Source organism: Nocardia sp. NPDC050713, from assembly GCF_040654315.1.
In the GTDB taxonomy this organism is placed as follows: Bacteria; Actinomycetota; Actinomycetes; order Mycobacteriales; family Mycobacteriaceae; genus Nocardia.
Genome location: NZ_JBFAHS010000003.1, coordinates 1 through 115,343 on the forward strand (window position 1 = coordinate 1; position 115,343 = coordinate 115,343).

A 115,343-nucleotide genomic window follows, 5' to 3' on the forward strand; every position below is an offset into this window, starting at 1 on the left:
GCGCTCGGGCCCCGCGCCCCCTCCCTCAACGACTACCCCACCGTGCACCCCCCCCAGGTGGCCCCCGCGCCGGTGCAATAGTTCGCTGCCCCGCGGCCCCCCCCGCACCTGGCCGGGGGCTCGCCGTCGTTTCCGGGTCAGGCGCCGAGCTGCTCGCGGTAGTAGTCGGCCATCGGCGGGTAGTAGTCGTCGAAGTTCGGCGGTTCGGCGCCGTCCCGCGCGGTGCCGAACAGGTCCAGGTAGTACTCCCAGCCCGGCCCGACCTGCGGGGCCTGCGCGATCTCGTCGTCGGTGCGCAGGTGGTGGGTGAAGCGCAGTTCGGTGACGCCGTCGGTCTCGGTCAGCCGCACGTCGAGAATCCAGGATCCGTACTCGTCGATCGCGGAGACAGCCAGCCGGTGCGGCGGTTCGCAGGCGTCGATGGTCATCTCCATCCACGGCTGCTCGTCTTCGTGGACCATCTGCACCTGCACGGTGCGGCCCGGTCCCGCCTCGCCCTTCCACGGGCCGAACCAGCGCGCGGTGCGGTCCGATTCGGTGAGGCTCGCCCACACATCCGCGATGGGGGCGCGATAGGTCCTGGTCAGGACGAGATCGCGCCCTTGCGCGGCGGGCAGCAGGCGTCCGGTGGGTTGCTTGGTCATGCCGTGTTCTCCCTCGTCGTGCGATTCTCGGGAGGCTGCCTGCGCTCCCGGCGGGTGCGGTAGATCTCGGTTTCCAGTGCGTCGAGGCGCTGTGCCCAGCCCGCGGGCCGCTCGAACCGCGCGAGCCAACCGGCCAGTTCCGCGAGCGGTTCGGCGTTCAGCGCGTAGAAGCGCTGTCGGCCGATCGGTTCGTCCCGCACCAGCCCGCTCTCGCGCAGCACCCGCAGGTGCCTGCTCACCGCGGGCCTGCTGATCTCGAACCGCTCGGCGATCTCGCCCGCGGTCAGCCTGCCGTTGTGCAGCATCTCCAGGATTTCCCTGCGCACCGGGTCGGCGATCGCCGCGGCCACCTCGTCCACGCGAAAAGCGTAACCACTTGGTTACGCGTTTGTCTACGGCGAAATGGGGATCTCAGAGTTGGGGCCGATGCGGCGGATCCGGTCGTCGAGTTCGAGCAGACGCATGCCACTTGCTCGCGAGTCGATCGTCGCGCGCGAGAGCGAGTCCGCGTCCGGTCCGGCGTGGTGGTGGAATGTCAACGGTCGCATGCCGATTCGTCGGGTGCGCAGACGGTCACCGACGCGCGCCGCAGGCGATCGTGCGGTACCCGCGGGCGACCGATACGAGGATCGCCCACGGGAGGGATCGCCCTCGGGCTATTCGGCGATCTTCGTGCGGTCACACCACTCGTAGACGGTCAGGCGACCCGACTCGGTGTCGGCCTGGCGCTGGGTGACCTTGAAGTGTTCGTAGCCGCCCTTGAAGGGGATTTTCAGCTCGATCCCCGGCGGAGTGATGGGAACGATCCGCTCCGGCAAGTCCGCCGGCCCGCCTTCGAGGATGGCTTTCGCACCGTTGCTCATCGTCCGATGGTAGTTCCGGCGCCGCCGCTACCTCGGTATTTTCGCCGGACCGTCGGGCGAGGAAGAATTCCCGGCATGGTCCGTATCGAGTTCGTGCGCGGCGACATCACCGAGCAGGCGGTCGACGCGGTGGTGAACGCCGCCAACTCCTCGTTGCTCGGCGGCGGGGGAGTCGACGGCGCCATCCACCGCAAAGGCGGTCCCGAGATCCTGTCCGAGTGTCGCGACCTACGCGCTTCCCACTATGGCAAGGGCCTGTCCACCGGTCAGGCGGTGGCCACCACGGCGGGCAGGCTGCCCGCGCGCTGGGTGGTGCACACCGTCGGCCCGGTCTGGTCGGCCACCGAGGACCGTTCCGAGCTGCTGGCCTCCTGCTATCGCGAATCCCTCCGGGTCGCCGACGAACTCGGCGCGCAGACCGTCGCCTTCCCGGCCATCTCCACGGGCATCTACGGCTGGCCGATCGAGGACGGCGCGCGCATCGCGGTCGAGACCGTCCGCGCCGCCGACACCGCGGTGCGGACCGTGCGCTTCGTGCTCTTCGACGAACGCGCCTACGCCGCCTTCGCCGAACACGCATAAAGCGCTTCGCCTCCGCGTCCGGCGGCCTCGTCCACGGGGTCCCGACCGTGTCGCTGGTGACCCGGACCGCAGCGCTCCGTTAGACTCTCGAACAGTTGTTCGTGTCTGCGAGAGGGGAATTCGTGCGGGTGATGGGCGTCGACCCCGGGCTCACCCGGTGCGGCCTCAGCATCGTGGAGGGTGGGCTCGGTCGCAAGGTCACCGCGCTCGATGTCGATGTGGTGCGCACCCCCGCGGACATGGAACTGGCGCAGCGGCTCATGCGCGTCGCCGACGCCGCCGAACACTGGATGGACACCCACCGGCCGGAAGCGGTCGCGATCGAGCGAGTGTTCGCCCAGCACAATGTGCGCACCGCGATGGGCACCGCGCAGGCGGGCGGCGTCATCGCGCTGGCCGCGGCGCGGCGCGGGATTCCGGTGGCCTTTCACACGCCGAGCGAGGTGAAGGCCGCGGTCACCGGCAACGGCACGGCGGACAAGGCGCAGGTGACCGCGATGGTCACCCGCATCCTCGGCCTCCAAGTCGCGCCCAAACCGGCGGACGCGGCGGATGCGCTGGCCTTGGCGATCTGTCATTGTTGGCGGGCGCCGCTGCTGGAGCGGATGGCCGCGGCGGAGGCCAAGGCGGCCGAGGCGCGGCGGCGCTACACCGAACGACTGGCGGAACAACGGAAGGCGGTGCGCGGGTGATCGCGTCGGTACGCGGCGAGGTGCTGGAGATCGCGCTCGACCACGCGGTGGTCGAGGCGGCGGGCGTCGGCTACCGGCTCAACGCGACCCCCTCGACACTGGCCGCCCTGACGCGCGGCGAGGAAACCCGCCTCTACACGGCGATGATCGTGCGCGAGGACTCGATGACGCTGTACGGCTTCGCCGACACCGAGGCGCGCGACCTGTTCGGTCTGCTGCAGACGGTCTCCGGCGTCGGCCCACGCCTGGCCATGGCGGTGCTCGCGGTGCTCGAGCCGGAGGCGCTGCGCAAGGCGCTGGCCGAGAGCAATGTCGCGGCGCTGACCAGGGTGCCCGGCATCGGCAAGCGCGGCGCCGAGCGCATGGTGGTGGAACTGCGTGACAAGGTGAATCTCGTTCCGGTGCAGGCGGGCCCGCCCGGCAGTGCTCCCGCGCCGGTGCTCACCCCGGTCCGCGAACAGGTCGTGGAGGCGCTGACCGGACTCGGCTTCCCCGCCAAGCAAGCCGAGCAGGCGGTGGACACCGTGCTGGCCGACCAGCCCGCCGCCGACACCTCGACCGCGCTGCGCGCCGCGCTCTCGCTGCTCGGCAAGAACCGATAGGCCGTGATGGAGTACGACGAAACCGACGCGGCCGAATCCCCGGTCAGCGCGAGCTATTTGAAGTCCGACGGGGAGATCGAGGCGAGCCTGCGCCCGAAGTCGCTCGACGATTTCATCGGCCAGCCCCGGGTCCGCGAACAGCTCGCCCTGGTGCTGCGCGGCGCCAAACAGCGCGGCGGCACTCCCGACCATGTCCTGCTCTCGGGCCCGCCCGGACTCGGCAAGACCAGCATGGCGATGATCATCGCCGCCGAACTCGGCACCGCGCTGCGCATCACCTCCGGCCCGGCGCTGGAGCGGGCCGGTGACCTGGCCGCCATGCTGAGCAATCTGGTCGAGGGCGACGTGCTGTTCATCGATGAGATCCACCGCATCGCCCGCCCCGCCGAGGAAATGCTCTATCTGGCCATGGAGGACTTCCGCGTCGACGTGGTGGTCGGCAAGGGGCCCGGCGCGACCTCGATCCCGCTCGACATCGCCCCCTTCACGCTCGTCGGGGCCACCACCAGGTCCGGCGCGCTGACCGGCCCGCTGCGCGACCGCTTCGGCTTCACCGGCCACATGGATTTCTACGAACCCGACGAACTGCTGCGCATCCTGCTGCGCTCGGCGCACATCCTCGGCGTAGGCATCGAGACCGACGCGGCGGCGGAGATCGCGGGCCGCTCCCGCGGGACGCCGCGGATCGCGAACCGGCTGCTGCGCCGGGTCCGCGACTACGCCGAGGTTCGCGCGGACGGCCTGATCACCCGTCCCATCGCCAAGGCCGCGCTCGAGGTCTACGACGTCGACTCCCTCGGCCTGGACCGGCTGGACCGCGCCGTCCTCGGCGCTCTGGTCCGCAGCTTCAACGGCGGACCGGTGGGCGTCTCGACCCTCGCCGTCGCGGTGGGGGAGGAGGCGGCCACGGTCGAGGAGGTCTGCGAGCCGTTCCTGGTGCGCGCCGGGATGGTGGCGCGGACGCCGCGCGGTCGCGTCGCGACGGCCGCGGCCTGGGAGCATCTCGGCTTGGTGCCGCCGCCCGACCTGGTGTTCGGCTCGATCGAGGTGCGCGGCCGCGAACCGCATCCCACGCTGGACCTGTTCGACTGACCGGTCTTTCGCGTGCGGCACGTAAATGCCCCTGCTCCAGTGATGCCGGGCTCCGCGCGAGCGGCGCGCTTCAGCGAGCGCCGATAGAGTCGGGACATGACGGTGGTCCATTCCGTGCTCGACCGCATCCCCGAGCCGTATCGCAGCAAGGCGATCGAGCACCGCGAACTGCTCAAATTCGCCACGGTCGGCGCGATCACGTGGTTCATCGACACCGGCGTGGTGTACGCCACCAAGCTGACGGTGCTCGGCGACAAGCCGCTGACCGCCCGCCTGCTCGGCGTGCTGATCGCCACCATCGCGTCCTACATCCTGAACCGGGAGTGGTCCTTCCGCACCAGGGGCGGCCGTCAGCGCCACCACGAGGCCGCGCTGTTCTTCGCGGTGAGCGCGCTCGGCATCGGCGTCACGATGATCCCGCAGGCGATCTCGCTGTACGTGCTCGACCTGCGGGTGCCGCACGTCGGACCGGTGACCCAGGCGGTGGCCAACTTCGTCACCGGTCAGATTCTCGGCGTGCTGCTGGCCATGGCGTTCCGGTTCTGGGCGCTGCGCCGCTTCGTCTTCCCGGACGACCTTCGCGAGGCCGAATTGCACAGCATCCAGGGCTGATTCGGCGTCGGAACAGCCTCAGTGGTGCGCGTGCTCGAGCGCGGTGACCACCAGATCCAGGAAGGCGTCGACCTCGTCGCGCTGGTATCCGCGGGTACCCAGGCGCGCCTCGGTGAAGCGGACCGCGCGCACGTCGGCGACCGTGAGACTGCCGGGCCCGCCGTGCGCGAGGCTGGCGGCCACCAGGTCGAGGAAGGCGTCCACCTCCTCCTCGTGGTAGCCGCGGCGGCCGACGGAGGACTGGGTGAACCGCATCCGGTGCACGTCGTCGGGAGTGAGCAGGGGCGCGGGGCCGGGCCCGTTGCCGCCCGCGGGCAGCGGACGCGTGCCGTTCTGGCGGTGTTCGAGTTCGGCGCGCACCCGATCAAGGAACTCGTCGACCTGGTCGGCCTGATAGCCGCGGGCGCCGAAGCGGGGCGCGTCGAAGGCGACGTGGCGGATGTCGTCGGCGGTGAGTGCGCCGTGACCGTCGAGGGTGGCGGCGACCAGTTCGAGGAAGGCGTCGACCTCCTCGGCGTGATAGCCGCGATGGCCGAATGTCGGCATGTCGAAATGGATGCGGCTCACGTCCTCGGGGGTCATCATCCGCGACATTGTGTCAGGGTCGCCGCTCGGTTCCGGTCGAATGCCGGTATTTCGGACCGCGCGGTCTCGCGCGAACACGTCTCTTGCAAACACGAACGCCCCCATGCGAACCAGTGCCGGCTTGTGCACCCACACTGTAGTCGCCGGGGGCGACTCGCACGGCGGGTCGTCAGTCCTTCCGCACGCCGTCGATGAGCAGGCGGCGGATCGCCTGGTTCAGCCCCTGGGTCGCGGCCTCGTCCGGGTCGCGCATGCCGTGGATGACGGCGGCGAGCAGCATGCCCGTCACCGCGCGCGCGGTGTTGGCGGTGTCCAGATCGGCACGCAGGTAACCCATGTCGACGCCGTGCTCCAGGTAACCCGCGGTGAGCGCGTCGGCCGTGTCCAGCAGGCCGTAGAGCCGGGCGGTGAGTTCGTCGTCGATGCCGGTGGCGTGGAACAGCAGCAGCTGCGGGATGCGTCGCTCCTCGATGAGGATGTGTGACAGCGCCGTGCCGATGCGCTCCAGCTGGGCGCGGTACTCGTCCAGTGAGCCCGCAGCGTCCGGGGCGTTCTGGGTGCCGAGCGCGTCGATGATGCGCGCCGACAGGTCGTCGATGACGTGATCGATGATGTCGCGCTTGTTGGCGAAGTACCGGTAGAAGGTGCCGTGACCGATGCCGAGCTGGTTGGCGATGTCGGCGATGCCGGTGGCGTGATAGCCCTTCTCGGCGAAGCAGACGAACGCCGTATCGATGATCTCCTGCCGCAATTCGGCCTTGCGTCGCTGGAGCGCACTTCCGGCCGCCGACCGGGTCGCTCGGGTGGATGGCTTCGTCACCCTGACGATGATACAGTCGTCACAAACGGAATGATGTGTCATTCCGTGACAACTGGTTCACAGCTTTGGAGGTTCGACGTGGCGCCTCAGTACGACGCGGTCGTGGTTGGTGCGGGTTTCGGTGGCATGGGCGCGGGCATCGAGCTCGACCGGCTCGGATTGAGCAATTACGTGATCCTGGAGCGCGAGAACGATCTCGGCGGCACCTGGCACGTCAACCACTACCCGGGCCTCGCGGTCGACATCGCCTCGGTGACCTACTCCTATTCGTTCGAGCCCAACCCCTACTGGTCGCGGCTGTTCGCGCCGGGCAAGGAGCTCAAGAAGTACGCCGAGCACGTCGCCGACAAGTACGGCCTGCGGCGCAGGATGCGCTTCGGCACCGTGGTGGACGGCGCCCGCTGGGACGAGGAGAACCAGCAGTGGGTGGTCTCGATCGCGGGCGGTGAAACCGTCACGGGCCGTTACCTGCTCACCGCCACCGGATTCCTCTCGCAGCCCTACACGCCGCCGTTCCCCGGCATCGAGTCGTTCGCGGGCAAGATCATCCACACCACCGCGTGGGAAGACGATTTCGATCTGACCGGCCGCCGCGCCGCGATCATCGGCACCGGCGCCACCGCCGTCCAGCTGGTGCCCGAGGTGGCCGAGAAGGCCGCGGCGCTGACCGTCTTCCAGCGCACCCCGATCTGGGTGGTGCCCAAGGTCGACGCGCCGATCCCGCCGTCGGTGCAGAAGCTGTTCGCCAAGGTGCCCGCCACCCAGAAGGCGGCGCGGATGGTCAACACCTCCCTGCTGGAGGCGCTGATGGTGGTCGGCGTGCTGCACTTCAAGCAGGCCAAAGCGATGAACAAGGGCGCGGGCCTGCTGGCCAAGGCGCATCTGCGCGCGCAGGTTCGCGACAAGCGCACCCGGCAGCAGCTCACCCCGCACTACGATTTCGGCTGCAAGCGCCCCACCTTCTCCAACCACTACTTCAAGACCTTCAACGCGCCGCACGTGCGGCTGGAAACGAACTCGATCGACCACGTGGAGGCCGACGGCATCGTCACCGCCGACGGGCACAAGACCGAGATCGACACGCTGATCCTGGCCACCGGCTTCAACCTGTGGGACGTGAACTTCCCGGCCGTGGAGATCATCGGCCGGGACGGGGTGAACCTCGGAAAGTTCTGGCGGGACAACCGTTTCCAGGCCTACGAGGGCATCACGGTGCCGAAGTTCCCGAACTTCCTGAGCCTCAACAGCCCGTACTCCTACAGCGGTCTGTCCTACTTCACCACCATCGAGGCGCAGATGAAGCACATGGGCAGGCTCTTCGGCGAGCTGTTCCGGCGCGGCGAGACCACCTTCGAGGTGACCGAGGCGGCCAACGCCCGCTTCCTGGACACCGTCACCGACAAGCTCGGCGCCTCGGTCTTCTACGGCGGCGACTGCGCGAGCGCGCGCAGCTACTACTTCAACCAGCACGGCGAGGCGGCGCTGCTGCGCCCGAACAGCACGGTCAGCACGCACCGCAAAGCGGTGAGCTTCCCGCTCGACGACTACGTCTACGGGGTGTCGGCCTGATCTTCGCGTTCGCCCCGCGACCGGGAAACCCCCTGGTCGCGGGGCTTTGCTGTGCCCGGAACGGGTGGTCGACACGCCGTGGCGTTCGCGCCGGGGGACGCCCGTGGCCGTGCCGCGCGCCGCTCGAGACGACACGAGTGGCGCACGTCAAGGGTGTGCGGGTGTGGCAGTGCCGACAACAGCTGGCAGACTGTGGTGGTACTTGTCCATCCCACCCACAAGACAGGGACTGACTTCGACGATGGAACTACTGTTTCCGCTGCTACTGGTAGCCCTGCTCGTGCCGATGTTCCTCGGTATCCGCCGCCAGAAGCGGGAGGCCGAGTCGGTAGCGGCCATGCAGGAAAGCCTGAAGATCGGCGACGCGGTGACTACTACGTCGGGTCTGTGGGGCACCGTTGTCGACCTCGACGACGACACGGTCGACCTGGAGATCGCCGAGGACGTCGTGACCACTTGGTTGCGCCAGGCGATCCGTGAGGTCCGCACCGTCGACGAGGCGACCGCCGACGAGTCCGGTACCGACGAGACCACGGCCACCGCCGAGGAAACGCCGGAGCAGACCGAGACCCGGCTGACCAAGGACTGACGTCGGCTGCGCCACGACCGCGCGCCGGACGCTGTAGCGTTCGGCGGCGCACGCGTGTGCGCGCCTGATCCACCCTCGACTTCCCGCCTAGGAGATACGAACTGTGCCACCTTCCCAGGGATCGGCGCATCCGCTCCGGTTGCTCGGTGTCTACGCCGCGCTACTGGCCGTGATCTATGCGTTGGTGTTCTTCACCGGTGACAAGTCCCCGACACCCAAGCTCGGCATCGATCTGCAGGGCGGCACCCGGGTCACGCTGACCGCCCGCACCCCGGACGGCAGCAAGCCGAGCCAGGACAGCCTGCAGAAGGCGCAGGAGATCATCGAGAACCGCGTCAACGGTCTCGGCGTCTCCGGCTCCGAGGTGGCCATCGAGGGCGACAACATCGTGATCACGGTGCCCGGCGACGACGGCCAGCAGGCCCGCGCGCTCGCCACCACCGCCAAGCTCTACATCCGCCCGGTGCTGCAGGCCGTGCCGAAGGGCGCGACGCTGCCGCAGACGCCGCCCGCTCAGCTGCCGGTGCCGCCCGCCGGAGAGCAGGTCCCGACGGAGGCGCCCGCCCCCGAGGCGCCCGCGCCGGAGCCGCCCGCCCAGGAGCCGCCCGCCGAAGAAGTGCCCGCGCCGCAGCAGCGCGTCTTCCCGGCGCAGGCGCCCACCGAGCCCGCCGACCCGACGCTGACCCCGCAGGAAGAGGCGCAGCGCGAGATCGCGGCGGCCAAGGCGACCAGGCAGAGCACCGACCCGGCTACCCAGCAGGCCGCGATGGCCGCGCTGGACTGCGCCAAGGCGGATCCGCTCGCGGGCAACGACGACCCGAACCTGCCGCTGGTCACCTGCTCGCAGGACGGCACCGAGGTCTTCCTGCTGGACAAGAGCCGCATCGACGGCCAGGAGATCAAGAACGCGGTCGCCAACCTCGACCAGCAGCAGTCGCGCTGGGTGGTCGACCTGGAGTTCAAGTCGACCGGTAGCGATGCCTGGGCCGACCTGACCGGCGAGTACCTCTACAAGCGCGTCGCGTTCACCCTCGACTCCAAGGTGGTCAGCGCGCCGCAGGTCCAGGCGGGCCCGCAGCTCGGCGGCACCACCCAGATCTCGGGCTCGTTCACCGCCAGCAGCTCCAAGGAGCTGGCGAACACGCTGAAGTACGGTTCGCTGCCGCTGTCGTTCCAGACCTCCGAGGCCGAGACCGTCTCGGCGACCCTCGGTCTCTCGTCGCTGCGCGCCGGTCTCATCGCGGGCGCGATCGGTCTGGCCATCGTGCTGCTGTACTGCCTCGTCTACTACCGCATGCTCGGCTTCCTGACGGGCCTGTCGCTGATCGCCTCCGGCCTGGCCGTGTACGGCATCATGGTGCTGCTCGGCCGCTGGATCGGCTTCACGCTCGACTTGGCGGGCATCGCGGGTCTGATCATCGGTATCGGTATGACCGCGGACTCGTTCGTCGTCTTCTTCGAACGCATCAAGGACGAGATGCGCGAGGGCCGCAGCTTCCGTTCGGCGGTGCCGCGCGGCTGGCAGCGGGCCCGCCGCACCATCCTGTCCGGTAACGCGGTGAGCTTCCTCGCCGCCGCGGTGCTGTACTGGCTCGCGGCCGGACAGGTCAAGGGCTTCGCGTTCACCCTCGGCCTCACCACCATCCTCGACGTGGTGGTCGTGTTCCTGGTCACCGCGCCGCTGGTGCTGCTGGCCTCGCGGAGTGCGTTCTGGTCGAAACCGTCGATCAACGGCCTCGGCGCGATCCAAGAGGTCGCGCGGGAGCGCCGTGCCGCAGAAGCCGCTGTCGCAGAAGGCGTGAGGACGCGATGACCAACAGCCAGACCAGCCCCTCGCTGCGCAAGGACGCCGAACGGCCCTTCGACGACTACGCCTACGGGCACCGCGCGTCCGAGCACAGCTTCTTCAACCGGCTCTACACCGGAACCGGCGCGATCGACGTCATCGGCCGCAGGCGCATGTGGTACGCGATCACGGCCGTGATCATGCTGATCTCGTTGGGCAGCATCCTGTTCCGCGGGTTCAACTTCGGCATCGACTTCGAGGGCGGCTCCCGCATTCAGTTCCCCGCGGGCGAAGCCACCACCTCCCAGGTGGAGGCCGTGTATCACGAGGCGATCGGCACCGACCCGGTCTCCGTGCAGACCGTCGGCACCGGATCGACCGCGACGATGCTGATCCGCTCCGAGGCGCTCGACGTGCAGCAGGTCGACAAGCTCAACGGCGCGCTGTTCGAGGAGTTCAAGCCCCTCGACAAGAACGGCAACCCGAGCCGGGCCGCGATCAGCACCTCGGATGTCAGCGAGACCTGGGGCAGCCAGATCACCGAGAAGGCCCTGCGGGCGCTCGCGGTGTTCCTGGTGATCGTGTCGATCTACATCGCCGTCCGCTTCGAGCGCGACATGGCGATCGCCGCGCTTGCCGCGCTGGTCTTCGACGTCGTGGTCACCGCGGGTGTGTACTCGCTGGTCGGCTTCGAGGTCACCCCCGCGACGGTGATCGGCATCCTGACGATCCTCGGCTTCTCGCTCTACGACTCGGTCGTCGTGTTCGACAAGGTCGAGGAGAACACCAGGGGCATCCTGCATCTGAGCCGCCGCACCTACGGCGAGCAGGCCAACCTGGCCGTGAACCAGACGCTGATGCGTTCGATCAACACCGCGCTCATCGGCATCCTGCCCATCGTCGGCCTGATGGTGATCGCGGTGTGGATGCTCGGCGTCGGCACCCTCAAGGACCTCGCGCTCGTGCAGCTGGTCGGTCTGCTGGTCGGCACCTACTCGTCGATCTTCTTCGCCACCCCCCTGCTGGTCTCGATCAAGGAGCGCTGGGGTCCGGTGGCAGCGCACACCAAGAAGGTGCAGAGCAAGCGTTCCAGCATCGCTGCCGCGCGGGCGGGCGCGGCCGCCGAACAGCGCGTGGTGGCCGCGACCGGTCGCGGTCTGCCCGACGCCCCGTCCCGGCGGTACCGGGAGAACAGCCAGTCACCGCGTCCGGGCGCCCGGCCCTCCGGGAAGCGACAGCAGAAGAAGAGGCACTGACCAAACCAACGGTAGGGGGTTTCGTTCGATGCGACAGCCACGCAGCGTTGCGGTGCGTCTGATCGGAGTGGTCGCCGCGGGCGCCCTGGCCGCCGGAATGGCGGCCGGGTGCTCCGGCCAGAACCAGGTGCCCTCCATCGGCTATGCCGTCGACGCCGTGATCGCCAGCTACAACGGCGGCAGCACGCTCGGCGCGAGCAGCGGCTCGGCGGCGGTGTTCCAGCGCGTGCTCACCGGGTTCTTCTACACCGGCCCCGACGGGCAGCAGGTCGCCGACACCGATGTCGGCACCGCCAAGGAGGTGCCCGGCGAGTCCCAGACCATCCAGTACCGGCTCAACCCCGACGGCGTGTACTCCGACGGTGTGCCGACCTCCTGCGACGATCTGGTGCTGACCTGGGCCGCGCACAGCGGGCGCTTCACCAAGCCCGACGGCGGCTCGCTCTTCGACGCCGCCGACACCGCGGGCTACGCGGACATCGAACGGGTCGAGTGTCAGCCCGGGTCCAAGGACGCCACCGTGGTGTTCCGTCCGGACCGGCGGTTCGGCCCGTGGCGAGACCTTTTCACCGCGGGCGAGGTGATGCCCGCGCACATCGCCGCGCGGGTGGCCAACGTGCCGAATGTGGTGTCGGCCGTGCAGTCCGGCGATCTCGGCGCGGTGCAGCGGCTGGCCGACTTCTGGAACACCGGCTGGACGATCGGCGCGGAGAAGCTCGACCTGTCGCGGTTCCCGTCCTCGGGTCCGTACCGGATCGAATCCTTCAGCGCGAAGGACGGCTTGGTGCTGATCGCCAACGAACGGTGGTGGGGCAACAAGGCCGAGACCGGGCGCATCGTGGTGTTCGACAAGACCGCCGACCTGAAGACCAAGGTCTCCGACAACGCCGTGAGCGTGGTCGACGTGGGCGCGAACTCGGTGAAAGACCTCGACCTGGGCGGCTTCTCGGCGAAGACCGTGCCGGGACGCGGCGCCGAGCAGCTGGTGCTGGCTACCGACGGCGTGTTCGGATCGGTGGCGGCGCGCCGCGCTTTCGCGCTCTGCGTGCCGCGCCAGGCCCTGTTCGACACGCTGGGCAAGGCCGCCGACGTGCCGACCACCGGACTCGGCGCGGGCCCGCTGAATTCCCGTACTACGCAGCAGGATTCGCTGTTCTACCCGGCGACTACCGGCGCCGCCGAGCGGTACCGCGGCACCGACGTCCAGGCGGCCACCGCCACGCTCGCCTCGGCACGGGCGGCCAACCCGACGATCCGCATCGGTTATCTGGCCCCCGACGAGCGCCGCGCCAAGACGGTGCGGATGATCGCCGAGGCGTGCAAACCCGCGGGTATCGGCGTGGTGGACGCGGGCGCGCCCGACTTCCGCCCCGGCCAGCTCGCCGAGGGGCGCGTCGACGCCGTGCTGGCGAGCACAGCGGGCGCGCCCGGCCCGGCCGGTTCGCTTACCGGAGTGGCGGCGACCAGCGCGTTGCGCACCGGCAACGGACTCAATTTCGGACGATTCGGGAATGGCCGCTACGATGCGATCACCGATCAGCTTGTGGCCGACGACAACTCGGCCGCGCAGCTGGGTCTGCTGACCGAGGCCGAGAACCTGTTGTGGTCGGAGATGCCGAGCATTCCCCTGTTCGCCACTCCGCGCACGATCGCTTTCGGCGACGGTCTGCGCAACGGTGTGGCCGGTCCCACTTCGGGTGGCACCGGCTGGAACATGGACCGCTGGGTGTTGCGGCGGTGACAGGTGTTGGTGGGTGAGTGATCATGGAGAGGTGTCGATGAGTAAGCACGCGGCGGTCGAGTCCGACGAGATTGTCGCCGAGCGGACCGCCAAGGCGGCCGAGCTGGTCGAACGCCTGACCCGCTGGCGCGACGATTTCCCGACGCCCGGCGTTCGCTTCGCCGATCTCACTCCCGTGTTCGCCGATCCCGAGGGCTTCCGCGCGGTCATCGACTGCCTCGCCGCTTGTGCGCCGGACGCGGACCTGGTCGCCGGCGTGGACGCCCGCGGCTTCCTGCTCGGCGCGGGCGTCGCCGCCACCCTCGGCACGGGCGTCCTCGCAGTCCGCAAGGCGGGCAAGCTGCCGCCGCCCGTGCTGACGCGCGAATACAGCCTCGAGTACGGCACCGCCGCCCTGGAGATCCCCGGTGACGGCGTCGACCTGGCGGGCCGCCGGGTGCTGTTGCTCGACGACGTGCTCGCCACCGGCGGCACGCTGGCCGCGGCCGCGGAACTGTTCCAGGCGGCAGGCGCCGAGATCGTCTCGGCGGCGGTCGTGCTGGAGCTGAGCTTCCTGGAGGGCCGCAGCCGCCAGGGCGACTACCCGCTGACCTCCATCGTCCGGGTCTGACCCCCGAGGCGGTCGCCCCGGACTGTTGACGCGGCATGTTTCGACGTGCCGACCGGCCCGAAGGTCCCCGATTCCCCGGTAGCCGATTGCTATCGTCCCAGTCTGTCTCATGTGACCGGTGACGATGGAAAGGGCAGGGGTGGCCAGGACATTGCAGCCGAGGGGGCTGTCGGGCTCGATGATCAGGTCGGTGGTCGGGGCGTTCGCTGTCGTGCTGGCGGTGGTCGCGATCGGGGCCTATCATCCGGCGTCGGAACAGCCGGATCTGGCGGCTCTCGCCGACCGGTGGACCGAACTGCACGACGGCCCGCAGCCGTACTCGGATGTGGACATCCAGTGGGACGTTCCCATCGAGATGAGCGACGGCGTCGTCCTCAAGGCCAATGTGTACCGGCCCTCCCAGACCGGCGGCGCGCCGGAGTCGCGGCCGCTGCCGACGATCGTGAACCTCACGCCGTACACCAAGCTGATGACGAATCTCATCGATTCGGCGTTGGCGGTGCCGGGGTTGCAGCAGCTCACGATGGATTTCGTGGGGCGGCAGAACTTCTCGGGGACGCCCATCAGCGGTTTCGAGGATCTGCTGCACGCGCTGGACGGCGGCACGGTGCAGACCGTCCTCGGCATCGATCGCAATCTGATCCGCAGCGGCTACAACCTGGTCGTGGTCGACGTCCGCGGCACCGGATACTCGCAGGGCAGCTGGGACACCCTCGGCGCCCGTGAACAACTCGACACCCGCGAGGTCATCCAATGGGCCGCCGGTCAGCCCTGGTCGAACGGCGACATCGCGATGAGCGGCGGTTCGTATGCCGGGATCAACCAGCTGCGCGCCGCCGAGGACGCCCCCGCGCCGCTGAAGGCGATCTTCCCCGTGGAACCGGGCAGCGATCTGATGCGCGACGTGGTCGCGCCCGGCGGCGGCATCGGCACCATGTTCCTTCCGATGTGGCTCAGCAACGTCAACCAGCTCAAGCTGATTCCCGACGTAGCCTCGATGCTCAACGGCAATTTCGACTGGGCGTGGTTCCGCGAGCGAGTGTCGGACCCGAACACCAACTTCGACCTGCTCGCCCAGGCGTTGACGACGCCGTCGCTCGACGATGTGCCGCCCGCGCTGGCGGCCGCGCTCGATGCCGACAGTCCGTTCCGGCAGGGCATTCTCGGGCATCCGGAGCGAGTGAACGTCCCGGCCTTCGTCTACGGCGGCTGGCACGACATCTTCGCCAACAGCGCGACCAAGCTGTACAACGCCATGCCGCTGCCCGACAACCAGAAGAAACTCGTCGTCGGCGACACCTACCACGCCAATCCTGGCGCGGGAACCGGTGTGCCCGGCGCGCCGCCCCGGCTGGACGTGCTGCAGCGCGCGTGGTTCGACCGGTGGCTCAAGGGCATCGACAACGGCATCGACGGCTTCGGCCCGATCGTGGTCTGGGAGCAGGGCGGCGGCTGGGTCACCTTGGAACGCTTTCCGCGGCCCGGCGTCGTGCACCGCCGCGTCTACCTGTCCGCGGCGCCGAGCGGCACCGCCGAGCACGTGCAGTACGACGGCTCGCTGATCCACACTCGCCCCGCCGACGCGGAAACGCTCACCATCGCGCCGGGCCTCACCATGATCTGCTCGCGCGACACCGCCCAGGGATCGGCGGGACTCAGCGCGGTCCTGGACATGTGCGCCAAGGACTCCCGCATCGCCGAACGCAACGCGCTCACCTTCACCAGCCCGCCGGTCACCGAGCCGACGGTGATCTCCGGCCCGATCAACGTGCACCTCAACACCGTGCACGACGCCATCGACGGCTACTGGAACGTCACCGTCAACGATGTGGCGCCCGACGGCACCTCACTGGTCCTGACCACCGGCCAGCTGACCACCTCGATGCGCGCCGTCGACGAGGCGAAGAGCGAGCGGTCGCCCTCCGGCGACTACTCCGCGCCGCACAACCCGATCACCCTGGACAGCATGCTGCCGGTCACGCCGGGCGAGCCGATCGCGCTCGACATCGCCGTCATCCCCACCCAGGCGGTGCTGAAGCCCGGACATCGGCTGCGGGTCGACGTCTTCGCGGGCAACCCGCCCAAGGGGCTACCGTTCCGGCCGATGCTCAACAACACCGAACTCAAACCGCAGCTCTTGGCCATCGATCCGGACAAGCCGAGCTACATCAATCTGCCGACCGATCGTCCGCTTCAGGCGAACCCGTAGCGGAGGCGGTGGTAGGCCTCGGCCGCATCAGCCGACTGCGGCGGGTGCTTCGGCGCTTCGTGCCCGCCGCATCACCGCCGGGTAGCGCAGCAGGCCGGGGCCGAGCTTGGCGGCGAGGAAACTGATCGCGAGCCAGGGGCGCAGGTGCGGGTCGAGTCTGCGGATGCGCCCGTCCTCGGCCAAGTCGAGGACCATCGCCTCGGTCATCCGGAACGGGCCGACCTTCGCCTCGGCGAGCAGCACCCGGCGCGGACCGTCGCCGATCCGCGCGGTCCAGCGCAGGCCGGAGACGCCGCGGTAGACGACTGTGAGCAGGATGCGCAGGTCCTCGTGACCGCGGAAGACGAGGGTGCCCGAGATCGGCGAACGCAGTTCGGCGTCCGGGGCGAGGGTGTCCATCAAAGCATCGATATCGGCGGTCTCGGTCGCCGCGCAGAACTGGTCCACCACATCCGACATGTCGTCGCACCCTTCCGTTGGTCGATGGGTGTGAACGTAACCGAGTCGCTTGTTTTTTGCAACGGACTAGGATGGGGCGGTGGCCAAGGCTGACCTTTCCGAGATCGTCTGCTCGATCGCCCGCACGCTGGACGCGGTGGGGGAGCGGTGGACGCCGCTGATCTTGCGTGACCTGTTCGTCGGGATGACCCGCTTCGAGGACATCCGGCGCGATCTCGGCATCGCCTCGAACGTGCTCGCCGCCCGGCTGGACACGCTGCGGGCGCACGGCATCGTCGAATCGCGGGTCTACCAGACGAATCCGGTGCGGCGGGAGTATCTGCTCACCGCCAAGGGGCGCGAGCTGTACCCGGTGCTGGCGACGCTGATCGCCTGGGGAGACAAGTGGAGCGCGGGGCCCGAGGGGCCGCCGGTGGTCTCGGTCCACCGCCCGTGCGGGCGGCACACTTCGGGTGTTGTGGTGTGCGAGAAATGCGGGGAACCGCTCACCGCGGAGACGGTGCGATGGGAGCCGGGGCCCGGTGCGCGGCGGGGGCCGGGGACGATGCTGGTGGGCGATTTCATCGCGGCCGCAGAATGATTCACGCCAGGTAGGAACCGGTATCGCGGCATTGTGAGCGAAATTGCACTGGCGCGATCACCGGCTGTATGGCTAACCTGGACCAGTCTTGTCCCCGGCGATCGGAGCATGTGTTGATCTTCTCGAGGTAGCGCCTTCGGGCGGCCCGCATCTTGCGCGCCGCGTTTCCGTCGCAACCTCAGGGGCTCCGCATGACCTTTCTGTCTCTTTCCGATCTCACCTTTTCCTGGCCGGACGGCACTCCGGTGTTCGAAAGCCTCGGCGCGGTGTTCCCGGCCGGACACATCGGCCTCGTCGGCGTCAACGGCGCCGGGAAATCCACGTTGCTGCGCCTGATCGCCGGTGAGCTGACACCCGCGCGCGGATCGGTCACGGTGTCGGGACATCTCGGCTACCTGCGCCAGGATCTCGGGCTGGCCGACGGTCAGTGGGTCGACGCGGTGCTCGGCATCGATGCGGTGCGAAAAGCGCTGCACCGCATCGAATCCGGTGCGGGCGACGAGCGCGATTTCGAGACCGTCGGCGCCGCGTGGGATGTCGAGGAGCGCGCCGTCGCATTGCTCGGCAGGCTCGGGCTGCACTACGTCGCGGATTCGGCCGAGGGACTCGACCGCAGGCTCGACACCCTCTCCGGCGGTGAGACGGTGCTGCTAGGTCTGGTGGCCGAGCTGCTCGCCGAGCCCGATGTATTGCTGCTGGACGAGCCGACCAACAACCTGGATCACGTTGCGCGCGAACGCCTCTACGAGGTGATCGGGCAGTTCTCCGGCACGGTGCTCACGGTCAGCCACGATCGCGAACTGCTCGAGCGGATGGACGCCATCGCGGAGCTGCGGGCCGGCGAGTTGCGGCTGTTCGGCGGCAACTACGGCGACTACGAGCGCATCGTCGAGGCCGAACAGCAGGCGGCGCGGTCCGCGGTGCGCGAGGCGCGCAACGATGTGCGCAGGCAGGCGCAGGAACTGGCCGAGACGCGCGTCAAGCTCGACCGCAGACAGCGCTACGCCAAGAAACAGGCCGACAACATGCCGAAGATCCTCGCCGGGGCACGCAAACGGGCGGCGCAGGTGTCGGCGGGCAAGCTGCGCAACACCCACATCGAGCGGCTCGACACGGCCAAAGAACAGCTCCAGCAGGCGGAGGAACTCGTCCGCGACGACAAGGAGATTCGCATAGATCTGCCCGGCACCCGGCTCTACCCGGGGCAGGAGGTGCTCGCGCTGGACGAGGTGACGCTGGCCTGCGGGCCGACGGTCACGCTGCGAGTGTCGGGACCGGAGCGGATCGCGCTGACCGGACGCAACGGCATCGGCAAGTCGACGCTGCTGCGCCGGATCGCGGAAGCGCCGCCGAAGGTGCCGTGGCGGATGCTGCCGCAGCGGCTGGATCTGTTCGACGGGAGTCGTTCGGTGTTCGAGAACGTGTCCGCCGCCGCGCCGCACGCGACGCCGCTGCAAGTCCGGTCCCACTTGGCGCGCTTCCTGTTTCGCGGCGGCGACGCCGACGTCACCGCGGGCGCGCTGTCGGGAGGCGAGCGGCTGCGCGCCGCCCTCGCCATGCTGCTGCTCGCCGAACCCGCGCCGAAACTGCTGCTGCTCGACGAGCCGACCAACAACCTCGACCTGCCCAGCCTGCACCACCTCACCCAGGCGCTGGCCGGATTCGAGGGCGCGCTGATCGTGGTCAGCCACGACCCGCGCTTCCTCGACGACATCGGGGTCACCCGGCGGCTCGAACTCACCGGGGACGGGCTGGTCGACGCCGAGAGGGTCGTGGAGGAAGACGTGCCGGAAGAGGAGCCGACGGCCTGACATGCGCGCCTTTGCGCCGTACGGCAAGACGAGGTGTCTCAGCCGGGCGGCGGCCGATAGCGAGCGCCGTGAACAGTAGTGGTGACGAGCGCTTCATCGGAGCCCGGCTCCGATCCGCCGGTCGTAGGATCGGGGAATGGTGGGCGAGCGGCGGGCGCGGTGGCTCGGTGTGGAGTACGCGGAGACTTCCGCGCATCACCGCGCGGTGGACGAGTGGTTTCTCACGCGGATTCGGCCCGAGCCGGAGGACACCGTTGTCGATCTCGGATGCGGTAGCGGGGAGTTCACCGCCGTGCTGGCGGAGTCGGTGCCGCGTGGGCGGGTGATCGGAGTGGACGAGGATCCGTCCATGCTCGCGGCCGCGGACCGGTATTCGGCGCCGAACCTGGAGTTCGTGCGTGCCGCCGCCACCGAGTTCGATCGGCAGCTCGAGCCGGGCGTCGCGGATCTGGTGGTGAGCCGGTCCATGCTGCACTGGCTCGCGGTCGCGGACTATCCCGCGGTCTTCGGCGCGGTGTATCGGACGCTGCGACCGGGCGGCTGGTTCCACTCGGAATCCGGCGGCGCGGGGAATATGTCGGGCCTGATGGCGCTGCTCGAGCGCATCGCGGTCGCCAACGGGCTGCGACCGCCCAGGCCGTTCCCGGACGCCGGGACCGTGTTCGACATGCTGCGCACCACCGGATTCGACATCCCGGCCGACGGCGTCCGCACGGTCGCCCAGCTACGCCCGTTCACCCGCGCCCAGCTCGCCGACATGTTGCGCACGACCGCGTCGATATCCCTCACCCGGCAGGCCGACGCCGCCGACGCGCACCGCCTGGTCGACGAGCTCGTCGCCGCCACCGACGAACTGCTCCGCCCGGACGGCACCTACGACCAGACCTTCGTCCGCCTCGAGATCCTGGTCCGCCGCCCCTCGGATTGACTCGCCTCCCACCATTCGTCTACCGGCGCGAGAAATGGTTTCGCCGGAGAGAAATGGCGGCTCCGGGCCCCGCCATTTCTCTTCCGAATTTCGTTGGCGTTCAGCTCACCACACCGAGGCAGAGCTTGAACGAGGGCGTGCCGCCCATCAGGTACGCGCCCGCGGACTGGAGGATGCGGTCCTGGGCGACGATGTGCTGGCACATGGTGTTGGTGTCGCGCAGCCAGCGGTCCAGCGGGGACGGCCGGTAGATGGCCGCCGTCTGACGCAGGTCGTAGAGGCGGCCGACGATGGTGCGGGCGGTGCGGAACGCGTGCAGGCGAGAGAGAGGCAGCGCGGTGCGTTCGGTCGGGGTGAGTTCGTCGAGTGTGCCGCCCGCCGCGAGGATCTCCCACTGGCGGCGCAGCGCCGCGTAGACGCCGGAGCGTGCGGCGTGCAGTTCGGCCTCGCATTCGGCGATGGTCACCTGGACGCGGTAGTCGTCGGACTTGGCGGCCGATTCGGTGCGCGCGTAGTCCAACGCGGCCCGCGCCACGCCCAACGGTACGGCGGGCATATTGCGCATGTGCACCTCGGGCTGGCCGAGCGGGCCGAAACCGTGGCGCACGGAAGCGAATTCGAGCGTGTGCTCGGCGGGCACGAACACCTCGGCGATGCGGTAGTCGCAGCTGCCGCTGCCCGCGAGGCCCGTGGTGTGCCAGGTGTCGACGACCTCCACCTGCGCGCGCGGCACCATGAACAGCCGCGAATCCGGTGCGCCCGACGCGTCGCGCTCGGGTTCGCCGTCGCGCACGACGAACGCGCCGGACACCACCCAGTCGGCGTGCGTGATGCCGCTGCCGAACTGCCAGCGTCCGCTGAGCCGGAACCCGCCGGGGACGCGCTCGGCGCGGCCGGTCGGGAACAGCAGGCCCGCGGTCACCATGTCCAAGCTCGGGAACATCTCCTTGGCGACCGGCTCGTCGAGGAACCTGGCGTAGAGGCCGGTGTCGGAGCCGATCATGGCGCACCAGCCGACCGAGGCGTCACCGTAGGCGAGCGCCTCGACCACCTCGGTCTGCTCGATCGAGGTGAGTTCGGGCCCGCCCCAGTCGCGGGCGAACGCCATGCGGAAGACGCCCGCGTCGCGCAGCAGCTCGACGATGTCGGCGGGCAGGCGGCGCGCGGCCTCGATCTCCTCGGCGCGTTCGCGCAACCGGGGCGCCAGCGCCTGGGCGCGGGCCAGAATCTCGGCGCCCGCGCCGAGCGAGGTGGTGGGTGGTTCGTCGACGAGGGTCATCCCTGGGTCTCCTTGCTGGGTGCGGTGATCGCCTGGGGGAAGCGGAAGAAGCCGTCCGGGTCGTACCGATGCTTCACCCGGGCCAGGCGGGCGTGGTTGGGTCCGTAGTAGGCGGACAGGTCGGTGAGGGCGGGGTCGGTGAAATTGACGTAGGCGGCGTCGGTGGCGTATCCGCCCAGCTCCGCGTAGAGGCCGTCGAGCCATTCGAGGTTGCACCACACCGTGCGCGCCGGGTCGGTCGTGCTCCACGAGGTGTCCATGGAGACGAGGAACAGGGTGTCGCGGTGCGGGAAAGCGGTGTCGCCGACGGGGATTCGGTTGATCGCGCCACCCCAGGTGAACAGCGCGACGCCCGCGCCGTCGGGGTTGGCGCTGCCCGGCCAGCGATCGATGGCATCGACGAGGACGTCGATCCCGGCCTCGGTCAACGGTTTCGGCGTGCACCGGGTGCGCACCGCGAACGGGTCGCCGGACGTCTCGTGGTGCAGGAAGTCCTTGGCCTGCCAGTAGTCTCGGTCGGCGATGTCGACCCGGCGCGGTGTCGCGGTCGCGAGCGCGGGGGCGAGCAGCTCCAGCAATTCCGTTGCGGGACCGAGGTGCTGGCCGATCACCGACACGACGCCGGGATCGTCGCCCGCGCGGCTCGCGCCGATGCGCGCCGCGAACTTGTCGGGCGCGGCGGCCATGATCTCCTGCATGACCGCGAGCACCCGCCGGGCGTCGCGCCACTCCCACAGCAGCAGGCAGGTCGAGCTGGGCACGGTGTCGCGGGCCTGGAACGTGAACGACGTGTTCACCCCGAGGTTTCCGCCGCCGCCACCGCGACAGGCCCAGAACAGGTCCGCGTTCTCGCGGGCGTCGCAGCGCAGCGTGCTGCCGTCGGCGAGCACGATCTCGGTCGCCACCAACGCGTCCGCGGTGAGCCCGAACGCGCGTGACACCGCGGCCACGCCACCACCGAGCACCAGGCCGCCGATACCGACCTGATTCGAATTGCCCAGCGGCACCGCGAGATCGTGCTCTTGCAGCGCGGCGTACACCGCGCCGTTGGTCGCGCCGCCGCCCACGGTGATCAGACCGCTCGCCGGATCGACCCGCACCGCGCCGAGGCCGCGCAGGTCGAGCACCAGCCCGGTGCCGACGGAATGGCCCGCGTAGCTGTGCCCGCCGCCGCGCGCCACCAGCGGCACGTCTTCCTCGCGCGCCCAGCGGATGGCGCGCGCGACATCGGTGGCGTCGCGGACCGACAGCACCGCGCTCGGCCGAATGTCGGCGTAGCGCTTGTTGAACGGGACGCTGACCGCTTCGAAGCCGTCGTCGCCGGGGTAGCGCACCGTCCCGGCGTCGAGGCGGTCCAGGCTCGCGATCATCGGCCGACCTCGGCTGAAGTCGCGTGGCCGTACCCGGCGGCGGATGAGAGGTCGGGCGTACCGCGCCCGATCGCCGCCCACCGCCGGTCGGCTCCGGTGCCGGGCAATGGCACCTGCCGCGGGCCGACACCGTGAAGATCCTCGGGCTGAATCGAATTCGTCCGGCGCTGCGCATCGTGGCATGTCGACTCCGGCATGGCCGGAGCCCAAGCGCGGTCGATTGCGCTGCCGGGCCTGGCGACTCGCCCACCCAGGTCGAGCTCCCTTGGTTCTGCCGCGCCGGACGGGGATCGCCCGGTCGATGCCGGGCTCGCGTCGGTCTCGTTGCCGGACAATGTCGCTACCCGACCCGAGTCGACTCCGGCGGACCCGTCCCACGATCGCACGCCGAACCGGCGCAGCAGCCGGTTCATCGGATCTCCTCCAGAAAGGAGATCCCGCTGCTTGCGTTGGGCCCGTAGCGTTCCCACTCTTCGCGCAGCCGCAGCGGTCCGCCGTCGGAGGGCTCCGGTTCCGAACGGGTGAAGCCCGAGACGATGTCGCCGCCGTGCAGCACCATGGTGTAGGCCAGGTGCAGCACCCCGTCGGCGTCGCACAGACCGTTGAGCGCTCCGCGGCGCACCTTGCCGCCCGCGAAGGACGCCCACACCAGATCGCCGCGCTGGTAGTAGCGCGCGACGACCCCGTCGTCGCTGTCCGGGTTGCGGAACCGGCGGCCGTCGTAGTTGATCATTTGTCGGCGTCCAGGAGTCCGGCGGGCAGGGTGAACGCGGCGCCGGGCGCGAGCGGCTCCAGCGGATCGCCGACCAGCTCTACCGAAGCACTTGCCGCCTTGAGCAATTCGGCGCAGCGCGGCGCGTCGGCGGCTTCGCACACGACGAACGAGTGGCGGGCGATGTAGCCGCCGGGCGGCAGCCGCAGCTCCGCGCCGGGCTCCACCATCGCGGCGGCGGTGACCAGACCGGGGGCGTGCTCGGGCACCGTCACCGAGCGCACGAGCGTGTCGTGTTCGGGGTAGCCGAAGCGGATGCCCGCGGCGGCCTTGCGGGTGGGACTGGTCGAGGGGCGGTGCCCGGTGGCGACGTCGACGAGCACCTCGCCGGGGTCGATACCGGTGGCGATCTTGCCCAGGAACGGGATCAGATCGCCACCGAGGCGGCCGTTGACCTCGATGATCAGCGGCCCACGCGCGGTCAGCCGCACCTCGGTGTGCGTGATGCCGTTCTCCACCCCGAGTTCGCGGTGCGCGGCGGCGAGCGTGCCGATCAGTGCCTCGTCGTCCAGCAGCGGGTCGGCCGCGTCGACCAGATGACCCAGCTCCTCGAAGTAGGGCTCCAACCCGGTTCGCTTGCGCGCCAAGAACATCGGCAGGTACTCGCCCTTGTAGACCGCGGCGTCGACGCTGATCTCCGGGCCGACCGCGAACTCCTCGACGATGGCGGTGCCGCGGAACGGTTCGTCGCCGATGGCGCTCGCGCCGGTGGCGGTGGCGAAGGCGGCGTCAAGTTCGGTGCGGTCGGCGGCCAGCACCACGCCCATGCTCGCGCCGAGCGCCTGCGGCTTCACCACCACCGGGTAGCCGATGCGGTCGGCTGCCGCCCGCGCCTGCTCGAGCGTGCCGGTGAGCTCGAAACGAGGTTGCACCAGCCCGGCGTTGGTGAGCACCGCGCGGGTCCGGTTCTTGTCGCGGCAGCCGCGCACGCCGGTGGCGGTCAGGCCGGGCACGCCGAACTCGTCGGCCAGGTCGGCGGCGGGCTGGACCAGCGGCTCGTCCCAGCACAGCACGCCGACCACCCGCCTGCGGGCGGCCACCGCGCGCGCCTCGGCGGCCAGCAGGGCGTGGTCGAAGACGTTGGCGACCACGATCTCGTCGAAATAGGCGTGCTGCCATGTGGGTTCGATGTTGTTGAGCAGCACCAGATCCAGGCCGCGGGAGCGCGCCCGCGCCGCGACCGAGCGCACCAGGTATTCCCGGTACAGGCGCAGTCCACTGCCGATCACCAGCAGCACGTCGTTGGTGGGGGTCATGATGGTTCCTTCCGCATCAGGCGGCCGGTCGGGCGGCCGCGAGTTCGACGAGGTGGTCGGCGACCAGCGGTGCGGTGCGGAACCCGTCGCCGCCGGTGGCGGCGCGGGCCAAGACCGCGGGTCCCGGCCGGGCGAGTGTGGCGCCGCCGGTCGCGGCGTCGACGGTGTAGTGGCACTGTTTGACCGCGGCGATGCGGTACCGGTGCGCGTCGGGGAGCACGTGCTCCACGTAGTCGCTTGCCGCATACAGACTTTCGGCATCCGTGCCGACGTCGTCCACGGTGCGGCAGAGCCGGGAGGAGCTGAGCTTGAGCAGGGTGCCCGCCCCCGGCGGCATGAGCCAGCCGGTGCCGTCCGCGCCGATTCGCCCGGCGCTGGGCGCCTGCTCCCACCACGCGGCCAGATCGGCGGGCGGGCGCAGGTAGACGGTGGTCTGCCGGTGCAGCACGGTCGGCACGTCGACGAGTTCGCCCGTCCACGCCCCGGTCGCCAGCAGTACAAGATCACCGCTGAGTCGCGCGCCGTCGCGCAACCGGAGCCTGGCGGCGTCGGTGTCCACCTCGACCACCTGCCGCCAGGGCAGCAGCGTGACCGCGGGCTGCGCGCGCAACCAGCGCGCGGCGGCGTGCAGCACCCGTTCGGCGAGCAGCACGCCAGCGTCGGCCTCCAGTAGTCCGTAGTGACCCGAAGGAAACACGATGTGTGGCAACGACTTCGGCTCGACGACACGCACCGGCAACCCGCTGCGGCGAGCCTCCGCCACGGCGAAGTCGATCGACGCGGCGGACCAGCCGGTGACCACTCCGATACGCCGGTAGAAGGGGCCACCGAGCAGTGCTTGCAGCCGCAGCCAGCGCCGGTGCAGTTCCGCGGCGGCCGCGGTCGCGCCCGGGTCGCCAGGGCTCAGCGCCCGCACCGCACGGTGATGATCGAACGAGCTCGACGCCGGGTTCGGGATCGGGCCTCGATCCACCACCGTGACCCGGTGCCCGGCCCGCGCGCAGCGCACGGCCGCGATCAGGCCGGTGACACCGGCGCCCGCGATGACGACGTCGGTCATGTCAGCCCCGCACCGGATGCAGTCGGGGCAGCCGGACCGGTTCGATCACGGTGCGCCGCGCCACTTCTCGCAAACCGGTTCCCGGCAGCATGTCCGAACCCGCCAGCGCCGCCTCGGCCAGATCGAGGAGCAACGGCGCGGCACAGCGCACCAGCACGTCCACTTGATGGCAGAAGTCCCCGCCATCGGTGACCGGCACGCGATCCAGCCGGGCCAGCTGCTGGGTCAGCGTCTCGGCGATCCGGTGCAGGCTGAAGCCGGGCAGCTCGTAGGCGACCTCGAACCGCTCGACCATGCGCAGCGCATCGGACCTGCCCCGATCCGAGATCGGCAGCGCACCGCGCCACACCCAGTCGTCGGCTTTGGCGGCCACCCGATTCCACGGCTCCACCAGCCGGGTCTTGCTCAGCGCGACCAGTTCGTCGTGGCTGAAGCTGGTGCGCTGGAATTCCGGGCTGTTGCAGGCGAGGTGGAAGCGGATCAGGTCGCGCGGCGCCCGCGCCGCCAGGTCGCGGCCCCACACCAGGTGTCCGCGGCTGGTGGAGAACTTCTCGTGGCGCAGCTCGTAGAACTCGTTGGTGAGGAACAGTTTCGGTAGCGCGTAGTCGCCGAGGGCGAGCAGCATCGCCAGCCCCGAGATCCCGAACGGATGGATGTTGTCGATGCCGAGGAAGTACACGACCTGCGCCGCGGCCTCGGGACGCCACAGCGCGTCCTCCGAGTTCGGCTCCATGCCGCGGTTCTCGGCCGCGAGCATCGAGCAGTACATCGTCCAGGCGACCGGCTCGGCGTTCGGATTGACCACCTGCCCGGGCAGCTCCGGCGCCGGGATGCCCCAGGAGATCGGGTAGGTCACCGGGAAGTCCGGCAGCGGACGGTCCAGCAGCTCGGCGACCACCTGCGCCGCGTGCGGGCGCAGCAGCCCCGCGGCCTCGGCGAAGTGGGCGCGCAGCCGCTCGCGGTAGTCCTCCAAGGGGAGGACGAGCACCTCGACCTCGCGGATCTCCAACCGCTCCTGTGGGTTTCGCGTCGAGCGCGGATCCAGCAGTTCGCCCGCGGTCACCGCGTGCCCGCAGTTCTCGCACAAACCGGCGCAGCTGTCGGCGAGGCAGACCGGGCAGCCGCCCGCGACGTGCCCGTCCACTAGGTACTCACCGGTGCTCGGCGCGTACGGGAACGGCATCTGCCGCAGCCGCAGCGCGCCTTTGGCACGCAGCTCGGTGACGACCCTGGCGACATAGGAGGTGAAGCGCCGCTCCCATCCGGTGAAGGCGTCGACGGCGATGCCGAGCGCCGCCAGCGTCGCCTCGACCTCCTTGGCCGAGCGCTCGACCAGCGCCTGCGGCTCGAGGCCGAGGCGGTGCGCGGTGGTGGTGACATAGGTGGAGGTGTCCTGCACGCCGGTGCCGAACAGCACCTGCCCGCCCGTCGCGCGGGCGTAGCGGGTGTAGACGTCGGCGGCGAGGAAGGGACCCGCGATATGGCCGAGGTGCAGGTCGCCGTTGGCGGTCGGCGCCGGGGAGATGACGACGGTGGGGCCGTTCACGATGTCACCGGATCTTCCCGCGGCACAAGGTTGCTCGACTCGCGTGATGGCTCCGTCGTATGCCTGCGCACGAATTCGGCCGACATGTCGGTGTCCCACCAGATCGCGTACCACTCGAAATCGGCGTCGCCGACGTTGCGCACGTGATGGGTGGTGCCGGGAATCAGGTGGGCGAGGTCGCCCGCCACGAATTCGCGCCGCTCGCCGTCCACTTCGAGGACGGCGCGACCGGTCATCGCGATGAACAGTTCGTACTCGTGGTGGGCGTGCGCGGTGGAGACATCGCCGGGACGCAGCACGCACCACGCGCCCTCGAAGGGCGCGTTGAGCGGGGGCCAGGGCAGCAGCCGCTCGGAGGCGACGCCGTAGGCCTCGGTCAGGCCGTCCCGGTTCAGGCTGCGGATCTCGATCATGCCGTGCGGCTTTCCGGGAAGGCGCCCGCGGTGACGTGGCGGCGGTCGAGGATGTCGTCGACGATGTCCTGCGAGCGGTGCGCGAGCACGCTGATCAGGGTGTCGGAGATGCCGTGCGTCTGTTCGTTGACGCCCTGCAGATACACCGCGCCCCAAGCGGATTCGCCGAGATCGAGGCGGTAGCGGCGGCTCACCGAGACCTCGGCCAGCCCGAGTTCGTCCGCGAGATCACGAACCAGCGTGGGCATCGTCTGCTCGTACCCGGTGCCGAGCAGCACCACGTCGCAGCGCAGCGGCTCGACCTTGCCGTTCTTGCGGTCGCGCAGCTCGAGCACCACCTCGTCGCCGTCCATCCTGGCGCCGGCCACGTCGGTCATCGAGCGGACCGTCGAGCGCTCCCGGCCGAGCATGCGCTGCTGGTAGAGCATGGCGTAGAGCTCGTCGAGGAAGGGTGGGGCCAGGCCCGCGTAGTTGGTCAGGTGCACCTCGTCGAGGATGCGGCCGCGCACGTCGGCCTCGGAGTGGTAGAACTCGTCGACGAAGGACGGGAAGAACAGCTCGTTGACGAACTTGCTCGTCTGGTAGTTCTGCAGGCCGATGGACCGCATGACGATGGTCGGCGCGCTCTGCGGCAGATCGGTGTGCAGCGCCATGAACATCTCCGCGGCGCTCTGCGCGCCGCCGATCACGACCGGGCGGATCGGCCGGTCGGTCGGCAGCTGCGCGACCCGGGTGCAGTACTGGGTGCTGTGAATCACCCGGTCCTCGGGCAGGTTTCGGAAGACCTCGGGGATGTGCGCGTCGCGGCCGGTGCCGATGACCAGGTCCCGGCAGTCGACGGTGTCGCCGTCGGCGAGGGTGACGGTCCAGCCGACGAGCCTGCCGTCGCTGGTGCGCCGCGGCGCGATCGCGGTGACGCGGGCGTCGTAGCGCACTGCGACATGCTCCAGCGAATGCGCGACCCACTGCTGGTATTCCGACAGCTCCCAGCGGTAGGGGTTGAAGGTGGACAGGTTGACGAACTCGTCCAGGCGCCTGCGCTCGTACAGGAAGTTCAAGAAGGAGAACCGGCTGCGCGGATTGCGCAGGGTCACCAGGTCTTTGAGGAACGACACTTGGCTGCGCGCCCACGGGAGCAACAGGTTGCGCTGCCATTTCACGTCGGGGTGCTGTTCGAGCAGCATGGTCCGCTGGGCCAGCCGCGGGGCGTCGGATTCCTCGAGCGCGACAGCCAGCGCGAGGTTGGCGGGTCCGGCGCCGATGGCCAGGACGTCGACTTCGTGATCGCTCACATTATCCACCTGAGTCTCGATGGTTATCAGTTGCTCCGATCCAGTGAATGCGCTGCGCGAGTTGACCGAAACCCGCGCGCCGATCCGCACGACAACCTGTCGACAGCGGGGCCGTTCGGCCGGTCTGTCGCGCCTGACAGTCGATTGAAGGTTTCTGCGGCACAGCACTGCCGATCAATTTCGCGCTCTGCTGAGCTGGCCAGATGAGCACCTCGACCAGATCACTAGCGCTGCGCGTCGCCGCGGGGATCACCGCCGTCGCGTCCGCCGCGTTGCTCACCGTCGCCTGCGGCGGCGATCCCACCGCGAACTCTTCGGATCGAGACATTCTGAGCTACAACGGGACCGAGCCGGAGAACCCGCTGATCCCGGGCGACGCCACCGAACGCGACAGCGTCAAGATCGTGAACGCGCTGTTCACCGGGCTCGTCGAATACGACACCGCCACCGCCGAGCCCCGCAACGCGGTGGCCGAATCCATCGTCACCGCCGATTCGCGCGTCTACACCGTCACCCTCGCCCCGGGCTGGACCTTCCACGACGGAACACCGGTCACCGCCCAGAGTTTCGTGGACGCCTGGAACTACACCGCATTCGGTCCGAACGAACTACAGGGCGCCACGTACCTGTCGCACATCCAGGGTTACGAGGCGCTGCGAGATGGTTCGGCGACCCGGCTCTCGGGTCTGCGGATCCTCGACGATCGCCGGTTCGAGGTCACCCTCTCGGCCCCGTTCTCGGCGTTCCCGACCCAGCTCGGCTACGCGGCGTTCTTCCCGCTGCCGAGCAGCTTCTTCGCCGACCGAGCCGGGTTCGAGGCCGAACCGGTCGGCAACGGCCCCTTCCGTTTCGTCTCGCACACCCCGGGCGAGAACATCGTCGTGCACCGGTACGAGGCCTACGGCGGCACGCGCAAGCCGCACATCGAGGGCGTGGAGTTCCGGTTCTACAAGGCGCTCGAGGACGCTTACGCCGACGTGGTGGCGAACGAGCTGGACTATCTCGACTTCGTCCCCGCCGACGCGCTGGCGGGCGGCCGGTACAAGTCCGAGTTGTCCGGGCGGAACCTGTCGCACACCTACCTCGGCGTGCAGTCCGTGTCCTTCCCGCTCTACGATCCCAGGTACGCGGATCCGCGCTTGCGGCAGGCCATTTCGATGGCGATCGACCGGAAATTCGTGGTGGACACCGCCTTCGACGGCGACAAGCTCCTGGCCGACGGACTGGTGCCGTCCACGGTGCCGGGGTACGTAGCCGGGCAATGCGGGGAACTGTGCGAGTACCGCCCCGAACGGGCGCGCGAGTTGTTCGAATCGACTGGCTTTCAAGGGCCGATCGAGCTGACCTCCAACGACGACTCGGCCAACCAGGTGTGGATGGACTCGGCCTGCGCGACGATCAGCGGGGCACTCGGTCGCGAATGCCGGTACGCGCCCGTGCCGACATTCGGCGAATTCCGGACGCTGATCAACGACCGCCGCATGTCGACGATCTTCCGCTCCGGCTGGGTCGCCGACTACCCGTCCATCGAGAACTTTCTCAACCCCATCTTCCGCACCGGCGCCGCGGTGAACGGCACCGGCTACTCCAGCCCGGCGGTCGACGCCCTGCTCGCCGGCGCGGACGCCGCACCCGCCGAACGCGAGGGCTGGGTGCTGTACCAGCGGGCCGAGCGGCAGATCCTCCAGGACATGCCCGCGATCCCACTGTGGTTCCAGAAGGTTCAGTCCGGCTGGTCGAACCGGACCAGGGACGTCGCCGTCTCGCAGCTGCTGCAACTGGATCTGTTCGCGGTGCGGGTGGACTGAGCGGAAACTACGAAGGCGGTGGCGTTTCGAACGCCACCGCCTTTTCGTATGTGCCGGAGGGTGGCTAGTCCAGCGACGTCACCGACCCGCTGCTGTGCAGGCGGGTCGGCGTGATGACCATGGCCGCGGAGAACATCGTGGCGAACTCCGCCGGTGTGCCGAACATCGCGCCGATGCGTTCGGCGTACTTCGCCGCGTATCGCGGCTCCCGGTCCGCGGGCGGCTGGTCGGGGGCGAGTTCGGCGGTGCCTTCCAGGCGGACGATGTCGCGGCCGATGTCGGTGACGTCGAGGCCGAGGCTCACGTGCGGGTTGGCCGCCACATTGCGCAACTTCTGCTTGCCGGGTTGGCTGTAGACGAGGACCGTTTCGTCCTCGCGCAGCAGGAACCACACCGGCACGCTGTCCGGCCTGCCGTCCGGGCGGACCGTGGTCAGCCACGCGATGAGATTGCTGCGCAGCCTGTCTTCGACGTACGCGCCGCGGCCGGCGGGAAGATGGGATGTCAGGTTCATGGGTGCCTTCATATCGTACGAAAGTGCCTGTTCGGCAAGGGGTGTCGTGCGATCTGCGGGTAAGTGGCCAATCGAGCGACGGCGCGTCGGCGCGGTGACGCGAGAACCGCGCGGTCGCAGGGAAACTCGCGGTGAACGCGAAACATCCGCCGATCGTGTACTCGATCGGCGGATGCCTCCGCGGAACGCGCCTCGTGGCGCCGGTGTGCGGCGTTCACGCTCCGGTGCCGGATTTGACGGTGGACACCGCGGTGCCCGTCGCCGCGTCGGTGTCGGCTTCGTCGGATACCTCCATGTCCGTTGGCACGTCGGGCTTTTCGCTCACCTCGGACTCGCTCGTATCCGCCTTGTCCTCCCGCATCCCGGCGTAGGCGCACCAGGCCGCGACGAGCCCCAGCACGCCGCACAGCGGCCAGATCCCGGAACCCAGGCCATCCCAGGCCAGCACGCCCAGCGTGGGGCCCAGCGCCATGCCGAGGCCGAAGGTGGCCTGGTGGGTGCCGATGTAGCGCGCCTTCACCGCCGAAGGGAAGGTCGACGGGTAGGCGAACATGGTGGGGCCGTTGATCATCACGCCCAAAACGAACACCACGGTGGCCAGCAGGATCGGCGCGGCGCCGTGCTCGGCGAAGGAGTATCCGGCGACGCCGAGCCCCATGATCGCGGTGCCCACCGCGCCGACCAGCGGCGCCCGCAGATGCTCGACGTAGGAGGTGATCTTCAGCTCGCACAGGATCAGCACCACCGATGCCGTGACGAGCACCGCGCTGTACAGGCCCGTGGAGTGACCGTCGGCGGTGATGTTCAGCGGCAGCGCGACGGTGTACTGCACGTAGATGATCGAGCCGATCAGCACCGAAGCCAGGAACAGCTGGTAGCGCCGGTCACGCAGGATCACGCCGTAGCCAGTGCGCCGCTCGGCCGCCGGTTCCGGCGCGTCCTGCACCGCCGTCACCTTGGGCAGGAGCAGCAGCGCCAGCACCGCGTAGGTGAAGGCGGACGCGGCGTCCAGCCACAGCAGCAGGTTCCAGTCGATCAGGATCACCGCCGCGGCGATCAGCGGCGCCAGCGCCGCGCCCCCGTTCAGGGCGATGCGCATCATCGAAAAACCCATCACCCGATGCTCTTCCGGCATCAAGTCGCCGAGCATCAGCGCTGCGGCGGGCCGGTAGGACTGGGTGACCAGGCCCGCCGCGCCCACCGCCGCGAGCAACACCGCGAACATGCCCGGCGTCGCCAGCAGCGGGATGAACGCGAGCAGGACCGAAGATCCGGTCATCGCGGCGATGATGGTCGAGCGCGGGCCGAGCCGGTGGGTCAGCTCGCCGCCGAGCATGGTCCCGAACACCGCGCCCGCGCTGTAGGCGGTGAGCGCGAGACCGGCCTGGCCGATGCTGAATTCGCGATGCGTCAGGTAGAGCACCAGGAAGGTCTGCACGAAGGCGCCGAGCTGGTTCACCAGCACGCCGACGAGCAGGTAGACGACCGGGCGCGGGGTCTGGCGCAGCGCGGCGAAAACACCGGTGCGAGAATCGGTTCTGATTGCGTTCATGGTGAGTCCTTGATCGCCGGGATCGGGATGTGGTCGGCGTTCGGGAGGCTTGGCGCGGCAGCGCTGGGATGTCTCGGCGTGGCTACGCTTCGACGTCCCGGACGGCGCTTCGACAGTTCAGCGCAGCAGCGCTTCGACCGCGCCGAAGTCCAGTGCGTCCGCGAGTTCGGAGTAGGTGCCGGTGTCGAGGAGTTCGCGGGCGGCGGCAGCGGCCCGTGCGTAGGCGGCTTGGGCCAGCGCCGGTCCGAGGCTGATCCGGCGCACGCCCGCGGCGGCCAGTTCCGGCACGCTCGGCGCGCCCGGCCCGGTCATCACGTTCAGCGGAATCGGCGACTTGCCCACCAGATCGGTGAGCGTCGCCAGGTCGAGCAGGCCGGGGACGAAGAGGCTGTCCGCGCCCGCCTCGGCGTAGTCCACCGCCCTGGCCAGCACCTCGTCGAAGCGTTCCTCGGGCGCGCCGATTCCGAACAGGTAGACGTCGGTGCGCGCGTTGATCACCAGTTCGGGCAGGCCCGCCTCGGTAGCCGCCGCGCGTGCGGCCCGCAACCGGTCGCCCTGCGCCGCGCGGTCGAACAGCGGCCCGCCCGGCGCGGTGGAGTCCTCCACGTTGACGCCGACCGCGCCGACGCCGACGACGGCGGTGACGGTGGCCGCGACGTCCGCCGGCGCGGGACCGTAGCCGCCCTCCACGTCGGCGGTGACCGGCACGTCGACGGCCGCGACGATCCGCGCTACCTGGGCGACGGCCTCCTCGCGCGTCATCCGCTGACCGTCGGTACGGCCGAGCGCCCAGGCCACGGCCGCGCTGGTGGTGGCGATCACCTGGGCGCCTGCCTGCGCGATCACCGCGGCGCTGATCGGGTCCCATGCGTTGGGCAGCACGAATGTGCCCGCCGCGTGCAGGTTTCGAAACGCGTTGGCCCGGCTCTGCTGGATCTCGTCCGCCACGTCGGCTCCTCCTGAGTCGTTGTCCTGATCTGGTCGAACTCGACGAACCTAACCCCGGAACCGGCCGTATCGGCGCTGTCGGGGACCACCGCGGACAAACGAACGTCAAAGCCGGACAACATGTTCGGCTCAGCGCCCGAAACCGCCGTCGAAACCGATGGCCGCGCGTAGTGGGTCGGCGTCCAGGTCGTCGGCGCCGCGGCGCAGCGCGAACCGGTCCGCCTCCTGTGCGACGACCTGTCCGATCAACGGCGACATCACATAGCGCTCGGGCTCCGAGACCCGGTGCAGCAGACCGCCGTCGATGAGACTGTCCATCGCGTACTCGGCCGATTCGATCGAGATGTGCAGGGTGCGCGCCAGCGTCGCGGGTGTCACCTCGTCGGCCCCGCCCGCCAGCATGTGCAGCACGTGCTTGGCCAACGGCGGACGCGACAGGTAGGCGGGCAGCACCGCGTCGGCCAGGCTCACATCGCCGATCCGCAGCCAGTTCGACACGTTCACCCCCTCGGCGAGGCGCGCGGCGATCTCCGACAGGCGCCGCCCCGGCTGCGCGGCGATCTTGCGACCCGCGATGGTGAGGGCCAGGGGCAGGTGTCCGCAGAACTGAGCGATGCTGCTCGCCGCGGCCGGTTCGGCCCCGACTCGGTCGCCGCCGATGAGCAGCCGCAGCAGGTCGACCGCCTCGGCGCGGGGGAGCGGGCCGAGGGTGACGCGGCGCACCCCGTCCAGGCCGAGCAGCCGCGAGCGGCTGGTCACCACGATCTGGCTGTTGAGCGAGCGCGCCAGCAGCGGGCGCACCTGCGGTTCGTCGCGGACATTGTCGAGCAGCACGATGACCCGGCGCTCGGCGAGCATCGAGCGGTAGAGCCCGATCCGGTGCATGTCGTCGGCGGGTACCTGATCGGGCGGTACGCCCAGCGCGCGCAGGAAACCGGCCATCACTTCCAGCGGCGCGCCGTCGTCGCCGCGGATGGCGGCCATGTCGGCGAACAGCTGCCCGTCGGGGAACTGTTCGGCGAGCCGGTGCGCGAACCGCAGCGCGAACGCGGTCTTGCCGACGCCGACCGGGCCGCGCACCACCACCGGGACCCGCGAGTCGGCGATGCCCGCCGTCGCCGCGCGCGTGCCGTCGAATTCGGCGACCCGGCCGACGAAATCGTCCGGTCCGATGGGCAGCTGGACCGGGCGCGGCGGTCCCGCGTCGGCTGTCTCGTCCACCACGATCGGCAGCGGCTCGGTAGGCGCACCGTCTCCGCGCGCCTCGCGCCAGCGGCGCTCCCACTCCCCGGGGTCGCCGCCGCAGGCGCGGACGAAAGCCAGCGCCACCGGCAGCGTCGGCAGCCGGTGGCCGCCCGCGGCGTCCGACAGGACGGAAGGGGAGTAGAGGGCTACGCTGGCCAGCTGCCGGTAGGACGGATTGCCCGCCGTGGCCCGCAACTTGCGCAGATCGCCCGCGAACGCGGCAATCGGGCCCGACCGGATGTCGATCGGCTTCTCTCGTCTCCCCATCGGTGCTCCACTCCCTGAAATGCGTTGCGGCACACTTGCCCTGCGCCGCAGCCTGGCAGCCGACGACCCTGTCGGCTCCCCCCATGACGCGCACCGCCTAGCGAGCACCGGCCTCGGCGGCTTGCCCCTGATTCAGACCGCACTTCCGGGGAGCTCCGCACCGCGCGTCCGGCGAGTCCGAATTTCCCGTTCCGCGATCGTCCATCCGGAGGGTGAACGGCCAGCGTCGCTATGGCATGCGATAGGCGACGTGCCGCCTAAGCCTGAATCGCGGTGCGTGCCTTGGGTATTAACAACCGGATGGGCGTCCGTTCGGCCAGCTCCCTTGACCGATCAAGTTTTAGTCAATTACACTAAAACTACGGACACGAGAGGAGCGGCGACATGGGATACGGACACTGGGACGACACCGCTTACCGGGCGGCCAAGACCTACCGCGCCAGCCGGGGGATCGACGACTTCGGCTACACCGCCGAGATGCGGTCGCAGCCGTACGCGAGCTGGCGGGCGCATCCGTCACTCGACCCGCTCGGGGTCGACGCGCGCGAATGCCGGGACTCCGCCGAACACGGGAACTCGCTGCCGATCGCGGTGTTGTTCGACGTGACCGGTTCGATGGGGCAGGTGCCGATCATCATGCAGGACAAACTCGGCAAGCTGCACGGACTGCTCCAGCGCAAGAAGTACGCCGACGATCCGCAGATTTTGTTCGGCGCGGTCGGCGACGCCGACACCGACCGGGCGCCGCTGCAGATCGGTCAGTTCGAATCCGACAACCGGATGGACGAGCAGCTGCGCAACATCCTGCTTGAGGGTGGCGGTGGCGGGCAGAAGTCCGAAAGCTACGAGCTGGCGGCCTATTTCATGGCCACCCACGTCGTCACCGACGCGTGGGAGAAGCGGCGCAAGCGCGGGTACTTGTTCCTCATCGGTGACGAGCTGAACAAGCCGAGGCTGGCCTCGCGGCACATCCGGGCCGTGATCGGTGATCACGTGCGCAGCGATATCGCGGTCGACTCGATCTACCGCGAGCTGGCCGAGAAGTGGCACGTGCACTACATCCTGCCGAATCAGTCCAGCTACTACGACGACCCCGAGATCGCGGAGCACTGGCGCGGGCTGCTCGGCCAGAACTTCCTGAAGCTCGACGATCCGGCCGCGGTGTGCGAACTCATCGCGCTCACCATCGGGCTGGCGGAGGGACGGGTCGATGTCGACACGGGTCTGGCGGATCTGCGCGACGTCGGGTCGGCGGCGGAGGTGGATTCGGTCGGCAAGGCGCTCGGTGCACAGCCGCGTCCGGCCATGCGGGCGCTACCCGGCGGGTCGCGCTGAGCGGGCGGCGCCGCACCGTCGCGGGGTCGGTGCGGCGCGCTTGCGTTCGTGAAAGGGAAAGCGGGACAGCATGAGCGGATCGCATCTGATCGTCGTAGACCTCGGCTTCGGTGACGCGGGGAAGGGGGCGACGGTGGACTGGCTGTGCTCGCCAGAGGCGGGCCTGGACGTGTCCGCCGTCGTGCGCTTCAACGGCGGCGCGCAGGCCGCGCACAATGTGATCGCCGATGGGCGGCACCACACGTTCGCGCAGTTCGGGTCCGGCACCTTCTCCGGCGTGCCGACCCTGCTCTCCGAACACATGCTCGTCGAACCGATCGCGCTGGCGGGGGAGGCGCGGCGGCTGGAGGCGCTGGGCGTCCGGGATCCGTTGGCGCTGTTGCGCATCGACGGGCGCGCGCTCCTGACCACGCCGATCCACATCGCCGCCAACCGTGCGCGCGAGGACGCCCGCGGTGCGGCGCGGCACGGGTCCTGCGGCCGGGGAGTCGGTGAAACCGCCTGGTACGCACTCGAACACGACGCGCCGACGGTCGCCGACTGCCGGAACCCCGCGGTATTGCGCGGCAAACTGCGCGCGTTGGCCGCGCACTACAGTCCGTTGATCGCGGGAAGCGCGCACCGCTACGAGCCGATCGACGACCTCGTCGACATGTACCGAGAATTCGCGGCCACGGTGCGGATCGTGGACGGGCGGTACCTGGCGGGCGTGGCCCGGCGCGGCCGCCTCGTCTTCGAGGGTGCGCAGGGTGTGCTGCTCGACGAGTGGCGCGGACTGCACCCGCACACCACCTGGTCCACGGTCGAGCCGCGCAACGCGCGCGCCATGCTCGCGGCCATCGGCCATTCGGGGTATACGGTCGGCGTCACGCGCACCTACCAGACCAGGCACGGCGCGGGCCCCCTGCCGACGGAGGACCCGCGGCTCGCGATTCCCGAGCCGCACAACGGATTCGGCGAGTACCAGGGCGCGTTCCGGCTCGGTCATGTCGACGCGGTGCTGCTGCGCTACGCCGTCGCGGCGTGCGGCGGCGTCGACGGGCTCGTGGTCAACCACCTGGACGCCGTGGAAACCCGCTGGGCCGCAACGGGTTACCGAACCGGCGTGGGAACCGTGCTGGAGCTGCCGCTCGGTCCGTGGCGCGACCTCGAACACCAGCGGCGGCTCACCGAGCTGCTCGCCACCGCCGAGCCGATACTCACCGAGCTGCCCGAGGATCGGCTGTCCTGGTTCGAGCGGACGCTCGGCGCGCCAGTCGTGCTGAGCGCGGACGGTCCGACCCGGGCCGACCGCACCGGGTGGCGGACGGAGGTCGCCGCCTGAACGGCGCGGCCGGGCCGGGCGCGCGCGGGGCGGCCGGAGGAGGGCAGGATGGTTCGGCGTGGAGCAATCCGTTGTGTCGGTCGACGTGGTGACGCTCCGGTTCTGGCCCGAGGACGCCGGGGTCACGATCGGAATCGCGCCGCGCGGCCACGAACCGTTCACCGGCGAACTCGCGCTGCCCGGCGTGCTGCTCGGCCGCGGTGAGCGCCTCGTCGCGGCCGCGCGCCGCGCGGTGCACACCAAACTCGGCGTCCCCGAGGCCGCGATCGGCGCGGTCGGCCAGCTCGTCACCTTCGACGAACCGCACCGCGATCCGCGCGGCCCGACCCTGTCCATCGCCATGTGGGCGGTGGTCGCCCCGCACCAAGGCCCGGCCCAGTGGGTCTCCTTCGACGCGACGCCGACCCTGGCGTTCGACCACAACCGCATCGTCGAGGACTCCCGCGCCGTGCTGGCCCGGCTGCTCTGGAAAGACACCGGGTTCACCCGCGCGATCCTCGGCGCCGAATTCCCCGCCACCAGAGCCGTCGAACTCAGCACCTCGCTGCTCGGCTTGCGCCCCGACCCGGCCAACCTCAACCGCACCCTGGCCGCCCTTCCCGGCCTCGAACGCACCACCGAACGCCGCCGCACCAAACCCACCGGTCGCCCCGCCGCCGTCTGGGCCTTCACCTCGGACGAACCCGCCACGGCCGAATAACCTTGCGCCCCACAGGGTTGTCTGCCGTACGGTAGCGAGGTGGGGACTCCGTGCGGCATCTGCGCGCGAAACACCGGGGCGAAGGGCCGCTGGTCGGGCCGGTCCTCTTCGCCGACGAGTTGGTCGTGGTCACCCACCGGCCGCTGAGCAAGGGCCGCTTGCCCGGTTACCTGTTCGTGGAGACTCGACGCCACACCGCGGGCGTCGCCGACCTGAGCGACGACGAGAGCAGGGCCGTCGGCTGGGCGGTGGCCCGCGCCGCGCGGGCGCTGCGTCGCGAGCTGGCGCCGGAGCACGTCTTCTCCGCGATCACCGGCCGTACCTGGGCGCATTTCCACCAGCACGTCTTCGCCAGACCGACAGGGACGCCGGACGAGATTCCCTGGTTCGGCGTGGACGAGTGGGCGGGCGCCCCGATCCTGGACGATGCCGGTCTCGATCAACTCTGCCTACGACTTTCGGCGCACTTCGAGGCTGCCTGAGCAACAGCCCGGAGGGATCCAGCGGCGGGGCCGTGAGCACGGCGACGCCGAACAGGCGGATCGCGGCGCCGGCGTAGTCCCAGCGGCCGGGAGCGAGCGATCAGCGTGGTCGGGACCCGACGGTCGTGTGGCGTTCGGCCGGAGTTCAGGGAGGCGACCGGCACCGAGTCGGTCGATGAAAGCTCGATGAACAGACCCGGGAAGGGCTGGTGGGAGCAGGGCTCGGGCCGTCATCGTCACGGTATGCGAAGACGGTCGCTGTTGCGGGCCACGGCCGTCATGGCGGCCGCCCTGGTCCCTGGCGCGGTCATCGCCACCGCCGCCCCCGGTCGCACCAGAGTTCTCGTCATCGGACTCGACGGCGCGATGTACGCCAAGATCCGCGAGGCCCGCGCGCCGAACCTGCTGGGGCTGGTCGCCGCTGGCACCCTCTCCCAAATCTCGCTCGTGCCGCACATCAGCCTGTCCGGCCCGTCCTGGGCGACCGCCCTCACCGGCGTATGGGACCGCAAACACGGCGTCACCCACAACGACTTCGACGCCGTCCCCTTCGCCCGGTACCCGACGGTGTTCACCCTGCTGGAGCGCGCGGGACGCCGCACGGCCGCCGTCGCGACGTGGTCGAAGATCGCGACCATCGCGGGCAGCGGAGCGCCGCACGCGAGCCGGATCCACGTCACCGCGCCGGTGCCGGACGACCCGGACGAGGCGAAGACCGACGCCGCCACCGCCGACGCGGCGATCGCCGCGCTCACCGGCGACGCCCCCGACTTCCTTTTCGTCCACCTCGACCAGGTCGACTTCGCCGGTCACCGGCACGGCGCGGCGTCCAAGGCCTACCTGGACGCGACCACCCGGGTGGACCGCGAGGTCGGTCGGATCGTCGCGGCCGTGGACGCGCGCCACGACGAGCGCTGGACCGTGCTGGTCACCACCGACCACGGCCACCTCCCGAGGGGCGGCCACGGCGGACAGACGCGCGACGAGACCGCCACCTTCGTCATCGCACGCGGACCCGGCTTCGCCCCCGGCGTGACCGACGCGCACTACGCCCTCGTCGACATCACCCCCACCGCCCTCGATCTGCTCGATGTTCCCGTCCCGCGCGGCCTGGACGGCGGTTCCATGCTCGCCCGTCCCGCCGACGCCCGCGAGTGGGTGCGGTCCGCTTCGCGCCCCGGTGAGTGCGGTCCGCTTCGCGCCCCGGTGAAGAGGGCGGTCCGCTTCGCGCCCCGGTGAGGGGTGCGGTCCGTTCCGCGCCCCAATAATTGGGCGGTCCGCTTCGCGCCCCGGGTGAAGGGTGCGGTCCGCTTCGCGCCCCGATGATGGAGGCGATTCGCTTCGCGCTTCGGTGAGGGGTGCGGTCCGCTCCGCGCCCCGATAATTGGGCGGTCCGCTTCGCGCCCCGGGTGAAGGGTGCGGTTCGCTTCGTGCCTCGGTGAGGGGTGCGGTCCGCTTCGCGCTCGGTGGGGGCGATCCGCTTCGCGCCCCCGATGATTGGGGCGGTCCAGCTTCGCGCTGGTGGGTGCGGTCCGCTTCGCGCCCCGAAGATTGGGGCCGGTCCGCTCCGCGCCCGCGTGACGGTGGCAAATCCGTTCTGCCTCGGAGGATTTCGGTTCGGACGAATCCTCCGCCGGGCTCCCGGCATCGCCTCGAGAAGTCCGGTCGGGGGGCCGGAAAACGGACAGGCTTCCGTCCCGGCAGCTGCGGATCCGACGGTGGGCCTGGCCGGGGACTAAAGTTGTGGTCTGGGCGGTTGCAGCGGTCGGATAGGGTGGTCCGACCGCGGCGTGGAGAGGTGGTGGCATGACTCAGCATCTGGGCGAGGCGAATGTCGAGCAATCGGCGGCATCTGCCCCGCAGTCGAACGGTGCGGCGGCCGCCTCCGCGCCTCCGCAGCCCGCCCGGCCGACGCCCAACGATGTGCCCCAGCGGCAGCCCGATCGGGCCCAGCGACCGTCCGGAACGACGCAGCGTCCGGCCGAACCGCCCCAGCGCCAGCCGAGCGCGGCCGCCGTCCCCACCTCCGCCTCACGGCGAGTGCGTGCGCGGCTGGCCCGCCGGATGACCGGCCAGCGCGGTATCGCCGCCGTCAAGCCGGTGCTCGAGCCGCTCGCCACGGTGCACCGCGAGCTGTACCCGAAGGCGAACCTGACTCTGTTGCAGCGGGCCTTCGACGTCGCCGACGAACGCCACGCGCACCAGTTCCGCAAGTCGGGCGATCCGTACATCACCCACCCGCTCGCCGTCGCCAACATCCTCGCCGAGCTCGGCATGGACACCACCACGCTGGTCGCGGCCCTGCTGCACGACACCGTGGAGGACACCGGCTACTCGCTCGAGCAGCTGACCGCCGACTTCGGCGCCGAGGTCGCGCACCTGGTGGACGGCGTCACCAAACTGGACAAGGTCAATCTCGGCGCGGCCGCCGAGGCCGAGACGATCCGCAAGATGATCATCGCCATGGCGCGTGACCCGCGCGTGCTGGTGATCAAGGTGGCCGACCGCCTGCACAACATGCGCACCATGCGCTTCCTGCCGCCGGAGAAGCAGGCGAAGAAGGCCAAGGAGACGCTCGAGGTCATCGCGCCGCTGGCCCACCGCCTCGGCATGGCGACCGTGAAGTGGGAGCTGGAGGACCTCGCGTTCGCGATCCTGCACCCCAAGAAGTACGACGAGATCGTGCGCCTCGTCGCCGACCGCGCGCCCTCGCGCGACACCTACCTGGCGAAGGTGCGCGCGGAGATCGTCAACACGCTGGCCGCCTCGCGCATCAACGCGATCGTCGAGGGCAGGCCCAAGCACTACTGGTCGATCTACCAGAAGATGATCGTCAAGGGTAAGGACTTCGACGACATCCACGACCTGGTCGGCATCCGCATCCTGTGCGACGAGGTCCGCGACTGCTACGCCGCGGTCGGCGTGGTGCACTCGCTGTGGCAGCCGATGGCGGGCCGGTTCAAGGACTACATCGCCCAGCCGCGCTACGGCGTCTACCAGTCGCTGCACACCACCGTGGTCGGCCCGGACGGCAAGCCGCTGGAGGTGCAGATCCGCACCCAGGACATGCACCGCACAGCGGAATTCGGCATCGCCGCGCACTGGCGCTACAAGGAGACCCGAGGCAAGCACTCCGGTGACGCCGCCGAAGTCGACGACATGGCCTGGATGCGCCAGCTGCTCGACTGGCAGCGCGAGGCCGCCGACCCGGCGGAGTTCCTGGAGTCGCTGCGCTTCGACCTGAAGTCGCCCGAGATCTTCGTGTTCACCCCGAAGGGCGACGTGATCACGTTGCCGCAGAAGTCGACTCCGGTCGACTTCGCCTACGCGGTGCACACCGAAGTCGGCCACCGCTGCATCGGCGCGCGCGTCAACGGACGTCTCGTCGCGCTGGAACGTCAGCTCGAAAACGGCGAAGTGGTCGAGGTTTTCACCTCCAAGGCGCAGAACGCCGGTCCCAGCAGGGACTGGCAGAACTTCGTGGTCTCGCCGCGCGCCAAGGCCAAGATCCGGCAGTGGTTCGCCAAGGAACGCCGCGAGGAGGCGCTGGAGAGCGGCAAGGAGCAGATCTCCAAGGAGGTCCGCCGCGTCGGACTGCCGCTGCAGCGGCTGATGAGCGTCGACGCGATGACCGCGGTCGCGCACGAGTTGCACTACACCGACATCTCCACCCTCTACACCGCGGTCGGCGAGCACCAGGTCTCCGCGCACCACGTGGTGCAGCGGCTCATGGCCCAGCTCGGCGGCATCGGCGACGTGGAGAACGAGCTCGCCGAGCGCTCGACGCCGTCCACCACGCCGAGCCGTCAGCGCGTCACCGGCGACGCGGGCGTGCTGATCCCCGGCGCGCCGGGCACCGTGGCCAAGCTGGCCAAGTGCTGCACCCCGGTGCCGGGCGACGAGATCATGGGCTTCGTGACGCGCGGCGGCGCGGTGAGCGTGCACCGGACCGACTGCACCAACGCCGGTTCGCTGCGCGAGCAGGCCGAGCGGATCATCGACGTCGAGTGGGCGCCCTCGCCCTCGTCGGTCTTCCTGGTCGCCATCCAGATCGAGGCGCTGGACCGCACCCGCTTGCTGTCGGATGTCACCAAGGTGCTCGCCGACGAGAAGGTCAACATCCTGTCCGCCTCGGTGGCCACGCACGGCGACCGGGTGGCGATCAGCAAGTTCACCTTCGAGATGGGCGATCCGAAGCACCTGGGCCACTTGCTGAACGTGGTGCGCAACGTGGAGGGCGTCTACGACGTCTACCGCGTGACCTCGGCCGCCTGAGCCAACGCCCATTCGCCGACCGCGACGATTCCGCGCGCGTCAGGGTCGCCAGGCCGCCACATGCTCGTCGCCGGGCCGCGCGGCGATCCCGTGGGCGCGTCAGGGGCGTGAGGGGCGTGAGGACGCCATATGCTCGTCGCCGGGCCGCGCGGCCATCCGGTGGGCGCCTCAGGGGCGTGAGGGGCGTGAGGACGCCGCATCCTCGTCGCTGGACCGCGCGGCGATCCCGTGGGGTGCGTCAGGGTGCGACGCCGCTACGTCCCCGTCACCGGACCGCGCGGCGATCCCGCGTGCGCCTCACGGGGCGCGAGCTGCCGCGTCCTCGCCGAGCTGGCGCGCCTGAGCGATCCGGGGCGTCCGGAAACCCTTGTGGCTAGGTAGATTTGCTGGCAGACCTGAAATATTTGCTGAGCCGTCAATGGGGGTTGCTGGCGAGCGTAAGCCCAATTATCGCTCCTCGGTGGCGGTCTCGCGCGGACTCTCGGAAACTTGCCGGGCCGATCTGCTCGCCGCGCCGGTCAGTGTGCGTTATGCTTCGGCGTTTCGCGAAAAGTTTTCTCTGTTGCGGCAGTAATAGCCGGAATCTGTTACGGTCTATTGCGTTTCATGGCGTTGAGGGTAGCTGCGGCAACACGGGATTGATTGCGGATCGCTATGACTGATTACACGGCAAGACTCTCGGGGTTGGTGGTCGCGACCACCGTTGCCGTCGCCGCCGCGACGGCGAGCCCCGCGCTCGCCGATCCGCCGAAATCCCCCGCCCCCTCGACCGATCTGGCGATCGATGACTGTCCGGCGTTGTACGCCTTGGGCGTTCAGGGCACGGGGGAGTCCTCCCCGGACGCCGCGCCGACCACCGACACCGGCATGCTCTCCACGGTCTTCATGCCGTTGCTGGCCAAGGCCGCTCGGCCCGGCCTGGTCGATCGCGCCTACGTGCCATACGAATCCGGCTTCGGCGGCTTCGTCAACGGCGGCGCGGCCCCGTACGTGGAGTCCGTGCAAGGCGGGTTGACGCGGCTGCGGGACATGGCCGCCCAGGTCGCCCAGCGGTGCGCCGACACGCGCCTGGCCATCGTCGGCTACTCCCAGGGCGCGCACGTCGCCTCGGTTTTCGCCCAGGAGGTCGGGCAGGGCCGCGGCGTGGTGCCCGCCGATCGGGTCGCGGCCGTCGCGCTGTTCGCCGACCCGACCCGCAATCCGGGCGCGCCGCTGTTCCCCGGCTCGCCGGGCAAGCAGACGCCGGATCCCGCGCCCGGCACCACGGGCGCCCAGATCGCGACCATCGCCGCGCTGCCGCAGACGCCGGCGCACGGCGGCGGCATCGGTCCGGAACGGGATCAGGCGGCCGATTTCGCGGCCCTCACCGGTCGTGTGGCGAGTTTTTGCGCGGCAGGCGATCTCGCCTGTGACGCGCCGCAGGGCGCGCCGATCCTGAAGGCCGTGGCCTCGGTGGCGGGCCAGGCCAAGCTGAGCGGCGGCGACCCGATCGCCTCACTGGTCTCCATCGCGCAGGCGCTCGCGTTCACCTCGATCAAGACCGCGACCAAGGTCGTGAACGAGGACGTGCAGGGCACCTCGCTCGCGAATCTGTCGCTCTCCCCGCAGAAGTCGATCTCGCAGCGCATCGCCGACGCCTCCGACCCGCGCGCCCAGCTGGATCTGAACGGTGCGCTGCGCGCCCTGCTGAAGGTCGGCATGATCGGGCTCAACGCGGTCGCCACCGTCGTCAAGGCGGTGATCAGCCCGGCGGCGATCTCGCAGCTGGCCACCGCGGGGCTGTCCAATCCGGCGGCCGGTCTGCTGCTGCTCGGCACCAAGTTGATCGGCGCCATTCCCCAACTGATCCCGCCGACGACGGTGTCCCGGCTGGTCACCCAGGCGTTCGACGCGGTGGTGCAGAACATCACCGACAACAGCGAACTGCTGAACCTCACGACCTGGGTGCGGTATTGGGACACCGTGCAACGGCATGGCGCGTACAGCACCGCGGCGGTGGCCGCCAACGGCGACGCGCCCACCCGCTTCGTGGCCGACTGGTTCGCCGCACTGGCCCGTGACCTGGCCGATCGCTTCGGCGCGGGCGCCGAGCCGCAGGGTGGCGCGGCCAAGCCGCCCGCCGGATTCTTCGGCGAAAGTACCGGCGCGTCGACTACGCCGAATTCGTCCGGTACGGGACAATTTCCGTTCGGGACAGGAGCCGATGGCGCCTCATCCGGCGGCGCGACCTCGATTCCGCCCACCGAGCGACCCGGCACCGCCAACAACGCCTACCCGTTCTCCACGAACTGATCGCCGAGAGGTCCGACGATGCGATACCACGTGCCTGGCTCTGCGGGAATGGGGGAATGTTGAAGTCGTACAAAGATCTGTCCCGCTGGTACGACGCGCTCGAACCCGACAACGGTGCGCCCGCTTCGGCGCAGCAGGACGACGCGAGTCTCGATCCGGTGGAGGACGACGGACCGGCCCGGTATCCGCACTATATCCGCGAGGAAGAGGATCCCGAGGAGGCGCGCGCGCGGAACGAGGTTCCGGCGGATCTGGCCTCGCGGCGCGCGGAATTCACCGGCGGCTGGTCCGATTGGGTCGCCGTCCACGCGCCGGGCCCCGACGACGACTACGCACCGCGCGACGGCGATCTGGTCCGCTTCCCGTGGCCGGAAGACGACGACTACGACGACGAGCCCGCGCCACCCGTCCGCCCGCACCCGCGCGCGCTGCGCGACCACCCGGCCTCGCGCCGCGGTCGCGTCATCGTGGTGCTGATCGTTGCGGTCCTGTTGCTGGCCTTCGTCGCGGTGGGCGCGCTGTACCTTTTGCGGTCTTCCGCCAACCGCGCCGCCGTCGCGCCGACCACCCCGCCGATGCAATTCACCGCGGGCAGCGCGCAGGCGGGCATCACCTCGGGCTGCCCGACCGAGCGCGCCGAACGGCTGATCCGCAGCGCGGAGGCCGGCGGCACGCACAGCGGCCAGGACGTCGTGCTGGCCTTCCAGTACGCCTACTACGTGGAGCGGTCCGGCGAGCGGGCACGGGCATTCGTCGCGCCGGACGCGGCGGTTCCGGCCGCCCCGACGATTCAGCGTGGAATCGACACGGTCCCGGAAGGCACCACGCACTGCGTGCGCATCGCGACGGTGGGGGCCGACATGTATTCGGTGGAGGTCACCGAGTATCGGCCGGGCGGAGCGCCCGCCACGTACAACAAGCAGACGGTCACCACCGCGGTGATCGGCGGCCGCACCCTGATCTCGGGTATCGCGGCCGGATGAAGGAGAGCTGAGAACGATGGGAGAGGACTGGAGCCGCTGGCTCGACGAGGCGCCCGAGGAGGGCCCTCCGCCGGGTCGTCAAGCGCGTTCGAAGGCTCCGGTGGTGCGGTTACGGCGCGGCAAGCGGGGTGACGGCGAGCAGGAGACCGGCCCGACGCAGCGGCCGATTCTGGTGGTCGGCGGGTGCGGTGGCGCGGGAACCACCACGACCGCACTGGGTATCGCGGGCGAATTGGGTTCGGGCGGAACGCCTACGGTCGCGGTGGACGCCACCGCTGCGGGCAGCGATCTCGCGCTGCGCGGCGCCGACGAGCACCTGCACCCGATCAGTCTGCAGTCGTGGCTGTACGGGCGCGGCGACGACGAACCGGCCCCGCTGAAGGAGTGCCTGTCCCGCGCCACCTCCGGCATCGGCCTGCTCTGGCGCGACGCCGCCCCGTTGCGCCGCCGCGCCACGTACCTGACGGTCGCGCGCGCGGTGGAGGACGCGGGGTTCACCGCGGTCTACGACGGCGGAAGCCCGATCGCTGGACGCCAGCTGCGTCCGCTGCTCGACGACGCGGATGTCGCTCTGGTGCTTGCCATTCCGGCGCGCCCGGATGCCGCGAACCGGCTGCGCGTCACCCTGGAATGGCTCGACGATCAGTTCGGCGACTCGGCCGAGGGCCAGGGCACGGGCATCGTCGGCGACACCACCATCGTCGTCTCGCACCAGCAGCCGGGCGCCGATTCGCGGGTTGCCGACCATTTGCGTGAACACCTGGGCGGCTGGGTCCGCGACATCAGGGAGATTCCCTACGATCCGCATCTGGCGCGCGGCGAACTCGTCCGGCACAGCGCGCTGGCCGCCGAGACCCGCCGCGCGTACGGGGTGCTGTTGGCGGGGGTGGCATCATGACCGCCGCCATGAAACTTCGCCGGAAACTCGATCCACAGCCCGCGGGCGTCGTCGCGCCGCCCGAGTCCCGTCGCGCGCCGGTCTGGGACCGTCCGGTGCCGGGCGTCGGCCGCGCGCCGCTGGTCTGGCTGCTGGGTGTGCACGGCGGAGCCGGAGCAACTACCCTCGCGCATGTGCTTGCGCCAGCGGCGGATTCGAGCCGCCGCTGGCCGGGCGTCTTCGAGCGTGAATCCCCGTTCGTCGTGTTGGTGGCCAGGGAGACGATCGCCGGGTTGACCCGCGCGCACGACCTGCTGCGCCAGCACCATTTCGGTTTCGGCGGCCCCTCCGAGGTGCTCGGCCTGATCACCGTGGCCGCGCGGCCCGGCAGGATGCCCGCCGAGATCCGGCGCTACCGCGACGTGGTCGGCTCGCTGGCGGGCCCGCTGTGGCAGGTGCCGTGGTACGAGGAGTGGACCCTGGTCGAGCCGGAGCAGTTGCCGGTGTGGACGCCGGGAGATCCGATGCCGGAGAAGAAACGCAAGATCGATCCGCTGGCCGAGGTCCCGCTGGAGGTACGCGAGCTGGGCGTCGACATCGTCTCCGCGGTGCGTGAGAAGCTTGACAGCACTGCGGCTTTCGACGAGGGGGAGGATTCGTGAGGTCGACCGGCACGCACAGCAATTTCGAGAAAGGCATCCGATGAGCATGTTCCTCCTCGCCGTGCAGGACACGTACGGCACCGTGCTGGCTCAGGTCGGTAACCCGACTCCGGAGGCGCCGCCTGGGTCGGAGAAGATCCTGCAGCTGGTCCGCTACCTGACCTGGTTCGTGCTGCTGTCGGGTGTCTGCGGCATCATCTACGCGGGCGGCCGGTTCGCCTGGGAGAAGTGGACCGGAGGCGGGCTCGAATCGCCGAAGATGGTGGCGGGCGCGATGATCGGCGGCGTGGTCGCCACCAGCGCGGGCACCATCATGAACGCCGTCATCTAGGACGACCATGTCCACCGTGCGAATGTCGGCGGAGCTGCTCGCCTACAAGCAGATGCCCTCCGAGGTGCTCGAACCGCTGATGCAGCTGCTGAATTGGCTGCTGTGGTTCGTGCTGCTGGTGTGCCTCGCCTGGATGATCTTGTCCGCGGGCAGGCTGTGGATCGCCTTCCGCAGCGATCTGGCCGTCAACGACGCGACCCATGGCGTGGTGATGAGCCTGATCGGCGCGATCGTCGCCAGCACCGCCTCGGGTATCGCGTTGGCGTTCCTACCGACGTGAGCCGCGGGCCCCTGATGGAGACGGTTCGGACATGAACTGCACAGCGGCGCGGCCGCGTTCGGTGTCGCACCCGCACGGCGCGGGGCGGCGAGGCAGATCCGCGGCCGGGATGTTCGGCGTGGTGCTGCTGGCGGCCGCCGTCGGCTGCGGCGGCGCGGACCAGCCCACGGGCCCGGATCTGGCCGCGCGGCCCAGCGGGCTGCGCTGGCAGGCCTACCAGGGTGTGGCGCTGCCGCACAGCGACCAGGGACCCGCGTCGCTCGCCGACGGCGCCGCAACGGGTTTCGAGCAGTCACCGCCCGGTGCGGCCGTCGCCGCCATCACCCACACCGTGCGCCTGTCGGTGGCCGCCGACGACCAGTGGCCGAAGGTGATCGCAGCCGAGGTAGTGCCGGGACCCGCGAGAGACGAGTGGGCGGTGAGCCGGGTGCAGCTGTCCATCACCGGGCCCGCCGAGCCCGAGTACGCCCCGCGGCTGCTCGGGTACAAGATCACGGACTACACCGAGCAACGCACCGCCGTCGACGTGTACACCGAGTACTCGGACGGCTCGAAAGCGGTGAACCACACGGTTGTCGAGTGGTTCGCCGAGGACTGGAGATTACGACTGCCCGACCCCGACTCGACCGCACGCCCCGTCGAGGCCATCGACGTATTACCCACCGACATAGTGACATTGGAGGCGCCGAAGTGAGCGAGCGCCAGCGAGTGAACCATCGGCACAGTGCGCTCTCGCGCACGACGGAGCCGAGCGCTAGCGAGGTGGAGTCGTGAGCGAGCGCCAGCGAGTGAACCATCGGCACAGCGCGCTCTCGCGCACGACGGAGCCGAGCGTCAGCGAGGTGGAGTCGTGAGCGATAGGGACTACGCACGTGATCGCGTCTCCTTCGGTGCGATCGCGTCCGCGGCGCTGCTCGCGCTCATCGTGATCGTCGGCGCGGTGGTGTATCTGGGTCGCGACGACGAGGCCGCGGGCAACAACGAGGCCGAATTCGCCGCGACCACCGGCGAGGGCTTCGCGGGCCCGGAGGTCGACCTGTTCGGCAGGCGCGTCGACGTCCCGAACAATCCTGCGGGACAACCGCTTCCGCAGGATCCGACGCATCAGCGCAAGCCGTCCGACCCGGACTGGCTGACCGCCGCGCCGGAGGGCACCCTCGCCCCGCGCGGCTGGCAGCGGGTCTACGGCGCGTCGGTGCCGTTCTCCACCTCCGACGGGCCGACCCGCATCGAGGACGGGCTCGCCGTCGGTTACGCGCACACCCCGCAGGGCGCCGCGCTGGCGGCCGCGCAGATCACCTACCGGCTCAACGCCCGCCCCGCCGACCGCGACCTCTACGTGCGGCAGGTGCGCGTCTCGGCGCAGCAGATCGCCGCCTACGACCGCGCGCTCGACGAGGATCGGCTGCCGAAACAACAGCCGGAGAAGGTGACTCGCTACTTCGTCGCCTCCGACGCGTTCAAGGTGGAGAACTACGCCGACGACTTGGCCATCGTCCGGTTCGCCTCGCGCGGGCCCGTCGTCGACGGCAAGCAGCTGTGGGCGGCGCTGCGGTTGGTCATGGTCTGGGACGCGGGCGACTGGCGGCTCAAGCCCGCCACGAGCAACGGCGCGCAGACCGAATACATCGAGTCGCTCGAGGGGTGGACGAAGTGGTGACCGCGGGCCCGGTATCCGGCCGCGGTCGCGCACCGCTGCCCCTGCTCGGTTTCGGCGCGGCGCTGGCGGTGGCGATCGCCGTCGGCGTGACGGTGACCGCGACCCGCGACGGCAGCGTGGCCGCCGAGGTGACCGCTACCGGAACGACGGAACCCGCCGCAGGTCCGCACGGCCTCGTCGGCTTCGCGGGACGGGAAACCGACCTCTTCGGCAGACCGGTCGACGTCCCGGTGAACCCGGCGGGGGTTGCGCTGCAACAGGTTTCGGGTGTGCCGACGCGACCCGATCAGCCGGACTGGCTCACCGCCGCTCCGGCGCCCGCCGAGGGCGAAGGCATCTGGCAGAAGCTGTTCGGCGGTCCCGTCGTGCGCTTCTCCGGCTCGGACGGGCCCGCGCGCATCGAGGGCAACGCCGCCGTCGGTTTCGCGCACACCCCGCGGGGCGCGGCGCTCGCCGCCGAACAGATCTACTGGCGCACCAACGCCAACCCGCGTGATCGAGACCTGCTGCTCCGGCTGGTCGAGGTGTCTCCGCAGTACCTGGCGGAGTACGACCGGCTGGTCGCCGAGGGCAAGGTCTCCGAACGGATACCGGAGAAGCTCAGACCCCTGCTGTTCGCTTCGGACGCGTACCGAATCGAAAGCTACGCCGACGATTCCGCGATCGTGCGGTTCGCGAGAAAGGCACGAGAAACAGTTGATGGCCAACCAACATGGGTGGGCATGCGCCTTGCGGTCTTCTGGCGCGACGGCGATTGGAAGCTCAGGCCGGTGACCGGCGAGCAGCAAGTCCAGATCGAGTCCCTGCGGAGCATCGAGGGGTGGACACGATGGTGAAAAAACTAGTGACGATCCTCGCGGTCATCTTCACCGTGATGATCGCGACGCCGACGGTGGCCTACGGCCAGACCTACGGCTTCGACGAGACGTGCAACGAGATCCACGACACCCTCGACGGTGTCGGCCTGCCGGGGATCTCGCTCGGCGACGCCGCGTCCGCGGTGTGCAAGGCGGGCAACGCCGCGTCGCATCCCGGCGACGCCGCGACCGCCGTCAAGGACAAGGCGTGGGACTCCACCTTCGGCAAGGTGGTGGATTCGCTGATGAACGGCCTCGGCGAGGCCATCATCCTGGCGCTGACGTTCTGGATGAAGGTGCCCAACGAGGCGGCCAGCGACAACGGGTCGTTGTTCACCAGAATCAACGACTACACCTATCAGATCCAGATATTGCTGCTCATAGCCTCGGTCATCCTGTCGGGCGCGAGACTAGCCGAGGCGAGGCGCGGCGCGGCGGTGAGCGAAGCGGCCGAGTCCTTCCGCATGTTCGCCAGGGTGGTCTTCAGCTCCTGGATGCTCGGCGCCATCATCGTGGCGGGCACCCAGGCCTCGGATCGCTTCGCCGAGTGGATCATCAACGACTCCACCAACGGCAACGCCAAGGATTTGGCCGAGCTGATGGTGAAAACCAGTAAGCTGCAAGCCTTCTCGCCGGGTCTGGTGCTGATCATCGCGATCGTCGGCCTGCTCGGCGCGCTCGCGCAGATCGTGTTCGCCATCGTCCGCCAAGGACTGCTGATCATCGCGGCGGGCGTGCTGCCGCTGGCGGCCGCCGCGTCCGGTATGAACATCGGCAAGTCGTCGTATCAGAAGCTGATCGGCTGGATCATCGCCTTCATGTTGTTCAAACCGGTGGCGGCGATCGTCTACATGATCGCGTTCACCACGGCGGGCCACGTCGACGGGCTCACCTCGACCACCGGTCTGCCGGAAGGCGAAGAGGCACAGCGCATGCTGGTCGCCATCGTGTTGCTGTGCAGCGTGGCTTTCGTGCTGCCCGCGCTCATGCGTTTGGTCACCCCGGCCGTCGCGATCGTCGGTTCCGGCGGTTCGGGTCTGGCCTGGACGGGCGGCGCCGTGGTCGGCGCGCTGGCGCTCGGGGCCATGGGCACCAAGGCCGTTGGGGTCAAAGCCGCGGCCTCTCCCGGTTCGGCGGGCTACGTCAGCGGCAGCGGCTCGGGCCCGCGCCCGCCGGGTGGCGCGGGCGGTGGACGCGGCGGTGGCGCACCACGTCCCACACCTCCGCGCGGCGGTGGCGGCGGTGGCGCGGCGGGTCAACCACCGCGCGCCTCCGAGCCGCAGGGCTCGGCCGGAGTACCGTCCGGTGCGGCGCGAGCGGCAGGCCGCATCGGCGCGGCGAGAGCCGCGGCGGGCAGTATGCGCAACGCCGACGATTCCATGGGTGATGTGGCAGGCGACCGTTGGGCGAACCGGTCGCCCGACCTCGGGAGGAGCACCATTCCGCGATGACGATGACCGAACCCTACGAGCGCCGCTCCTACGGGCTGTGGCAGAAGCCGCGCAGCGCAGGCCTTTTCGGCCTGCGCTGGGAAGAGACCGTGATCGGCTTCGTCGTCGTGATTACGGCGCTGATCTGCGCGATGGTCGGCGGCTTCCAATGGGGTCTCATCGTCGGCGGCGTCGGCGTCGCCGTGATGGTTCCACTGGTGTGGCGGACGGGGGGCCGCTCCGGCTATGAGACGGGATTGATGATGTTCAACTGGATGCGCTCGCGGAACCGCGGCGAACACGTGTATCGGGGCGGACGGTTCTCCCGGATCCCCGGCGGCGTCACCCGGCTGCCCGGGCTGCTCGCGCCCTCGAAGCTGTATGAGGGCATCGACGCGGGCGGCTACAGCTTCGGCATGATCCACTTACCGCAGTTCGCGCAGTACACCGTGGTGCTGCGGGCCTGGCCGCAGGGTCACGAGGCGGTGGACCAGCCGGTCATCGACCGCTGGGTCTCGGCCTGGGGCACCTTCCTCGCCTCGGTGGGCCAGACCAGCGACATCGTGGCCGTGGTGCCGGTCATCGACACCGTTCCCGAGACCGGAAACCGTTTGCTCACCGAGGTTTCCACCATCACCCGCCCCGAAGCGCCAGAACTGGCCCAGCAGGTGATGTACGAGCTGGCCACCGAGCTGCCGCAGGAGCGGGTGCAGCTGCTGCCGCGCGTCGCCATCACTTTCAAGGCCACCACCGCCGAGCGTCGCAAGAACCCAGCCGAGGAGGCCGTCGAGATCGGCAGGCGGCTGCCGGGCATCTGCGCGGCGCTCGCCGAAGCGGGCGTGCGCGCCCAGCCGATGTCGGCCGACGAGGTGATCGCCTTCATCCGGCGCAGCTACGACCCGGCCTCGCAGGCCGACCTCGAGGTCGCGGCCTCCGAACCCGAAGGGCACGGGCTGGATTGGGCCGACGCGGGGCCGGTCTCGCACGACGAGAAGTGGGACCACTTCATCCACGACGGCGGCCGGTCGGTCACCTGGGAGATGGACGCCGCACCCGAGGGCGCGGTGGACGAGCGGGTCTTGCAGCGGCTGCTCGCGCCGAACCCGGAGGTGCCGCGCAAGCGCATCGCCATCGTCTACCGGCCGCACTCGGCCGCCGACGCCGCCGAGATCGTCGACGACGACTTCAAGAACGCGCTGGTGGCGCAGCAAAGCGAACGCGGCGTCGTCTCGGCCGCCGCGACACTGCGGGTGGGCGCCACCCAGCAGGCCCGTGAGGAACAGGCGAGGGGTCACGGTGTGACCCGCTTCGGGGCGCTGGTGACCATCACCGAGCCCCTGCGCGGCGACCTGCCGCGCATCGAGGCCATCACGCGCGACCTGTCGACCCAGGCGCGTTTGAAGATCCGGCGGTGCTACCGGTACCAGGCGGCGGCCTTCGCGGCTTCCCTCGGGTGCGGGGTGATCCTGCCGGAGCACGCGACGATTCCGAAGGCATTGGCGGGGTGAGCGATTCATGGCACGTGACAACGAGCCACCCGTACGGGAGCGCGACGAGGCGGAGGCGCGCCGCGGCAGGCGACGCGAGGACGTCGAACGTGAGGCATGGGGTCGCCCCGCGGCCGAAGGCAGGCCGCATCGCCCGCCCGTCGAGGGCGCGAGCCCACGCGGCGGCGGGCAGCGCTCCGGCACCGAGGAGATGCCCGAGCGGAGGCGGCGTCCGGCCGGGGATCCGGCGCGGGTGAGCGGCGAGGAGCGGACCGGTCTGGGGGAGACGTCCGATCGGGAGCGGCGGCAGCCTCGGGACGCGGGCGAGCGGCGCGCGCGCCCCGCCCGCGCCGACGGCGCCCGTCCCGAGCGGACGCACGCCGACCGCTCTCCGATGGACCGGGCACGCGCCGAGCACGCGCGAGCCGAGCGAGCCGCCCACGAACGCGCGCGCGCCAACGGCGCTCGGCCGCAACGCCCCGCGGACCGCCCGGTGCGCGGCGAGCGGCCGGTCCGCTCCGACAACGGTCGCGGCGGGCGGGCGCCGCAACGCCCGGCGAAGGTCGACTACACCGCCGACCGCGCCATGGGCGCACCGCACGTGGACAAGGCGGCCCGGCGCGCGAAAGCCAAGGCGGACAAGCGCAAACAGTCCGGCCCGCCACTGCTCGACGACTCCACGCGGGCCCGGCTGGAGGCCGTCAGCCGGGAGGGCTCCGGCCTGCGCGCGGCATGGGCGACCTTCCGCATCCGCACCGACGACATCCGCCGCCGCAACTACGCCGCGCGCGCCGAACAGACCATCGAGGACGGATTCGACCGCAGCACAGCCCAACTCACCGACCGTGGCTACGCGGGCGCGGGCGGCGGCCGGATGAACGTGGTCGGCCGCCCCGTCGAATACCGCGCCACGACGGCGCAGGTGGCCGGTCTGTGGCCGTGGTCGGTCGGCGCGGGCGCGCCGCTGATCGGCACGCCGCTCGGCTCGCACCTGCACACCGGAGCGCCGGTTTGCTTCGACCCGATGAACTGGTTCATGCGCGGCAGCTTCATCACCGCGCCGAGCCTGTTCGTGCTGGGCCTCAACGGTTTCGGCAAGTCGTCACTGGTGCGCAGGATCGTGCTCGGCGGTATCGCGCAGGGCATCACGCCGCTGGTGCTCGCCGACGTCAAGCCCGACTACCGCAAGCTGGTGGAGTTGGTCGGCGGTCAGATCATCGACCTCGGCTATGGCCACGGCAAGCTGAACCCGCTGGCGGCCGGTGTGCTCGGCTCGGTGGTGCCGCGGCTGGAAGAGTTCCCCGCGCTGCAACTGCAAGTGCTGCAAGACATGCGGGCCAGGCAGGTCACGCTGATCGCGGGCCTGATCGAGCTGGTGCGCGGCGCGCGGGTGCGCGACTACGAGGAGACGCTCATCTCCACGGCGTTGCGCATCCTCTACCAGCCCGGCAGCGGCTACACCCCGGACCAGCCGCCGATCATGGAGAACCTGCTGGAGGTGATCCAGGCGGGCGGCGAGGAGCTCCAGCTCGACGCGGGCGCCGACGATCCCGCCGAATACCAGGTCGCGATCAAGAACCTGCGCCGCTCGCTGCGCGCGCTCACCCAGGGCCCGTTCGGGGCGGTCTTCAACGGCCAGACCTCGGTGCCGATCGACACCGAGGCGGTCGCCGTCTGCATCGACGTCTCGCACATCCCGACCGGCGACAAGAAGCTCAAAGCCGCTGTGATGCTGGCCTGCTGGGCCGACGGCTTCGCCTCGGTGGAGGCCGCGCACGTGCTGGCCGACGCGGGTCTCGGCCCGCAGCGCTACTTCCAGGTGGTGATGGACGAGCTGTGGCAGGTGCTCGGCCTCGGCGACTTCATGGTCGACCGCGTCGACGAGCTGACCCGTCTGCAGCGCGGCCTGGCCACCGCGCTGATCATGATCAGTCACACGATCAAGGACCTGCAGGCGCTCGGCTCGGAAGCCGCGATCGCCAAGGCGCTCGGCTTCCTGGAGCGGGCCCGCGCCAAGATCTTCGGCGCGCTGCCCGCCGAGGAGGTCAAGCGGCTCGACAGCACAGTGCCGTTCACCTCCGCCGAGGAGGACATGGTGACCGGATGGTCGGCGCCGCAAGCGCTGACGGGTGAGGCGCTGAAACCGGGCCAGCAGCGCCCCTCTCCGCCGGGCACGGGTAAATTCCTGCTGAAGATCGGTGAGGATCGGCGTCCTGGCATTCCCTTCCACATGGAATTCACGTTGTCGGAGAAGGAAAGCGGGATTCACGACACGAACCAGCGGTTCAGTGAATTCACCGGCGGCCCGAATACCGAATCCACCGCGCGTGGCGGTGAATCCCCGAACGGGAGCGCGGCATGAGATACCGTCCAGGACGCGAAGCAACAAGGATCGGCCGAGCGCCTGGATGGGCGGTGTTGTTCGGCGGAAGGAGTGCCGCATGATGCCGCATCGTTCGTATCGCAGAGTGTCGCCGGAAGTGCGAAAGGCCGCCGTCGAGCAGGTCATCGCGCTGACCGGCAAGCTACGCAGTGAATCCGAGGCATGCCGAGTGGTCGCCGAGCAGATCGGCGTCCACACCAACTCGGTGCGCAATTGGGTGCGCGCCGCGGAAGGCCCCGGGCTGGAACGCATGGACGCGACCGCGCTGCGCCGGAAAGTGGCGCTGCTGCAACAACAATTGGCTGCCGCCGCCGAAATGAACCGCACCCTCGCCGACACCCTGAACGAAGCCCGACGCCACACGTGACCATTTTCCCCGAGTCGCATTCGATTACCGGCGCCCCGCCGCGTCCCCGTGCGAGGGCGTGGTGACCGCCCGCAGCGTGTTGTGGACGGCCCTCGGCGCGGTGATCGGACTGATCGCCCTGGTACTCGTCGTGGTGCTGCCCGCCGTCGAGGACCCGTGCGAGGACGCGTCGGTGCTCGGCCCCTCACAGACCGCGCTGCCACCGCTGGGCGGCGACGTGCCGGGCGACAGTCCCGCCGGCGCCGCCGAACCCACTGCCTCCCAGGTCAATCCGAGCGTCACGGGCACGCCCTCGCTGGCCGCGGGCATCGGCCCGATCCGGCGCACCCTGCCGATGGCCGCGGGCACCTTCACGATCTCGGACACCTTCGGCTCCCGCAACGGCGGGCACCGCGGCGTCGATATGGCGGCGAGCGACGGCACCCCGATCTTCTCGGTCGCCGACGGCCGGGTGGTGGCGGCCGGACCGGCCTCGGGTTTCGGCAACTGGATCGTCGTCGACTCGGTAGACACCAACGGCCGGTCGTATTCGGCGGTGTACGGACACATGTGGGACCACGGCGTGCTGGTGCGGGTGGGGCAGAGTGTGCGTGCGGGTCAGCAGATCGGCGCGGTCGGCTCGGCGGGCGAATCCAGCGGCCCGCACCTGCATTTCGAGATCGTCCCCGGTGGTCGCTTCACCGGCGGCCGTCAGATCGACCCGCTGCCCTGGCTGGACGGCGCGCCGACGCCGGATCTCGGCGGCGCGCAGTGGTACTCCGCCGATCCGCGGTGCCAGCGCGGTTTCGGCAGCGCGGGCGGCGCGTTGGCCGCGGGCAAGGTGCCCCAAGAACTCGAGATCTGGTACCGCCGTGCGGGTTCGCTCTGCCCGCAGATCACGTCCTCGTTGCTGGCCGCCCAGGGCAGGCAGGAGTCGGGCTTCCGCAGGGGTCTCACCTCGCCCGCGGGCGCGCAGGGTCTCGCGCAGTTCCTGCCCGGCACCGCGGCCGCGACCAACCCTGACGACGGCAGGCCGTATGTCATCGACGCCGACGGCAACGGCGTGGCCAGCGTGTGGGACGACGGCGACGCGATCATCGGGCAGGGCCGCTACATGTGTGCCATCGCCCGCAAGGTCACCCAGTGGGTGGCCGAAGGGCGCGTCCAGGGGGATGTCACCGCGCTGACGCTGGCCGCCTACAACGCGGGCGAGGGCGCGGTGCTCGCGTCGGGCGGCATGCCGAATCAGTATGCGGCGCACTACTCCGAGACCCGGCCCTACGTGGCGAACATCCTCGCGATGGAACCGCAGTACCGGGCGCCGGGTTCGACGGGACGCTTCAGTCCGCAGGAGGGCAGTGGCGGCGAACAGATCCTGGAGGCCGCGCACGACTGGCTCGGCACACCGTACGTGTGGGGCGGCGGCGGGCCGCAGGGTCCCACCGGCGGCGGCATGGACGGCCCCGGCCTGACCGCGGCCGCGGTGTTCGCGGCCTCCTCGGGTGCGGTGACGTTGCCGCGCACCGCCGAGCAGCAGTGGGAGGCGGGCGTCGAGGTGCCGAGAAGCAAGGCGCAGCCGGGGGATCTGGTGTTCAGCTCCTTCGGGCCGCGCGGGCCCGCGGAGGTGGGAATCTACGCCGGTGACGGACGCATGATCCAGTCCGTGCCGGGTTCGGACGCGCGGTCGGGCGGCGGCGTGATCGAGGTCGCGGTGCCCGGCGACGCACGGCTGCGGAGGGTACTGTGAGCGAACACGCCGAGGCGCGAGTGCTGATCGGACCACCACCGTGTCGGTCCGGGCGGTTAGCCTTGAAAGACAGAGCAACTGCACGCGCGAAACTGGTGGTGATGCTGGTGGTGAGCGTGGCGATGACGATCGCGGCCTGCGGGCGTGACCAGACCGGCGAATCGGGTTCCGGTGCGCCGCAGCCCGCCACGTCCACGACCAGACTGCTCGAGAACGTTCCCGCGCCGGATCCGGTGACGCCGGACGGTGTCGCGGTGGCGGCGCTGCGCGAGATCTACACCTGGCGGCCCGCGAGCGAGGCGCCGGGCGATTCGCTGGCTCGGGCGCGAAAATGGCTGGGGCCCAGCATGATACGAATGTTGGACGGCGAGCCGTCGGTCACCGGGACGCCCAAGCCCTCGCTGCAGTGGTCGGACTGGGCCAAGGCGAAGGCCACCGTCGAGGCGTTCACCTTCGCTTCGGGGGACCGGCCGCCGCCGGGGCCCGATCCGGACCTGGCGCAGTTCAAGATCGGCATCGAGCAGACCGTCGTCTACCCGAACGGGCGCAAGGAACCGCTGGCGCCCGCGACGGTGATCGCCACCGTGGTGCGCACGCCCGACGGCTGGCGGCTCGACGCGTTCCGCTGACCACACGCTTTCGACCGCACGGCGATTCGAGGAGACAGACATGGCAAAGAAGAAGAAGGTGACGGATCCGGCGATACCCGGTCCCGATCTCGGCCTGTTATCGGTCTACGCCGGTGCCGTGGTAATCGGAACGCTTTTACTGGCGCTGCATCTCGGCAACGCGATGGCGGCCGAGCCGCAGAACCTGCCGATGAACCCGATCGAGATCGTCGCCGGGCTGGCGCGCCGCAAGTACACCTGGCCGACCGGCGCGACGGTGATCCTGCTGCTCGTGGTGTCGTGCGCCGTCGCCTACCTGGTGGTGCGCAAGCAGATGACCAAGCGCAAGACCAAAGGCGCGCTGCCGGTGGACGAGAAGGCGCAGCACATGGGATCGGGTGGCGCGATCCGCGCGCTCACCGAGGCGGGCGTGCGGGAGAAGGCCGAACAGCTCGGGATGAACCTCGGCTACGACGACGCGCCCGGCGTGCCGATCGGCGTCGGCGTCGCGGACGGTGTCATGTTGTACGGCTCCTACGAGGATCTGCACCTGGACATCTGGGGTCCGCGCCAAGGCAAGTCGACTTCACGGGTCATCCCGGCGATCCTGTCCGCCATCGGTCCGGTGCTGTCCACCTCGAACAAGCGCGACGTCGTCGACGCGACCCGCGACGTGCGAGAGTCCAAGGGCAGCCCCACGTTCGTGTTCGATCCGCAGGGCGTCGCCGACGAGAGTCCCAGCTGGTACTGGAACCCGTTGGACTGGGTCGACGCGCGGCACGAGGGCTGTGAGATGCGCGCGCAGCGACTGGCCGGGCACTTCGCCGACGCCGACAACGGCACCGAGTCCAAGTCGGACGAGTTCTTCGATCCCGAGGCCGAGGATCTGCTCGCCGCGCTGTTCCTCGCCGCGGCGGTCGGGCAGCGGCCGATCGTGCAGGTCTGGGACTGGGTCACCAACCCGGTCGACACCGAGCCGATCGAGTTGCTGCGCAACGCCCGCCACCACTACATGGCCTCCGGCCTCGCGATGCAGTACAACGCCGATCCCCGTACCCGCAGCGGCATTTTCGGCACCGCCAAGAAGATGGTGCGCTGTCTGCAGCTGTCCAACGTGCACGATTGGATCCTGCCCGGCGCCGATCCGAGCACCGGCCAGACCCGCAGGCAGTTCGACGAGCTCGAGTTCATCGAGCGCAACGGCACACTGTACTGCCTCTCGCTGGAAGGGCGCGGTTCGGCGGCCCCGCTGGTGAGCGCCCTGACCGAGGCCGTGATCGACGTGGCAATGCGCAAGGCGTCTCGCTCGCGCGGCGGTCGCCTGCCCATCCCGCTGCTCGCGGTGCTGGACGAGGCCGCCAATGTGGTGCGCTGGAAGGATCTGCCGAAGCAGTACAGCCACTTCGGTTCGCGTGGCATCGTCGTGATGACGGTGTTGCAGTCCTGGGCGCAGGGCGCGCGATGCTGGGGCGACGCGGGCATGCTCGCGCTGTGGTCGGCGGCCAACATCAAGGTGCTCGGCAGCGGCGTCGACGACATGAACTTCCTGCGCGATCGATCCGAGGCGATCGGCGATTACGACTCCATCTCCGGTTCGGTCTCGGAATCCAAAGGCAGCAAGAGTTATTCGCGATCACTGGGTTCGTCGAGGACGTTCAACGTCAATGCGCTCGCCACGCTGCCACGTGGCCGCGCGATCGTCTTCACCTCGGGTCAGCCCGCGGTGCTCATCCGAACGGTTCCGTGGTGGGAGGGCGAGTACGCTGCGGACGTGAAGAAGTCGATCGCGCAGCACGATCCGCAACGCAAGACCGAGATCACCGACCTGATCGGCTCGCCTTCGCTGACCAAGGTCCCACCGCAACAACCCGACGCCGGGCAAGTCGAGGAGGTTCGGCCCCTGTGAGCACGCGTAGCGAGCGAACCATGTACACAGCACCTCCGGTCGCGGCGGAGCCGAGTGTCAGTGAGGCGGAGTCGTGAGGGAGCGTAGCGAGCGAACCATGTACACAGCACCTCCGGTCGCGACGGAGCCGAGTGTCAGTGAGGCGGAGTCGTGAGGGAGCGTAGCGAGCGAACCATGTACACAGCACCTCCGGTCGCGACGGAGCCGAGCGACAGCGAGGCGGAGTCGTGACCGAACAGCAGCAGCAAATGATTTACACCAACGTCGTCGAATTCGTCGAGAACTACCTGAGTCTGGTCTACCGGCGGCAGGTGACCGATATCAGCGAAACGGTGTGGTGCCCCGAATGGTGGAAGCACGCCGAGGCGGTGGCGCGACTGGATGCGCTGTGGCGCGCCTGGGAGCACTACCGCATGGAACCGAGTACCGGCCTGAGTATCTGGTTCCTCGACCACGCCGACCCGCACATGACCAAGCTGTTCGACCCGCGCGGGCCGTTCAAGTACTGCAGTGTGCGCAACGGGCACAAGGACATGCTGAGCCCGCTGCCGCTGAAGTCGCCCGCGCAAGGCATGTTCGGCGATCCGACGGTCGGCGACTTCCGGGTCTAGAAACCAAGACGCCCGCTGAAATCAGCGGGCGTTCTTGATGATTCAGTTTTCCGGGCGGATTACTGCCTGGTGCGTTCGAGACCGCGGGCGTCCGGCTCGCGACCGCGCGCCGCGACGGAGCGGTTCTCCTCGGTGCGGGCTCGGACCGCTTCCTCCGGCGGTTGTCCCTGCCCTACCTCGATGAGCATGCGGACCGCCGCCAACTCCGGTGCGACGCCGATGCGCGAGAGATGCGCCGCGATCGCCATGCGCCGCTCGGCCGAATCGTACCGAACGACCGGTTGTTTCGCGGCGGACGCGGTGGCCGCCATACGAGTGGCTTCGGCCTGCGCGGAGAAACGATCCTTCTCCAGTGAAATGCCTTTGGCCGGAGCCGCTTTCTCCACCATGCGCGCGAGCTCGAGGTTGCGCGGGTCCTTGGCCTTGGCGTCGCGAGCCTCCCGAATCTGGAGTTCGCGAGCCTCTTTCACGCGGGCCTCGGTGATCTTGGCGCGCGCCTCGGCTTCCTTCTGACCACGCTCACGGGTGCGCAGTGCGACCAGGGTCGCCAGCTGCAACATACTCTTCATCATGGCCGCGGTTTCCCGGCCGATGTCGTCCAGTTCCTCGGACATGGCTGCTCCCCGATGCTGCAGTGATCACTATGGATGATTGTGGTGCTTCGTCACGGACACCGCCACGCGGAACTGTAGCCCGTCGGCGGGTGCCCCGCCTGCAAACGTGGACACCAGGAGGACTCGTGTCGTCGGCATCCCTTGTGGCTGGGGATCGCCCATTTTAGGGATGGCTACGCTACGCGAACTCCTTGTTTCGAGATTACCCGAGAAACGCGTGGCACAACCGTACGGACGTGCCGGTAACAGCATATATCGCACAATTCCGACACGCGCAGCGAAGCGCCGGAGTAGTTACGGCACATGTCCTGTGCCGCCGGATAATTAGGCTCGCCTACCCTCAGTTGTCGTAGCGCACAAGGCTCGGGCCCGGCCGCCGGGGACGGCGCCGGGCCCGAAGAAGTTGCCGGAGATTCAGTCCAGCTGAACCGACTGGATGGTCACCGGGGCGCTGGGCTTGCCGTCGCCGGGACCGTTGGAGTTGTCCTGGCCGATCTGCGCGATCTTGTCCAGCGTCGCCATGCTGTTCTCGTCCACCGTGCCGAAAATGGTGTACTGCGGCGGCAGCTGTGAGTCGCCGTAGACGATGAAGAACTGGCTGCCGTTGGTGCCGGGGCCCGCGTTGGCCATGGCCAGCGTGCCGCGCTTGTAGTCGATCGGCATCTGGCTGCTCGGGTCGCCCTCGGCGTACTGATCGGTCGGGTACTCGTTGTCGAATTCGTAACCGGGACCGCCCATTCCGGTGCCGGTCGGATCGCCGCACTGGAGCACCTTCAGGCTCTCGTCCGCGGTCATCCGGTGGCAGTCGGTGCCGTCGAAGTAGTTCTGGGTGGCCAGACTCACGAAGCTGTTGACGGTGCAGGGGGATCCGGCGTTGTTCAGGGTCAGGCCGATCGGGCCCTGATTGGTGTCCATGCTCACGCTGACCTTGGCGTCCCCGCCGGTGGTGGGGATGCCCTGCGCCTTGGACGGCTTCTGCACCGGCTTGTCGGCGGGCTTGGCGCCGTCGCGGTAGGTGCAGTCGACCAGCTCGGGCTTGGCCTTGGCGTTGGGTGGCGCGGCGGCGGACAGCGACGCGTCCTTCGTCTCGGAGGCGCTGTTCTGGTTGTCCTCGCCCTTGGTGAGGAAGTAGACGCCGGTGACGGCCGCGACCGCGACGACCACACCGAGCACGGATCCGGCGATGGTCAGTTGCTTGCGTCGGCGCGCGCGTTCGGCCCGGTTGGCCAATTGGCGCTCGAGCTTGCGCTTGGCCGCTGCTCGTCGCTGTTCGTTGCTCGGCACTACCACGTTCCTCCCGTGTCGGCTTGCTTCCGAGGTAAGAGTGTGCCATCTCTTCCTGAGACCGCTCGGCAGTTCCTCGTACGGGTCGGAGGCAAACCGGTTGGACTTGACGGGCGGTGGTGGTGGAAACTGGACCATCGTGACCAAGACCAGCAGCTTCTCCGCCCCGCGGGGGGTACCGGACTACGTGCCTCCCGGCTCCGCCGAGTTCGTCGCCGTGCGCGACGGCCTCGTGCATGCGGCCCGACTGGCCGGGTACGGGCACATCGAGCTGCCGGTGTTCGAGCAGACCGCGCTGTTCGCGCGCGGCGTCGGCGAGTCCACCGACGTGGTCAGCAAGGAGATGTGGACCTTCGCCGACCGCAAGGGCGAGAGCTTCACCCTGCGCCCCGAGGGCACAGCGGGCGTGATGCGCGCCGTGATCGAGCACGGCTTGGACAAGAGCGGTCAGCTGCCGCTCAAACTGTGCTACGCGGGGCCGTTCTTCCGCTACGAACGCCCGCAGGCCGGTCGCTACCGGCAGTTGCAGCAGGTCGGCGTCGAGGCGATCGGCGTGGACGACCCGGCGCTGGACGCCGAGGTCATCGCGATCGCCGACGCGGGCTACCGCGGCCTCGGTCTGGACGGGTTCCGGCTGGAAATCACCTCGCTCGGCGACGAGACTTGCCGTCCGCAGTACCGCGAGCTGTTGCAGGACTTCCTGTTCGGCCTGCCGCTGGACGAGGAGACCAAACGCAGGGCGCAGATCAACCCGCTGCGCGTGCTGGACGACAAGCGTCCCGAGGTCCGCGAGCTCACCGCCGACGCTCCGTTGATGATCGACCACCTCTCCGAGAGCGCCAAGACGCACTTCGAGCAGGTCCTCGGCCACCTCGACGCGCTCGGCGTGCCCTATGTGCTGAACCCGCGGATGGTGCGCGGCTTGGATTACTACACCAAGACCACCTTCGAGTTCGTGCACGACCAGCTGGGCGCGCAGTCCGGCATCGGCGGCGGCGGCCGCTACGACGGGCTGATGGCCGAACTCGGCGGCCAGCCGCTGTCGGGCATCGGCTTCGGTCTCGGCGTCGACCGCACCGTGCTCGCGCTGGAAGCCGAGGGCAAGTCGGCGGCCGTTCCGTCACGCTGCGAGGTGTTCGGCGTGCCGCTGGGCGACGCGGCCAAGCAGCGCCTCGTCGTGCTCGCGGCGCAGCTGCGCGGCGCGGGCATCCGCGTCGACCTCGCCTACGGCGGGCGCGGCGTCAAGGGCGCGATGAAGGCGGCCGACCGCTCCGGCGCGAAGTTCACCGTGGTGCTCGGCGACCGCGACCTGGCCGAGAACAGCATCGCCGTGAAGGACATGGCGACCGGCGACCAGCGGCACGTGCCGCTCAGCGAGGTCGTCGGCGTCCTGCGCGAGGCGCTGATCGCGGGGCACTGACCCGGCTCGGCGGGCAGGGCGCGGGGACGAAAGCCCCGTGCCCCGCCCAACGCCGTACTCCTCGGATACGCGCGCGGTACCGTGTCTGCGCACCGCCGGTGCGGTGACCTTGCGGAGAGGTGGAGAGTGGACGCGAATCCTGGTCAGCCGGAACCGGTTCCGCCGGTCGGACTCGATCTCGTCGCACCCGAGATGTACGAGCCGATGCTGCGCAGGCTGGCGCTGGCGGCGGCCGGCGTCGGGATCGGCGCGGCGCTGCTCGCGGCGACCGTCGTCGAGTGGCCGATCGCGGTCGCCATCGGTCTGGTCGTCGGCCTGCCCACCGTGGGCTACGCCTTGGCGCTGCGGCGCCGCCGGATGTGGGTGACGGGTACCACCATCCACGCCCGCCGGGTGTTCGGCGAGCGGCGAGTCGAGGTCACGGCGGCCACCGGCGTCGAGCTCCTGGTCTTTCCCGCGCGGCTGAGCCGCATCGCGCTGCGCGTCACCGCGGGCCCGGACGTCCAGCTGATCCCGCTCGCCATGTACACCGACGCGGGCAGCGGACGGGAGCTGCACCTGCTCGGGCTGCGCAAGCTCGCCGACGCACTCGCGGCCAGCCACCTGGCCGCCGCGGTCGCGGTCTCGGCGCTGCTCGTGCACCAGTTGCGCGCCGAAGCGCGCGACGCTCGCCTGGAGGAGCGCCCCCTCTACCGCGCCGTGCAACTGGCCCGCGCCAAGGACTACGTCTCGCCGGTCGTGCTCAGCGACCGCGAGATCGCCGAACTCGGCTGATCCATCCGTTCCCACACGCTCCGTGTACGCCCCACACAGGCGGTGCCTATGTGCGGCGTACACGGGCTGTGTGGGGCGTGAGGCGTTGCTCACGGGCGCGTTTCGACCGCCGTGAGGCTGAGTAGGGTTGGGCCTGAGTATCCGTTCGACGCAAGGAGTTCGCGTGAGCACCGCCGCTCGGAACACGCCCGTGACCGTTGCCGTGACCGGCGGAGCCGGGCAGATCGCCTACGGTCTGCTGTTCCGTATCGCCTCCGGCGCGATGCTCGGACCGGAGACTCCCGTGCGGCTGCGGCTACTCGAGATCCCCGCGGCGGTCGCCTCCCTGGAGGGCGTGGCGATGGAACTCGAGGACGGTGCGTTTCCGCTGCTGGACTCCATCGACATCAGCGACGATCCGTGGGTCGGCTTCGCGGGCGCCAACATCGCGCTGCTGGTCGGCGCGCGCCCGCGGACGGCGGGCATGGAGCGTTCCGATCTGCTGGCAGCCAACGGCCCGATCTTCACCGAGCAGGGACAGGCCATCAACGCCAGCGCCGCCGACGACGTCAAGGTGCTCGTCGTCGGCAACCCGGCCAACACCAACGCGTTCATCGCCATGAGCAACGCCCCGGACGTGCCCGCCGAGCGTTTCACCGCGATGACCCGCCTCGACCACAACCGCGCCATCGCCCAGCTGGCCAAGAAGACCGGCGCACCCGCCGCCGACATCGCCCGCGTGACGATCTGGGGCAACCACTCCGCCACCCAGTACCCCGACATCGGCCACGCCACCGTCGCGGGCCGCCCAGCCCTCGACCTGGTCGACGCCGCCTGGCTGCGCGACGATTTCATCCCCACCGTGCAGCAGCGCGGCACCGCCATCATCCAGGCCCGTGGCGCGTCCTCGGCCGCCAGCGCGGCCAGCGCCGCCATCGACCACATCCACGACTGGGTCCTCGGCACCCCCGCGGGCGACTGGACCTCGATGGCTGTCCCGTCCGACGGCTCCTACGGCGTCCCCGAGGGCCTTATCAGCTCGTTCCCGGTGACCTGCGCCGACGGCGGCTACACCATCGTCCCGGACCTCTCGCTCGACGAGTTCTCCCGCGCCCGCCTCACCGCCACGGTCACCGAACTGGAACAGGAACGCGAGGCCGTCGTCGACCTCGGTTTCGCCAAGCGCGGCTGATCCGGCCGCCGAGCGCCGGACCGACGAGGCGATCGCCGGACTTCGCAGGTCATCCACCCGCCTCGCGGCGAACATGGGACGCAACCCCGCGAGGCGGGTGCGATCTCCGCGAGGTCAGGCGACGATCCAGCTTGTCGTGCCGCGGCGGAGGGCGCTGCACGGTGACGCTCACTCGCCGAACAGCGCCATCGACGCGGTGAACCCGTGCAGTGCGTTGCGGCCCGCGACGGGGCCGATCTCGCCCGCGGCGAAGAAGCCCGCGAGCGGAATGTCGCCGAGGATGTCCTCGATGGCGGTGGCGTCGTGATCCGCGACCCCGAACATTCGCCTGCCGCGTCCGTTGCAGGTGAACAGCAGGGCGCCCGCGGGGCGGCCGGGGAGCGCCGCGCGGGCCTGCGCGAGTGCGGCGCGCAGATCCCGGTCGGCCACGTCCGCGTCGCGGACCTGGAACTGCACGGTCGTGCCGACCTCGACTTCCTCACCGATTTCGATCGCACCGCTCGCCGGGTCGGCGCCGAGCAGTCCGCGGATCAGGAAATCGCCCTGCCCCGGGGTGGCCAAGTGCTCGTCGACCACGATGCCGATCTGTACGCCACGCGCCACCAACTCCTGCTGATCGGGCGGTAGCGCGTCGACGATCTCGCGCAGCCGCCAGATCGGCGATCGGCCGCCGAGTTCGGTGATCACCGCGCCACTCGCCTCGGTGACGATGTAGGGCTGTCCGATCGGGCGGCAGCCCTGCGACACGACCGGCACACCGCACAGCCCGGGAAGTCGCACGCCGACCGCACCCGAGGACACCACCTCGTGGTCGCGGAACAGCCTGCTCCCGCCGGGACGTGGGCCGCCGCTCACGAGCCCGCCCATCACGACGGTGCCGGGCATATCGGAGTTCATGTGCTCGAGCAGCGCTTCGGCCGGGAAGGTGAAGGGGTCGGGCAGCAACAGGTGGAAATCGTGCGCGGTGCGGTCGAAGCGATAGCCGGCGAGCAGCCCGCCCGAGGTCGTCGGGACGAAGTCCAGTTCGAACGTCTCGGCGGGCGCACCGGACGCCAGCCACACCGCCACCGCGGGTTCGTCCTCGAGCTCGCGCCGCCCGGCCACGATCGCGTGCGCCACGCATCCGACGAGCGCGGGCACGCGGACCGCTTGATGGACGCCGTCGAGCACGGCGGAAGCCTCATGCCTGTGTGCCCGCGACGCGAGGAGCACCGCGAGCGAGGGCGACGCACCCGCGAGCCGGTCGCGCGCACGCAGGGCAGCCTCCGCGCCGGCGTCCTTGGCGTCGGGCGCGGTGGAGAGTCCGACCGCGATCCGCACAAATCCATCGTAGGGCGCGGTGATCGCAGGGACACCTCACACAGCTATCTGCTTCGCAAGGGTCGCAGCCGCTGCGAAGCGTGCGGAGGTGGCGCGAGGGTCAGGCGACGGTCCAGGTTTCCGGGCCGGTGAGGAGGGTCTGGAGGGAGTCGGGGGTGAGGGGGTTGCGGTCGGCGGCGGCGGTGTTCTGGGCGCGCACGGCGTCGTCGTAAGTGGGGCGAGTGGCGTTGCGGAAGATACCGGTGACTACATGGCCCAGGTCCTGGTCGGACAGGCGGGAGAGGGCGTAGGCGTATTCCGGGTCGTCTGTGTAGGCGTCGTGCACGACGATGTCGGCCTCCTCGACCTCCGCCGCGCGGACCACACGCAGGCCGAAACCGCTTCGCACGACGGCGTATTCGCCTTCGGCGCCGAAACGCAGCGGCTGTCCGTGGTGCAGCGGGATCAGTCGCGATTCGGCGTCGCCGCGGCGCAAAACGTCGAAGGAGCCGTCGTTGAAGATCGGGCAGTCCTGCAGGATCTCGACAAAGGACGTGCCGCGGTGTTCGGCGGCGGCGCGCAGCACCTCGGTGAGTCCCGCGCGGTCGGAGTCGATGGCGCGGGCGGCGAAGGTGGCCTCGGCTCCCAGCGCGAGCGAGAGGGTGTTGAAGGGGTGGTCGACCGAGCCCATGGGCGTGGACTTGGTGATCTTGCCCTGCTCCGAGGTCGGCGAGTACTGGCCCTTGGTCAGGCCGTAGATGCGGTTGTTGAACAGCAGGATCGTCATGTTCACGTTGCGGCGCAACGCGTGGATCAGGTGGTTGCCGCCGATGGACAGCGCGTCGCCGTCGCCGGTGACGACCCAGACCGAGAGATCCGGGCGCGTCACGGCCAGACCGGTGGCGATGGCGGGCGCGCGGCCGTGGATGGAGTGGATGCCGTAGGCCTCCAGGTAGTACGGGAAGCGGCTGGAGCAGCCGATCCCCGACACGAACATCAGGTTCTCCCTGCGCAATCCGAGCTCGGCGAGGAACCCGCGCACGGTCGCCAGGATGACGTAGTCGCCGCAGCCGGGACACCAGCGGACCTCCTGATCGGAGGTGAAGTCCTTGACCTTCTGCGGTCCGTCCGCGCCGGGCACTCCGGACACGCCGGAGAGGCCGAGATCCGTTCCGACGAGCGAGGTTTCGACGATGGTCATCAGTTGCCCCCGATCCGCTCGGCGGTGGCCGCGCGTCGTGCGTCCTGTGTCCGATAAGTGGCCCGCGCACGGGCGGTGAACGCCTTGTCCTGTTCCATGTCCTCGATGGAGCCGTCGAGCGCGGCGTCGATGACGCCGACGAGTTCCTGCGCCGAGAAGGCGGTACCGGCGATCTTCGTCCACGGCTGCACGTCCACCAGGTACTTGGCGCGCAGCAGCATGGCCAGCTGGCCGCCGTTCATCTCCGGCGCGACCACCGTCCGATAGCGGCGCAGCACCGCGCCGAGGTCGGGCGGCAACGGATTCAGATGCCGCAGGTGCGCCTGGGCGACCGGGACGCCGCGGCGGCGGGCGCGACGGCAGGCCTCGCCGATCGGACCGTAGGAACTGCCCCAGCCGATCAGCAGCAGCTCGGCGCGCCCGTCGGGGTCGTCGACCTCGAGCCGGGGAACCGCGATGCCGTCGATCTTGGCCTGCCGCAGCCGGACCATCAGCTCGTGATTGGCCGGGTCGTAGGAGATGTTGCCGCTGCCGTCGGCCTTCTCCAGTCCGCCGATGCGGTGCGCGCGCCCCTTCGTGCCCGGCACGGCCAGTGGCCGGGCCAAGGTTTCCGGATCGCGGGCGTAGGGCTGGAATCCGGTCTCGTCGTCGGCGTCGGGTTCGAAGCCGGGATCGATGGGCGCCAGTTCCGCGACGTTCGGAATCGCCCACGGCTCCGAGCCATTGGCGATAGCGCCGTCGGAGAGCAGCAGCACGGGAGTGCGATAGGTGAGCGCGATCCTGGCCGCCTCCACGGCGGTGGCGAAGCAGTCGGCGGGGGAGCGCGGCGCGAGCACCGCCACCGGGGACTCGCCGTTGCGGCCGTGCAGCGCCTGCAACAGGTCCGCCTGCTCGGTCTTGGTCGGCAGACCCGTGGAGGGCCCGCCGCGCTGCACGTCGACGACCACCAGCGGCAGCTCGGTCATCACCGCCAGACCGATCGTCTCGCTCTTCAGCGCGAGACCGGGCCCGGAGGTGCTGGTGACGCCGAGCGCGCCGCCCAGCGCGGCCCCGAGCGCCGCGCCGATGCCCGCGATCTCGTCCTCGGCCTGGAAGGTGGTGACGCCGAAGTGCTTGTGCTTGCTCAGCTCGTGCAGGATGTCGGAGGCGGGCGTGATCGGATAGGTGCCGAGGAAGACCGGCAGCCCGGCCAGCTGTCCCGCCGTCACCAGTCCGTAGGCCAGCGCGGTGTTGCCGGTGATCTGGCGGTAGGTGCCCGGCGCGAGGGTGGCGGGCGCGATCTCGTAGGTGGTGGCGAAGGCTTCGGTGGTCTCGCCGTAGTTCCAGCCCGCGCGGAAGGCGAGCACGTTGGCCTCGGCGATGTCGGGCTTGCCCGCGAACTTCTCGCGCAGGAAGCGTTCGGTGCCGCCGATCGGCCTGCCGTACATCCAGGACAGCAGGCCGAGCGCGAACATGTTCTTCGCGCGCTGGCCGTCCTTCTTGCCGACCTCGGCGGGTTCGGTGGCGGCGAGCGTCAGCGAGGTCATCGGCACCTGGTGCACCACGAAATCGGTGAGCGAGCCGTCCTCCAGCGGGTCGGTGGGGTAGCCGACCTTGGCGAGGGCGCGCTTGGTGAACTCGTCGGTGTTCACGATGACGGTCGCCCCGCGCGGCAGGTCCTCGAGGTTCGCCTTGAGCGCCGCCGGATTCATCGCCACCAGCACGTCGGGCTGGTCACCCGCGGTGAGGATGTCGTAGTCGGCGATCTGGATCTGGAAGGACGAGACGCCGGGTAGCGTGCCCTGCGGCGCGCGGATCTCGGCGGGAAAGTTCGGCTGGGTGGCCAGGTCGTTGCCGAACGCGGCCGCTTCGTGGGTGAAGCGGTCGCCGGTCAGCTGCATTCCGTCGCCGGAGTCCCCGGCGAACCGAATGACGACCTTTTCCAGTTTGGCTGTGCCGACATCGTTTTGGTGCGAAACCATATGCCTGCTTCACTTCCTCGTCGAGTGAGAGGTGCCATGGCCAACCTACTCCGCCTCAGGCGGGTATCGCCGCTGAAGCGCGCAGTCCGCCGCGGATTGATTTCCCGAGGTCGGGCGGGTCGCGGATCAGGCGAACAGCGCCAGCTGGGTGTCGGAGGCGCGCGGCGGGTCCTCGGCGCGCACCCGCGCGGCCATGGCGTCGCCGTTCCTGGTCAGACGGTGTCGCTCGAGCAGGGGCGTCACGCGCTCGCGGAGCCAGGCCGGATACTCCGGCGTGACGTAGGCGCCGCGGCCGTACAGCTGGCGGTATTTGCGTAGCAAGGCGGGGTGCGCCTCGGCCAGCCAGCCGAGGAACCAGCCGCGGGTGCTGCCGCGCAGATGCATCGGGAAGGCGACGGCCGAGGACGCGCCCGCCGCCGCGATCGCGCCGAACAGTTCGTCGAGATGCGCGCGGCTGTCGGTGAGGTACGGGATGACCGGCGCGACCATCACGTGCACCGCGAAGCCCGCGTCGGTCAGCGCGCGCACCATGTCGAGCCGGGCGCGCGGCGACGGCGTCCCGGACTCCAGGCCTCGGTGCAGTTCCTGGTCGAGGATGGCGATGGAGACGGCCAGGCTCACCGGCACCTCGCGGGCGGCCAGCGTCAGCAGCGGCAGGTCCCTGCGCAGCAAGGTGCCCTTGGTGAGGATGGAGAACGGCGTGCCGGAATCGGTCAGCGCGCGAATGATGCCGGGCATCAACCGATATCGGCCTTCGGCGCGCTGGTACGGATCGGTGTTGGTGCCGAGCGCCACCGGGTCCCGATGCCAGGATTTGCGGCCGAGCTCCTTGCGCAACACCGCGGCGATGTTGGTCTTCACCACGATCTGCGCGTCGAAATCACGGCCCGCGTCCAGGTCCAGATACTCGTGGGTGGGGCGGGCGAAGCAGTAGCGGCAGGCGTGCGAGCACCCGCGCATCGGGTTGACCGTCCATTGAAAGGGCAGATTCGAATTCTCGGGCATCTTGTTCAGCGCGCTCTTGCAGAGCACTTCGTGGAACGTGATGCCCTCGAATTCCGGTGTCTGTACGGTGCGAACGAACCCCGCCCGGCTCAAGCCGGGCAGTGCGCCGTCGTCGGCGTCCAGGGTCTGGTTCTGCCACCGCACCCAGTCAGTCGAACATGTGTTCTAGGGTGTGTCAAGCGATGCGGCGGGTCTCCGTCGCGTCGAACGCGGTCGTATCGGCGAAGAAGGTGACCAGATCGCGCACGGTGTCGTCGATGGGGCGCGGCCGGTAGCCGAGTTCGCGTTCGGCCTTGCCGTGGTCGACCACCGGCGCGGAGACCAGCGCGCCGAGCGCGGCCTTGGACAGCATGTCGGTGCCGAGCATCTTGCCGATCGGCGCGAGGATCGGAATCAGGCCACCGACCAGTTTGGGCGGAATGGTGAACCTCGGTCCCTTCTTACCGCCGTGTGCCGCGGCCATCCGGCACAGATCGAGCATCGAGATCATCGACCCGCCGAGTAGGTAGTTCTCGCCGGTCCGGCCCTTCTCGCCGGCCAGGATCAGGCCTTGCGCCACGTCGCGCACGTCGACGAGGTCGAAACTGCCGCCGATCATCGCGGGCACCCTGCCGAGGGCGGCTTCCCGCAGTGCGAGATTGATCCGGGAAAGGGGGGTGCTGTAGTCGAGGGGTCCGAACACGCCCGTCGGGTTGCAGAGCACGGCGTCCAGGCCGTTGTCGACGGCCTTGCGCAGCTCGACCTCGCCCGCCCACTTGGAGCGGTCGTAGACCGGGAGCGCGGGGTCGGTGGAGCGGACTGTGCGTTCGTCGATGCGGCCGCCGCAGCTGTACTGGTTGAACGCGTGGATGGAGCTCGCGTGCACCATCCGGCGGACGCCGACCTCGAGCGCGGCTTCGGCCACCACCCGCACGCCCTCGGTGTTGACCTTCCACGCCAGGTCGTTCTTCTCGGCGAGAGTGACCACGGCGACCAGGTGGTACACGGTGTCGACGCCCGTCAACGCCTCGCGCATCGACGCGGGATCGAGCACGTTTCCCGCGACCCAGGTGACGTTCGGGTGCGCCGACCGCTCGGGGGCCACTCGGTCGATCGCGGTGACTTCGTGTCCCAGATCGACGAGCAGGCGGAGCAGATTCGTGCCAAGGTAGCCGGCGGCGCCGGTCACTGCGACCTTCATGGCGATAGAATATAGAACTTGTTCTAATTTGCAACACGTTCCAGTTCCGCTCGTCGTGGCGCGATCGGTTCCGCTTCGCTCGGCTACGGTCTCGAAACTTGCCGGTAGCGTCCGCTATATTGAGCCCAACCGCAGCGGCTTCGCCGTTCGGACGGCCGAGCTGTCCGGGGGCACAGTCGTTTCGGGCAGGGAGACGTTCGACAACGCTATGTGCACGACACAGATGTTCACGACGAATTGGGGGGCAACTCGATGAGTGATCTCTCGGTGGAGACCGAAGCGGTCCGGGCATTCGCCACGGAGAACGCCGGGATCGCCGCGCAGGTTTCCTCGGCAAGTTTCGACGGACCGGCTCAGGTGGCCGCACTCACGCCGGTCTTCGGGCTGATCGGCGCCGACTATCTGCTGAGCTTCGCGGCCGCGCAGGTGCTGCAGGCCAAAGACATCAACGACCTGTCGGCCAAGTACGCCGACCTGTCGTTCAAGGCGTTCAACGCCGCCTCGCTCTTCGAGGGCACCGACACCGGCAACGCGGCCGCGATGAACGTCCAGACGGGCGAGATCGGAGGCGGAGCGTGAAGCCGTTGGACTCCTCGCCCACGGGCCTCATCGCCCCGTCCGAGCCCGCTCTCGACTCGCTCGACCACGCCGCGGCGGGCGCGAATCAGGCTGCCGCCATGGCGATTCCCACCGATCAAGCCCTCCTCGATCTGCCGCTGCCGCAGCTGCCCGAGGACATCGCGCCCATCGAGGCGCCGGAATTCGTGTTGTCGCAGCGGGTGAGCGAGGACGCGCCCGCGCACGGCGCCATGCCCGCCGGACTGCCCGGCCTCGGTGGCGCGCCCGCGCCGGAGGCCCAGGACATCCTCGGTGGAATGCCCACGGACGTGGAAAGCCTGCTCGCCGGTGCGAACACCGCGATCAGCCACGCTGCCACGCAGGTGCAGGACGCCGCGAACAACCTCATCGGTCAGACGAGCGGACTGCTCGGTGGCGCGTTGGGCGGGAACCCGTCCGGCGCCGCGACGCCCGCGGCGGCCGCGACCCCGCAGTTGCCGACCCTGCCCGAGTTGCCCGCCGACCCGATCGGCGCGCTGATGAACGGCCTGCAGATTCCGGCGCTGCCCGGCGTCGACCTGCTGTTCAAGCCGATCCTGGATCTGCTCGGCAGCTTCGGCACCGGCGTGCTCGGCGCACTCGACCCGACCGCGATTCTGAGCCAGTCCTCGAAGATCATCGAGACGGCGATGCAGCTCGGCAAGGGCAGTCTCGCCACCGTCGAGCAGGTCTGGGAGGGGCAGGCCTCGCGCCAGGCGCAGGCGGCCGGGCAGGAAGCCAACCAGCAGGGGCAGGAGACCAGCCAGCGCGGCTTCGACATCTCCGAGCTCACCCAGCGCGCCGCGGCCGTGGTCCAGCAGGGCAACGCCCAATTGCTCGGTATCGCAGGGTCTTTCGCCACCCAGGCGACCGCGATGGCGCCGGTCATCCTCACCCCGCCCGGCCAGGCCGCGCTGATCGCCAGCGCGACAGAGCATCTCGGGCAGGCCGTCTCGGTGGTGAACATGACCCGCGGCGATCTGGCGGGCAAGACCGCCGAGCTGAACGGTGTCGTCGGGCAGCTGCTCGGGCAGAGTGGACTGCCCTCGGCGCAGGAGGTCGCGCAGGCGGCGGCGCAGAACATCGGAGAGCCGCTGCTGGCGCAGGCGCAGGAGACCGCGACGCAGGCGGCCAGCACCAGCCCCGGCAGTGGTCTCAACACGTCGACCTCGACGATCCCGTCCTCGTTGAACACCACCGGCGCCGCGAGTACGCCCGGCTCGCCGAGCGGTCTGCTCGGTCCGCTGGGTCGTCCGGGCGGCCCCGGTCCCGGTGGCGGTGGCCCCGGACCGGGCTACTCCGGAGTGCCGAGCACACCGGGTCTGCCCGGCGCCGCGGTGCCCGCCGTCCGTCCGATCGGCATGCCGGGCGCGACGCTGCCGACCGGTCTCGGCGCGGCGACGACGCCCGCGGGCACCGGTAGCTCGTTCATGGGCGGTGGCGCGCCGGGTGCGGCCGGAGCCCGCCAGTCCGACGACGACCAGCACTCGCGCAACGTGCAGCCGTACCAGAGCCGTACCGGCAACGACGATCTCACCGGACCGCTCGGTGAGTCGACGCCGGACGTCATCGGTGCGACGCACACCGACGAACTGCTCAGCTCGGACTACGAGCAGGACCAGTTCTAGGGATTCGCAACGGGTTTCGCGACGGCGCCCTCTCCGGATTCGGGGGAGGGCGCCGTTGTTCGTCTTCGTCAGGTGATGTCGGGAGGCCTGCGGCGGCCCGCGACGAGTTCCGTGGCGAGGTCTTCGTAACCGACGGCGAGCTCCCCGAGGCGCTCTCAGGCGAACCACAGGTCCCAGTCGGAGTTCTCGGCGAGAGCGCTGTGGGCGTGTGCGGTGAGTTGGGGGAGGCGATCGATGATCGCGCCCAGTCCCTCGGTGTGCAGGTAGGCCCCGCCGTGCGTAACGGGAAGGTTCGCGCGCGCCCAGCGGTCGATGCCGCGGAAGTCGGTTCCTCGCTGATGAGCGGGTGGGCGTACGCGATTCGAAGAACCCCGCGTGGCGGTGCGCTAGCGTTCTCGCCCGACGAGTGGGTGGCGTTCACCAGAGCCGTCGCGGGTGGCGACTTCCAGCAACCGATCTCCTGATCGGAACGGTTCCGCGCTGGGTGCTTCCGCATCTCGCGAGTGTTAGCGCGCCGGTGGTAGTCTCAGCCGCAGTTGGCTGGGGGCGGAGGAGCCGGTCCACCCCGTGACGCCGAGGGTCCGGCGGTGAAGGTGCCGATGACGAGCAAGTCGAATGCGTGGCGGGTGGGGGTTCTCGCTCTCGGGGCCGCGTTCGTGCTGGTGGGGTGTGGATCGTCGGTGGACGGGGATGCGACGCCGTCTGGGAGTTCCACTGCGACCAATGCTGGGGCGGGAGTTGCGGCGGACGTACCGTCAGGTTTCAACACGTGCACGGATATTCCGCAAAGCGTGCTGGACTCGGAGAAACTCAAGCCGCGGGGGGAAGCGGATTCGAATGCCGCAGATGGCATCAAATGGCGTGGGTGCAAGTACCTGCGATCGAACGGCTACGCGGCGACGATCACGACTACGAACCTCACGATCGACATGGTGCGACACGAGAACTTCCGCGATGCACAAGAATTCACGATCAACGGTCGTGGAGCAATCTCTACGCGACAAGTCGAGGCTACTCCGGAGGAATCGTGTGTCGTGAACGTAGAGATGAAGGGTGGAAGTCTAGACGTCAGCTTGACGAACCCTTCGGTCACCCGTGAGACGGGACACCTCGACACCTGCGTCCTCGCGCGTACTCTGGCCGAGAAGATCGTTCCGGCAATTCCGGCCGCCGCATGAGACCAATTGCTTACGATCACGGGGAGGGAGTGAAGAGTTGAGCGACGATTCCGAAGCAACGCCTCGGCCAATGGCGAACATGCTCAATGCTGCGCGAGACGGCTATCTTTCGATCGCACTGAAGCCCGAAGACTTCGTCTATATCGACCGCGATTGCGAGCTGTTCAAAGAATCCATCTTGGAAATCAGGAGGATCATGAACGAAGTTGCACGTCAGGATCGCTGGGGGTTGGGGGAAGGCAACAAAGAGATGGTTTCGGCAAGCACAGTGGTCAGCCGATTCCGCTCGAAGGCAAGTGGTGCGGAAGACGGGAATTCCGTTGTGAAGATTATGGACGAGCACTACCGCATCATCGAAGACATCCAGGAAGTGCACAGACTTGTCCGCGAGCGGATGATGCAGACGGACAGTTGGTTTGCCGACCAGTTCAATCATTTGAACGAAACTCTCCCGGAGCGGCCGCGCGAGGGACAGATTCTCGGGCCGTTCATTCTCCCGGATGGGACGACGAAGTGAGCTACGAAGGCCCACGCATTCCCATCGGTGGCGAACATCCACAACGCTGGAAGCATCCCGACATCAACGACGCCTTCAGCCCGCTGGATGTCACCAATGCGGTGAACCAGGCTCAGCAGTACTGGCAAGTGCGCAACCTGTGGGATCAGGGTCTGCGAACTTTCGAACGCTCGATCCAGGCTTCGATCGATCAGGCTTGGTCGGGCCCGGCAGCCGACAAGGCAAAGGATCGGATCAAGGAGTACACGAAGAAGGCCGACGAGCTGACTCCAATCCTCGCGGAGCTGTACACCCGCGTACGCGACGCCGCAGACGCGATCGTCAACACCAAGAAGGCACTGCCCGACCCCGTCGTGATCACCGGGACATCCTGGCTGTGGCCGCCGAATCGGTGGAAGCTCCAGCGAGAGCAGTCGTCGGAGGAGCAGGCTGCGCAAGTGGCGATGGAGACGCACTACGTCAAACCGTTCGCCGACATCGACGGCAAGATTCCGGTGCTGCCAACCCCGGTGAGTCCCACTTCCTCGCTGGACATTTCGCCTCCACCACCCGGCGGGTACAACGGCGGTCCTGGACCAGGCCCCGGCGGCCCCGGTCCCGGACCTGGTTCCGGAGAACCGGGCGACACCGACGGCGACGGTGTACCCGACACCCCGGGCGAGGAGCCGACGGACGAGGAAACCCCCGAGGACACGACCACCGACGACACCTCGACGAGTCCGACGAGCACGACAACCACGCCCACCACCCAGACTCCGACGTCGACCATCCCGGCCGGTGTCAACCCGACCGACCCGAACCGCACGGTACCGAGCGGCCTCCCCTCCGGTCCCGGATCACCCGGCGGCGGCCCGGGACCCGGCACCCCGGGCGTCCCCACACCACCGGGCATGGGCCGCAGCATCCAGGGCGTGCCGACCACACCGGGCACACAGAGTCCGGTGGGTGGTTTGGCAGCGGCGAGCAATGCCAACGCGCGTGGGATGGCCGGTATGCCGGGCATGGGTGCGCCGGGCGCGCGCGGCGGCGGCAAGGACGACGAGGAGCACAAGCTGCCGGAATACCTTGTCACGCAGGAGAACACCGATGAATTGCTCGGCGAGATCCCGAAGACGATCCCCGGCGGCGTCATCGGTGGCGACGGCGACTGACATCGGTGGTTGGCTCCGCATGCTGGGCCTCGGGCGCTCGGCGCTGACCGAGCTCCGCATGCCGAGCTAGAAGTGCCGACTTCGCATGGCAACAAGGTGTGCGGGACGCCGCATGCCCGATCGTGAGATGAGGGTCGTGGATGGGTGAATGGTCGTGGGAAACGGACGATTTCGCGGCGCTGTGGTTGGGTGACGCGCACGATCGGATCCCGAGTCCGCTGCGCCACCTCAGCCGCTTCGCCTTCCGTGACGAGTTCGCCGCGCACCGCGAGGCGGTCCGGCAGCGCTACTCCACCGACGAACTCGACGAGATCCGCGCCGCCCTGCACACGCTGGGCACTTCCGAACTCCGGATCGAAATCCTCGGCGGCAGTTGCAAACACCGCGCCAGCACCGGTCGCGACGACCTGCGCGAATACCGGATCATCGGCGCCCGCACCGGGCATCGTGCCGTCACGTTGTCCCAGTACGGCACCGACAGCGAGCACGGCCCGATCCGCCTGCGCGCCTTCGACGCCGACCAGCTCCCGGCCCGGCTGACCCAAGCGCTCCCCGCCTGCGCGCCGGGCGCCGAGAAACCCGTCACCTTCCACCCGGATGAACTCAGCCCCCGCCGCGACGGCTACCTCCAGGACAACGCCCGAAACACCCCGCGCGAACGCTACCAACGGCTCCTCGGCCGCCCCGCCGACGGCGGCGGCTCCGCCGTCCTCCTGACCGGCCCCCTGCACGCCCACACCAAACCCCGCAACGTCGTGCAGTGGTACGACATCTCCGGAGACGGCCGCTACACCGAACTCCGCGGCGCCCACATCACCGTCCGCCCCACCACACCTGCCGACTTGACCACCCAGTTCGCCACCTGGATCACCCGAGCCCTCGACCACCTCCGCGCCGACGACTTCTGACCGCCATTTCTCTCCCGTCGATAGGGAAACGGTTCTGGCGGTGCGGAAATGGCGGTCCGACACGCTGCCGCGACAACCATTTCCCTCGCCGATTCTCGGGCCGAACTACCGGCCCAGTCCCTCCAGCACCGAGGTCAGTACCGTGTGGGCGCTGTCGACAACCCCGTCGAGCGGTTGGCGGTAGTCCTCCAGCACCCATTGCTGAGCGATCGTGAGTACGGCGCCGACGAGCCCGGTGGCGATGGTGCGCAGAAGCGGTTTCGGCACCGCTTCGAGGTCGATCATCGGGGTGGCCAGCTCCAGGAAGGTGTCGACGAAGGATCCTGTCACCCTGCGATAGTCCGCGTCCACGGCCGGGCTGATGCCGAGTATTTCGAAGAACGCGATCCGTGCGATTCGGGGGTCGTCGGCGATGCCACTGAAGAAGCCGGTCAGCGAGCCGTGCACGGCGGCGCTGACGGTGCCGGACGAGGCAGCGGCTCCGTCGACGATGGATCCGCGCAACCGATCGGTGGCCACGGTGTACGCGGCGCGCAGCAAACCCTCACTGCCGTCGAACGATTCGTAGAAGTAGCGTTTGCCGACGCCCGCCCGCGCGCAGACGGCGTCGATGGTGGTGTTGCGATAGCCGCGGGTGCCGAATTCCTCGATCGCCGCGTCGACGAGCCTGGCGCGCCGCTGCTGTTGACGCTGTTCGGGCCCGGCGCCCCGGTATTTGCGGCCGGGGGCGCCGAGCTCGGAAACGGTCACGCCACCATGGTGGCATCGCCTTCGGTGTGAGACAAACCACGCCGGGCACAGTGCTCGCCGCGGGCCCGTCACGGTCCGCTCACCAGCTGGGATCGCCCTCGACCGGGATGTTGACCCAGCTCGGTTCGTTGGGATCCAGCACGAGATGCTGTGGCCGAAGACCACTCTCGTTCAGCAGCGGGCGCAGCGGCACGCTGCTGGGGAAGTTGCTCGCGAAGATGTCGATGCGCAGCCGATGTCCCGGCTGGAGCACGCCGTCCGTGGCGAACAGTCCGATGTCGAGCACGGTCGGCTGACCAGGGACGACGGGCTCGCGGCTCGCCAAGGTGAGGATGGGGTAGGGATCGGTGTAGTCGCCGTTGGGTGAGCGGGTGGAGGCCGCCTCGTCCACCGCGCGCAACGAGGCGGTGCGCTGCCCGGTCGTCCACACGGTCGAACGACCGTCCGGTGCAACGTCGTTCAGGGTCACCGTCCAGTAGCCGTCCGTGGTGTCGAGCACGGTGTTCAGGTGCACGGCGAGCGGGCCGGAGATCTGGGTCGGCCGGTCCACCGGCGCCGTCGTGAAGGTCAGCGCGTTCACCTCGCTGATCCGCGCGTCTTCGGCGCAGATGTCCAGTGCGGCGATGATGCCCGCCGTCCCGTGCGCGGCGTCGCGCGAGCACAGGGTGGCGAGTCCAGGCGCGATCGTCAGCCGTGCGGGTCCGCCCGGCGCCGCGGTCAGGGAGCCGTCGCCCGCGGCGGTCGGTGCGGTGCCCGAGGGGGCCGCGTTCAAGTACAGCCGCCGGTACTCCATGCCGGGGCGTGGGAAGGACGGGCTGTCGCTCCATCCGCCGCCCTGCTGCCACGACGTCACCTGGTCGTAGCCGTCGATGCCGTTGTCGATTCCCTTGAGCCACTTGTCGAACCACGCGCGCTGCAGCACGTCCAGCGACGGCGGTGCGCCGGGCAGGCCGAGGCCCGCGCCGGTGGTGATGTGGTAGGTATCGCCCATCACCAGCTTCTTCTCGCTGTCGGGTAAGTCGATGGCGTTGTACACCCGGGGCGAGGAGTAGGTGAAGATGTCGTGCCAGCCTCCGTAGATGAAGGTCGGCACCTGGATCCGCTCCGGATGTCCGACCCACGCGGTCCGCAGCGGGCTCTCGTCGTCGAGCACCGACAGCATTTCCGGCGGGATCTGGTCGATGCTGGGCGTGGCCAGCGCCGCGATGACGACGTTGAAGAAGGTGAACGGGTCGCGGATGCGGTCGGCGAGCCAGGTCCAGTCGAACCTGCCGGACAGCATCGAGACCACGTCGGGTAGCAACTTCGTGGCATTGACCGCGAGGAGCCATTCGGGGATGAAACCGATGCCGAGCGCGCCACCGGGCGCCGCGACGTCGCGGATGAGGTCGCTGCCCGGGACGACCGGGAAGAGCGCTTGCAGCGCGGCGGGTCTGCGTTCGGCGGTGTGCAGCTGGTTGACGGCGGAGTAGGAGATGCCGCTCATCCCGATCCGTCCGTTGGACCACGGCTGGCTGGCCGCCCAGTCCACGACCTCGGCGCCGTCCTGCTGCTCGCGATGGCCGAAGACCTGCCAAACACCTTGCGAGAAACCGGTTCCGCGCACATCGACGACGACCTGCGTGTAGCCGCTCTGAATCAGCTTGCGGTCCACACCGAAGGTCCGAGCGGCGCCGCCGGGCAGAGCGCGCATCAGATCGCTGAGCCCGCTCATCCCGAAGGCCGAGAAGTCCAGATCGCGCAGCACGTGCATCAACGGGTCCCCGAATCCGGGAATCGCCAGCGCGGAATCAGCCAGGTTGGCAACGAGTTTCGTGTAGGGCGTCAGGTTGACGACGGTCGGCGTCGGCTCCTGGATCGGCTGACCCGTCGCGTCGGCGGGATGATAGACGTTCGCCTTCAGCACCGTGCCGTCACTCATGGTGATCGGCACATCCCATTCGATGAAGACGTTCGGATACTGGGGCGGCGCATTGTGGGTGGCGACGAACTGGGCGTCGAGCCCGGCGCGCGTGGGCGTCGACTCGGCCGACGGCGCGGACACCACCCCACCCGCCATCACGAGAAATACGGACAGTGCTGCGGCCGCCGCAGCGATCGGACCCCGACGTCTGATCATGCCTTGCAAACCCTCCCAATGAGGAACTACTCCGTTCCCATAAGTGACGCAACGGTAACCTACGCCACGAAATCACGCCACCATGACCGGGCTCACATCGGCGACACACGCAGTTCGTCTTCCCGAACAAGATCGGCGGCGAATGTTCTCCCGACGGTGCAGTGACACTCGATCGCTCTGCTGCGTACGGTGATTCACCGGCCCACGCTCGAGGGAGCGATCTCTTGGGCCGGGAAGGGCGCGGTGCGATGGTTGGCGATTTCGGACCCGGACTTGTCGCCCGATGAGCCTCGATGCACTCGAAACCGACTCGACCACAGCGGTTTCCGCGCACCATGGTCCGCTGTCGCGCTGGACGCGATGGCTGACGACCCATCCGCGCGCGGTGATCGCGGTGTGGTCGGTCGTTCTCGCGCTGTGCGGGGCGGGTTATCCGGTGCTCGAATCGCGCGTGCAGGCACCGGATCTCACCGTGGACGGCGCCGAATCGGTCGAGGTGCAGCGTCTGATCGCCGAGCACTTTCCCGGCTTGCGGGCCGAACAGGCGCTGCTGGTCTTCGACTCCGACACCGCGAGCGTGGACACCACCGAATACCGCGCCCAGCTCGAGCGAACACGGCGCGCCGTCGAATCGATCGGCGGCGTGACGCTGCTCGTGACTCCCGACAGCGCCCGGCAACTGATCTCGGCCGACAACCGCACCGCCTTGGCCGTCGTCGCCATCGAGGGCGACCAGTCCCACCGCGTCGCCGTCTCCGCCGACGTGCAGGACGCGCTGTCCGCGCTGCCCGATCGTGACGTGATCCGGGTCGACCTCACCGGCTACACCGCGATCCAGAACGACGTGATCATCGCCGAGCAGGCCGATGCGCTCCGCGCCGAATCACTCGGCATGCCAGTGGCTTTCGTGCTCCTGGTCCTCGCGCTCGGTGCGGTGTCCGCGGCATTGCTGCCGATACTCACGGCCGTCGCCGGGCTACTGACCTGCACCGGCGTGCTGCTGGTCGCCGACACCGTGACTTCCGTCGACCCGCTGATGTTGTCCATCGCCACCATGATCGGTCTCGGCGTCGGTATCGACTACGCCCTGTTCGTGGTGAGCAGGTTTCGCGAGGAGCTGTCGGCGCGCGGGGTGACCTCTCGGTCCGAGGCCGACGCGATTCGCGCCGCCGTGACCACCACCATGGCCACTACCGGCGGCATGGTCCTGGCGTCCGGCTCGATCGTGATCGTGTCGCTGGCGGCGCTGCTCGTGGTGCCCGCCGGGGTCTTTCGCGGCATCGTGCTCGGTGTCGGCGTGGCCGTGGCGACGGCGATGCTGGCCGCCGTGACGCTGCTTCCCGCGATTCTCACCGTGCTGGGCCCCGCCGTGAACCGCTGGCGTGTGCGTGGCCGTGGCGTCGACTCGGACGACAGCGCCGCCGCCCGCCGGTGGACACGTCGGGTGATGCGCAGGCCGGTCGTCTTCGGCCTGGCCGCCGCGAGCCTGCTCGTCGTGGCCGCGCTGCCGCTGACCGGCCTGCGTACCGGCTTCGACCTCGGTATCGCGTCGCTGACCGACTATCCCTCTGGAATCGCGGCTCGCACGGTCGCGGAGAAGTTCCCGTCCGGCATGCTCTCGCCGATGGAGTTCGTCGCCACGGCGTCCGACGGCGGGCCGCTGAACCCCGGTGCGGCGAGCGTCGTGCAAGGCTTCGCCGACGAGCTGCGCGCCGATCCCCGCGTCGCCGCCGTGTTGGCGCAGTGGTCCGACGGCCGTGTCCACCTGACCGTCGTGACCCGCACGCTGATCGACTCGGCCGCGGGCTCGGACCTGGTCGCCGAACTCGACGCGCGGGCGCGCTCTCTCGCCGCCTCGACCCCGGACTTGCGCGTCAGCGCGGGCGGCGCGCCCGCCGGTCTGCTCGAGATCAGCGACGCGATCCGCGACGCCTACCTTTTGGCCGTCGTGATCACGGTGCTGTGCGCGCTGGCGTTGCTGCTGGTGGTCTTCCGTAGCGTCGCCGTGCCGGTGAAGGCCGTCGCGGTCAACCTGCTCGCCACGGCGGCCGCGCTCGGCATCACCGTCGCGGTATTCCAATGGGGCTGGGGCGAAAAGCCTTTCGGCTTCTCGAGCCCCGGTTTCGTCCAGGTCGTGATGCCGCTGATCGTGTTCGTGATCCTGTTCGGCCTTTCGATGGATTACGAGGTGTTCGTCATCCGCCGGATCAGGGAGAACTGGGACGCGGCCGTGGCGCGCGGCGCGATCGATCCGGGCGAGGCCAACCGCGAAGCGGTCGCCGACGGGATCGGCGCCACCGCCAAACCCGTCGCGGTCGCGGCGGCGATCATGGTCGTGGTGTTCGCGAGTTTCCTCACCGCGAGCACCCTGGAACTGAAACAACTCGGCTTCGCGCTGGCGGTGGCGGTTCTGCTCGACGTGGTCGTCGTGCGACTGGTGCTGGTACCCGCCACCCTCCGGTTGCTCGGCCGCTGGAACTGGTGGCTGCCCGCACTCCGCGGGGGCAAGCGGATGCCGCAGCGTTAGGGATGTCTCGACGCCGGTGGGTGTCTCAGCGCAAGCGGATGTCGAGCCTGCGATAGAGCGGGACGAACGCGTTGAATCGGTACCGGCGGCGGGTGATATCCCACGGACGGCCCGCAGCGAGCAGTGTCTCCAGGAAGCGGGTCAGCTGCACGTGGGTGAGCGCGGCGCCGAGGCAGAAGTGCTTACCGCCGCCGAACCACAGCTGCCGCGTCCGCGCCACGTAACCCAGGTCGAGGTCGAACCGGCCGACGGAATTGTCGATGTACCAGGTCATCACCTTGACGCGGTCACCGGAGCGCAATCGCCTGCCGCCGAGTTCGACATCGCCGATCACCCCGCGCCCGACGACCGGCATCGAGCTCGTCACCCGCAGCCCCTCCCGGATCGCGTCGGGGATCGAGCTCGGGTCGGCCAGCAGCCGGTGCTGGTCGCCGGTGTCGTGCAGCAGCGCGACCAGTCGCCCGATGGTGCTGGCGAGCGTGACGGTCCCGGCCACCACGAGCAGCACGGTGAATCCTCGGGTCTGCTCGAGTGTCAGCCCCAGGTCGCGGCAGCGCCCGATGACGGTGCCCGAGTCGGCCGAGTCGTACACGTGCTCGACGTTCGCGCCGATCAGCGCCGCCAGCTCGCGGCCCTTGCGCCGGTGGCGCGGCCGGACGACGGTGGTCGCCCAGTTTCCTTTGCCCAGGTCTGCCAGCCGCTCCATGGCGGCGAATAGGTCCAGATACGGTGTGTCGGTGCTGGTCTCGCGCGGCAGACCGGCCACGTCGACCATCGTGCGCGCCGTGAAAACCCGGCCGAATTCGGCGATGTCGACCGTCCGGCCCGCGGCCAGATCGGTGCGCAGGCGCTCGAGCTGCGCGCCGGTCGCGTCCTCGACGAGGTGCTCGGCAGCGGGCTTGCCGAAGAGATCGCCGAGACCGGCGCGCAACCGCTGGTGCTCAGGACCCTCGAAACGTTCGGCGCCGAATTCGCCGAGCATCTGCGACCACCAGTGTCCCGACGCGCCGTCGGTGGCGATGCTGAAATGTTCGCTGTCCCGGTGAATTTCGCGCGCGAGTTCCGGATCCGACACCGCCCAGCCGAACTTCGGCACCTTGCGGAGGGGCCGGGTGGCAGCGCCGAGCGGCAAGAGCAGCGACAGGCCCGGCTGAGCGGCGGCGTGCAGGGCGAGTTCGTGCCATTCGGCGGCACGCGGCAATGTCACGGTCATGCGCGGGCTCCGGTGATCGCATCGGCGGTGAAGCGGTCGGCGCTGAACTGGTCGACCACGAGGTGGGTGCACAGGATCGCCATCGCGGCCCATTCGGCGGTGACGCCGTCCCAGGTGCCGGGCCGGTCGACAGCCGTGCGCCAGATCCTCTCCGTCACTTCGGGATCGAACAGCCCATAGCGTCGCGCCGCGGCGCGGGAGAGATGGTCGGCGGCCAGCTGCGCGCCCGGTCCGCTGAGGTACCACGGGCCGATCGGCGTCATGAACGGCTTCTTGCGCCGCCGCACGATCCGCTTGGGCAGCAGATCGGCCATCGCCCGCTTGAGCACGTATTTCTCGGTGCCGAGACGCAGCAGCATGCGCGGGTCGAGTTCGGCGCAGACGTCGAGGACGTCGCGGTCGAGGAACGGCACCCGCACCTCGAGGCCGTGCGCCATGCCGAGCCGGTCGGAGATGGGCAGCACCCAGTGCGGCAGCCGGGTGTGGAACTCGAAATGCATCTGCCGGTGCAGCGTGCTGTGCTCGGGCGGGCGCGGCAGCGCCGACGGTTCGGGCAGGTCGGCGAGGACGGCGGGCCGCGCGGTACCGGACAGCGCGCTCCACAGATGGACCCACGGCGGCATCTGTCCGTACCGTTCGGTGTAACCCGCACTGCGAGTGGAGATCTCGACGAGATGGCGGTCGATGCCGCTCGGCGCGCCGATCCATTTCGTCGCCTGCCGCCACACCAGCGGTCGCAGCGCGTCCAGTCGCAGGTCGGTCAACCGCGAACTCAGCCGCATCAACCGGTAGAAGTCGTAACCGGCGAGCAGCTCGTCCGAACCGTCACCGCTCATCGCCACTGTGAGCCCTTGGTCTCGGGCGAGGGCGGTCAGGTCGAGGAAGGGGGAGGCTACACCGCCGTACCAGAACGGGGATTCGAAGTGCCACATGCTCTTCGGCAGCAACTCGCAGACGCGCGCACCCGTCGTCTCCGCCTCCACGTTCGGGACGCCCAGCGACCGCGCGACCAGCCGCGACATCTCGGTCTCGTCGTGGATCGCGCCGGACAGCCGCACACTGAGCGTCGTCAGCGGCGCGTCGCAGCGCCGGGCGGCGACGGCGGCGATCGCGGAGGAGTCGAGCCCGCCGCTGAGCGCGACGCCCGCCGCCACCTCGTCGGGGACGCGCTTGGCGACCGCGGCGGTGAACCGCTCGTCGAACGCCTCGATCGCCGCGCGTCCGGTGAGCAGCGGTGCGTCGGGGTCTTCGCGCACGAAGACGCGGAAGTAACGCCTGGTGCGAACGCCGTGGGCGTCCGCGGTGAGAACGGTTCCCGGTTCCAGATCGCGCACGTCACGCCAGAAGGTGCCCGGCGCGATGGTGTGACCGTAGAACAGGCAGTCGCTGAGCCCTTGCGGGTCGATCTCGGGCGTACACGCGCCGGAGGCGAAGATGCCCTTGATCTCCGACGCGAACGTCAGGCGGGCGCCGCGCAGGTGGTAGAAGAGCGGCTTGACCCCGACCCGGTCGCGGGCCAGCGTCAGACGCCGCCGGGTGGCATCCCAGATCGCGATGCCGAAATCGCCGTCCAGGTGCTCGACGAAACCGTCCCCGTACTCCTCGTACAGGTGCGGAAGGACCTCGGCGTCGCTGTCGCTGCGGAACCGGTGCCCGCGCGCCGCGAGGGCGCGGCGCAACGCCTTGTGGTTGTAGATCTCGCCGTTGAGCAGCGCACGGACCGAACCACTCTCGTCGGCCGTCGGCTGCGCGCCGTGCCGCACGTCCACGATGGACAGGCGCTGGAACCCCAGCGCGGCGTGCCGGTCGTGCCAGGTGGCGTGGTCGTCGGGGCCGCGGTGGCGCAGCACCGCGCACATCGACGCGAGCGGGCCGGGATCGACCGGCGCAGCGAAGTCGACGATGCCGCAGACCGCGCACATCTCAGGACTGCCCGACCGCGGTCGCGGGCGCGAGGAGCCCGTCCAGTTCGGCCAGCGCGGCATCCACGGCGGCCGTCAGGTGCTCGATCGGCGGCAGCTTGTCGGCGGCGCCTAGCACACCGAGGAACAGCTCGTCTCGGTAGCCGAAGCAGGTGAAGTTCAGCGAATTGCCATGCATCAGAAGAGATATCGGATACATCGCGTCGAGCCGCGCACCGTCCCAGAACAGCGTCTCCCGCGGGCCGGGGATATTGGAGATTCCCATCGGGTGCGAGGACGGAGCCGACCGGATGCCGAGCAGCAGCGCGAAGACCCACGGGAAGGTGGTCGCCAGGCCGTATCCGATGACCGCGCCGGGCGACATCGCGCCCATGTGGCGCTTGGCGGTGTCGATCGCGTCCTTGACGGCGGCGAGGCGTCGCACCGGATCCTCGACGTCGGTCGCCAGCGCCGTGAACATCAGCCCGGCGCGGGTGCCGACCCGCTGGTCACCGTCGCGCAAGTCGGTCGGCACACCGGCGGTGAGCGGGCGCTCGGGCAGTTCGGCGTGGTCGGTGAGGTAGTTGCGCAGCGCCGTGGCGACGAGGTACAGCACCAGATCGTTGACAGTGCAGTCCGCGGCACGCGCCAGCCGTTTGATCTCGCTCAGCCGGTAGCGGCGCAGCGAGAGATCGCGCGCGCCGGTGATCGGACCGTCGAGGACGGAGGGCGGTTGCCGATAGGTCTGCTGCGCCGTCGCCCGTCCGGCCTTGCGCCGCAAGGCATCCCGCGCCGCACCGGCGACCCCGGCGAGTACCGCGAGGAACCCGCGCATTGCCGTGAACAGCGAACTGATCCGGCTCGCGCGCGTCGAATCCTTGGACTCGGGTCCGATGGTGAAGAACGGCGGCAGGCCGCGCGCCTCGGGGTCGGTGGAGAGACCGCCGGTGATGACGCGCACCAGCGAAACACCGTCCAGCAGACTGTGATGCGCCTTCAGCACCGCGGCGAAGCGATCCTCGGACTGTCCCGTCACGAAGTGCAGTTCCCATGGCGGCTTGCCCAGGTCCAGCTGCTCGCGATGGACCCGCGTCACGAGCTCGACAAGTTCGTCGCGGCCCGCGCCCGCGGGCAGCGACCACTGCCTGATGTGGTCGGCCGGATCTATTTCCTCGACTTCCCTTACCAGGGCGAGCGATTCGGCGAGGCGGCCACGCACCGGCGCCAGGTTCCATGGCGGCGGTGCGCTGAACGGCGCCGCGTGCCGCGCCCGCCAGCGGCGCACGAACCCCTCGGCATCGCCGTCGGGACAGTGGAATTCCATCAGGAACGCCACGTGCATCGGCATCTCCGGCGACTCCAGCGACAACCAGGTCGCGTCGGTGGCCGACAATCGCTTGATCGCCATACCCCTATCCTCCGAACTCTCGGTCCGCCGACCGTGGCGCGAGGTCGAGCCGCAGGCCGACCGGGATGACGGCGAAATGGAACCGGTCGTCGGGCGGCGGCACACCGTCCGGGAGCCGGAAATCGAAAGTGCGACAGGCCATCGCGGCGACGCTCTTGACCTCGAGCATCGCCAGCCCGCGCCCCGGGCAGAACCGTGGCCCCGACCCGAAGGGAATCGAGACGTCGGGGCGGTGCGCCCGGCCGTCGGCGCCGCGTAGCCACCGTTCGGGGTCGAACCGCTGCGGATCGGCGAAGTTCTCCTCCTGGAGGCCCGGGTACCGCACGTCGACCAACACCCAGGTGCCCGCGGGCAACGCGATGTCGCGCAGCACGGTGTCGTGCACGGCCTCCATGAGCAGCAGGGGAGTGGTGGGTTGCAGTCGCATCGACTCGGCGACAACGGCTTCCAGATACGGCTGACGCTCGAGCGTCGAGGGGATCCTGGCTATCTCCTCCCGGATGCGTTCCTGCGTTTCGGGTTCGGAGGCCAAGTGGTAGAGCAGCCACGCCGTGGCGTTGCTCGTGGTGTCCTGTCCGGCGATCAGGATCGTCAGCGCCTCGGCGAACAGCTCATCGTCGGTGAACGATTCGCCGCCGTCGCTGGCGAGCAGGAACGCCTCGATGAAGTTGGTCGGCTGCTCCGGCGCCGCGGTGCGCGCGCGGGCGATGACGGCGTTCACCTCGGCGCGCAGCGCGTCCAGTGCCCGGTCCAGCGCGTGGTCGGCGGGCAGCTTGACGTAGCGCCAGTACGGGAACGGAAGGTTCAAGCGGCGGTTGATCATCGGGAAGACGTGCTCGAGGTGTTGCTGGATGACGTCGCCGGACTGCTCGAGGGTGTTGATGTCGTAATCGAAGGTCAGCTTGGCGGTCACGTCCACGGTGTACCGGGTCAGATCGGCGCGCACGTCCTCGGGCGGGGATGCCAGCCAACGCCGCCGTAGTCGCTCGGTGATCTGCTCCAGCGTCGTGTGGAACCGGGTGAGATGGGCGGCGTTGAACGCGGGCATGGCCAGCCTCCTGCGCCGCCGCCACGCCTCGCCCTCGGAGGAGAACAGTCCGTTGGAGCCCATCTCGCTCATGATCGACTCGATCGAGGACTGTCGGCGGTATGTTCCCGGACGCTGCCGCAGGATCTCCTTGCCGAGCTCCGGATCGCCGACCACGACCAGCCGCCTGCCCGGCATGCTCAGCCGGTAGACGGGGCCGTATTCCGCGCACCAGCTGTCGAGCTGCCGGTGCAGTCGCGTCGGGGTGAGTTGCGGGAGGTTGCCGAGCACCGGCCAGCCGTCTGGGCCGGGCAGATCCAGGAGCGACATCGGCGCGCGGAGCGGGACGGTCACCGGGCCGAGCCTAATCACAAATCGGGTGCTCGGCGCAATCGGAGACGAGAATTCATCGCGGGAGACGATGTTCGCGCCGTGCTTTTGTCACGAAGTAGCAAGGCGCACACATCGATTGGTGATCCCCCTCACTGACCGGTGGCGCCGAGTGGACTGCTGTCGCGGTCTGGTCGTAGTGTCGAAATCATCCGGTCGAGCCGGGTTTCTTTGGCCCCCTTGCTTTATCAGCGCCGTGCCGCTCCATTTCCCATGGGAGCCGCGGCCATCGGAGGAAATCTCGTATGAATCGCTCTCGAATACGCGCGCTCGGGGCCGCTCTCCCCGCCGGAGAATTCACCACGAACGAAGTGCTCGACCGCATGTCGAGCGGCGGCGAGTTCGATGTCGAACGCATTACCGGCATCGCACACCGGCATATGGTCGACCGCACCGAGGAGGACACCCTGACCTTGGGTGTCGCCGCGGCGCTCGACTGCCTGGCGGACTCGGGATACGACCCCGCGGACCTGGATGTGATCATCTGCGGCGGCACCACCGTGCACGACGGATTCCGGATGGTGTTCGAGCCGTCCGCGGCGGGGGAGATCGCCCGGCGCATCGGCGCGGTCAACGCCACCGGCTACGACGTCGCCAATGCGTGCGGCGGCACCATGACTGGTATCTACCTGCTGGACAACTTGATTCGCGCTGGCGCCGTCCGGACCGGGATGGTGGTGACCCCGGAGGTCATCTCGCCGGTCACCGAGGGTGCGCTGGCCGAGGCGGTGGACGCGCGCGACCCGCAGTTCGCGGCGCTGACGCTGGCCGACGCGGCCGTCGCGGTGGTGCTCGACCGCGCCGTCGACGAGGCCGAGGCCGTCCACTCCATCGACATGATCACCTGCGCGGAATACTCCGGCCTGTGCATCGCGAAACCCAGCGACAGCACCGAGAACATGATCATGCTGACCGACAACCTCACCATGCAGGCCGCGCCGCGGCGCGAGACCTGGGCGAAATTCCATCGCGACGTGCTCGCCAAGAAAGGCTCGACGTTCGCCGAGGAGAATTTCGACTACATCGTCTTCCATCAGCTCGGCGTCGGGTTCACGGAGAAACTGGCGGAGTCGGGCAGCAAGATCCACGGCGCGCCCATGCCGCCGCGGCTCGCGTGCGTCGAAAAGTACGGAAATACCGGAGCGAGCACACATTTCCTGGTGCTGCACGACTACCTGTCGCGCGGCCTGATTCCGGCGGGTTCGAAGATCTGTTTCGTGCCGACCGCGTCGGGAATGGTGTTCGGGGTGTTGTCGGCGACCATCGGTGAGTTGGTGAAGTAGATCGTGGTGACCATTCTGCGGAATTCGGCGGTGAGCGTGGATCCGGCGCTCGGCTCGATCGGCCACGCGGTCGCGGCGGCGCGGGAGTGCCTCGCCGGGGCGGGGCTGTCGGCGGCGGACGTGGACGTGCTGGTGAACGTCGGCGTGTACCGGGACGCCAACATCGTGGAGCCGTCCAACGCCGCGCTGATCCAGCGCGAGCTCGGCATGCACCTCGACTACGAATCCGGGTCCTCCCGGCCCGGTTTCTCCCTCGACCTGCGCAACGGCGCCTGCGGCGTGCTGAACGCGCTCCAGGCCGCGAACGCGTTGCTGGTCAATGGCACCGCCGAGCACGTCCTCATCGTCGGCAGCGACGCCCATCCCGGCGGGCGGGCGGACGCGGCCGACTTCCCCTATGCCACCGTGGGCGGTGCTTTTCTGGTGACGAAGGGCATCGATGACGCGACCGGGCTCGGCGCGGTGCACTTGCAGCCCGCCCCGCGGCCGGAGGGCGCGCATCCCGGCGTCGCGGGCTATCTCGACTTGAAGGCGATGGGCCGCGACGGCGCGCGCACGATCACCGTCGACGTCGCCGACGATTTCGCCGAGCGGGTCACCGACGTGGCGCGCACGGCGGTGCGGAACTACCTCGCGAATCACGCTGATACCGCGAGGGATTCGACAGTGCTTGTCACCAACAACCCCGCGCCGGGCTTCGCGGCGACGCTGGCGGCCGACTTCGGCTTCGCGCGCCACCACCAGGCCGATACCGGGTCGCGGAACGCCGGAAGCTCCGGTCTCATCATCGCCTACCACCAGCTGATCCGTTCCGGTGCAGTGCGCGAGGGCGACCAGTTGCTGCTCGTCGCGGGCGGATCGGGGCCGACGGCGGGCTGTGTCGGCTACCGGGTGCCCGTCGGCGGTGCCGGGTGACGCGCGCGACCGGATACGCGGACCCGAGCATCCTGCTCGAGCACCGGATCGCGGAACGGGCCGACGCGCCCGCCATCAGCTACCCGACCCGCGCGGACGCGGCGAGGGCCGATCGCGGCGCCGACCTGCGGTTCGCGACCATGACCTACGCCGAGCTGGGGCGGCGGGTCCGCTCCTACGCGGCGGGCTTCGCGCGGATCAGAATCACCAAGGGCGTCAAGGTCATCGTGCTCGTGCGCCCCGATCCTGACCTGTTCGCGGTGCTGTTCGCGCTGTTCCGGGTCGGCGCGGTGCCCGTGGTGGTGGATCCCGGCATGGGTGTGCGCCGCATGCTGCACTGCTTCCGCAGCGTCGGCGCGGAGGCGTTCATCGGGATCCCCGAAGCGCACGCGGTGCGGCTGGCCGCACGGCGCACGTTCGGCTCGATTCGGGTGCACGTCACGGCGGGTCGGTCGTTCTGGGGCGGCCACAGCCTGGACGATCTGCGCGCCGAGCCGGAAACGCCGGCGGCCGAACATGATCCGGACGACCTGTTCATGATCGCGTTCACCACCGGAAGCACCGGTCCGGCCAAGGGCGTCGAGTTCACCAGGTCGGGATTCGGCGCGGCCCTCGATGTTGTCGCCGAACTGCACGGCCGCCCAACTGGTTTCGTCTCGCTCACCTCGGTTCCCCTGTTCGGGCTGTTCGATCTGCTGCAAGGTGCGCACGTCGTGCTCGGTCCGGTCGACCCGGTGCGCGTGTCGAAGGTGAATCCCGCGCTGCTCACCGACGTGGCGAGGTCCTTCGGCGCCACCGACCTCACGGCCTCGCCCGCCCTGCTGGCCAGGCTCGGTGAGCATTTCGCCGAGACCGGCGAGAGCCTGCCCGACATCGCGCGGGTCATCTCCATGGGCGCTCCGGCGAATCTGATTGCGCTGGAACGCATCCGGTCCGCGCTCGGCGACGACGCGCGGATCTTCACCACCTACGGCGCGACCGAGGCGCTGCCGCTGACCACCTTGGAATGGTCCGAGCTGGACCGAACGCGCGCCGCCACCGCCGAGGGCGCGGGCGTGTGCGTCGGCCGCCCACTGCCGGAGAGCAGCGGCGGGACCCGGGTCCGGATCATCGGCGTCACCGACGAGCCCATCGCCGACTGGAGCGAGGACCTCGTCCTGCCCGCCGGGCGGATCGGCGAGATCGTCGCGAGCGGACCGCAGGTCAGCCGCGCCTACCACCGCAATGCCGCCGCCGACGTGCGGCACAAGATCGACGAGCGGCTGGCCGACGGTGGTATCCGGCGCTGGCACCGCACGGGTGACCTGGCACGTGTGGACGAATCGGGCCGCCTGTGGTTCTGCGGGCGGCTCTCCCAGCGCGTGCGGACCGCCGACGGTGACCTGTACACCGTCCGGTGCGAGCAGATTTTCAACACGCACCCGGAAGTCGCCAGGACCGCGCTGGTCGGCGTCGGCGCGCCGGGTGAACAGATCCCGGTGCTGTGCTTCGAGCCCGCCGTGGATCTCTCGCCCGCCGAACTCACCCGGGTGCGGCGCGAACTGTGGACCCTCGCGCAGCACAGGGCGGAGACAAGGCGCATCCGAACCTTTCTGCCGCACAGCGAGTTTCCCGTCGACATCCGGCACAACGCGAAGATCGGGCGGGAGCGGCTGGCGCGGTGGGCCGCGGATCGGCTCGGCTTCCCGCGAACGAAAGGAACGGACCGATGAAGGTTCTCGTCACCGGCGCGACCGGATTTCTCGGCAGCCACGTCGTCGACGCCGCCACCGGCGCGGGCGACGAGGTGCGGGCGCTGGTCCGCGCGGGCAGCGACCTCGGTTACCTGTCGGGCGTGCCGGGTCTCGACAACGCCGTCGGCGATCTCGGCGATCCGGACTCGCTGCGGGCGGCCTGCCACGACGTGGACGTCGTCTACCACAGCGCGGGACTCGTTTCGGAAGTCGGTGCGCGGGATCAGTTCTGGCGCGCGAACGTCGAGGGCACCCGCAACCTGATCGCTGCCGCTCGCGATGCGGGCGTTTCGCGGTTCGTCTACGTCAGCAGCCCGTCGGTGGCCACCTCCTACGAGACCGACCGCTTCGGCATCGATGAGTCCGAACCCTATGTCGACGCGCCCAAAAGCCTCTACGTCGCAACAAAGGTGGTGGCCGAGCAGTACGTGCTCGCGGCCGACTCGCCCGGCTTCACGACCTGCGCGCTGCGGCCGAGGATGATCTGGGGCCCGCGTTCGGCCGGATGGATGAGCCTGCTGCTGCGCAAGCTGAAAAGCGGTCGGCTGCCGGACCTTTCGGGTGGACGTCGGGTCATGGCGTCCATCACCTACTGCGAGCACGCGGCGGCCGCCTGTCTGCAAGCCGCCCGTTCCCCGGCGGTCGCCGGAAACGCCTACTTCCTGGCCGATCCCGAGGACATCGACCTGTGGGAGTTCGTCCGCGACCTGGCCGTCGCGCTCGACCTGACCCCGCCGACCCGCACCGTGCCCGGACCGGTGTTGGATGCGGCGATCGCCGTCTTCGACACCATTTGGCGGATACCCGCCGTCAAGGAGCGGTGGGCGCCGCCGCTGTCGAGCTGGACCACGGCGGCGCTGACCGTCTCCAGCACCTACGACACCTCCGCCGCCCGTAAGGATTTCGACTACAACCCGACCGTCTCCCGCGACGCGGGCCTGGCGCGCTACGTCGAGTGGGTGCGCTCGGTCGGCGGCGTCGACGCCGTGCTTGCCCGCGGCTGAACGGATTACGAGGAGGTTGGTCTCGTGACATCTCTGCTGCGGGGACGCCGCGCGGGCATCGAGTCCGCGGTGCCCACCGCGCCCGGCGCGCTGCCGTTCCTTGGGCACTGGCACCGCTTCGGCCGCACACCGCACCGGTTCCTGTCCACACTGTCGGCCCACGGACCGGTGGTCCGTATCGGAATCCCCGGCTACGAAACGTATGTCGTCACCGAACCGGAGCTGATCAGGGAGGCATTCACCGGTCTGTCGGATCAGGGCTCGATGATCGAACGCGCCGAACTGCTGCTCGGGGACGGCGTCACCGTCGTCTCCGGTGCGACACACCGGCGTTCGCGCAGGCTCATCGCACCCGCGTTCGCCAAGGCGCGAATCGCCCAGTACGCCACCGTGATGACGGCGATGGGGCGGGCACGGGCCGACCAGTGGCGCGACGGCGCGACGCTCGTGGTGAACGAGGAGATGCACGACCTCGCGCTGCGCACCGTGGCGGGCGCGCTGTTCTCCGGTGAACTCGGCGAGATCACCGCGCGGCGCGTGCACCGGCTGTTGCCCGAGGTCATGACGCTGCTCGCGCGCCGCGTCACCCGGCCCGCGTGGCTGGACCGGCTGCCCACCCGAGGTAACCGCCGCTTCCTCGCGCTGGTCGAAGAACTGAAGGACGCCACCGCCGACATCATCGCGGCCTACCGCGCCGACCTGGCCGCCGACCCGGCACTCGACCACGGCGACCTGCTGGACACGCTGATCCGGGCCCGCGACGACGACGGCGCGCCGCTGACCGACAAGCACGTGCACGACGAACTGGTGAACTTCCTCGTCGGCGGCACCGAGGCCATCGGCATGACCGCCACGTGGCTGCTCTACGAACTGGCGCGCAATCCGGAGATCGAGCGCGCCCTGCACGCTGAACTCGACGAGGTGCTCGGCGGACGACCCGCCGAACTCGCCGACCTGCCCCGGCTGGATCTGACCAAGCGGCTCGTGCTGGAAACGCTGCGCCGCTACTCGCCCTGGCTCACCGTGCGGCACGTGCCCGCCGACTACGAACTCGGCGGGTACCAGCTGCCCGAGGGGGCGATGCTGTTCGTCTGCCCGATCGCGGTGCACCGCGACCCGCGAGTGCACGCCGACCCCGACCGGTTCGACCCCGACCGCTGGCTGCCCGAGGCGACGGCAGGGATGTCGCGCGGCGCGCACATCCCGTTCGGCATGGGCGCGCGGCAGTGCCCCGGCAACATATTCGCGCTGACCCAGGTGGCATTGCAGATCGCCACCTTGTGCGGGCGCTGGCGGCTGCGGCTGGAGCCCGGATTCACGGCGCGCGAGACCGTCATCGGCGCGCTGGTCCATCCGGAGAGCCTGCCGATGCGGGTCGAAGCCCGTCGTGAGACGAACGGCGCTGGTCAGGAGGGTGGGCGATGAGCGAGGTCACCGAACGCTGTGAAGTCGTGGTGATCGGCTCCGGTTTCAGCGGGCTCGGCGTCGCGATCAATCTGAAGCGTTGCGGTATAGACGATTTCGTGATTCTCGAACGCGCGGAGTCGGTCGGCGGCACGTGGCGCGACAACGTGTATCCGGGATGCGCCGTCGACGTGCCGTCGGTGCTGTACTCGTACTCCTTCTTTCCCGGCGACTGGTCGCGGCTGTTCGCGACCCAACCCGAGCTGCGCGCCTACACCGAATCCGTGGTCGACGCCTTCGATCTACGACCCCACGTGCGGCTGAACAGCGAGGTCGTCGGTGCCGAATTCGACGAGACCGAGCACCGGTGGCGGGTGCGGTTGGCCGACGGGCGCGTGATCAGCGCGCGCGCCGTCGTCATGGGGTACTTCTCGCTGCACGTGCCGTTCGTCCCCGATGTTCCCGGCCGGGAACAGTTCCAGGGCGTTCAGATGCACTCCGGCTCTTGGGATCCCGGGTTCCGACCGGAAGGGAAGCGGATCGCCGTCGTCGGCTCGGGCGCGAGCGCCGTGCAGATCGTGCCCGCGCTGGCACGCGCCGGTGCGCACGTGGTGTCGTTCCAGCGCAGTCCGGCGTGGGTGCTGCCACGTGGGGATCGTGCGATCGCCGGACCGGTGCGGACGGTGCTGCGCAAGTTCCCGCCCGCGCGACTCGCGTTGCGCGGCATGGTGTTCTCGTTGCTCGAGCTGGTGCACCTGGCGGAGTTCCATCCCCGCTTGCTGCCGGTCTTCGAACAGGTCTGCTTGCGCGCGCTGCGTAACCAGGTGCCCGATCCGCGCACGCGGGAGAAGTTGCGGCCCGACTACCGGTTCGGGTGCAAGCGGCCGATGGTTTCCGACGAGTACTACGCGGCCTTCGCGCGTGACGACGTAGACCTCGTGACGGAGAAGATCGTCGACCTCACTCCGTCCGGCGTGCGCACCGCCGACGGTGTCGTCCACGAGGTGGACGCGATCGTGTGGGCCACCGGCTATCACGTCCAGGACTCGATCCCGCGCTTCCCCGACTTCGGGACGCCCACCTTCTCGCTGCGAGAAAGCTACGAGCGCAACGGGTTCGCCGCCTATCGCGGCATCGCCTTCGCCGGTCTGCCGAACCTGTTCTGCGTCACCGGTCCCAATACCGCGCTGCCGCACACCTCTCAGTTCCAGGCCATCGAACCCACCACGCGCCTCATCGCGCGCACCATCGCCCACATGCGCGAGCGCGCTGTCACCCGCTACACCCCGACCGACGTCGCTCAACACCGCTTCGTGGCCCACTGTCGCCGCGTTCTCGCCGACCGCGTCTGGACCATCGGTGGCTGCACCAGCTACTTTGTCACGCCCACCGGTACCAACACCCTCACCTGGCCGGGGAGCACCCGCAGCGTTCGCCGCGACCGCCGCCACATTCGTCCCGAGGACTGGGACCGCCGCCAGCGGGCCGTCGAATCCAGCACGCCCTGAACCGTTTTCGACCGCGCGGAGCGTAGTCGGGAGGGCGGCCTCGATTCTCTCGTGTGCCGTGTGCCGTGTGCCGTGTGCCGTGTGCCGTGTGCCGTGAGGCGTCAGCTACCGGCCGTCAGTGATCTGTCGACAGTGGTCAGAGTTCAGCCAACGGTGGTCAGCCGACAGTGGTCGGTGTCAGCTGGCAGTGGTCAGTAGTCGGCGGTCAGCCTTCAGCCGTCGATGATCAGCGGTCGGCGATCGACTGTCAGCGGTCGGCGACGAAAGCGTCGAGCAGGCTGCGGTAGACGTCGGAAAAGCGCTTGCGCGCGTTCTGCTGCTCGGCGGTCAGGCCGTCGGTCGAGTCGGGCCCGTACACGATCAGGTGGAGGTTCTGGCCCGGTGGTTCGGGCATCACGTCGATGATCTGACTGCCGCCGTCGCCCGACGCGGGCATGCCGAGGTCGACCGTCGACAGCGCCGTGAGCTCGGCCAAGGCCGCGTCGATCACCTCGCGCCGGACCGCGCCGTCGACCTGGCGCGGGGGAGTGCTCGGATTCCGTTCGGGCGCGATGGCATCCGGTTGACGGACGGCGCGGCCGTCGGCGTAGACCTCGAGCAGCGGACGCAGATCGATCCGTTCCTGCCAGCCGCCCGGCATCGTCGTGAGGGTGAGCAGCGCGACGGCCGACCTGGCGGGCACCGGCGCGGGAACGAGAACGGGCGGATGAGCCGCGGGCACAGGCGGATTCGTTTCCGGTGCGGGCGCGGCGGGGACCTTCGGCGTGGCCGGATCGGCCGCGGCGACGATCGAACCGGTCGCGAACAACATCGCGAGGACAACCAGGATCGACAACGTTCTCCGCATGAACATCCCATTTCGGCAGCGTCGGGTGATCGCCTCAACCGGACGGCGAGGGCGGACTCGCTCCGGCGCAGCGGCTTCGGACGCCGATGAGCGTAGCGCCCATGCGGCATCGATGCGGGCCTATGGTGAGTGCCGTCCGGCCGCGACGAGTCGAACCGACGATGCCGCAGGTCGATGCGGTGGTGGCGTGACGCGGTAGTGGTCCTAGGCAGGGCGATGCTGGGCGGTCGGCGCAGGGGTGTCGTGGTGCCGCGGCCACGGCAGCAACATCGGCACGCGATGCTGATAGTCGCGATAGCGCTCGCCGAACACCGCCACCAGATCGTGTTCCTCGATTTGCAGGGCGATCAGGATGTAGCCGGTCGTCGCGGCGGCGAAGAACAGGTGACCGGCCGTCATGGTCGGCGTCGCCCAGAACGCGACGAGGAAGCCGAGCATGAGCGGATGCCGGATCACGCGATAGAAGAGGCTGGTGCGAAACGGCAGGTCGCGGTAGGGCTCGCCACGCCAGACGAAATAAACCTGACGCAGCCCGAACAGGTCGAAGTGGTTGATCATGAACGTCGAGAGCAGCACGGTCGCCCAGCCGATCCAGAACAGCGTCCACAACACGACGCGGCCCGCGGTGGCCTCGACATCCCAGACGACGGCGGGCATCGTCCGCCACTGCCAATAGAGCAGGAACAGCGCCAGACTGGCCAGCAGCACGTAGGTACTGCGCTCGATCGAGGCGGGCACCACCCGCGTCCACCGGCGTTTGAACGCCGGACGCGCCATCACGCTGTGCTGGACGGCGAACACGCCGAGCAGGAGCGCGTTGACCACGATGGCCTCACCGATCGAAGCCTGCACTCCCGCGTCGACGCTGCGGGGAACCCAGAAATTGCCGACGAAACCGATCGCGTAGAGGAATGCGGCGAGAAACGCCAGGTAGCTCACGACGCCGTAACCGAATGCGAGATAACGCATCATCAGGTCCTTCGAAGTGGTCCGTGACGCACCGCGTCCGGAAGCACCGAGGGGAGGGTCACCGTTCGGGTCGGTCGGTGGAACGGCGCGATCTCCCGGAGGGAGCGCGACGCGACGGCCGCACGTCGGCGCGCTCCGGAAGCTGTGTGCGGGCGACGCGGCGACGCCTCCGTCCGCGCGTGCGGGGTTCGGGCGCCCGCGAGGCTCGGCGTGTTCCTGGTCGCGTGCGAACCCGCACCGAACTCGGCGGCGTTGCCGAGACGCGACCGGGTGACCGTTCTGGGATGCGCTCGATGCGACCACGCGTTCACCGCGGGCAGGCGATCGTGGAATCGCCGTCCGATCGGATACGGCGCTCGCCTTCGGGCGGGCTCACCGTAGCTGTGGTGCGTGAAGTCGCGCTGCCGGTCGCCGCAGCTGATCACCAGTTCACGGTAGATGGTGGGCGGGCGCGCGGACAACCCGCTCGCGCGGCATTCGCCCTGATCAGCCGGTGCGATCGGCGGGCCCGGTCGTGACGCGCGGCTCAGCGCAGCTCGGGCGGGTTGTCGAGGTCGGGCGCGGAGTAGGTGTCGCAGGCCCGCACCAGACCGGTGCGGTAGCCAGTCAGGAACCACTTCTGCCGCTGTTCGGACGATCCGTGCGTCCACGCCTCCGGATTGACCCGGCCCTGCGCGGAGCGCTGGATACGGTCGTCGCCGACCGCGGAGGCGGCCGAGAGGGCGTCGTTGATGTCGTTGTCGGACAACCTCCGCAGGAACGGCTGAGTGCCGCCGGGCGCGGGCGTCTTGTCCGCGTAGTACGCCCAGATACCCGCGTAGCAGTCGGCCTGCAGTTCGGTGCGCACCGCCGCGGACTCGGGTCCGCGCGGGTCGCGCTGTGCGCGGCCGATGTTGCCGAGCTGGTTCTGGATGTGGTGGCCGACCTCGTGTGCGACGACGTACTCCTGGGCGAGCGGGCCGCCGCTGGAGCCGAAGCGGTCGGTCAGCTCCTGGAAGAAGCGGACGTCGAAGTAGGCGGTCTGGTCGGCGGGGCAGTAGAAGGGGCCGACCTCGCTGGTGGCGTTGCCGCAACCGGTGGCTACCGCGCCGGAGAACAGCACGAGCTCGGGCTCGACATACTGCCTGCCCGTCTGCTTGGGCAGTTCGGCCGCCCAGACGGCGTCCAAGCTCTGCGCGGTGAGCACGACCCGGCAGTCGACGTACTTGTTGGCGTCCGCGCCGGTCTTGCAGTGCTCGGGCGTGCCCGCCGTGCCCGGCTGTGATTGCTGGGTGCTCTCGGCGCCGGTGAACTGGCCGAGGACCGAGCCGGGGTCGCCGCCGAGCAGTAGCGTGATGACCAGCAGGATCAGACCGCCCGCGCCGCCGCCGAGCGCGAGTTTGCCGCCCATGCCCGGTCCGCCGGAAGAGGCTCGGTCCGGGTCGATCTGCAGCCCTTCGTTGAACGTCATGATCGTCCTTAGTGGCGTTTCGTACGGTTGGCGGGCGACCTGCTGGCTACAGCTTGACACGGCCGCGCGGATATCGGTTTCCCCTTGACGAACGTGTCTAACTACGATGGCAACCGCATCCGGCGACACCCCGCCGGTGCCGGAGTCGTCGAAAGGAATCCCGTGCTGCGCACCCACTTGGCTGGTTCGCTGCGAAGCGAGCATGCCGGTCAGACCGTCACCCTCACCGGATGGGTGGCCCGGCGGCGCGACCACGGTGGCGTGATCTTCATCGATCTGCGCGATGCGTCGGGTGTGGCGCAGGTGGTGTTCCGCGAAGGCGAGGCCGCCGAGCAGGCGCACCGGCTGCGCGCCGAGTACTGCGTGCTGATCACCGGCGTCGTCGAGCAGCGCCCGGACGGCAACGAGAACCCCGAGCTGCCGACCGGCCAGATCGAGGTGAACGTGAGCAAGCTGGAGGTGCTCAACGAGAGCGCCCCGCTGCCCTTCCAGCTCGACGAGCAGCCCGGTGACGAGGCGCGCCTCAAGTACCGCTACCTCGACCTGCGCCGCGAAGGGCCCGGGCACGCCATCCGGCTGCGCTCGAAGGTCAACGCCGCGGCTCGCGCGGTGCTGGCGCACCACGAGTTCATCGAGGTCGAGACGCCGACGATGACCCGCTCCACCCCCGAGGGCGCCCGCGACTTCCTGGTGCCCGCGCGGCTGCAGCCGGGCAACTTCTACGCGCTGCCGCAGAGCCCGCAGCTGTTCAAGCAGCTGCTCATGGTCGGCGGTATCGAGCGCTACTACCAGATCGCGCGCTGCTACCGCGACGAGGACTTCCGCGCCGACCGTCAGCCCGAGTTCACCCAGCTCGACATCGAGATGAGCTTCGTGCGCCAGGAGGACGTGATCCTGCTGGCCGAGGAGATCCTGGTCGCGCTGTGGAAGCTCATCGGCCACGAGATCCCGACCCCGATCCCGCATATGACCTACGCCGAGGCCATGCGCCGCTTCGGCTCCGACAAGCCGGACCTGCGTTTCGGCGTCGAGATCACCGAGTGCACCGAGTACTTCAAGGACACGCCGTTCCGGGTGTTCCAGGCGCCTTACGTCGGCGCGGTCGTGATGCCGGGTGGCGCGAACCAGCCGCGGCGTCAGCTCGACGCCTGGCAGGAGTGGGCCAAGCAGCGCGGAGCCAAGGGTCTGGCCTACGTGCTGGTGAACGAGGACGGCACGCTCGGCGGCCCGGTCGCCAAGAACCTCAGCGACGCCGAACGCGAAGGGCTGGCCAAGCACGTGGGCGCGGTCCCCGGCGACTGCGTCTTCTTCGCCGCGGGCTCGGCGAAGGCCCAGCGCGCGCTGCTCGGCGCCGCGCGCGGCGAGATCGCGCGCAAGGTCGGACTGATCGACGAGAACGCCTGGTCGTTCGTGTGGATCGTGGACGCGCCGCTGTTCGAGTCCACCGCCGACGCGACCGCGAGTGGCGATGTGGCGCTTGGCCATTCGGCCTGGACCGCGGTGCACCACGCGTTCACCTCGCCGAAGCCGGAGTCGCTGGACACCTTCGACACCGACCCCGACTCGGCGCTCGCCTACGCCTACGACATCGTCTGCAACGGCAACGAGATCGGCGGCGGCTCGATCCGTATCCACCGCCGCGACGTCCAGGAGCGGGTGTTCAAGGTGATGGGCATCAGCCACGACGAGGCGCAGGAGAAGTTCGGCTTCCTGCTCGACGCCTTCGCCTACGGCGCTCCGCCGCACGGCGGCATCGCCTTCGGCTGGGACCGCATCACCGCCCTGCTGGCCGGCCTGGACTCCATCCGCGAGGTCATCGCCTTCCCGAAGACCGGCGGCGGCGTCGACCCGCTGACCGACGCGCCCGCGCCGATCACCGCGCAGCAGCGCAAGGAGGCGGGGCTGGACGTCAAGCCGGAGCAGGAAAAGGTCGAGATCAAGCTCGAGGTCACCGAGCCGTAGGCCGAGCCACGGCCGTCCGACGCGCCGTCCGCACGGAGTCGCCTGTCGCCTCCGAGCGGACGGCGCGTTCGCGTCGAGGGGTTTGCCTGTTCTCGGCGCCCCCAGGCCCCACCAGCCAGGAGCCGCTTCCCGCCGCGCCCGGCAAGGACGTGCCGTCGCCGCCTCTCGGTGCTGTGCGGGCCCAAGGGAATCGTTGGCTGCCGCACATGCGCAGTACGCCTCACAGAGTCGCCGGCTTTGTGAGGCGTACGGAAGGTGTGTGGAACGGAAGCTTTATTTTGTGAACCGGCCAGCTGGCGGTCTCGGCTCGGTTCTGGTCAGACCGGGGCGATGCGTCCGCCGGTGAGGGTGCGGTAGGAGTAGGTCACCGCGAGGATCGAGACGGGACCCGCGACGAGGAGTCCGATGCCGCACAGCAGCAGGCCGAGGAAGGTGATCATCGCGACGGACAGGGCGAGCAGAAACACCTTCCAAGCGTTGTTGACCACCAGGGTGGCGCTGGACTTGATCGCGTCGAACGGGCCGAGATCCTGGTCGACGACGAAGTGCAGCGCGAACATGCACAGCACACCGGCGACCAGTCCGGGTAATACGCACAGCGCCAGACCGATCCACGTGCCGAGGAACGCGAGCAGGGCGGTCAGCAAGACGTTTCCCGCGTTGACGAACTTGAAGTACGAACCGAAAACAGGTTTGGCGCCGTCGGTTTCGTACAGCGCTCCGCGCACCATCGCGGCCTGCAACAACCACAGCGCCGCCATCACCGCGAGGAAGAGCAACATCAGCGGCAGCAGCGAGTTCGGTTCGAATGTCTGGACCATCAACACGAATATCAAATAGATGACGACACCCAGCGCCGTAATTCCTAGCCATGGAGCGGGATTCGTTCGGAACTTTTCCAGCCCATAACTGATCGCGTGGCCGACGTCGAGACCGGTCGGCGTTCCTACCTGATAACCGTAGATAGGTTGTCCCGGTACCGCTCCCGCGGGCGTCGCGCCGGGCGGCATCGTACCCGGTTGCTGCGCCGCGTATTCCTGTTGCGCCCCGTATTCGTGCGGTGCACCGTATTGTTGCTGCGCTCCGTAGTGCGGCGACGCTCCGTGTTGCGGCGCGTCCGGCGACACGCCCGGCCCAGTGCCCGCGGGCCCGTACGCGGGCTGCGCGGCGACCGCGGGCGGCGGCTCCACCGGCTCGGCGCCGTATTGTGCCGCGCCCGGCCCCTCGAACTGTGGATACCCCGCTCCACCAGGCATTTCGTGGCGTGAGTGCCCCGCGCCGGATGGCGGTTCGTAGGGGGTACCGCTCTCGTGCTGCCCGGGCTGAGCCGCGAACCGCTCGCTTCCACCGCCCTGCTGGGGTGTGCCGCCTGTGGGATCCTTCGGTGCGGAGGACGGTGTGTCGGTCAATGTCGGAGACCTTTCGACGCAACTGGTTTGCGATGTGGCGCACAGCAGTTCACGATGAGAAAACCGGACGCGTGCAATGGTGTCAAGCGAGCACGGCTTTCGTCCGCGCCCGCGACACGAGACACGCCGAGCGAAGCGGAAAGGTTGCGTAACCGCTCGCTAGAAGTGACCCCATGCGAGTAGCTTGAGAGGCGATGACCGCACTATTGGCCGAACGCGCCGCCGAAGTCGTGTCCGCAGCACAACAGTTGCTCACAAAGCGAATGGGTGCTCCGGTGAAGCTGAGCGATCCGATGGAACTCAGCGGTAGTGGTAGGACGACAGTCCTACGTGTGCGTGTTGCCGAGAACTCGTTCTCGCTACCCCGGACGCTGATCGTCAAGCAGGTGCGCGGAGCCGCTCAGGACCGCCGCACCGGAGGCTTGGCCCCCGGCGTCGCGAGCATCGATTCGGCGTTCCTCCGGGAAGCCGTCTCCTACCAGTTCACCACCGCGCTCAGCCGCGAGCAGCGGCCCGGCGCGTACCTGATCGCGCACAGCCTGCCCGACCGCCTGCTCATCCTGTCCGATCTCGGCGAGAACGCCAGGATGACCGCGGTGCTGCAGTCCGGCGCCGAGCCCGCCACCCGCAACGCGCTGATGGCCTTCGCGCAGGCGCTGGGCCGGATGCACGCGGCGACCGTCGGGCGCGAGGCCGATTTCGTCGCGCTGCTGCGCCGCGTCGAGGTGGTGCACCGGGTCGACGGCATCGCCCAGCAGGCCGAGTCCGCGATCTCCGAAGTGCCCGGGATGCTGCAACGCGAGCTGGGCATCGAGGTACCCGGTGAGATCGCCGAGCGCATCGTGCGCGGCAACCGGCTGTTCTCGGCCGGGCGGTTCCGCGCGTTCAGCCCGTCGGACCTGTGCCCGGACAACGTCATCCTCAACCAGGAGGGCGCCAGGTTCCTGGACTACGAGTGGGGCGGCTTCCGCGACGCCACCCTCGACATCGCCTACGCGCTGGTCTCCTTCCCCGGCTGCCTGTGCGATTTCGAGCTGTCCAGGGATCGCGCCAGGCAGATGGTGGAGGCGTGGCGTTCCGAGGTCGTCGGGGTGTTCCCGGCGCTCGCCGACGACGAGGTGCTCGCCGAACGCATCCTGGAGGCGCGCCTCATCTGGGTGTGGCTCACCACCTACTGGTTCCTGCCCGCCGACCACACCCGCATCGCGGCCGCCCGCGAGCACGGCCTGTCGGTACCGCGCTCGGCGGCGCTGATCAACCGCTGGGCCGCGCTCGCCGAGGACGCGCGCTGCACCGGCGACGACGTGATCGGCGACTTCGCCGACGAGGTGTCGGCGATGCTGGAAGAGCGCTGGTCGGAGTAGTCGCCGGGCGAACTCAGCGCTCAGACTGCTCAGCGAACCGCCAGTGCGGCGATCAGAGGATGGGCGTCGGACGCGGCTCGATCCGACCGCCGCTCGGTACGGCGAAGCTCGCCCCGTGCCGCACGGCGGTCGCAGGATCGGTGACGTCCGCCAGATAGAACCAGTCCATCTGGGTCTGCTCGGCAGTGACGTCGAGAACCCCGTACCCGTGCGACTCCAGCTCGACGTAGCGCATGTGGTGGTTGAAACTCTTGAACGATTCCTCGATCGGAACCGCCACGGTGCGTGGGGGCGCCTCCAGCATCTCGCCGATGCTCGTCGAGGTGACCGACGGGACGACGAACTCCGCGCCCGCCGTCGGTCCGCCGGGATAGTTCGCGGCATTGACCGGCAGGTCCGAAGCCCAGGAGGAGTGGATGTCGCCGGTCAGGAAGACGACGTCGCCGACCTGGTGTTCGGTGATCGCGCCGAACAGACGCTGCCGGTCGGCGGTGTAGCCGTCCCACTGATCGGCGTTGGCGGGCACGCCGGACTGCGGCACGCCGAGCGCGGAGGTGATGGCCGCGGTGGTCGCGGGCTCCAGCGGCGGGAAGACCAGCGGCGCGATCATCACCGAGTTGCCGACCAGCTTCCAGCGCACCGGCGCCGAGACCAAACCCGCGGTGAGCCAATCCATTTGGGCCTTGCCGGTGATCGTGCGCGCGGGGTTGTCGACCTCGCGCCAGCCCGCGCCGGGCGACACCTCCTGATCGCGGTAGCTGCGCAGATCGAGCATGGACAGCTCGGCGAGGGTGCCGAAGCGCAGCCTGCGGTAGATCTGCACGTTCGTCCCCGAACCGGTGGCCCGCACCGGCATCCACTCCAGGTAGGCGCGGGCCGACGCGGCGCTGCGGTCCTGCCAGCTGCCGTGTATCGCGGGATCGTGATGGTTGGCGCCGCCGGACCAGGAGTTGTCCGCGGACTCGTGGTCGTCCCAGGTGCAGATGAACGGCAGCAGCGCGTGCAGCGCGGACAGGTCCGGATCGGTCTTGTACTGGCCGTGGCGAATCCGGTAATCGGTCAGTGTGACGATCTCGTTGGCCGGATCGTGCGGCCGCACCGCGCCGTGGCGGCCGCCGTACTTACCGCGGCCGTATTCGTACAGGTAGTCGCCGAGGTGGATGATCGCGTCCAGATCCGAGCGGTCGGCGAGGTGCCGGTAGGCGGCGAAGTAGCCCGCCTCCCAGTTCGAGCAGGAGACGACGCCGAAGCGCAGTCGGTCCGGTGTCTCCGAGGGAGCGGGCGCGGTGCGGGTGCGACCGGTCGGCGAGGTCTCGCCGAGCGCGGTGAATCGGTACCAGTAGTCGCGACTCGGGGCCAGGCCGGACGCGTCGATCTTGACGGTGTGGTCGGCATCGGCGGTGGCCGTCGCCGTTCCGGAGGCGGCGATCGAGGCGAAGTCCGCGTCGTCGGCGATCTCCCAGCGGACCGAGGCGTCCGCCCCGACGCCCGAGCCGGGCGTGGCGTCGTCGGAGACCGTCACCCGGGTCCACAGGACGATGCCAGTGGGCAGCGGATCACCGGAGGCGACACCGTGCCGGAACACCGGACCGGACGCGCGCGCGAGCGTCGGCACGAGCAGCACGCCCGCGGTGGCCGCCGCCGCGCCACCCTTCAGTAGCGCGCGCCTGCCGAACGGACCGGTCGGGACGGCATCTGAAACGACCACGTTTTCAGCCACGACACAAGATCACAGCCGATGCGCGGCGCACTCGCAAATCGACACGGCGTAAGCCCGGCGGATTGCTGGCTCGACCGGGCGTGTCGGAGCCGAGTTGTACGGTCGAAAGCATGAGCGATGGGCTGTTCGACGTGCCGGGCCAGGCGGCGGAGTCGGATGCGCTGGGCGCAGCGGGCGTGGATTTTCGCGGTCCGGGAGGCGCCGCGCCGCTTGCCGTGCGGATGCGGCCCGCCACCTTGGACGAGGTCGTCGGACAGCAACATCTGCTCGGACCCGGCTCGCCGCTGCGCCGGTTGATCGAAGGCTCCGGCGCAGCGTCGGTGCTGTTGTTCGGTCCGCCCGGTACCGGCAAGACCACGCTGGCCTCGCTCATCTCGCAGGCCACCGGCCGCCGCTTCGAGGCGCTCTCCGCACTCTCGGCCGGGGTCAAGGAGGTGCGGGCGGTCATCGACTTGGCGCGCAGGAGGCTGGCGGTCGGCGAGCGCACCGTGCTGTTCATCGATGAGGTGCACCGCTTCTCGAAGACCCAGCAGGACGCGCTGCTCGCCGCGGTCGAGAACCGGATCGTGCTGCTGGTCGGCGCGACAACGGAGAATCCGTCGTTCTCGGTCGTATCGCCGCTGCTGTCGCGCTCGCTGGTGCTGCAACTGCGTTCGCTGACCGACGCCGACATCCGCGTCGTGCTCGAGCGCGCGCTCACCGATCCGCGCGGCTTCGGCGGCTCCTACACCGTCACCGACGAGGCGCTCGACCACATCGTGCGGATCGCCGGCGGCGACGCGCGCCGGGCACTCACCGCACTCGAGGCCTCGGCCGAGTCCTCGCTCGACGGCACTGTCGACCTGGCGCTCGTCGAGGCGAGCGTGGACAAGGCCGCTGTGCGCTACGACCGCGCGGGTGATCAGCACTACGACGTGATCAGCGCCTTCATCAAGTCGATCCGCGGCTCCGACGTCGACGCGGCGCTGCACTACCTGGCGCGCATGATGAGTGCGGGGGAGGACCCGCGCTTCATCGCGCGGCGGCTGGTCATCTCCGCGAGCGAGGACATCGGCATGGCCGACCCGATGGCGTTGCAGACCGCGGTCGCGGCCGCGCACGTCGTCCAGCTGATCGGCATGCCCGAGGCCCAGCTCACCCTGACCCACGCGACCATCCACCTGGCCACCGCCCCGAAATCCGGCGCGGTCCCCGCCGCGCTCGGCGCCGCCATGGCCGACATCTCCGCCGGCAAAGCGGGCGCCGTGCCACCGCACCTGCGCGACGGTCACTACACGGGCGCCGCGCTGCTCGGCCACGCCCAGGGCTACAAGTACCCGCACGACGACCCCGACGGCGTGCTCGCCCAGCAGTACCCGCCGGACGATCTCGTCGGCGCGGACTACTACCGCCCGACCGATCACGGCTACGAACGCGAGGTCGGCCCGCGCGTCGACCGCCTGCGCCGCATCGTGCGCGGAAAGTGAGGGCCGCGATGTGCCCGGTGGCCGCCGCGTTCGCCGGAAGGTCGCCGGGGCTTTCGTAGCGGCCGGTCGATGAAAAACCAGGTGCGCCCCACCGGTAGGCTGGATACCTGTGCAGACCCACGAGATTCGACGGCGTTTCCTGGACCATTTCGTCCGTGCCGGACACACCGAGGTGCCGAGTGCCTCGCTGATCCTGGCCGACCCCAACCTGCTGTTCGTCAACGCAGGCATGGTCCAGTTCAAGCCGTACTTCCTGGGCCAGGAGGCGCCGCCCTACCCGCGGGCGACCAGCGTCCAGAAGTGCGTGCGCACCGGCGACATCGAAGAGGTCGGCGTCACCACCCGGCACAACACGTTCTTCCAGATGGCGGGCAATTTCTCCTTCGGCGATTACTTCAAGGAGGGTGCCATCACCCTCGCCTGGGAGCTGATCAGCAAGTCCCAGGAGGAGGGCGGCTTCGGCTTCGACACCGACCGGATCTGGGTCACCGCCTACGAGGACGACCCGGAGGCCGCCGAGATCTGGCACCGGGTCGCGGGCATCCCGAAGGAGCGGATCCAGTTCCGCGACGGCAAGGACAACTACTGGGACATGGGCGTGCCCGGCCCCGGCGGCCCGTGCTCGGAGATCTACTACGACCGCGGCCCCGCCTACGGCAAGGAGGGCGGCCCCGTCGCCGACGAGGACCGCTACCTCGAGATCTGGAACCTCGTCTTCATGCAGGACGTGCGTGGCGAGCTGAGCCCGAAGCTCGGCCACCCGCCGGTCGGCTCGCTGCCGAAGAAGAACATCGACACCGGTATGGGCGTCGAGCGTGTCGCCATGCTGTTGCAGGGCGTGGAGAACGTCTACGAGACCGACCTGCTGCGCCCGATCATCGACAAGGCCGAGGAGTTGACCGGCCGGTCCTACGGCGTCGAGCACGCCGACGACGTGCGCTTCCGCGTCATCGCCGATCACGCCCGCACCGCCGCCATGCTCATCTCCGACGGCGTCAACCCCGGTAACGACGGCCGCGGCTACGTGCTGCGCCGCCTGCTGCGCCGCATCGTGCGCTCGGCCCGCCTGCTCGGCGCCGAGAAGCCGGTGATGGCCGAGTTCATGAAGGTCGTCAGCGACCTGATGTCGCCGTCCTACCCCGAGCTTGGCACCGACTTCGGTCGCATCGAGACCGTCGCGGTCGGCGAGGAGACGGCGTTCCTCAAGACGCTCAACACCGGCTCGACGCTGTTCGACAACACCGCGGCCGCGGTGAAGGCCAAGGGCGGCAAGAAGATCGCCGGATCGGACGCCTTCACCCTGCACGACACCTACGGCTTCCCGATCGACCTCACCCTGGAGATGGCCGCCGAGGCCGGGCTCTCCGTGGACGAGGAGGGCTTCCGCACGCTCATGGCCGAGCAGCGGCAGCGCGCCAAGGAGGACGCCGCCGCCCGCAAGCACGCGCACGCCGACCTGAGCATCTACAAGGAGCTGGTCGACCGCGGCGCCACCGAGTTCACCGGCTTCGACGAGCTCACTTCCGAGGCGCACGTGCTCGCCCTGATCGCCGACGGCGTCCGGGTGCCCACCGCGACCGCGGGGCACGACGTCGAGGTGATCCTGGATCGCAGCCCGCTGTACGCGGAGTCCGGCGGCCAGATCGCCGACCGCGGCAGCATCACGGCCGCGGGTCTCAAGCTGCGCGTCAACGACGTGCAGAAGATCGCCAAGAAGCTGTGGGTGCACAAGACCACCGTCGAACAGGGCCAGATCACCGAGGGTGACGTGGTGCTCGCCCAGGCCGATCCGGCCTGGCGCAGCGGCGCGACCCAGGGCCACTCCGGCACGCACATGGTGCACGCCGCGCTGCGGCAGGTGCTCGGCCCGAACGCGGTGCAGGCCGGTTCGCTGAACAAGCCCGGCTACCTGCGCTTCGACTTCAATTGGCAGGGCCAGCTGACCGAACAGCAGAAGGCCGACATCGAGGCGGTGTCCAACGACGCCGTCGGCGCCGACTTCCCGGTCAACACCTTCGTCACCGACCTGCCCAAGGCCAAGCAGATGGGCGCGCTCGCGCTGTTCGGCGAGAACTACGGCGACGAGGTGCGCGTCGTCGAGATCGGCGGCCCGTTCTCGATGGAGCTGTGCGGCGGCACGCACGTGCAGCACTCGTCGCAGATCGGCCCGATCACGCTGCTCGGCGAGTCCTCGGTCGGTTCGGGCGTGCGGCGCGTCGAGGCGTTCGTCGGCCTCGACTCCTACAAGTATCTGGCCAAGGAGCGGGCGCTGCTCGCCGGTGTCGCCGCCTCGCTGAAGGTGCCCTCGGACGAGGTGCCCGCCCGCGTCGAGCAGCTGGTGGAACGGCTCAAGATCGCCGAGAAGGAACTCGAGCGCACCAAGATCGCCGCGGTGCTCTCCTCGGCCGGCAAATTCGTGGACGAGGCCGAGCGCCTCGGTGGTCTGCTGCTGGTCGCCGCGGCCGCGCCGGAGGGCGTCGCTGCGGGCGATCTGCGCACCCTCGCCACCGATATCCGTGGGCGCTTCGGCAGCGAGCCCGCGGTGGTGGTGCTGCTCGGCAACGCCGACGGCAAGGTGCCGTTCGTCGTCGCCGTGAACAAGGCCGCGCAGGAACTCGGCGTGAAGGCGGGCGATCTCGTCGGCAGCTTCGGGCCGAGCATCGCCGGTCGTGGTGGCGGCAAGCCCGAGATGGCGCAGGGCGCCGGTTCCGATCCCTCCGGGATCGCGGCGGGTCTGGCCGCGGTCCGTGCCCGGGTGGCCGAAATCGCCGGGTGATGCCCGACTCCGAGAGTTCGCGTTCGACGGGCCTGCCGCACGCCGCGGACCGGCCCGATCCGGCGGCCGATCCCGGCCGTGGCAGACGCCTCGGCATCGACGTCGGTAGTGTCCGCATCGGCGTCGCCTCCAGCGACCCGGACGGCATACTCGCGACCCCCGTGGAGACCGTGCCGCGCGCGAAGAAGAACGCGCGCGGCGCGGGTACGGCAACCGATATAGCCAGAATTGCCGAAATTGTGCGGGAATACGAAGCCGTTGAGGTTATTGTCGGTCTGCCGCGCACATTGCGCGGGGAAAAGGGAACCGCGGCGGGGCTGGCCATCGCGTTCGCCGAACGTTTGCGAGCAGAGATTGCTCCCGTGCCGATCAGGCTTTCCGACGAACGTTTGACTACGGTGTCAGCTGCACGTGCATTGCGGGACAGTGGAGTTCGCGCGCGTGGCCAGCGGCAGGTGATCGATCAGGCGGCGGCCGTGTCGATCCTGCAAGGATGGTTGGACGAACGGAGTGCGGTGTTGAGGTCGTTCGAGGAAGCGACGCGGGATGTGTCGTCCGGAGACGATGCATGACTGATCGATGGGCGCGGGCCGAGGAACGGTACCGACAGCGCGAGGCTGATCGGCGCTACCGACGGGACGACCGAGCCTGGGACAGAGACGGACGAGATACCGGCGGCCGGTCGGCCGGGCCGCACGACTGGGACGACTACGAGGACGACACCACCGTCATCCCCCGCTACACCGACGACGACGAGCCGCTCTACGACGACGAGCCCCGGTACGAGGATCAGCCGTTGTACGAGGACGACGGCTACGACGACGAGCCGGACTACGACGAGCCGGAACCGCCGGAGCCGCCTGAGCGCGCGCCGCGATCGTCGGCTCGCAAGCTCGCGGCCAAGGGCAAGGAGTCACGGCCGGCGCGCGGTTCGCGCCGCAAGCGTTCCCGGGTGGCCTCCCGCAAAGCGGCCGAGCGCAAGCGCAAGCGCCGCAACATGTGGCTCATCGGCGGCGTGCTCGCGGTGCTGCTGATCGGCGCGGGAGGTTTCGCGGTCAAGAAGCTGGTCGGCGAATTCGAGCCGCCGGAGGATTTCGCGGGCCCCGCAGGGCCGCTGGTCGTCGTGCAGGTGCACCCCGGCGACACCTCGTCGCAGATCGCGGAGACCATGGTCGAGAAGGGCGTCGTCGCGAGCACCGGAGCGTTCTTCGAAGCGGCCGTGCGCAATTCGAACATGAGCTCGGTGCAGCCCGGGTACTACCAGATCCCCAGCCGCAGTCCCGCCGCCGAAGCGGTCGCCGCGCTGCTCGGCAAGAACTCGCGTGTCGGCAACCTGGTCATCTCCGAAGGACGTCAGCTGCACGACCAGCACGACGTCAACACCGGGGCGCGCAAGGAGGGGATCTACACCAAGATCGCCGCCGCCAGCTGCATCGGCACCGGTGCGCAACAGAAGTGCGTGACCTACGAGGAACTCGACGCCGCGGGCTCCAGCGCCGATCTGGCCGGACTCGGCGTGCCGTCCTGGGCCGAGCAGTCGGTGCGCGAAGCGCCGGACCGCAAGCGGCAGATCGAGGGTCTGATCGCGGCGGGCACCTTGGACTTCGACCCCAGCGGCACCCCGCAGCAGATTTTGCGCCAGCTGATCACCTCGAGCGCAGCGAGCTACGAGTCCACCGGGCTGCTGAGTTCCAGCGGGAAGAACAAGCTCAGCCCCTACGAGACGCTGATCGCGGCGTCCCTGGTGGAGCGGGAAGCGCTGCCGCAGGACATGCCGAAGGTCGCGCGGGTGATCGTGAACCGGCTGGAAGTCGAGCAGCCGCTGCAATTCGACTCGACGGTGAACTACTCGCTGGACCGCACCGAGGTCGCCACCACCGACGAGGACCGGGCCACCCGCACCCCGTGGAACACCTACGCGATGTCCGGCCTGCCCGCCAACCCGATCTCCGCGCCTTCGCTGAACGCATTGCGCGCCATGGAGAATCCGGAACCGGGCGACTGGCTGTACTTCGTGACGATCGACCAGAAGGGCACCACGCTGTTCACCGAGAGCTACTCCGAACACCTGCGCAATATCGAAAAGGCGCAGCAGAGCGGGATTCTCGACAGTGGACGGTGAATCTGTGCGCAAGGCGGCGGTACTCGGCAAGCCGATCGCGCATTCCCGTTCGCCCCAGCTGCATTTGGCCGCGTATCGTGCGCTCGGCCTGGACTGGACCTACGAGCGCATCGAGTGTGCGGCCGAACAGCTGCCCGGACTGGTGGACGGGCTCGGACCGGAGTGGGTCGGCCTGTCGGTGACCATGCCCGGCAAGGAGGCGGCCTTGGCCTGCGCCGACGAGCGCACCGATCGGGCGGTGCTCGTCGGCTCCGCGAACA

The 115,343-nt window shown here is 69.5% G+C and carries 99 protein-coding genes (1 of these 99 running past the window's edge); 62 read left to right on the top strand and 37 right to left on the bottom strand.

Going from position 1 to position 115,343, the window contains the following annotated elements:
• Positions 1-137: 137 nt before the first annotated feature.
• The 4 genes from AB0H49_RS06510 to AB0H49_RS06525 form a co-directional block, all read right to left on the bottom strand.
• Entirely contained in the window at positions 138-644 is a 507-nt protein-coding gene (locus AB0H49_RS06510; protein ID WP_357248005.1) for an SRPBCC family protein, read from the bottom strand.
• Positions 641-1,003, bottom strand: coding sequence for a metalloregulator ArsR/SmtB family transcription factor (locus AB0H49_RS06515; protein ID WP_354999649.1), 363 nt, complete (start codon positions 1,001-1,003; stop codon positions 641-643). The genes AB0H49_RS06510 and AB0H49_RS06515 overlap by 4 nt, the downstream gene beginning before the upstream one ends.
• A gap of 33 nt (positions 1,004-1,036) precedes the next feature.
• Positions 1,037-1,192, bottom strand: a complete 156-nt coding sequence (locus AB0H49_RS06520) for a hypothetical protein (protein WP_357248008.1) — start codon at positions 1,190-1,192, stop codon at positions 1,037-1,039.
• A 108-nt stretch (positions 1,193-1,300) separates the two neighbouring features.
• Complete coding sequence (locus tag AB0H49_RS06525) at positions 1,301-1,507, bottom strand: DUF5988 family protein (RefSeq protein WP_354999650.1); 207 nt, start codon at positions 1,505-1,507, stop codon at positions 1,301-1,303.
• A 75-nt stretch (positions 1,508-1,582) separates the two neighbouring features.
• Between AB0H49_RS06525 and AB0H49_RS06530 the strand changes: the two genes are divergently transcribed.
• From AB0H49_RS06530 to AB0H49_RS06550, 5 genes are all read left to right on the top strand, one after another.
• Positions 1,583-2,089 (top strand): O-acetyl-ADP-ribose deacetylase, encoded by a 507-nt coding sequence (locus AB0H49_RS06530; RefSeq protein ID WP_357248011.1) that lies wholly within the window; start codon positions 1,583-1,585, stop codon positions 2,087-2,089.
• A 122-nt stretch (positions 2,090-2,211) separates the two neighbouring features.
• Positions 2,212-2,781 (top strand): crossover junction endodeoxyribonuclease RuvC, encoded by a 570-nt coding sequence (ruvC, locus tag AB0H49_RS06535; RefSeq protein ID WP_067779840.1) that lies wholly within the window; start codon positions 2,212-2,214, stop codon positions 2,779-2,781.
• Positions 2,778-3,383: a Holliday junction branch migration protein RuvA gene (gene ruvA / locus AB0H49_RS06540; RefSeq protein WP_067779843.1), complete on the top strand. Its 606-nt coding sequence runs from the start codon at positions 2,778-2,780 to the stop codon at positions 3,381-3,383. The genes ruvC and ruvA overlap by 4 nt, the downstream gene beginning before the upstream one ends.
• A gap of 6 nt (positions 3,384-3,389) precedes the next feature.
• Entirely contained in the window at positions 3,390-4,475 is a 1,086-nt protein-coding gene (gene ruvB, locus AB0H49_RS06545; RefSeq protein ID WP_357248015.1) for a Holliday junction branch migration DNA helicase RuvB, read from the top strand.
• Between the two features lie 96 nt (positions 4,476-4,571).
• Positions 4,572-5,087, top strand: coding sequence for a GtrA family protein (locus AB0H49_RS06550; protein ID WP_354999654.1), 516 nt, complete (start codon positions 4,572-4,574; stop codon positions 5,085-5,087).
• Between the two features lie 18 nt (positions 5,088-5,105).
• On the opposite strand, the gene AB0H49_RS06555 is transcribed toward AB0H49_RS06550, so the two are convergent.
• Together AB0H49_RS06555 and AB0H49_RS06560 are read right to left on the bottom strand one after the other, a co-directional pair.
• On the bottom strand, positions 5,106-5,672 hold the full coding sequence (locus AB0H49_RS06555) for a DivIVA domain-containing protein (RefSeq protein ID WP_354999655.1): 567 nt from the start codon (positions 5,670-5,672) through the stop codon (positions 5,106-5,108).
• A gap of 169 nt (positions 5,673-5,841) precedes the next feature.
• Positions 5,842-6,423 (bottom strand): TetR/AcrR family transcriptional regulator, encoded by a 582-nt coding sequence (locus tag AB0H49_RS06560; protein ID WP_354999873.1) that lies wholly within the window; start codon positions 6,421-6,423, stop codon positions 5,842-5,844.
• A gap of 147 nt (positions 6,424-6,570) precedes the next feature.
• Here AB0H49_RS06560 and AB0H49_RS06565 point away from each other — a divergent pair, with 147 nt between their 5' ends.
• The 7 genes from AB0H49_RS06565 (at position 6,571) to AB0H49_RS06595 (ending at position 16,252) form a co-directional block, all read left to right on the top strand.
• A complete protein-coding gene (locus AB0H49_RS06565; protein WP_354999656.1) occupies positions 6,571-8,061 on the top strand; it encodes an NAD(P)/FAD-dependent oxidoreductase in 1,491 nt (496 codons plus the stop codon).
• Between the two features lie 241 nt (positions 8,062-8,302).
• Positions 8,303-8,650 carry a preprotein translocase subunit YajC gene (yajC, locus tag AB0H49_RS06570; protein WP_354999657.1) on the top strand — a complete coding sequence of 116 codons (348 nt, stop codon included), beginning with the start codon at positions 8,303-8,305 and terminating at the stop codon, positions 8,648-8,650.
• 103 nt (positions 8,651-8,753) lie between these two features.
• A complete protein-coding gene (gene secD, locus AB0H49_RS06575; protein ID WP_354999658.1) occupies positions 8,754-10,463 on the top strand; it encodes a protein translocase subunit SecD in 1,710 nt (569 codons plus the stop codon).
• Entirely contained in the window at positions 10,460-11,692 is a 1,233-nt protein-coding gene (secF, locus tag AB0H49_RS06580) for a protein translocase subunit SecF (protein ID WP_357248020.1), read from the top strand. The genes secD and secF overlap by 4 nt, the downstream gene beginning before the upstream one ends.
• A gap of 52 nt (positions 11,693-11,744) precedes the next feature.
• Positions 11,745-13,433: an ABC transporter substrate-binding protein gene (locus tag AB0H49_RS06585; protein ID WP_357248023.1), complete on the top strand. Its 1,689-nt coding sequence runs from the start codon at positions 11,745-11,747 to the stop codon at positions 13,431-13,433.
• Positions 13,434-13,470: 37 nt separating this feature from the next.
• On the top strand, positions 13,471-14,043 hold the full coding sequence (locus AB0H49_RS06590; RefSeq protein ID WP_357248026.1) for an adenine phosphoribosyltransferase: 573 nt from the start codon (positions 13,471-13,473) through the stop codon (positions 14,041-14,043).
• A 124-nt stretch (positions 14,044-14,167) separates the two neighbouring features.
• Positions 14,168-16,252: a CocE/NonD family hydrolase gene (locus AB0H49_RS06595; protein WP_357249032.1), complete on the top strand. Its 2,085-nt coding sequence runs from the start codon at positions 14,168-14,170 to the stop codon at positions 16,250-16,252.
• Between the two features lie 27 nt (positions 16,253-16,279).
• On the opposite strand, the gene AB0H49_RS06600 is transcribed toward AB0H49_RS06595, so the two are convergent.
• Positions 16,280-16,711, bottom strand: coding sequence for a nuclear transport factor 2 family protein (locus AB0H49_RS06600; RefSeq protein WP_357248029.1), 432 nt, complete (start codon positions 16,709-16,711; stop codon positions 16,280-16,282).
• A gap of 79 nt (positions 16,712-16,790) precedes the next feature.
• On the opposite strand from AB0H49_RS06600, the gene AB0H49_RS06605 reads away from it, so the two are divergent.
• From AB0H49_RS06605 to AB0H49_RS06615, 3 genes are all read left to right on the top strand, one after another.
• A complete protein-coding gene (locus tag AB0H49_RS06605; RefSeq protein WP_357248031.1) occupies positions 16,791-17,291 on the top strand; it encodes a helix-turn-helix domain-containing protein in 501 nt (166 codons plus the stop codon).
• Between the two features lie 191 nt (positions 17,292-17,482).
• Positions 17,483-19,102: an ATP-binding cassette domain-containing protein gene (locus tag AB0H49_RS06610; protein ID WP_357248034.1), complete on the top strand. Its 1,620-nt coding sequence runs from the start codon at positions 17,483-17,485 to the stop codon at positions 19,100-19,102.
• 136 nt (positions 19,103-19,238) lie between these two features.
• Positions 19,239-20,030, top strand: a complete 792-nt coding sequence (locus AB0H49_RS06615; RefSeq protein ID WP_357248037.1) for a methyltransferase domain-containing protein — start codon at positions 19,239-19,241, stop codon at positions 20,028-20,030.
• A 100-nt stretch (positions 20,031-20,130) separates the two neighbouring features.
• Here AB0H49_RS06615 and AB0H49_RS06620 read toward each other — a convergent pair whose 3' ends face one another.
• The 8 genes from AB0H49_RS06620 to AB0H49_RS06655 all read right to left on the bottom strand — a co-directional run bounded on the left by AB0H49_RS06620 (position 20,131) and on the right by AB0H49_RS06655 (position 29,018).
• A complete protein-coding gene (locus AB0H49_RS06620) occupies positions 20,131-21,309 on the bottom strand; it encodes an acyl-CoA dehydrogenase family protein (protein ID WP_357248040.1) in 1,179 nt (392 codons plus the stop codon).
• Positions 21,306-22,679, bottom strand: coding sequence for an FAD-binding oxidoreductase (locus tag AB0H49_RS06625; RefSeq protein WP_357248043.1), 1,374 nt, complete (start codon positions 22,677-22,679; stop codon positions 21,306-21,308). Before AB0H49_RS06625 ends, AB0H49_RS06620 begins: the two co-directional genes overlap by 4 nt.
• Positions 22,680-23,088: 409 nt before the next feature.
• The gene (locus AB0H49_RS06630) at positions 23,089-23,412 is read right to left on the bottom strand and encodes a hypothetical protein (protein ID WP_357248046.1); all 324 of its coding nucleotides are present in this window, start codon (positions 23,410-23,412) and stop codon (positions 23,089-23,091) included.
• Positions 23,409-24,707: an ATP-grasp domain-containing protein gene (locus tag AB0H49_RS06635; RefSeq protein WP_354999670.1), complete on the bottom strand. Its 1,299-nt coding sequence runs from the start codon at positions 24,705-24,707 to the stop codon at positions 23,409-23,411. The genes AB0H49_RS06630 and AB0H49_RS06635 overlap by 4 nt, the downstream gene beginning before the upstream one ends.
• A 16-nt stretch (positions 24,708-24,723) precedes the next feature.
• The gene (locus AB0H49_RS06640; protein WP_357248049.1) at positions 24,724-25,767 is read right to left on the bottom strand and encodes an FAD-binding oxidoreductase; all 1,044 of its coding nucleotides are present in this window, start codon (positions 25,765-25,767) and stop codon (positions 24,724-24,726) included.
• Between the two features lies 1 nt (position 25,768).
• Entirely contained in the window at positions 25,769-27,313 is a 1,545-nt protein-coding gene (locus AB0H49_RS06645; RefSeq protein WP_357248052.1) for a class I tRNA ligase family protein, read from the bottom strand.
• Positions 27,310-27,726: a cupin domain-containing protein gene (locus tag AB0H49_RS06650; RefSeq protein ID WP_357248055.1), complete on the bottom strand. Its 417-nt coding sequence runs from the start codon at positions 27,724-27,726 to the stop codon at positions 27,310-27,312. Before AB0H49_RS06650 ends, AB0H49_RS06645 begins: the two co-directional genes overlap by 4 nt.
• Positions 27,723-29,018, bottom strand: coding sequence for a SidA/IucD/PvdA family monooxygenase (locus tag AB0H49_RS06655; RefSeq protein ID WP_357248058.1), 1,296 nt, complete (start codon positions 29,016-29,018; stop codon positions 27,723-27,725). Before AB0H49_RS06655 ends, AB0H49_RS06650 begins: the two co-directional genes overlap by 4 nt.
• Positions 29,019-29,221: 203 nt before the next feature.
• Here AB0H49_RS06655 and AB0H49_RS06660 point away from each other — a divergent pair, with 203 nt between their 5' ends.
• Entirely contained in the window at positions 29,222-30,826 is a 1,605-nt protein-coding gene (locus tag AB0H49_RS06660) for an ABC transporter substrate-binding protein (RefSeq protein WP_357248061.1), read from the top strand.
• A gap of 64 nt (positions 30,827-30,890) precedes the next feature.
• Here the strand turns inward: AB0H49_RS06660 and AB0H49_RS06665 are convergent, their stop codons facing one another.
• The 4 genes from AB0H49_RS06665 to AB0H49_RS06680 form a co-directional block, all read right to left on the bottom strand.
• On the bottom strand, positions 30,891-31,340 hold the full coding sequence (locus tag AB0H49_RS06665; RefSeq protein WP_354999677.1) for a TIGR03667 family PPOX class F420-dependent oxidoreductase: 450 nt from the start codon (positions 31,338-31,340) through the stop codon (positions 30,891-30,893).
• 214 nt (positions 31,341-31,554) lie between these two features.
• A complete protein-coding gene (locus AB0H49_RS06670) occupies positions 31,555-32,892 on the bottom strand; it encodes an MFS transporter (RefSeq protein WP_357248064.1) in 1,338 nt (445 codons plus the stop codon).
• Positions 32,893-33,009: 117 nt separating this feature from the next.
• Positions 33,010-33,840, bottom strand: coding sequence for an isocitrate lyase/phosphoenolpyruvate mutase family protein (locus AB0H49_RS06675; RefSeq protein ID WP_354999679.1), 831 nt, complete (start codon positions 33,838-33,840; stop codon positions 33,010-33,012).
• 129 nt (positions 33,841-33,969) lie between these two features.
• Positions 33,970-35,352 (bottom strand): NB-ARC domain-containing protein, encoded by a 1,383-nt coding sequence (locus AB0H49_RS06680; protein ID WP_357248067.1) that lies wholly within the window; start codon positions 35,350-35,352, stop codon positions 33,970-33,972.
• Between the two features lie 384 nt (positions 35,353-35,736).
• On the opposite strand from AB0H49_RS06680, the gene AB0H49_RS06685 reads away from it, so the two are divergent.
• From AB0H49_RS06685 to AB0H49_RS06795, 23 genes are all read left to right on the top strand, one after another.
• On the top strand, positions 35,737-36,687 hold the full coding sequence (locus AB0H49_RS06685) for a hypothetical protein (RefSeq protein WP_357248070.1): 951 nt from the start codon (positions 35,737-35,739) through the stop codon (positions 36,685-36,687).
• A 70-nt stretch (positions 36,688-36,757) separates the two neighbouring features.
• Complete coding sequence (locus AB0H49_RS06690) at positions 36,758-38,011, top strand: adenylosuccinate synthetase (protein WP_357248073.1); 1,254 nt, start codon at positions 36,758-36,760, stop codon at positions 38,009-38,011.
• Positions 38,012-38,069: 58 nt separating this feature from the next.
• On the top strand, positions 38,070-38,711 hold the full coding sequence (locus AB0H49_RS06695; RefSeq protein WP_357248076.1) for an NUDIX hydrolase: 642 nt from the start codon (positions 38,070-38,072) through the stop codon (positions 38,709-38,711).
• A 50-nt stretch (positions 38,712-38,761) separates the two neighbouring features.
• A complete protein-coding gene (locus AB0H49_RS06700; protein ID WP_357248079.1) occupies positions 38,762-39,193 on the top strand; it encodes a hypothetical protein in 432 nt (143 codons plus the stop codon).
• Positions 39,194-39,436: 243 nt separating this feature from the next.
• Complete coding sequence (locus tag AB0H49_RS06705; protein WP_357248082.1) at positions 39,437-40,432, top strand: alkaline phosphatase family protein; 996 nt, start codon at positions 39,437-39,439, stop codon at positions 40,430-40,432.
• Positions 40,433-40,999: 567 nt separating this feature from the next.
• Positions 41,000-43,468 (top strand): RelA/SpoT family protein, encoded by a 2,469-nt coding sequence (locus tag AB0H49_RS06710; protein ID WP_354999686.1) that lies wholly within the window; start codon positions 41,000-41,002, stop codon positions 43,466-43,468.
• Positions 43,469-44,122: 654 nt separating this feature from the next.
• Positions 44,123-45,760 carry a cutinase family protein gene (locus AB0H49_RS06715; RefSeq protein ID WP_354999687.1) on the top strand — a complete coding sequence of 546 codons (1,638 nt, stop codon included), beginning with the start codon at positions 44,123-44,125 and terminating at the stop codon, positions 45,758-45,760.
• 56 nt (positions 45,761-45,816) lie between these two features.
• Positions 45,817-46,743, top strand: a complete 927-nt coding sequence (locus AB0H49_RS06720; RefSeq protein ID WP_357248086.1) for a hypothetical protein — start codon at positions 45,817-45,819, stop codon at positions 46,741-46,743.
• A 16-nt stretch (positions 46,744-46,759) separates the two neighbouring features.
• Positions 46,760-47,641: a hypothetical protein gene (locus AB0H49_RS06725; RefSeq protein ID WP_357248088.1), complete on the top strand. Its 882-nt coding sequence runs from the start codon at positions 46,760-46,762 to the stop codon at positions 47,639-47,641.
• Positions 47,638-48,282: a hypothetical protein gene (locus tag AB0H49_RS06730; RefSeq protein ID WP_067779941.1), complete on the top strand. Its 645-nt coding sequence runs from the start codon at positions 47,638-47,640 to the stop codon at positions 48,280-48,282. The genes AB0H49_RS06725 and AB0H49_RS06730 overlap by 4 nt, the downstream gene beginning before the upstream one ends.
• Before the next feature lie 40 nt (positions 48,283-48,322).
• Positions 48,323-48,613: a hypothetical protein gene (locus AB0H49_RS06735; protein ID WP_354999690.1), complete on the top strand. Its 291-nt coding sequence runs from the start codon at positions 48,323-48,325 to the stop codon at positions 48,611-48,613.
• Positions 48,614-48,620: 7 nt separating this feature from the next.
• On the top strand, positions 48,621-48,893 hold the full coding sequence (locus AB0H49_RS06740; RefSeq protein ID WP_354999691.1) for a hypothetical protein: 273 nt from the start codon (positions 48,621-48,623) through the stop codon (positions 48,891-48,893).
• 31 nt (positions 48,894-48,924) lie between these two features.
• Positions 48,925-49,587 carry a hypothetical protein gene (locus AB0H49_RS06745; RefSeq protein ID WP_354999692.1) on the top strand — a complete coding sequence of 221 codons (663 nt, stop codon included), beginning with the start codon at positions 48,925-48,927 and terminating at the stop codon, positions 49,585-49,587.
• Between the two features lie 156 nt (positions 49,588-49,743).
• Positions 49,744-50,553, top strand: a complete 810-nt coding sequence (locus AB0H49_RS06750; protein ID WP_354999693.1) for a hypothetical protein — start codon at positions 49,744-49,746, stop codon at positions 50,551-50,553.
• A complete protein-coding gene (locus tag AB0H49_RS06755) occupies positions 50,538-51,389 on the top strand; it encodes a hypothetical protein (protein ID WP_357248092.1) in 852 nt (283 codons plus the stop codon). Before AB0H49_RS06750 ends, AB0H49_RS06755 begins: the two co-directional genes overlap by 16 nt.
• A complete protein-coding gene (locus AB0H49_RS06760) occupies positions 51,383-52,861 on the top strand; it encodes a hypothetical protein (protein ID WP_354999695.1) in 1,479 nt (492 codons plus the stop codon). Before AB0H49_RS06755 ends, AB0H49_RS06760 begins: the two co-directional genes overlap by 7 nt.
• Positions 52,858-54,348 carry an SCO6880 family protein gene (locus tag AB0H49_RS06765; RefSeq protein WP_141809824.1) on the top strand — a complete coding sequence of 497 codons (1,491 nt, stop codon included), beginning with the start codon at positions 52,858-52,860 and terminating at the stop codon, positions 54,346-54,348. The genes AB0H49_RS06760 and AB0H49_RS06765 overlap by 4 nt, the downstream gene beginning before the upstream one ends.
• 7 nt (positions 54,349-54,355) lie before the next feature.
• Positions 54,356-56,689, top strand: a complete 2,334-nt coding sequence (locus AB0H49_RS06770) for a hypothetical protein (RefSeq protein ID WP_354999696.1) — start codon at positions 54,356-54,358, stop codon at positions 56,687-56,689.
• Between the two features lie 79 nt (positions 56,690-56,768).
• Positions 56,769-57,077 (top strand): transposase, encoded by a 309-nt coding sequence (locus tag AB0H49_RS06775; RefSeq protein ID WP_067779958.1) that lies wholly within the window; start codon positions 56,769-56,771, stop codon positions 57,075-57,077.
• A gap of 61 nt (positions 57,078-57,138) precedes the next feature.
• Positions 57,139-58,803 (top strand): peptidoglycan DD-metalloendopeptidase family protein, encoded by a 1,665-nt coding sequence (locus tag AB0H49_RS06780; RefSeq protein ID WP_357248097.1) that lies wholly within the window; start codon positions 57,139-57,141, stop codon positions 58,801-58,803.
• A 101-nt stretch (positions 58,804-58,904) separates the two neighbouring features.
• Positions 58,905-59,432, top strand: coding sequence for a hypothetical protein (locus AB0H49_RS06785; protein WP_357248100.1), 528 nt, complete (start codon positions 58,905-58,907; stop codon positions 59,430-59,432).
• Positions 59,433-59,472: 40 nt separating this feature from the next.
• Complete coding sequence (locus tag AB0H49_RS06790) at positions 59,473-61,317, top strand: TraM recognition domain-containing protein (protein ID WP_357248103.1); 1,845 nt, start codon at positions 59,473-59,475, stop codon at positions 61,315-61,317.
• A gap of 248 nt (positions 61,318-61,565) precedes the next feature.
• Entirely contained in the window at positions 61,566-61,928 is a 363-nt protein-coding gene (locus tag AB0H49_RS06795) for a DUF4913 domain-containing protein (protein ID WP_354999700.1), read from the top strand.
• A gap of 59 nt (positions 61,929-61,987) precedes the next feature.
• Here AB0H49_RS06795 and AB0H49_RS06800 read toward each other — a convergent pair whose 3' ends face one another.
• The gene (locus tag AB0H49_RS06800) at positions 61,988-62,542 is read right to left on the bottom strand and encodes a hypothetical protein (RefSeq protein WP_354999701.1); all 555 of its coding nucleotides are present in this window, start codon (positions 62,540-62,542) and stop codon (positions 61,988-61,990) included.
• Positions 62,543-62,956: 414 nt separating this feature from the next.
• A complete protein-coding gene (locus AB0H49_RS06805; RefSeq protein ID WP_354999702.1) occupies positions 62,957-63,826 on the bottom strand; it encodes a peptidylprolyl isomerase in 870 nt (289 codons plus the stop codon).
• A 139-nt stretch (positions 63,827-63,965) separates the two neighbouring features.
• On the opposite strand from AB0H49_RS06805, the gene hisS reads away from it, so the two are divergent.
• The 3 genes from hisS to AB0H49_RS06820 all read left to right on the top strand — a co-directional run bounded on the left by hisS (position 63,966) and on the right by AB0H49_RS06820 (position 67,191).
• A complete protein-coding gene (gene hisS / locus AB0H49_RS06810) occupies positions 63,966-65,246 on the top strand; it encodes a histidine--tRNA ligase (RefSeq protein ID WP_357248109.1) in 1,281 nt (426 codons plus the stop codon).
• 126 nt (positions 65,247-65,372) lie between these two features.
• The gene (locus AB0H49_RS06815; RefSeq protein WP_357248112.1) at positions 65,373-66,020 is read left to right on the top strand and encodes a hypothetical protein; all 648 of its coding nucleotides are present in this window, start codon (positions 65,373-65,375) and stop codon (positions 66,018-66,020) included.
• A 163-nt stretch (positions 66,021-66,183) separates the two neighbouring features.
• Complete coding sequence (locus AB0H49_RS06820; RefSeq protein WP_357248115.1) at positions 66,184-67,191, top strand: malate dehydrogenase; 1,008 nt, start codon at positions 66,184-66,186, stop codon at positions 67,189-67,191.
• 168 nt (positions 67,192-67,359) lie between these two features.
• Here AB0H49_RS06820 and AB0H49_RS06825 read toward each other — a convergent pair whose 3' ends face one another.
• The 5 genes from AB0H49_RS06825 to AB0H49_RS06845 form a co-directional block, all read right to left on the bottom strand.
• Entirely contained in the window at positions 67,360-68,511 is a 1,152-nt protein-coding gene (locus AB0H49_RS06825; protein ID WP_354999706.1) for an FIST N-terminal domain-containing protein, read from the bottom strand.
• 100 nt (positions 68,512-68,611) lie between these two features.
• A complete protein-coding gene (locus tag AB0H49_RS06830) occupies positions 68,612-69,691 on the bottom strand; it encodes a 2-oxoacid:ferredoxin oxidoreductase subunit beta (protein ID WP_357248118.1) in 1,080 nt (359 codons plus the stop codon).
• Positions 69,691-71,652 carry a 2-oxoacid:acceptor oxidoreductase subunit alpha gene (locus tag AB0H49_RS06835; protein ID WP_357248121.1) on the bottom strand — a complete coding sequence of 654 codons (1,962 nt, stop codon included), beginning with the start codon at positions 71,650-71,652 and terminating at the stop codon, positions 69,691-69,693. Before AB0H49_RS06835 ends, AB0H49_RS06830 begins: the two co-directional genes overlap by 1 nt.
• A gap of 126 nt (positions 71,653-71,778) precedes the next feature.
• Positions 71,779-72,801 carry an Rv2578c family radical SAM protein gene (locus AB0H49_RS06840; RefSeq protein ID WP_357248123.1) on the bottom strand — a complete coding sequence of 341 codons (1,023 nt, stop codon included), beginning with the start codon at positions 72,799-72,801 and terminating at the stop codon, positions 71,779-71,781.
• 31 nt (positions 72,802-72,832) lie between these two features.
• A complete protein-coding gene (locus AB0H49_RS06845) occupies positions 72,833-73,837 on the bottom strand; it encodes an NAD-dependent epimerase/dehydratase family protein (protein WP_354999710.1) in 1,005 nt (334 codons plus the stop codon).
• A gap of 252 nt (positions 73,838-74,089) precedes the next feature.
• On the opposite strand from AB0H49_RS06845, the gene AB0H49_RS06850 reads away from it, so the two are divergent.
• From AB0H49_RS06850 to AB0H49_RS06875, 6 genes are all read left to right on the top strand, one after another.
• Positions 74,090-74,416 (top strand): type VII secretion target, encoded by a 327-nt coding sequence (locus AB0H49_RS06850; protein ID WP_354999711.1) that lies wholly within the window; start codon positions 74,090-74,092, stop codon positions 74,414-74,416.
• Positions 74,413-76,062, top strand: coding sequence for a hypothetical protein (locus tag AB0H49_RS06855; RefSeq protein WP_357248127.1), 1,650 nt, complete (start codon positions 74,413-74,415; stop codon positions 76,060-76,062). Before AB0H49_RS06850 ends, AB0H49_RS06855 begins: the two co-directional genes overlap by 4 nt.
• Positions 76,063-76,649: 587 nt before the next feature.
• Positions 76,650-77,240: a DUF3558 domain-containing protein gene (locus AB0H49_RS06860; protein ID WP_354999713.1), complete on the top strand. Its 591-nt coding sequence runs from the start codon at positions 76,650-76,652 to the stop codon at positions 77,238-77,240.
• 37 nt (positions 77,241-77,277) lie between these two features.
• The gene (locus tag AB0H49_RS06865) at positions 77,278-77,757 is read left to right on the top strand and encodes a hypothetical protein (RefSeq protein WP_357248131.1); all 480 of its coding nucleotides are present in this window, start codon (positions 77,278-77,280) and stop codon (positions 77,755-77,757) included.
• Entirely contained in the window at positions 77,754-78,908 is a 1,155-nt protein-coding gene (locus AB0H49_RS06870) for a hypothetical protein (RefSeq protein ID WP_357248134.1), read from the top strand. Before AB0H49_RS06865 ends, AB0H49_RS06870 begins: the two co-directional genes overlap by 4 nt.
• 140 nt (positions 78,909-79,048) lie before the next feature.
• Positions 79,049-79,816, top strand: coding sequence for an ESX secretion-associated protein EspG (locus AB0H49_RS06875; RefSeq protein ID WP_357248139.1), 768 nt, complete (start codon positions 79,049-79,051; stop codon positions 79,814-79,816).
• A gap of 105 nt (positions 79,817-79,921) precedes the next feature.
• Here the strand turns inward: AB0H49_RS06875 and AB0H49_RS06880 are convergent, their stop codons facing one another.
• Positions 79,922-80,566 (bottom strand): TetR/AcrR family transcriptional regulator, encoded by a 645-nt coding sequence (locus tag AB0H49_RS06880; protein WP_357248142.1) that lies wholly within the window; start codon positions 80,564-80,566, stop codon positions 79,922-79,924.
• Between the two features lie 79 nt (positions 80,567-80,645).
• Positions 80,646-82,685, bottom strand: a complete 2,040-nt coding sequence (locus tag AB0H49_RS06885) for a CocE/NonD family hydrolase (RefSeq protein WP_357248145.1) — start codon at positions 82,683-82,685, stop codon at positions 80,646-80,648.
• Between the two features lie 283 nt (positions 82,686-82,968).
• Here AB0H49_RS06885 and AB0H49_RS06890 point away from each other — a divergent pair, with 283 nt between their 5' ends.
• Complete coding sequence (locus AB0H49_RS06890; RefSeq protein WP_357248148.1) at positions 82,969-85,212, top strand: MMPL family transporter; 2,244 nt, start codon at positions 82,969-82,971, stop codon at positions 85,210-85,212.
• 25 nt (positions 85,213-85,237) lie between these two features.
• Here the strand turns inward: AB0H49_RS06890 and AB0H49_RS06895 are convergent, their stop codons facing one another.
• Genes AB0H49_RS06895 through AB0H49_RS06910 form a run of 4 tightly spaced genes read right to left on the bottom strand, consistent with a single transcriptional unit; the run spans position 85,238 to position 91,115 of the window.
• Positions 85,238-86,425: a cytochrome P450 gene (locus tag AB0H49_RS06895; protein ID WP_357248151.1), complete on the bottom strand. Its 1,188-nt coding sequence runs from the start codon at positions 86,423-86,425 to the stop codon at positions 85,238-85,240.
• A complete protein-coding gene (asnB, locus tag AB0H49_RS06900) occupies positions 86,422-88,347 on the bottom strand; it encodes an asparagine synthase (glutamine-hydrolyzing) (RefSeq protein WP_357248154.1) in 1,926 nt (641 codons plus the stop codon). Before asnB ends, AB0H49_RS06895 begins: the two co-directional genes overlap by 4 nt.
• Position 88,348: 1 nt before the next feature.
• Positions 88,349-89,734 (bottom strand): wax ester/triacylglycerol synthase family O-acyltransferase, encoded by a 1,386-nt coding sequence (locus AB0H49_RS06905; protein WP_357248157.1) that lies wholly within the window; start codon positions 89,732-89,734, stop codon positions 88,349-88,351.
• 4 nt (positions 89,735-89,738) lie between these two features.
• Positions 89,739-91,115, bottom strand: a complete 1,377-nt coding sequence (locus tag AB0H49_RS06910) for a cytochrome P450 (RefSeq protein ID WP_357248160.1) — start codon at positions 91,113-91,115, stop codon at positions 89,739-89,741.
• 281 nt (positions 91,116-91,396) lie between these two features.
• Between AB0H49_RS06910 and AB0H49_RS06915 the strand changes: the two genes are divergently transcribed.
• From AB0H49_RS06915 to AB0H49_RS06940, 6 genes are read left to right on the top strand one after another with little or no spacing between them, the layout of a single operon-like run.
• On the top strand, positions 91,397-92,434 hold the full coding sequence (locus tag AB0H49_RS06915) for a 3-oxoacyl-[acyl-carrier-protein] synthase III C-terminal domain-containing protein (RefSeq protein ID WP_354999725.1): 1,038 nt from the start codon (positions 91,397-91,399) through the stop codon (positions 92,432-92,434).
• 6 nt (positions 92,435-92,440) lie between these two features.
• Positions 92,441-93,349 (top strand): hypothetical protein, encoded by a 909-nt coding sequence (locus tag AB0H49_RS06920; protein ID WP_357248164.1) that lies wholly within the window; start codon positions 92,441-92,443, stop codon positions 93,347-93,349.
• On the top strand, positions 93,346-95,061 hold the full coding sequence (locus AB0H49_RS06925) for a fatty acid CoA ligase family protein (protein ID WP_357248167.1): 1,716 nt from the start codon (positions 93,346-93,348) through the stop codon (positions 95,059-95,061). The genes AB0H49_RS06920 and AB0H49_RS06925 overlap by 4 nt, the downstream gene beginning before the upstream one ends.
• On the top strand, positions 95,058-96,086 hold the full coding sequence (locus AB0H49_RS06930) for an NAD-dependent epimerase/dehydratase family protein (protein WP_357248170.1): 1,029 nt from the start codon (positions 95,058-95,060) through the stop codon (positions 96,084-96,086). The genes AB0H49_RS06925 and AB0H49_RS06930 overlap by 4 nt, the downstream gene beginning before the upstream one ends.
• A 24-nt stretch (positions 96,087-96,110) precedes the next feature.
• Positions 96,111-97,511 carry a cytochrome P450 gene (locus AB0H49_RS06935; RefSeq protein WP_357248173.1) on the top strand — a complete coding sequence of 467 codons (1,401 nt, stop codon included), beginning with the start codon at positions 96,111-96,113 and terminating at the stop codon, positions 97,509-97,511.
• Positions 97,508-98,998 carry an NAD(P)/FAD-dependent oxidoreductase gene (locus AB0H49_RS06940; protein WP_357248176.1) on the top strand — a complete coding sequence of 497 codons (1,491 nt, stop codon included), beginning with the start codon at positions 97,508-97,510 and terminating at the stop codon, positions 98,996-98,998. Before AB0H49_RS06935 ends, AB0H49_RS06940 begins: the two co-directional genes overlap by 4 nt.
• Before the next feature lie 247 nt (positions 98,999-99,245).
• On the opposite strand, the gene AB0H49_RS06945 is transcribed toward AB0H49_RS06940, so the two are convergent.
• The 3 genes from AB0H49_RS06945 to AB0H49_RS06955 all read right to left on the bottom strand — a co-directional run bounded on the left by AB0H49_RS06945 (position 99,246) and on the right by AB0H49_RS06955 (position 102,264).
• Positions 99,246-99,845 (bottom strand): hypothetical protein, encoded by a 600-nt coding sequence (locus AB0H49_RS06945; protein ID WP_357248179.1) that lies wholly within the window; start codon positions 99,843-99,845, stop codon positions 99,246-99,248.
• A 204-nt stretch (positions 99,846-100,049) separates the two neighbouring features.
• Positions 100,050-100,817 (bottom strand): methanethiol S-methyltransferase, encoded by a 768-nt coding sequence (gene mddA / locus AB0H49_RS06950; protein WP_354999732.1) that lies wholly within the window; start codon positions 100,815-100,817, stop codon positions 100,050-100,052.
• Between the two features lie 523 nt (positions 100,818-101,340).
• Positions 101,341-102,264 carry a neutral zinc metallopeptidase gene (locus tag AB0H49_RS06955; protein WP_354999733.1) on the bottom strand — a complete coding sequence of 308 codons (924 nt, stop codon included), beginning with the start codon at positions 102,262-102,264 and terminating at the stop codon, positions 101,341-101,343.
• A 162-nt stretch (positions 102,265-102,426) separates the two neighbouring features.
• Between AB0H49_RS06955 and aspS the strand changes: the two genes are divergently transcribed.
• Positions 102,427-104,226 carry an aspartate--tRNA ligase gene (aspS, locus tag AB0H49_RS06960; protein WP_354999875.1) on the top strand — a complete coding sequence of 600 codons (1,800 nt, stop codon included), beginning with the start codon at positions 102,427-102,429 and terminating at the stop codon, positions 104,224-104,226.
• Positions 104,227-104,543: 317 nt separating this feature from the next.
• Here aspS and AB0H49_RS06965 read toward each other — a convergent pair whose 3' ends face one another.
• On the bottom strand, positions 104,544-105,047 hold the full coding sequence (locus AB0H49_RS06965; protein WP_357248182.1) for a hypothetical protein: 504 nt from the start codon (positions 105,045-105,047) through the stop codon (positions 104,544-104,546).
• 782 nt (positions 105,048-105,829) lie between these two features.
• Between AB0H49_RS06965 and AB0H49_RS06970 the strand changes: the two genes are divergently transcribed.
• The gene (locus AB0H49_RS06970) at positions 105,830-106,999 is read left to right on the top strand and encodes a kinase (RefSeq protein WP_067780207.1); all 1,170 of its coding nucleotides are present in this window, start codon (positions 105,830-105,832) and stop codon (positions 106,997-106,999) included.
• A 52-nt stretch (positions 107,000-107,051) separates the two neighbouring features.
• Here the strand turns inward: AB0H49_RS06970 and AB0H49_RS06975 are convergent, their stop codons facing one another.
• A complete protein-coding gene (locus AB0H49_RS06975) occupies positions 107,052-108,707 on the bottom strand; it encodes an alkaline phosphatase D family protein (protein WP_357248186.1) in 1,656 nt (551 codons plus the stop codon).
• Positions 108,708-108,829: 122 nt separating this feature from the next.
• On the opposite strand from AB0H49_RS06975, the gene AB0H49_RS06980 reads away from it, so the two are divergent.
• The 5 genes from AB0H49_RS06980 to AB0H49_RS07000 form a co-directional block, all read left to right on the top strand.
• Entirely contained in the window at positions 108,830-110,185 is a 1,356-nt protein-coding gene (locus AB0H49_RS06980; protein WP_357248189.1) for a replication-associated recombination protein A, read from the top strand.
• A 109-nt stretch (positions 110,186-110,294) separates the two neighbouring features.
• Positions 110,295-112,961 (top strand): alanine--tRNA ligase, encoded by a 2,667-nt coding sequence (alaS, locus tag AB0H49_RS06985; protein ID WP_357248192.1) that lies wholly within the window; start codon positions 110,295-110,297, stop codon positions 112,959-112,961.
• Complete coding sequence (ruvX, locus tag AB0H49_RS06990; protein WP_354999738.1) at positions 112,961-113,533, top strand: Holliday junction resolvase RuvX; 573 nt, start codon at positions 112,961-112,963, stop codon at positions 113,531-113,533. The genes alaS and ruvX overlap by 1 nt, the downstream gene beginning before the upstream one ends.
• On the top strand, positions 113,530-115,083 hold the full coding sequence (locus AB0H49_RS06995) for an endolytic transglycosylase MltG (protein ID WP_357248196.1): 1,554 nt from the start codon (positions 113,530-113,532) through the stop codon (positions 115,081-115,083). Before ruvX ends, AB0H49_RS06995 begins: the two co-directional genes overlap by 4 nt.
• On the top strand, positions 115,073-115,343 hold the 5' end (the start) of the coding sequence (locus tag AB0H49_RS07000) for a shikimate dehydrogenase (RefSeq protein ID WP_357248199.1). The gene runs 545 nt beyond the window's last position; the window shows 271 of its 816 coding nt (coding positions 1-271); its start codon is at positions 115,073-115,075; its stop codon lies off the right edge, out of view. Before AB0H49_RS06995 ends, AB0H49_RS07000 begins: the two co-directional genes overlap by 11 nt.

Excerpts from the sequence above, each read along its gene's own strand:
- AB0H49_RS06510 (WP_357248005.1), bottom strand. The coding sequence starts at position 644 with ATGACCAAGCAACCCACCGGACGCCTGCTGCCCGCCGCGCAAGGGCGC.
- AB0H49_RS06520 (WP_357248008.1), bottom strand. The coding sequence starts at position 1,192 with ATGCGACCGTTGACATTCCACCACCACGCCGGACCGGACGCGGACTCG.
- AB0H49_RS06525 (WP_354999650.1), bottom strand. The coding sequence starts at position 1,507 with ATGAGCAACGGTGCGAAAGCCATCCTCGAAGGCGGGCCGGCGGACTTG.
- AB0H49_RS06530 (WP_357248011.1), top strand. The coding sequence starts at position 1,583 with ATGGTCCGTATCGAGTTCGTGCGCGGCGACATCACCGAGCAGGCGGTC.
- ruvB (WP_357248015.1), top strand. The coding sequence starts at position 3,390 with ATGGAGTACGACGAAACCGACGCGGCCGAATCCCCGGTCAGCGCGAGC.
- AB0H49_RS06550 (WP_354999654.1), top strand. The coding sequence starts at position 4,572 with ATGACGGTGGTCCATTCCGTGCTCGACCGCATCCCCGAGCCGTATCGC.
- AB0H49_RS06555 (WP_354999655.1), bottom strand. The coding sequence starts at position 5,672 with ATGATGACCCCCGAGGACGTGAGCCGCATCCATTTCGACATGCCGACA.
- yajC (WP_354999657.1), top strand. The coding sequence starts at position 8,303 with ATGGAACTACTGTTTCCGCTGCTACTGGTAGCCCTGCTCGTGCCGATG.
- secF (WP_357248020.1), top strand. The coding sequence starts at position 10,460 with ATGACCAACAGCCAGACCAGCCCCTCGCTGCGCAAGGACGCCGAACGG.
- AB0H49_RS06590 (WP_357248026.1), top strand. The coding sequence starts at position 13,471 with ATGAGTAAGCACGCGGCGGTCGAGTCCGACGAGATTGTCGCCGAGCGG.
- AB0H49_RS06595 (WP_357249032.1), top strand. The coding sequence starts at position 14,168 with ATGGAAAGGGCAGGGGTGGCCAGGACATTGCAGCCGAGGGGGCTGTCG.
- AB0H49_RS06600 (WP_357248029.1), bottom strand. The coding sequence starts at position 16,711 with ATGTCGGATGTGGTGGACCAGTTCTGCGCGGCGACCGAGACCGCCGAT.
- AB0H49_RS06610 (WP_357248034.1), top strand. The coding sequence starts at position 17,483 with ATGACCTTTCTGTCTCTTTCCGATCTCACCTTTTCCTGGCCGGACGGC.
- AB0H49_RS06615 (WP_357248037.1), top strand. The coding sequence starts at position 19,239 with ATGGTGGGCGAGCGGCGGGCGCGGTGGCTCGGTGTGGAGTACGCGGAG.
- AB0H49_RS06620 (WP_357248040.1), bottom strand. The coding sequence starts at position 21,309 with ATGACCCTCGTCGACGAACCACCCACCACCTCGCTCGGCGCGGGCGCC.
- AB0H49_RS06625 (WP_357248043.1), bottom strand. The coding sequence starts at position 22,679 with ATGATCGCGAGCCTGGACCGCCTCGACGCCGGGACGGTGCGCTACCCC.
- AB0H49_RS06630 (WP_357248046.1), bottom strand. The coding sequence starts at position 23,412 with ATGATCAACTACGACGGCCGCCGGTTCCGCAACCCGGACAGCGACGAC.
- AB0H49_RS06635 (WP_354999670.1), bottom strand. The coding sequence starts at position 24,707 with ATGACCCCCACCAACGACGTGCTGCTGGTGATCGGCAGTGGACTGCGC.
- AB0H49_RS06640 (WP_357248049.1), bottom strand. The coding sequence starts at position 25,767 with ATGACCGACGTCGTCATCGCGGGCGCCGGTGTCACCGGCCTGATCGCG.
- AB0H49_RS06650 (WP_357248055.1), bottom strand. The coding sequence starts at position 27,726 with ATGATCGAGATCCGCAGCCTGAACCGGGACGGCCTGACCGAGGCCTAC.
- AB0H49_RS06660 (WP_357248061.1), top strand. The coding sequence starts at position 29,222 with ATGAGCACCTCGACCAGATCACTAGCGCTGCGCGTCGCCGCGGGGATC.
- AB0H49_RS06665 (WP_354999677.1), bottom strand. The coding sequence starts at position 31,340 with ATGAACCTGACATCCCATCTTCCCGCCGGCCGCGGCGCGTACGTCGAA.
- AB0H49_RS06670 (WP_357248064.1), bottom strand. The coding sequence starts at position 32,892 with ATGAACGCAATCAGAACCGATTCTCGCACCGGTGTTTTCGCCGCGCTG.
- AB0H49_RS06680 (WP_357248067.1), bottom strand. The coding sequence starts at position 35,352 with ATGGGGAGACGAGAGAAGCCGATCGACATCCGGTCGGGCCCGATTGCC.
- AB0H49_RS06685 (WP_357248070.1), top strand. The coding sequence starts at position 35,737 with ATGGGATACGGACACTGGGACGACACCGCTTACCGGGCGGCCAAGACC.
- AB0H49_RS06690 (WP_357248073.1), top strand. The coding sequence starts at position 36,758 with ATGAGCGGATCGCATCTGATCGTCGTAGACCTCGGCTTCGGTGACGCG.
- AB0H49_RS06705 (WP_357248082.1), top strand. The coding sequence starts at position 39,437 with ATGCGAAGACGGTCGCTGTTGCGGGCCACGGCCGTCATGGCGGCCGCC.
- AB0H49_RS06710 (WP_354999686.1), top strand. The coding sequence starts at position 41,000 with ATGACTCAGCATCTGGGCGAGGCGAATGTCGAGCAATCGGCGGCATCT.
- AB0H49_RS06715 (WP_354999687.1), top strand. The coding sequence starts at position 44,123 with ATGACTGATTACACGGCAAGACTCTCGGGGTTGGTGGTCGCGACCACC.
- AB0H49_RS06720 (WP_357248086.1), top strand. The coding sequence starts at position 45,817 with ATGTTGAAGTCGTACAAAGATCTGTCCCGCTGGTACGACGCGCTCGAA.
- AB0H49_RS06725 (WP_357248088.1), top strand. The coding sequence starts at position 46,760 with ATGGGAGAGGACTGGAGCCGCTGGCTCGACGAGGCGCCCGAGGAGGGC.
- AB0H49_RS06730 (WP_067779941.1), top strand. The coding sequence starts at position 47,638 with ATGACCGCCGCCATGAAACTTCGCCGGAAACTCGATCCACAGCCCGCG.
- AB0H49_RS06735 (WP_354999690.1), top strand. The coding sequence starts at position 48,323 with ATGAGCATGTTCCTCCTCGCCGTGCAGGACACGTACGGCACCGTGCTG.
- AB0H49_RS06740 (WP_354999691.1), top strand. The coding sequence starts at position 48,621 with ATGTCCACCGTGCGAATGTCGGCGGAGCTGCTCGCCTACAAGCAGATG.
- AB0H49_RS06745 (WP_354999692.1), top strand. The coding sequence starts at position 48,925 with ATGAACTGCACAGCGGCGCGGCCGCGTTCGGTGTCGCACCCGCACGGC.
- AB0H49_RS06760 (WP_354999695.1), top strand. The coding sequence starts at position 51,383 with ATGGTGAAAAAACTAGTGACGATCCTCGCGGTCATCTTCACCGTGATG.
- AB0H49_RS06765 (WP_141809824.1), top strand. The coding sequence starts at position 52,858 with ATGACGATGACCGAACCCTACGAGCGCCGCTCCTACGGGCTGTGGCAG.
- AB0H49_RS06770 (WP_354999696.1), top strand. The coding sequence starts at position 54,356 with ATGGCACGTGACAACGAGCCACCCGTACGGGAGCGCGACGAGGCGGAG.
- AB0H49_RS06775 (WP_067779958.1), top strand. The coding sequence starts at position 56,769 with ATGATGCCGCATCGTTCGTATCGCAGAGTGTCGCCGGAAGTGCGAAAG.
- AB0H49_RS06785 (WP_357248100.1), top strand. The coding sequence starts at position 58,905 with ATGCTGGTGGTGAGCGTGGCGATGACGATCGCGGCCTGCGGGCGTGAC.
- AB0H49_RS06790 (WP_357248103.1), top strand. The coding sequence starts at position 59,473 with ATGGCAAAGAAGAAGAAGGTGACGGATCCGGCGATACCCGGTCCCGAT.
- AB0H49_RS06795 (WP_354999700.1), top strand. The coding sequence starts at position 61,566 with ATGATTTACACCAACGTCGTCGAATTCGTCGAGAACTACCTGAGTCTG.
- AB0H49_RS06800 (WP_354999701.1), bottom strand. The coding sequence starts at position 62,542 with ATGTCCGAGGAACTGGACGACATCGGCCGGGAAACCGCGGCCATGATG.
- AB0H49_RS06830 (WP_357248118.1), bottom strand. The coding sequence starts at position 69,691 with ATGACCATCGTCGAAACCTCGCTCGTCGGAACGGATCTCGGCCTCTCC.
- AB0H49_RS06835 (WP_357248121.1), bottom strand. The coding sequence starts at position 71,652 with ATGGTTTCGCACCAAAACGATGTCGGCACAGCCAAACTGGAAAAGGTC.
- AB0H49_RS06845 (WP_354999710.1), bottom strand. The coding sequence starts at position 73,837 with ATGAAGGTCGCAGTGACCGGCGCCGCCGGCTACCTTGGCACGAATCTG.
- AB0H49_RS06850 (WP_354999711.1), top strand. The coding sequence starts at position 74,090 with ATGAGTGATCTCTCGGTGGAGACCGAAGCGGTCCGGGCATTCGCCACG.
- AB0H49_RS06875 (WP_357248139.1), top strand. The coding sequence starts at position 79,049 with ATGGGTGAATGGTCGTGGGAAACGGACGATTTCGCGGCGCTGTGGTTG.
- AB0H49_RS06885 (WP_357248145.1), bottom strand. The coding sequence starts at position 82,685 with ATGATCAGACGTCGGGGTCCGATCGCTGCGGCGGCCGCAGCACTGTCC.
- AB0H49_RS06890 (WP_357248148.1), top strand. The coding sequence starts at position 82,969 with ATGAGCCTCGATGCACTCGAAACCGACTCGACCACAGCGGTTTCCGCG.
- AB0H49_RS06895 (WP_357248151.1), bottom strand. The coding sequence starts at position 86,425 with ATGACCGTGACATTGCCGCGTGCCGCCGAATGGCACGAACTCGCCCTG.
- asnB (WP_357248154.1), bottom strand. The coding sequence starts at position 88,347 with ATGTGCGCGGTCTGCGGCATCGTCGACTTCGCTGCGCCGGTCGATCCC.
- AB0H49_RS06905 (WP_357248157.1), bottom strand. The coding sequence starts at position 89,734 with ATGGCGATCAAGCGATTGTCGGCCACCGACGCGACCTGGTTGTCGCTG.
- AB0H49_RS06915 (WP_354999725.1), top strand. The coding sequence starts at position 91,397 with ATGAATCGCTCTCGAATACGCGCGCTCGGGGCCGCTCTCCCCGCCGGA.
- AB0H49_RS06930 (WP_357248170.1), top strand. The coding sequence starts at position 95,058 with ATGAAGGTTCTCGTCACCGGCGCGACCGGATTTCTCGGCAGCCACGTC.
- AB0H49_RS06940 (WP_357248176.1), top strand. The coding sequence starts at position 97,508 with ATGAGCGAGGTCACCGAACGCTGTGAAGTCGTGGTGATCGGCTCCGGT.
- AB0H49_RS06945 (WP_357248179.1), bottom strand. The coding sequence starts at position 99,845 with ATGCGGAGAACGTTGTCGATCCTGGTTGTCCTCGCGATGTTGTTCGCG.
- mddA (WP_354999732.1), bottom strand. The coding sequence starts at position 100,817 with ATGATGCGTTATCTCGCATTCGGTTACGGCGTCGTGAGCTACCTGGCG.
- AB0H49_RS06955 (WP_354999733.1), bottom strand. The coding sequence starts at position 102,264 with ATGACGTTCAACGAAGGGCTGCAGATCGACCCGGACCGAGCCTCTTCC.
- AB0H49_RS06965 (WP_357248182.1), bottom strand. The coding sequence starts at position 105,047 with ATGGTCCAGACATTCGAACCGAACTCGCTGCTGCCGCTGATGTTGCTC.
- AB0H49_RS06970 (WP_067780207.1), top strand. The coding sequence starts at position 105,830 with ATGACCGCACTATTGGCCGAACGCGCCGCCGAAGTCGTGTCCGCAGCA.
- AB0H49_RS06980 (WP_357248189.1), top strand. The coding sequence starts at position 108,830 with ATGAGCGATGGGCTGTTCGACGTGCCGGGCCAGGCGGCGGAGTCGGAT.
- ruvX (WP_354999738.1), top strand. The coding sequence starts at position 112,961 with ATGCCCGACTCCGAGAGTTCGCGTTCGACGGGCCTGCCGCACGCCGCG.
- AB0H49_RS06995 (WP_357248196.1), top strand. The coding sequence starts at position 113,530 with ATGACTGATCGATGGGCGCGGGCCGAGGAACGGTACCGACAGCGCGAG.